Genomic DNA, 112,329 nt, shown 5'->3' on the forward strand with positions numbered 1-112,329 from the left:
CCGGTGATATCAAGGTCGATATCATCGAGCGCCTTGACCGTCCCGAGCGTGGCATTGCGCCCCGCGCCCACGGTCACGTCCTCGCTGTTCGATGTCAACGTGGTCGCCTGCGTTACATCACGACCCGCACGCACGACCACGCTGCCGCCGGTTGCATTGGCGCTGACGAGGCTCACATCGCGCGATGCATTGACCAGCACGTCGCCGGCAAGGGCGCTGACACCGGTTCCTGAGGTGATATCGCCGGCAGCCGAACGCAGCCGGATCGTCGATTCGCCAAGCTGGGCATCTTCGCCGGAAACCACATCCAGCGCACCACTCGCACCCGCTGTACCGGTAAGGGTTACCCGCGTATCGACTGCGCCGGTTCCCTTCGCGGTGCTGCTGTCCAGCTTGAGAGTACCGCTCAGCGCCGTAAGATCGATGTCGTCCCCGGCGATGGCTCTGGTGATATCGACGCCTGCTCCCGCGCGGGCTGCAATATCGACGCCGGCATTGAGCTTGCCGCCCGTGATCGCGCCTCCAGCCAGCAGGCCGATCGAGCCGGTCGGGGTTCCCGGTCCGGCCAGGACCGTCGTCACGTCGCCGATCGAGATGTCGTTCTCGGCAGAAAGCAGCACGTTGCCGCCGTTGGTCGCGATCGTGTCGGAGGCGGAAATGTCGCTGTCGGCGCCGGCTGCTGAGAGCAGGACGGCCGCATTTGCATTACCCACGGTCAGCTTGCCGGTGGAAATCGAACCGCCGGTGGACGTGATGGTCAGCGCCTGATCGACGGTGACATCGCCCGTGGTGATCGCATCGGCCGCTTCAAGCGCGGTGCCGGCGCCCGAAACCAGCCCGGATGCAATCACATCGCCCAGCGTGATCGCCGGGCCGCTGGTGACGCGCACCATGCTGCGCTTGAGCGGATCCGCTCCGGTGAGGCCCGCCTGCAGCAGCGTATTCGCGCCGAAATCGACTTCACCCGCGTCAGCCTTAAGGACCAGATCGGCGGCGCCCGTGCCGCCCGTGTCAGACTTGAGCGAGAGAGTACCCAGACCTGTGATGTCGTCGGTCGTCGCGTTGATCGTGACGTTCCGGCCCGCGCTCTGGCTTACCGTCGTGGCGGCTGCGCCGAGCGTGACGGTCGTGCCCGTCGCCTTGAAATCGCGCCCTGCGGTGACGGCATTGGCCAGCGTTACGCCGGCCGCCGAATTGACGATGACGTCTGCGCTCGAGCCGGTCGCGGCGAGGCTGCCGTTCACCAGGATCGAGGGCGCCGCATTGGTGCCATTGGTGATGGTGGCCGTATTTGTCCCCACCGTCGTCGTGGCAGTGGCAAGCGTGACCGTCCCGCCGGCTACCGAGGCGGTAAGCTTGGCATTGGCGTCAACGTTCAGCAGTGCTGCGGTCAGGTTCGTCTTGAGGCCACCGGCAATCAGCACGGATTGCCCGGTCACGTTCTTGTTGATGTTGACAGCAGCCTGGCCGAGATCCGTACCGGCGTTGACCGTGAAGCTCAGGGGGTTGCCGAAACCGGCGGTGAACGTCACATCGCTGCCCGCGATCATCACGACCGACCCGCCAGTCGATGTGACGGAAGCGTTGTTGGTGATGTCCTGCCCAACAACCACGATCGATCCGGAGACGCTTAGACCTGCGCCGCCGATCGTGATCGGATTCGTGCTGGAACCCGAAAACGAGATGGCGGCTGTGTTGGCTGTTGTCTCGAACGCAGTACGGAAAGCGGGATTGACGGTGCTCGTGAAACCAAGCGTCGACAGCATCAGGCTGCCGCTGGTGAGCGTGGCAGTGCCGTTGAAAGTGATACCGTCCTGATTGATCAGCCAGACCGAGATATTCGGGTCCGCCGTGATCTTGCCGGTGCTGGTTATGGTGGAAGCGCCCGAGCCGACCACGCGATTGGCCGCAACCAGGTTCGCGCCGCCGCCGGTTGAGATGTAGTTCACCGTGGCGTTGTCGATATTGTAGCTGGTAAAATCGATGATCCTGCTCTTGGCGAGCAGGTCCACGGTCCGCAGGTCGGCTGCGGGGGTGGTGATCTTGGCACCGCCATTGTTCCATTCGCCGCTGCCGGCGACCACCTCGAGCCCTGTCGGGATCGGCAGTGTTTGTGCCAGCGCGGGGGTGGCCAGGTTAAGGCTGACCCCGACAAGCGCGGTGGACGTGAGAAGGGCGAAGCGGCGGGCGCGGCCCGAGGCCGAAAGGCGCGGATTATGGACGAGGGTCATGATGCCGCTCCCCTTCAAAAGAACTTGGACGTGAGCGAGACAAGCACCCGGTTCGATGGCCTCGCCTTGTCCGACGGCAGAAGCTTGTCGAGCGGATGGGCGAAGGTCACGTCGATCACCAGGCGCTGTGGCAGCACGAAGCGCAGTCCGCCGCCGACGGAGCGCAGGGTCTGGTTGGGGATTGCCGTGCCGGGATCGATGTTCTGGACGTGGACCCAGTCGTAGAAAGCCGAAGCTTCAACCCGCACCTTGGGAATCGGCAGGACAACGCGTGGTTCCGCCGTAAACCCATAGGCACGGTCGCCGCCGCTCGAGCCCGGATCGTAGCCGCGGCCGCGGGTGTAGTTGCCGAGCGAGAATTCCTCGAGGTTCAGAAGCGGGTCGTTGGACCACTGGCCGAAACCGTTGAGGCCGAGATGGAAGGCGCCGACCGGATGAATATCGAGGTTCGCTTCGCCCTTGATCACGAAAGCCTGCGGATTGCCGAATAGACGCGATGGGGCTCCCTTTGTGGTGACCGCACCAATCTTCGTCGCACCAAAAATGCCGATGCCCTTGCGCAGTTCGAGCGAACCTGTGGCATGCATCCATTCTGTGTCGCCGTTGGTGAAGCGGAAGTCTCCGTCCACGCGCCCGAACAGCACCCGGATCTTGTCGAGCGAGAAGGGGATGCGGCTACCCGCTGCAAAGATCTGTGCGCGCTGATCGAGCATTTCGAAGCCGCCCGTCGCAACGATCGTCTGCTTGAGATTGCGGACAAGCGACTGGCTGATATCGAGGCCGCCGATGATCGACCGGGAGCGCAAGTCCAGATTCTTGATATCCGGGCGAGACCAGGCCAGGCTCGTACGCAGGCCTAGCCGCAAGCCGGAATCATTGAGCGCGAAATCGTGCCCTGCCTGCAGGACCCGGATCTCCTTGAGATCCTTCGAGTTCGAGAACGCCACGTAGGTCCGGTCCGAGCGACCGGTCAGCCCATAGACTTCGCCGCGGATCGAACCGATCCAGCGTCCAAGCTGGTGCGAACCGTAGTTCTGGAAATTGACCAGAAGCGAATGGCGCTGTGTCGCGACATTCAGGGTCCCGATCATTTCGCCCGGTGCAGCATTCGCCGAACTGAGCGTCAGGTTCACGTCGAGGCCGGGAATGTCGCCGACAAGCAGGAGTTCGCGCACGGCATCGCGCCGATTCAGCGGGTCGATGGCGCGAATCCGCTCCACCGCCTTTTCCAGCTGCGTGCGGAAAGGACCAGGTTCGCCAACAACGCGTACTTCGATTATGTGCGCGGTAACGACCTGAATCTTCAGCACACCGTCGGTGATCTTCTGCGCCGGAATCTGTGCGAGCGCGATGTAACCAGCGGTGGCGAGACGTTCGTTGATCCGGTCCCGGATCTTGCAAACCACGCTCAGCTTGGCTTCGCCGTGCAAGTCCGCATCGACGCCTGCGAGCAGCGTGACCAGTTCGGCAGGCAGGGCCGAACCATCGGGCTTTTCCAGCGCTAGCGAGGAAATCGTCACGGGAATGTCGGAGTCGGAAAGGGCGCAGGGCAATTCCGTGATCGCGCCTCGCGTCTCTACCCTGATCTGCGTTTTCTTCGGAACGTCCTTGGGCGGCACGCTCTGCTCGATCTGAGCGCGGCCGATCTGGTGGACTTGCGAAGATTGCTCGGTGTCGGCAGCTGTCGGAATTTGTGATTGCGCCATAGCCGAAGTCGAGGCGCACAGGCCTACAAAAGCTATGGTCGAACGAGTCAACACGCCAGTCATCGAACCCCCAATTCGGTAAGCAAGCATTCATGCTTATTGAATTTCTGAGCGGCCCGGTTTTTTGAGTTAATGGCCCCCGAATCGCGGTGCAGTCAACCTGCAAATGCGAAGCAGCAAATTAGTGTCTCGTGAGGACACAAGTGCGGCTGATAGGTAGGCCTTCGACCTGTCTTTCAGATCTGAAAATCATCGATGCCGCTCTGTGGACGACCGCGCAAGCCTTGATTGAGAACGGCCGCCAGCCTCGCGCGGCAGGTGCAGCGGCTAGAACGGGTTATCGCGGAAATTTTACGATGCAGGCCGGGATGCCGCCGTCTAAGTGAGCCGAGCTTTCCGCCGCTTCGAGTATGACTTGCAATGAAAAATCTCTGGGAATCCTGCGGCGACTTTTTCACGCTGCTGGTGATCAACCTCTGTGTCTATGTCCGACACCCGATCTGGATTGCACGGACTGCCTATCGACAGAGGGCACTTCCCAACATAGCCGTGCCAAAGCGGTTTCGGGAAAAACGCACCTGGCGGCTCATCTTCGACCAGAACCCGCTGTTTCATCTCTTTGGTCGTAAGATGGCTGCCAAGGAATGGATGATGAAACGCGCACCGGGGCTCGCTGCGGCCCGCACATTATGGTCGGTGAATTCGGTATCCGAATTGCCGCTGGATGCCCTGCGCGCTGGAATCGTCATCAAGGCGGACAGCGGATGGAACCAGAACCTCTTCCTCAACGCCGATCCGGAAGATGTCGCATCAATCAAGACCCTGATAGGCGAGTGGCTCCGCGCACCTCAGACCGATAAATACGGCGGACGTTACTGGCCGAAAGCTGAGCAGAAGGTCTTTGCCGAAGAGATGATCATCAATCTCGATGGCCCTCTCGTCGATCTGAACTTCTTTTGTTGCGATGGAAAGGTGGATTTCGGGGTTCTCACAGTCGGGGAAAAGACGGCCGACGAACGGATCGCCTATTTCACTGAAGACGGTCGGCGCATCATATCGATCATGCACGAACGTGGTTATCAACGTGCCTGGCTTCCCCTCGATTTTGCAGTTCCCGCCGGCTATGCCGAGGCCGCAAAGGCCGCAGCAGAACTATCCGCCGGAATTGATTTCATCCGGGTCGACATCATGGTCGCCAATGGCCGTCCCTACGCTTGCGAGATGTCGCCATTTCCCGGAGAAGCGGGCTATGACAGCACGGCTCTTTACAAGAACTGGGTCAAAAACTGGGATATCCGCCGCACCTGGTTCGTCAGCCAGCCCAAGCACGGCTTCCTGGAACGCTACCGACAAGCGCTCGGCAGGCGTCTTGGTGCAAGTCAGGCGGAAAATGCGCCATTGGCGAGCTGTGATTGACCGGATTGTCGCGGCGGGACGCTGCACGGGGAAAACCATGATTCCGATGAGCCGGCCGTCCTGACACTTCCCTGCAAATGTGGGGCAAAGTGTTGGAATGCACCGCACTGCGCCAACTCAAGGCGCTGCACCTAAATCCGAATTTTCGAGAAGGTGGCTCCCTGAGTAGGATTCGAACCTACGACCACTCGATTAACAGTCGAGAGCTCTACCGCTGAGCTATCAGGGACCAGACCCGGATGCCCGGGGCAGGTGCGCGCTAATAGCAGGCGTTTCGGGTTTGGCAAGCGCCAGATTGTCCAAAAATCGCCGTGGAAATTCAGACCAGAAACTGTTCGGCGAAAATCCGCTCGTCCAGGCTCCTGCCCTTGTCGAACAAGAGCGTGAGCCGGTGTTCTCGCGCGGCGCTCACGCGCACTTCGCTGATGTCGCGCACTTCCTTCTGGTCTGCCACAACGGAGACCGGCCGCTTTGCCGCCTCGAGCGAGCGGAACAGGATCTGGCAGCTTTCCGGCAGGATCGCTCCGCGCCAGCGGCGGGGGCGGAACGGGCTGATCGGGGTGAGCGCCAGCATCGCGCTGCCGAGCGGCAGGATTGGTCCATTGGCCGAAAGGTTGTAAGCCGTGGAGCCCGCCGGCGTCGCCACCAGCACGCCGTCGCACGAAAGTTCGGGCATCCGCACTTTGCCGTTGACCGAAACTTCGAGCTTCGCCGTCTGACGCGTTTCGCGCAGGAGCGAGACTTCATTGATCGCCCAGGAAGAATAAGTTTCCCCCGTCTGCGTGACCGCCTCCATCCACAGCGGCGCAACCGCGACTCCGCGCGCCTTGGCGACGCGTTCGGCGATGGGGCGGGAAGCCTTGTGGCGGTTCATCAGGAAGCCGACAGTGCCGAGATTGAGCCCATAGGCGGGGATCACGCGGCCCGTATCCAGCATGTGATGCAAGGTCTGCAGCATAAAGCCGTCACCGCCGAGCACGACGGCAATATCGGCCTCTTCAAGCGGCACCCAGTCATGCGACGCGACCAGGGCCGCCTCGGCCTCCTGCGCGCGGTCGGTGGGGGAGGCGAGAAGAGCCAGCCGGGGGCTATCGGGCATTGATCAAGGCGCTCCTCAGGTACGACGCATCATTCTTCATCCGCCCCGCACAGCGCGGCAATCTCAATCGACCGCGCAACAGATATGGAGCGACCCAAATCGGTGCAATGCCAAATGGCACAGCAAGGATGATTTCGCCGTACCAATCGCCTAAGACGGCGACGATGAACGGAACCATGCTTCTCCCCGGCGATGATCGCGATGTCCTGACCGGCCTTCCCGGCCTCGAAACTGCGGCACTTTGGCTCGATGGCGCGGGGGACACCGGCTTCGTTCAGGCGATGATGGTAAGCTTGCAGCGCATGCCTGCGGTTAACCTCGCCTATGGTATGGCTGGCGGCGACCGCGTGCTGGTCGAGGTCGCGCGGCGGCTGAGGGATTTCGTGGCGGACGAGCTCGGCTCTCAGGCCATGGTGGCGCGCGCCGCAGGCGGAGCGTTCCTCGTCGCTTCCCGAGCGGCGCTGAGCCGGGAGCGCTGGCAGTGGCTGGCCGAAGCGTTGGGGCGCGCCATTGCGCGGCCGCTGGTGGTCGATGGCGAGCGGCTGAGCCTTGCCCCCCGCATGGCGCTGCTGCGCGGCCGGCCGGGTGAGGCGGGCGCCGCGCTGCTGGACCGGCTCGATCAGGTCTCGGGCGATCTCCAGCGCCGCAGCGGGCGGCGCGTGCTGTGGGCGGACGGCAGCCATCCGGCGCGCGGGCGCAGCGCGGCGTGCCTCGAGGGCGATCTCCTTGGCGCGCTCCACCGCGACGAGATTGCGGTGCTGTTCCAGCCGCAGTTCAGCGTGGCCACCGGCGCGCTGGCGGGGGCGGAAGCACTGGCGCGGTGGGAGCATCCCGGCTTTGGCCGCATCTGCGCCGAAACGCTGTTCGCCGTGGCGGATCGGGGCGACCACGTGGCGCAGCTTTCGCGCCATATCGGCAAGCGCGCATTGGCCATGGCGGCGGCCTGGCCAGAAACCGGGCCAACCCCGCTCCGGCTCTCGCTCAACGTCACGGCGGAAGACTTTGCCGTGGGCGACTTTGCGGCGAGCCTCAAGGCGGCGCTGGAGGCCAGCGCGTTTCCGGCCGAACGCCTGACGATCGAGATCACCGAGCAGACGCTGATCACCGACTTCGAAGCCTGCGCCGCTGCGCTGCGCGAGCTCGCCGCGCTGGGCGTGAGCGTGGCGCTGGACGATTTCGGGACGGGTTTCTCCAATTTCCGCGCGCTGAAGGCGCTCCCGCTCGATGCCCTCAAGCTCGACCGCTCGCTGGTGGTGGATATCGAGCAAGACCCGCGCGACCGGGCAATCCTTGCGGCCATGGTGGCGATGTCGCGCGCGCTGGGCCTCAAGGTGATTGCCGAAGGGGTGGAGACGGCGGGGCAGCTCGCGATCCTGCAGGACGAGGGCTGCGACCTGTTTCAGGGCTTCCTGCGGTCGGGTCCGATCTCTGCCGAGGAATTTGCCGCAATGATGGCGTTGAATTAAAACCATTGGCGTGATCATTGACTTCCGCCTCGCGACTTATGGCACGCTCGCGCCCGGGCGGGTGAACCACCATCAATTGGTGGAGCTGGAAGGCCAATGGACTACCGGCACGATCCGGGGCCGCCTGATCGAGACGGGCTGGGGCGCGGCGCTCGGTTATCCGGCGCTGGTGCTCGATCCGGCGGGCGAGGCTATCGCGGTCCACTTGTTCACCTCGGCTGATCTCCCGGCGCACTGGACGCGGCTCGATGCGTTCGAGGGGGCGGAGTATCGGCGCGGTGAGGTGATCGTGGAAACGGATGCGGGCCGCGTGCCAGCGTGGATCTATCTGGCCGCCTGACCCGACCCGCTACTCGTCCTGATCGGGCGGGCGCTTGGCCCAGAACGTGCCCGTTTCGCCCAGCTTGCGGCCATAGGCGAAGAGGGTGCGCATGACTTGCGTATCGAACAGGCCCTTTTCGGAGCGGGGGTAGTCCTTGTCGATGAAGCTGAGGTTGAAATCGACGCCGTGCCCCTTGGCGTAGAGGTAGCTGAGGTTCACCGTGCTCGCCATCGAGCGGCGCATGTTGAGCGTGATAGCCTGGCTGGCAATTGGCACGGTGCGCGGCTTCACGAGGTGGAATTCGCCGTTCAGCTTGTTGTTCACGATCATGTAGATGTGCAGGCGATTGAGTGCCGTGGGCAGTTTCCCCGCGACGATCGCCTGATCAGGCAAGGTGAGGATCTGCGCGGTGGTGCCGCCATCGACATGCATTTCGCTGATTTCGCGCCCGTTCACCTCCGCCTTGATCATCACCGGCGCGAAGAAGGCGGGGATCGCCGAGGAGGCGAGCAGCACCTGCCGGAACAGGCCGTAGCGCCCCGGCGCCTTGCTCGCGGCAATCGCGCCCATGTTCCAGATCACCATGCGCTGCGCATCGAGATTGGCGGTGCCGACGAATAGCCGCCGCCCGCGCGCGTGCTCGGCCGCGATGCGGTCGATCAGGGCATCGGTCATCACTTCGCCGATCATCCGCGCGAGCGGCTTGGTGCTGGCGATGCTGGGAGAGAACGGGATCGCCAAGGGGAAGTGGTTCTTGTAGATGTTTTTCGCCGAGATGGTGGTGAATAGCTTCTCCAGCGTGGCATCCTGATCAGGGCCGAGGAAGGCGAACGGCGCGATCAGCGCGCCGGTGCTGACACCGGTGACGACGGCAAATTCGGGCCGCGTGCCGGATTGGGTCCACCCGCCGAGCAGCCCCGCGCCGTACGCCCCGTTGTCCGATCCGCCCGACAGCGCCAGCATCGAGCGTTCGCCGTTTGCGTCGCTATAGGCAGGCGCCATCAACCGCGCGGTGCCGGGTTCATCGCCCCAGAAGCGGGCACCTGGCATGCCGGGGATTGTTGCCTCTGCCTGCTGGCGTTCATTGAACGGTTCGCGCTGGATCGTGGCGCAGCCAGTAAGCGCAAGGCTGGTGGCGAAGAGCGCCGTTCGTGTCGAGGCGGTGATCATTTGGCGCAAGCCTGCTGCCTCCTTTGAAAATGCGTGCGGCGCTTAGCATAGGTCGCGATATTCGGCGCACGTATTCGAATGGCAGGAGGATGGGCGCTGCGTGTTTTCCTCCCGCTATCGTCTTCGCGGCGGTCCCCTCTCTTCGGCGGGAAGCATGGACTGGGCATGGCGCGTGGGAAATTTCGCGGGAATGCCCAGCGAAAATTGGGTGATATTCCGCAAAGTGCCCTGAATTTGCAGATTTTCCTTATTTATAACGCCAAATTGGAAACTGTTCCTTTTCCTAAATCCAATTTTAACTTCGAAAACATTTTGACGATTATCAAATTTGAACTGAAACTGACGCGTCTCGGTGATGTCATCTGAGGCGAAGATAGCCTTTTTATCATTTCCAATTTGGAGGTTTTGTGGGCACGATTACGATTCTAAATGGAACTAATGTTCCGATTAACTCATGCATTAGCGCCGGGGTGAATTACAGCTGGGTAAATGCGCTATATCCGAACGAATACTACGTCCATAACGGTGCAGTTGGTGTGTACACGCTCAACTCGAGGTACTGGCTGGGCGAGGCGAGCGAGTATGCCAACAGTGGTGCCGAGATTGGCATCTGGATCGCCGGGTTGGTGGTTGGAATTGTCGGTCTGGTACTCGCAATCCCCACGGGCGGCGTGAGCTTGGAGTTGTCAGCAGCGGTGATGACTGCGGCCACAGCCGTTGGCGTCGGGGGAGCCGGGCTTGCTATCTGCGGCATTGCGATCGCGGCGAAGGAGTTCAGCAATGAGCCATCGCGATTGATGAACATCCAGGCAGTCCAGAACAGGGTCTTCATCGCAACCGGCAATATCGAGATGGAATACGATCCCGGAGCGAAGATCACGACTTGGACGGAAATCCCAGGGATCGAGTTTGAAGAGATTTCGCAAGAAGATTTTGCGAACTACAAGGCCAAAGGCTATTCCGAACATGGAACCGATGTTTCTCATCAGATCCCTGTTGACAGCAAGCCGATGTCGTCTTCGGAACTCACCGCTGATAAAGTCAACAACGTGCCGGTCAGAATCGCGCCGATGTATGTGGAGAATGAATACTGGGAGATCGAGGACGATAGCCGGAAGGCGGGCACGCCGCTGCAGCTATGGAATCGGCCAAAGGCGGAGGAAAAGGTTCACTGGCTGATCGAACCAGTCGACAACGCAAACCCCGCAAACGAACTGTTCTGCATCCGGAATCAGGAATTGGATCGCTACGCCAGGGTCGACGCAGATGGCAGAGTGGTTGCCAGCCACCGCTCGTCTGCGACCGAGTTCAAGGTCATCAAGTCGCGCGGCCAATACGCGTTGCTCGATGACCAGAACCGTCTGGTCTACCCGGAGAAGGGCAATCTCGGAGACAGCACGAAACTGATTGCACTCAAGGTTGGCGCGAGGGGCAATCCGACCCACGCACATTGGGTATTTGAGCTGGTGGACGCGAAAGCCGACGCCGAAGCGGCATAACAAGGATAGGGGTTGCGGCCGACACGATGCGCCCGCAACCCCAATCTCGCGCGTATGCTCGCAGCAGGCGACAGCGTACGCAGCCAGATCGTGGGAGCGACAATCAACCTGTTCGTTGCGACCGACGTTCGAGCGCTTTGCGATTGAGGAACCGGCGGGCGGGCCGTTCAATCGCCAGATACGAGATCACGCCCATCCCGACCGCCGCGAGGAGAAGCACAATCGAGGGAATGCGCCACCCGTAGCGCATGATCGGCTGCTGCCAGAGGTAAAGCGAGTAGGACAGGATCCCGAAGCTTTGCAAGACCGGGTGGGCGAGGCACTTTTTGAAGCCGGCGGGTGCCGTGTCCACACCGTTTACCGCAAGCGCCAGAAGCACGGGACCAAGGTTGTAGCGCAGGATGTTGGGGCTCGCAAAGAACAGCGCAAGGCTGCAGCCCAGAACCCATGGAGACGCCGCGCCAAGAAGACGAGCGATGCGCGGATCATCGGGGCTTTTCTCCTGTATCCAGAGGCGAAGCGCGGCGGAAAGCATGAGCGGGGCCGCGCTGACTTCGGTTCGCCAGTATATCACATGAACACCGTCCGGATTGTTCAACCAAAGCGGAACGGCCCAGGCCAGCGAAGCGCAGGCAAGCGCCGTGAGCAGCCATTTGGCGGCGGCGCGGTTGCGTGAGCCGAAAAAGGCGATCATCGCCAGAATGATGTAGCAATGTTCCTCCACGCACAGCGACCAGAGGTGCGCGAGATAGCGGGACTCCAGTCCGTCCCCGAGGGCCTGCGCATAATTGATCGTGAAAGTCAGCGCAGCCAGATACTCCCACGGACGCATCACGACAAAACCGCGCCAGGTGAACCAGATCACCGAATAGACGGCCATCACGTTCACGAAAACAATCAGTGTGGGGAGGATTCTGGCAGCTCTGCGCTGCAGGAACAGCGGCAGAGGCTGGCGCTGGACAAACAGGATATCCGCCATGAGCCGGCCGCTCAGCACGAAGAACAGGGTTACCCCGTATCCGCCGAGGACGAACAACGGCGGCAGGTAAACCGCAAGGAAGTGGCCGACCAGAACGGAGATAATCGCGAGGCCCCGCCATCCGTCGAGATAAAGGAGGCGCGGCGCTGCCTGGGAAGCGTCCCTGTGATCCTGATCCGCAAGGTACTGCGCCGGCCCCTGCATCCCGCTAAACCCTCTTTTCCGCGCGCCGCGCCATCACGCCAAGCCACTCCGGCCCCATGTGGGCTCTGGCCGGGTATCACCGTAACTCCCGATCTAGCTGACCGATATAGCCAAGTTCCCGGCCATCGTGGAAGCACGGCGGCGCTATTTTGCGCTGCGCTGGCTGGGGGAGGCATGGGCTCAGGGTTTTGGCTTGAGGGGTTTGGGGATTTGGTAAACTGTGACCGCCATCCCCGTTGGGGCAGGTTCTGGGGCTGTTGGATTTGGCGGCGCGGGGCTGCGGCTGCCGGGCAGAGGGGGTGATCGCGCGACCGGTGCGGCGCCTGCACTGGCGCTGCGGGGAGGGCGTCGTGTTCTGCTGTGGGCGAGTGGCCGGACGGGCAGAGGCCATCCGGCACAGCCTTGTGGCGATCATGGCCCGGGACCGGGGTAGCGGCTCGCTGGCGTACCGGTCTTTGCTCGCGCCCGGCTGATCGCGGGGCGGGAGCCATGATCCTGTGCTGGCGCGGTAGTTTGCCTGATCGAGGTCTTGGGGAGACCGCCCCACCTTGAACCCGCAGCCCGCACCGGTCGCGTGGGCCTTGCCTTGGGGGCAAGACCCGAAAGAGCGAAGGCAAGGCCGGCCAAGCCTGCTCCCGATCTGCGGGGGGCATTTAGCCTATTTGGTTCGTTTTGTCAAGGTGGGAGGGTGCAGTTGGGGTTGGTGACCCTTGGGTGATTGGGATGCGCCTCAAATTTCGATGGTTCCGTCGATGCTGCTAAATTCCGAACCTGTCTCCAACGTCATTTCCACGCCCTCGATCCGCTTCGCAAAAGGCAGCGTAAATTGCTGAAATTTATGGGTTGTTGCACCTGTCACCGTATCCCGATGGGCCGCGAGGGGGTTATGACAGGTTAGGGTGATGTAGGAAAATGGCGCGGCTGGAGGTCAGGGTCCTTGTTTTTCATAGCACTGGGTGCTACATAACTGCATGACTAGCATCGCTCCTGCCCGGGCTTTCAAGGCAGCCGGATTTGCCAAGGTGGCTCGCAAGGCGCGGATTTCGGACGAGGCGCTGTGCAAGGCCATTGCGCAGGTCATCTCGGGTCAAGCTGATGATCTGGGCGGCGGCGTATACAAGAAGCGGCTGCATGCGAAAGCCTATCGCTCCATCGTGCTCACGAAAGCCGGTGACCTTTGGGTGTATGAGTATTTGTTCGCCAAGAAGGACCGGGCCAATATCGACGAGGCGGAGCTAAAGGGCTTTCGCATGCTGGGCAAGGCCTATGCCGGGCTTACAGCGGCGCAATTGGAGGCCCTGCTAGCAGACGGGGACTGGATCGAGATTTGCCGCGAGACGGCAGAGCAGGAGACCGAAGGATGAGCACCGCGAAGTACAAGAGCGACGCCTTTGCTGCGATTCATGCCTCGGCCAAGGCGCTGGGCAAGGTGGGCGCGATCGACAAGGCAACGATGCGTGATTTCGACGAGAAGTGCCTTGCGGTGCCGCCGCAATTCACGCCCGAAGCGGTGCGCCAGCTGCGCGAGGCCAACAATGTGAGCCAGCCGGTGTTCGCGCGCTATCTCAACACCAGCGAGTCCACGGTGGAGAAGTGGGAAACAGGGGCGAAGCGGCCGAGCGGTATGGCCTGCAAGCTGCTGGCCGTTGTGCAGAAGCATGGGTTGCAGGTTTTGGTTTGAGGGGTTTGGGGATTCAGTAAACGGTTACCGTAATCGGTAAACTGTCACCGTAATCGTGGTCTTGGCTTGGATTTATCTTGCAGGTAGGGATAGAGAATAGAGTCTCCGCCATTTAGGCTTGCCAATTGAAATAGACCGTCGCTTAGCGCCGGAAATAAACAGGGCATTTTGTGCAATGCAGCATATTCTGGACGCGATGTCGGACACCAGTAAGCGTTTGAATGACGCACTGTCGTCGCTGGTTCAGTCCATGGCTGAATTCCCAAAGGAGTTTGAGGATTGGCAGCCGTCTAGCGTGTTTTCCGTGGCTGACACTTTGGCACGTATTGGCACGGTCGGTGGACTTATGGACTCGATTACAGCACTTGCTCCCGAAAAATTTGCGCTTGTACCGCAAGCGCGAATTACCGGAATTGCGAATGCATACAGCAGCCTTGTACAGTCTATCGAACGGGCAAAAGCTCAGTTTGATCAAATTCCCGCTTGGGGTGGATTTGATCGCTTCGATGTTTCGGCCGGTCAGATAATCGCTCAAAATGGCAACGCTATGAGCGCAAAGTCAGTATTCGATGACATGTCCGCTTACATCGACAATGTATTGGAAGCACATATACCTATCGTTGCAACAACGCAGCCAAGAAGCGTAGGTACGTTTGTCGCTGGTGCGCGAGTATTGCGAAAGCAGGCGACAGAAGCCACGCGTTTGGTTGGTGAGTTAACAAATCAACAAGCGCTACTTACTGAGACAATTGCTAACGCCGTAGCTGAAGAGAGCCGGGCTGTTTCTGCCGCGACCGAGGCAGGGCGGCTAGTAAATGATATTGCTCAAACGCGAAAATCTGTGGATGATCACAGTATAAAAGTCGCAGCATCACTCGTTTCTGTGGAGGCGATAGCAAATAAGGCGGAGACACTGGAGGCGGAGGTCGATGCCTATGAATCATTGTTTAAAGGGTTTCAAAGTGCCCTCGATTCACGCGAATTAACTCTGGAAAAAGGAGAGGCTGATCTCAATAATTTGATCACTGAACTTAAAGAAAATCAACAAAAAATAGAAAAACAAATGGCCGCTGCCGATCAAATGCTTGGGGGAGCGACGGTTGCTGGTTTGTCGAGCACATACCAAAAACAAAGCAATGCCGTTAACGATCAAATGTGGTATGCGTGGGCCATATATTTTTGCGCCATAGCTTTTATGGCATTGTCTATTGCATTTACTCTAAATATTTTTGGAACTCATCTTCCACCTGTTATCCCTCCCGAAGTTCAAGATTCCGGGCCTCTTGCTATCAGGGTTCTTGCTGCGCTTGGGTCTCGCGCACTTGTATTGCTTCCTTCAATATTACTTCTAACATTCTCTAGTCGACAACATTCCGCCTTGTTCCAATTGCGTGAACAGTACAGTCATAAATACAATATTGCGGCATCTGTTAATGGATTCAAGGCACAGGCCCCCGAATATGAGCAACCAATTGCTGCTGCAGTGTTTATTGAGCTCCTGAAAAATCCTACCGAAGCGGTGCAATCTGAGAACGTCTCGACGCCGAATGAGTTTGTGGCAGAGATTATTGCACCAGTAGTTCGAAAAGCGATGGAGCAACTTCACCTAAAGCCTACTCAGAAAATCGAGTGAGGTATTCGCAAATGCCGACCAACTTTTTCTAATGCGAGCAATTTGGACCGCTGAAACTAGAAATGCTATTTGGGCTAAACCTCGTCAACCCACCCGCTTTACCCTCTGCGCCACAGCGCTTAACCCCTTCGTCAGCTGCACCAGCCCATTGAGCCGCGCCTCGGGCGTCCCCCAAGCCCGGTTGATCACCAGCTTGTTGTCGGGGCGCAGTTTGGCGGTGCCCTTGAGGCGGTCGATATAGGCGAAGAGGCCGGCGGGTTCGGGGAAGCTGTCGTTGTGGAACGAGACGAGGGTGCCCTTTGCGCCGACGTCTATCTTGGCGATGTGGGCGGCGATGGCCTGGCGTTTGATTTCGATGAGCTTGAGCAGGTTCTGCGTCGGGCCGGGGAGGGGGCCGAAGCGGTCGATCATTTCGGCGGCGAGGGCTTCGACGGCGTCGGCGCCTTCGGCGTCGTTCATGCGGCGGTAGAGCGCCATGCGGACGGCGAGATCGGGGACGTAGTTTTCCGGGATCATGATCGGGGCGTCGACGGTGATCTGCGGGCTCAGCGCGCTGCGTTCGCGGGCGAGGCCGATTTCGCCGGCCTTGGCGGCGACGATCGCGTCTTCGAGCATGGATTGATAAAGCTCGAAGCCGACTTCGCGGACGTGGCCTGACTGTTCATCGCCCAGGAGGTTGCCTGCGCCGCGCAGATCGAGATCGTGGCTGGCGAGCTGGAAGCCGGCGCCGAGGGAATCGAGATCGCTCAGCACCTTGAGGCGCTTTTCTGCGACTTCGCTTAAAGCCTGGTTCTCGGGGTAGGTGAGGTAGGCATAGGCGCGCAGCTTGCCGCGCCCGACGCGGCCGCGCAGCTGGTAGAGCTGGGCGAGGCCGAAGCGGTCTGCGCGGTGGAGCACGATGGTGTTGGCGCTGGGGATATCGAGGCCGCTCTCGACGATGGTGGTGCTGAGGAGGACTTCGTAGCGCTTCTCGTAGAACGCGCCCATGCGGTCCTCGACCTCGGTGGGGCTCATCTGCCCGTGCGCGGAGACGTAGCGGATCTCGGGCACGTTGAGGCGGAGCCATTCCTCGAGATCGGGCATGTCGGCGATGCGGGGGACGACGATGAAGCTCTGCCCGCCGCGCTGGTGTTCGCGCATCAGCGCCTCGCGCATCGTCACGTCGTCCCACGGCATGACATAGGTGCGCACGGCGAGGCGGTCGACCGGCGGGGTCTGGATCGTGGAGAGTTCGCGCAGGCCCGACATCGCCATCTGCAGGGTGCGCGGGATGGGCGTGGCGGTGAGCGTTAGGACGTGGACGTCCGCCTTGAGTTCCTTGAGGCGCTCCTTGTGGACGACACCGAAGCGCTGCTCCTCATCGACGATGACAAGGCCGAGGCGCTTGAATTCGAGGCTCTTGGAGAGGAGCGCGTGGGTGCCGATGACGACATCGACGGTGCCGGCGGCGAGGCCTTCCTTGGTGGCGGCGGCTTCCTTGGCGGGCACGAGGCGGCTGAGGCGGCCGACTTCGAGGGGGAAGCCGGAGAAGCGCTCGACAAAGGCGGTGTAGTGCTGGCGGGCGAGAAGCGTGGTGGGGGCGATGATCGCGACCTGCTTGCCGGCCATGGCGGCGACGAAGGCGGCGCGCAGGGCGACCTCCGTCTTGCCGAAGCCAACATCGCCGCAGACGAGACGGTCCATTGGCTTGCCTGAGGCGAGATCGCCAAGGACGTCCTCGATGGCGCGTTCCTGATCGTCGGTCTCGGCCCAGGGGAACCGGTCTACGAAGGGGCCGTAGCTGGCGGGATCGGGGGCCAGCGTATCGGCTTCGCGCAGGGCGCGGAGCGCGGCGGTCTGCATGAGTTGGCCGGCGATCTCGAGGATGCGCTCGCGCATCTTCGCCTTGCGGCGCTGCCATGCCTCGCCGCCGAGCTTGTCGAGCTGGATGCCTTCGCTGTCATGGCCGTAGCGGGAGAGGACATCGAGGTTTTCGACCGGGATGTAGAGCTTGTCGCCGCCGTGGTATTCGAGCTGGACGCAGTCGTGCGGGCTATCGCCGACGTCGACCGGCACGAGGCCGATGTAGCGGCCGATGCCGTGCTCCATGTGGACGACGAGATCGCCGGTGCCGAGCGCGGCGAGTTCGGCGAGGAAGGCGTCGGCATCCTTGCGCTTGCGCTTGGGGCGCACGAGGCGGTCGCCGAGGATGTCCTGCTCGGTGAGGACTTCGACATCGCCGCTGGAGAAGCCCTGCTCAAGGGGGAGGACGACGGCGGCGGGCTTGCCGGTGGCGGCGGCGCCGAGGGCTTCCTGCCAGGTTTCGGCGAGGATCGGAGGCGCCTTCCCGGCATCGCCGAGGAGGGAAGCGAGGCGGGAGCGGGAGCCGGTGGAATAGGCCGCGACGACGGCTTTGCGCCCGCGCGTGGCGAGCGCGGCGAGGTGCTTGGCGGCGGCTTCGTAGATATTGGCGCCGGATGCGCGCTCGGGGGCGAAATCGCGCGGGGGGCCGAAGCCGAAATCAAGGACGCGGGCGCTCTCCGGCTCCTCGAACTGGGTCATGCGGTGGACGGGCCAGGCCATCAGGGCGCGGTCGAACTCGTCGCGGGCAAGGTAGAGCGCGGTTTCCGCGAGGGGGCGATAGGTGGTGCTGCCGCCGCGCGCGCTGCTTTCGGCGCGGGCCTGGCGGTAGTCGGCGATATCGGCGAGCCGTTCCTCGGCGGCCTTGGCGGCGGCGGCATCGAGGAGGATGAGATCGCCATCGGCGAGGTGATCGAAGAGCGTGACGAGACGGTCTTCGAGGAGCGGGAGCCAATGCTCCATGCCGGCGAGGCGGCGGCCGTCGCTCACCGCCTGATAGAGCGGATCGCCGGTGGCGTTGGCGCCGAACAGCTCGCGGTAGCGGGTGCGGAAGCGGCGGATCGAGTCCTCGTCGAGCAGGGCCTCGCTCGCGGGGAGCAGGAGGTGCGAGCTGACGGGCTGGACCGAGCGCTGGGTGGCGGGATCGAACAGGCGCATCGTCTCGATCTCGTCGCCGAAGAAATCGAGGCGCAGGCCGTGGCTGAGGCCGCTGGGGTAGAGATCGAAGACCGAACCGCGCACGGCGTATTCGCCGGAATCGACCACGGTATCGACGCGGGAGTAGCCCTGGCGCTGGACGAGGGCGATCAGCGCCTCGCGGGCGATTTCCTGGCCCACCCGCAGCGCGCGGACCGATTCGCGCACGCGGAACGGGGTGAGCGTGCGCTGGAGCAGCGCGTTGATCGTCGTGACGAAGAGCTGCGGGCCTTCGAGCGGTTGCTGCAATGCGTGGAGCGCGGCGAGGCGGCGGGCGCTGACCGACATCGCGGGGGACGCGCGATCAAACGGCAGGCAGTCCCACGCGGGATATTCGGCCACGTCGAGCTCGGGCGCGAAGAAGGCGGCGCTCTGGGTGACGGCGCGCATGGCGGCATCGTCGGCCGCGATGAAGATCGTGCGCTTGGGCGTTTTGCCCGTGGCGGCAGCGCGGGCGAGATCGGCGAGGACGAGCGGCTGCGCCCCCCGGGCAATCGAAGCGAGGGTGAGCGGCGTCGTGGCCGACAGGATGCGGGACGGATCGGGCATGCGAAAAGGGGCCGCTTGGCTCAGCGCGGGATATCGACGTAGTCTAGGCGGCGCATGGCGTCCATCTCTGGCCCCGCGAAGGCTTCGGGAACGGGCTGGGTGCCGAGCGCCCAGGCCATGATATCGACGTCGTCTTCCTCAAGCAGGCGTTCGAACCAGTCGAGCGCGGCTTCGTCCCACCCGGCGTGGCGCGTGTCGAAGAAGCAGCCGATCATGTAGTCCGCCTCACGCGTGCCGCGATGCCAGGCGCGGAACTTCATCCGCGCGAGGCGGTGCTGGGGCGAAGAGTCGGGTTCGGTCATTCGCGCGCCGATACGCCGTGAAGGGCTTGCGGGGCAAGCTCCAAGCCGGACGCCTGAAGGGCAAAGAGGTTTCTCGCAGAGACGCAGAGGAAGCAGAGGGCGCAAAGACTGCATGGCGGGGACGCAGCGCGCAGTCTGACCACGACTTCCCGCCGTCCTTGAAGCCAGCGCGGCTTCGCCGCAAGACCAACATCTCTGCGAACTCAGCTTCCTCTGCGTCTCTGCGAGAAACCCTGTCTTCGACCCACTGCGAAGGGATGAACCCTTCAGGTCCGGAGAGCGGCCAGCACTTCGGTGCCGGTTCGGCCCACCATGTCCTTGGCCAGTTCGCGCCGCAGGACTGTTTTCAGCTGGCCATGATAGTGCGGGCGCAATTCACCCAAAGCGCGCGGCGAGGCGATGATCACGAGGTCCTGTATGCGGTGCGCCAGCACTTCGGCATTGAGCCATTGGACGACTGCCGCGCCGTGCTGTGCTTCGATCACCTGGCTGGCCGGATCGTGGCCGCTCATGTGCCCGTGCTGGCCGCCTGAGGCATGGCCGTGGAGATCGAGTGCGGGTAGAGCTTGGGCTTCGAGGACGGGTTCGTTTTCGGTGCCGCTGTTGCGCAGCAAGGCAAAATGCGCACCATCGACGATGGCGACAATGGTTCCGTGAGGGATAAGCATTTTTGTGGGTTCCTGCGCTGTGAAGGTTCAGTGTGAACGCTTGAGAGGCCGTGATGGGCCCGAAGAAAACCCGCATCCATGCGTTTGATCAAATTGGCCGGGGTGTGGCGCTTCGCGGCAGGCGTGACTATGGATGGGTGCGATGCGTCCCGATCTGCTCAATCCGCTGTTTGCCGAGACCGAGGGCCTCAAGGGCGTGGGGCCGGGGCTGGCGCGGCCCTTGGGCAAGCTCGGGCTGACGCGGGTGCGCGACCTTGCCTATCACCTGCCGGACCGGTTCGTGGCGAGGCGAGCGGTGGGCAATCTCGATGAGGCAGCGATCGGCGAGCAGATCGTCATCGCGCTGACGGCGCGCGAGCACCGACCCAGCACGGGGCGCGGGCCTTACCGGATCATGGCCGAGGATGCGCTGGGCAACTATGTCGCGCTCGTGTGGTTCGGGCGGGCGAGCTACAGCGCGAAGAAGTTGCTGCCGGTGGGCGAGAAGCGCTGGGTTGCCGGGCGGCTCGACCAGTATGGGCAGTCCTGGCAGATCGTCCATCCCGAGCATATTGCCGAGGACAGCGCCGCGCTGGCGGGGACGCTCAACGAGGCGGTCTATCCATTGGCCGAGGGGCTGACGCAGGGGCGGATCGGCGCGCTCGTGGGTCAGGCGATGGGACTAGTGCCGGAGCTGCCCGAATGGATCGAGCCCGGGCTTTTGGCGCAATCAGGGTGGCCTTCGTGGAAGGACGCGCTGGTGCGGGCGCACAAGGGCACGGATGCAGCGGCCCGCGACAGGCTGGCCTATGACGAACTGCTGGCGAACTCGCTGGCCCTGATGCTGGTCAAGGCCAGCAACCGCACGCGGCGGACGGTGCCGCTGCGGGGGGATGGACGGCTGCGCGAGAAGCTGCGGCTGCCGTTTGCGCTGACGGGGGCGCAGGCGCGCTCGGTAGCGGAGATCGAAAGCGACATCGCGCGGGACGCGCCGATGCTGCGGCTGCTGCAGGGCGATGTGGGTTCGGGCAAGACGGCGGTTGCGCTGCATGCCATGCTGATTGCGGTGGAGGCGGGGGCGCAGGCCGCGCTGCTCGCGCCGACCGAGATTCTGGCGCGACAACATGCCGAGACCTTGCAGCGCATGGCGGCGGGGACGGGGGTGGAGATCGCGCTGCTGACCGGTAAGAGTTCGCAGCGTGGCGGAAGCAAGGCGCGCGAGGCGATCCTGATGGGGCTGCTCGATGGCAGCATCGATATCTGTGTGGGGACGCACGCGATCTTTCAGGAGAGCGTGACCTATCGCAATCTGGCGCTGGTGGTGATCGACGAGCAGCACCGCTTCGGCGTCGGCCAGCGGCTGATGCTGACGCAGAAGGGCAAGGCGACGCCGCATTGCCTGGCCATGACCGCGACGCCGATTCCGCGCACGCTGACTTTGGCGCAATATGGCGAGATGGAGGTTTCCAAGCTCGACGAAATGCCGCCCGGACGGCAGCCGATCGATACGCGCGTGGTGGCGGTTGAGCGCATGCCGGATGTGGTGGAAGGCCTCGCGCGGCACCTGGCGACCGGCGCGCAGGCCTATTGGGTGTGCCCGATGGTGCGTGAGAACGAAAACGCCGATCTGGCAGCGGCAGAGGCGCGCTTTGCTGAATTGCAGCTGCGGTTTGGGCAGGATGTCGTGCTCGTCCACGGGCAATTGCGGCCCGAGGCCAAGGACGCCGCGATGGAGCGCTTCGTGCGCGGCGAGGCCAAGCTGCTGGTGGCGACGACGGTGATCGAGGTCGGTGTCGATGTGCCCGCAGCGAGCCTGATGGTGATCGAACAGGCCGAACGGTTTGGGCTGGCGCAATTGCACCAGCTGCGCGGGCGGGTGGGGCGCGGCTCTGCGAAATCGACCTGCCTCCTGCTGCGCGGCGATGCGCTATCGGAAGTGGGGCGCGAGCGGCTTGCGCTGATGCGCGAGACGCAGGACGGGTTTCGGCTTGCGGAGGAAGACCTGCGGCTGCGCGGCGGAGGCGAACTGCTGGGCACGCGGCAATCGGGCGATACGCCCTTTCGGGTAGCCGACTTCGAACAGATTGCCCGGCTGCTGCCCATGGCGCATGACGACGCGCGGCTGCTGATGGAGCGCGATGGCGGGCTGGCTTCCCAGCGGGGACAGGCGGCCCGCGCGCTGCTCTACTTGTTCGAGCGGGACTGGGGCGTGCAGCTGCTGCGCGGCGGATAGCCTCGCGAATGCAGGCACAAGTCCGTTCGTGTCGAGCGAAGTCGAGACGCTGGCGCAAGGTGTCTCGACTTCGCTCGACACGAACGGAAAGTTTTGGAGATTCTGGTTGTGAAGCGTGTTTCGGAAGCCGCCCGGGCTTTGGGGTATGCGGGCCTTTTGCCGCAATTTGCGGCGCTCTTGGCGGTGTTCAAGGGTGGGCCATGGGCATGGACGGGCCTTGCGCTGGCCTATGCCTATGCGGCGCTGATCTTCAGCTTTCTGGGCGGCGTGTGGTGGGGCATCGGGATTGCCCGGCCGGAAAGCCCGCGCTGGATTTTCCTTGCCGGCGTCATGCCTTCGCTGATCGCTCTGGCAGGGTGGTTTCCGTGGATGCTGGGCTGGACCTGGCCGGGGCCGGAGCTGATCGCGCTGGGGGTGTGCATCGCGCTTTCGCCGCTGGTCGACCTGGCCGTGGGGCTGAAGCCGAATGGCTGGCTGGCCCTGCGGCGCAACCTTTCGATCGGGCTGGGCGGACTTTCCGTGCTGATCGGGCTGATGGCGGAGCGGGCTTCAGGGATCTGAGCGAGATTGCAGACGCTGCGCTCGCACGATCTGGATTGCTTCGCTTCGTTCGCAATAACGAAGGAAAGGGCCTGCTGCGGCCCATGGTGCTTGCAATTGGAACGAATTGGTCGGGGAAAGAGGATTCGAACCTCCGGCCCCTGCCTCCCGAAGACAGTGCTCTACCAGGCTGAGCTATTCCCCGACCGATCGTTCACCTCCGAAAGCCCGATGAGGGGCGCCCGGAAGCAAGGCAGGGGCGCGCTATAGGCGGGTGATTTGAGGGTGACAAGCACCCTTTTGCAGGATTTTGATTGGTTGGGGCAGAGGGCTCAGGCGGCACGGCTGAACGCCGGTGGTACAGTTGGTACCGGGGCCTGCCTGTCGCCGGAAAGGCGGAAGCGGGCGACGAGATCCTGCAGCGTTTCAGCCTCGCGCAGCAGGCTGTGCGCGGCGGCGTTGCTTTCCTCCACCATCGCGGCGTTCTGCTGGGTGACCTGATCGATGCGGCTGAAACTCGCGCCGACGGAGCCGAGCGCCTCGACCTGCCCGGCGGATTCGCTGGCAATGCTGCTGATTGCGCCGCTGATTTCGCTGACCCGTTCGACAATGGTGCGCAGCACGGTGCCGGTTTCTCCGACGAGTTCGACACCGGTGCCGACTTGCGCCGAGGATGCGCCGATGAGGTCCTTGATCTCCTGCGCGGCATCGGCGCTGCGCTGGGCGAGCGCGCGCACTTCGGTGGCGACCACGGCAAAGCCCTTGCCCGCCTCGCCCGCGCGGGCAGCCTCGACCCCGGCGTTGAGCGCGAGGAGATTGGTCTGGAAGGCGATGCCATCGATGATCGAGACGATCTGGGCGATTTCGCTGGAGGACTGCTCGATCGCGGTCATCGCGGCAATGGCGCGTTCGACCACGGCGCCGCCGGTGGCTGCATTGGCCTGGGCTTCGGCGGTGGTGCGGCTCACCGCTTCGGCGCGGGCGGCGGTGGTGCGGATGCCGGTGGCGAGCGTGGTGGTTGCCTCGCTGTTGGCGGCGATGGCGCTGGCCTGCGCTTCGGTGCGGCGGGCCAGATCATCGGAGGCACTGCGGATTTCGGACGAACCGGTGGCAATCTGGTGCGCGGCGGCGGTAACGCGGCCGAGAAGCTGGTCGAGATCGGCGGCGGCTTCATTGAACGAGGTGCGCAAGGCTTCGTAGGCCGGTGGAAAGGGCTCGGTGATGCGCAGGGCAAGGTCGCCCCGGGCCAGCGCCTCCAGCCGGGAAGCGATGGCGCCGATCACGGCATTCTGCTCGCTGGCGGCGCGGCTGCGATCGGCGGCGGCTTCGGCTTCGATGCGTTCGGCCTGGGCGCGGATCTTGCCCTGGTGCTGGATGTGACGGGCGACCTGTTCGCACAGCACGACGAGGGCGCCGGTCTCGGCCACCACGACGACGGCGTGGAAGAGCACGCGGAAGAAGGCGGGGCCTCCCGTCCACACGATGCCGGGCGCGAGGAAGTTGGCAAGGAGGTGGTGGACGGCCGTGAGGGCGGCGGCGAGGATCACCGGGCGCCAATCGGCCATGGCGGCGAGCATCGCGAGCGCCGCAAAGAAGGTCATGTGAATATCGACCATGAAGGGCTGGCCGGACCACTGGTAGAGCAGGATCATCGGATAGGCGGCAACGGCACTGCCCATGGCAAGGCGGGTGCCGGCATCGGCGCGGCCTTGTGCGACAAGTGCCAGCGGGATCGCGCCGACGGCGGCAGCGAGGAGCAGCGGCAGCACGCCGGTGCTGGCCATCGCGGTGCCCACGCCGATGGCGAGGATGGCGAGCACGCAGATTGCGGCCAGGAGCCTTAGGCCATTGCGGCGGACGGCAAGGAGTTCATCCATGGGGGCGGGTTTCCGGGGACTGGCAGAGGAAGGACGGGACGGCGATGGCAAGCGCACCCTCGCGCAGCGCGCGCAGACCGAAGCCGGGGGGCGGCGCGGTGAGGACGAGACCGCCGAGCGGACCGGCGCCATTGAGTGCGGCTCCATGCGCGAGCGCCCAATCGAGCGCGGCATGGCGGTTTGCCGGCATGACCGGGAGATACAGCGCGGGCAGGCCGGGGCGGGGGGCCAATTCGGCAGTGGCCACGACCAGGGCCAGCACGGCGCACTGCGCGGCAAGTGCAAGGCGGTGGCTTGGACCGGGGACGAGGGAGGGGGCCATTCCAGCTGCATAGTCCGATCCGGACTTACGGCATGGAAGGGCGGGGTTAAGGTTAACTGCGTAGAGCGGGCGCTGGTCAGTGCGGCGGGACGCGGCTAGACAGTGGACATGGCCACAGCCGCTTCCCCTTCGCGAGTCCCGGCGCTGCAAGCGCATCCCGAACAGCAATACCTCGACCTGATGCGCCGCATCTGGGAGGAGGGTGACGAGCGGGTGGACCGCACGGGCGTGGGGACGCGGTCGGTGTTCGGCGCGCAGTTGCGGTTCGATCTGGCCGATGGCGCGATGCCGCTGCTGACGACCAAGCGCGTCTACTGGAAGACCGCGACGCGCGAATTCCTGTGGTTCCTGACCGGCCGCACCAATATCCGCGAGCTCTGCGCGCAAGGCGTGGAAATCTGGACCGACTGGCCGCTGGACCGCTATCGCCGCACGACGGGCGAAGACATTTCCCGCAAGGACTTTTCGGCGCGGATCGTGGCGGACGAGGCGTTTGCGGCCGAGTGGGGCGATCTGGGGCCGGTTTACGGGAAGCAGTGGACGGACTGGCCGGTTTACGAACCAGCAGAGGGCGGGCTCTTTGCGCGGCGGGCGGAGGGCGTGAACCAGGTGGCCGAGGTGGTCGAGAGCCTGCGGAAGAACCCCGGCAGCAGGCGCCATATCGTCGAGGGGTGGAACGTGGCGGAGCTCGGCCAGATGGCGCTGCCGCCGTGCCACAAAACCTACCAGTTCCACGTCGCGGACGGGAAGCTTTCGGGGCTGCTCTATCAGCGCAGCTGCGACGTGGCGCTGGGGCTGCCGTTCAACCTCTGGGGCGGCGCGCTGTTCATCCGCCTGCTGGCGCAGCAATGCGACCTTGAGCCGGGCGAACTGGTGTGGATGGGGGGCGATACGCACCTCTATCTCAACCATGCAGATCTTGTGGAAGAACAGTTGGCACGCCTGCCCGATGGTAGCCCGAAACTCGCTATCCATCGCCGGCCAGATAGTATCTTTGGATACCGGATTGAGGATTTCGAGGTGACCGGCTATGCCCCGCAGGCGCACATTGCGGCCCCGGTGGCGGTTTGATTGACTCGGAAAGCTGCGTGTAATATTATTATGCGGTGAGCTAATAATGCGTCTCACTGGAGAGGCGCGCCGGGAGTGACCGATGCTGGCAGTTTGCGCATGACCGAAGCTTCCCGCAGCAATCTCCCGCCGCTTGAACTGCATGTTCCCGAACCGCGCTTTCGCCCCGGCGATGCGGTGGACTACAGCCATCTGGCGATCACGCAGGCGGGTGCGCAGGCGCGGCCAGATGAAGGCTGTGCCGCGAGCGAGACGCATCCGCTGTGCCTCGATCTGGTGCGCGTGCTGGGCGAGGATCACCGCGCGGTGGGGCCGTGGGACCCGAAGCTCGATCCCGAAACCTTGCGGCGGATGCTGCGGCTGATGGCGCTGACGCGGGCGTTCGACGACCGGATGTATCGCGGGCAGCGGCAGGGCAAGACCAGCTTCTACATGAAGTGCACCGGCGAGGAGGCGACTTCGATTGCCCCGGCCATGGCGCTGGCGGGCGACGACATGGTGTTTCCCAGCTACCGCCAGCAGGGTATCCTGATTGCGCGCGGCTATCCGATGGTCGACATGATCAACCAGATCTATTCGAACAAGGCGGACAAGCTGAAGGGCCGCCAGCTGCCGATCATGTATTCGGCGCGGGAGGCTTCGTTCTTCTCGATATCGGGCAACCTTGCCACGCAGTATCCGCAGGCCGTGGGCTGGGCGATGGCGAGCGCGATCAAGGGCGATACGCGGATTGCGGCTTCGTGGCTGGGTGAGGGATCGACTGCGGAAGGAGACTTCCATTCGGCGATGACCTTCGCGGCAGTCTACAACGCGCCGGTGGTGTTCAATGTCGTCAACAACCAGTGGGCGATTTCGAGCTTTTCGGGCTTTGCCGGAGCGGAGCGGACGACCTTTGCGGCGCGGGCGATCGGCTATGGGATCGCTGGGCTGCGGGTGGACGGCAACGATCCGCTGGCGGTCTATGCGGCAACGCGCTGGGCGGCCAACCGGGCGCGGGCCAATGGCGGGCCGACGCTGATCGAGCATTTCACCTACCGCGCGGAAGGGCATTCGACTTCGGACGATCCGGGGCAGTACCGATCAGTGCAGGAGCGCAGCGAGTGGCCGCTGGGCGATCCCATCGCGCGGCTTGCAGCGCATCTGGAAGCGCTCGGCGAATGGACGCAGGAAGCGCATGCCGCGATGGATCTTGAGCTTGCCGAACAAGTGAAGGCGGCAGCCAAGGCGGCGGAGGCCAACGGTGTGCTGGGGCACGGCTTGCACCACCCGTTCCGCACATTGTTCGAGGACGTGTTCGAGGAACTGCCGTGGCACCTCAAGGAACAGAGCGAGCAGGCGATCCGCGAGCGCCGGATCAAATGGCCCGAATGGAAGGAGGAGGACTCGTGAGCGAGCAGCCTTCCATGAAGAAGCTCAACATGATCGAGGCGATCAACGACGCGCTTGGCGTGATGATGGAGCGTGACGGCAATATCGTCGTGATGGGCGAGGACGTCGGCTATTTCGGCGGCGTGTTCCGCGCGACGGCGGGGCTGCAGAAGAAATATGGCCGTACCCGCGTGTTCGATACGCCGATCAGCGAATGCGGGATCATCGGCGTGGCGGTGGGGATGGGGGCCTATGGCCTGCGTCCGGTGCCGGAAATCCAGTTTGCCGACTATATCTATCCGGGACTGGACCAGCTCGTCTCCGAAGCGGCGCGGCTGCGCTATCGTTCGGCGGGTGAGTTTACCGCGCCGATCACGGTGCGCTCGCCGTTTGGCGGCGGCATCTTCGGCGGGCAGACTCATAGCCAGAGCCCGGAGGCGCTGTTTACCCATGTTTCGGGCATCAAGACGGTGATCCCGAGCACGCCGCATGATGCCAAGGGGCTGTTGATCGCGGCGATCGAAGACAACGATCCGGTGATCTTCTTCGAGCCCAAGCGCATCTACAACGGGCCGTTCAATGGCTATTACGACAAGCCGGTCGAGCCGTGGTCGCGCCATCCCGATGGGGCGGTGCCGGAAGGGTATTACCGCATCCCGCTGGGCAAGGCGCGGGTGGTGCGCGAAGGCGAGGCGATGACGGTGCTCGCCTATGGCACGATGGTCCATGTGGCGCAGGCGGTTCTGGCGGAAAAGGGTGTGGACGCCGAGATCATCGATCTGCGCACGCTGGTGCCGCTCGATATCGAGACGATCAAGGCTTCGGTCGAAAAGACGGGGCGGTGTCTGATCGTCCATGAGGCGACTCGCACAAGCGGCTTTGGCGCGGAGCTTTCCGCGCTGGTGCAGGAGCGCTGCTTCTACCACCTTGAAGCCCCGATCGAGCGCGTGACGGGCTTCGACACGCCTTATCCGCATAGCCTTGAATGGGCGTATTTTCCGGGTCCGGTCCGCATCGGCGAGGCTGTTGACCGTCTTTTGAAAGCCTGACGCCATGGGTACTTTCACGTTCCGCCTGCCCGATATCGGCGAGGGTATTGCCGAGGCCGAAATTGTCGCCTGGCATGTCAAGGTAGGCGATCTGGTCGCCGAGGACGGGCGCGTGGCCGATCTGATGACCGACAAGGCCACGGTCGAAATGGAGAGCCCTGTGAGCGGGCGGATCATCTCGATTGCCGGGGATGTCGGCGATGTGATCGCGATCGGGTCGCCGCTGGTGGTGATCGAGACCGAGGGGGATGAGGCTGGGGAGCCTGCTGCCAAGGTTGTGCATGGTCCTTCGACAAGCTCAGGACGAGCGGATGTTGTTGTTGATGTGCCGGTTGTTGCAGAGCCGGTTGCTGAAGTTCCCCTCTCCCCGGCCCTCTCCCCTGAAGGGGAGAGGGAGAAGGAAGGTCCTGCCGTTTCCAAGGTTCTGGCGAGCCCTGCCGTGCGGGCGCGGGCTGAGGCGCTGGGGATCGATCTGGCTGAGGTGAAGCCTTCGGAAGAGGGCCGCGTGCGGCATGCGGATCTAGACCAGTTCCTGGCCTATAATGCGGGCGGCGGGTTCAGGGCGGCGGGAGCGAAACGCGCGGACGAGACCGTAAAGGTCATCGGCCTGCGCCGTCGGATTGCCGAGAATATGGCGGCCTCCAAGCGCGCGATCCCGCATTTCACCTATGTCGAGGAATGCGACGTTACGGCGCTCGAAGAGATGCGCGCGCAGCTCAACGAGTCGCGGGGCGGCCCAAATGCAGTCAGGCCGAAGCTGACCATGCTGCCGCTGCTGATCACCGCGATCTGCAAGACGCTGCCGGACTTCCCGATGCTCAATGCGCGCTATGATGACGAGGCGGGCGTGGTGACGCGGCATGGCGCGGTGCATCTGGGCATGGCGACGCAGACGCCGGGCGGCCTCATGGTGCCGGTGATTCGCGACGCGCAGGATCGCAACCTGTGGCAGCTGGCGAACGAGATCGGCCGCCTTGCGGAGGCGGCGCGCGGCGGAACGGCGACGTCGGCCGAGCTTTCGGGCTCGACAATCACCGTGACCTCACTTGGCGCGCTGGGCGGGGTGGCGACGACGCCGGTGATCAACCGGCCGGAAGTGGCGATCATCGGCCCCAACCGGATTGTCGAGCGGCCGATGTTCGTGCCCGACGGGATGGGCGGCGAGCGGGTGGCCAAGCGCAAGCTGATGAACGTTTCGATCAGCTGCGATCACCGCGTGGTGGATGGCTGGGATGCGGCGAGCTTTGTGCAGGCGCTCAAGCGGCTGATCGAGACGCCGGTGCTGCTGCTGGCGGATTAGCGCACGACGCCGCGCCAGGTCATCTGGCCTGTGCCAGCGAGCGCGAGCTGGACCGGGATGCGCCAGCGCAAGTGGGTGACGTCTTCTGCGTGCGCCGGGCGTGCCCGGCCATCGGCGGTGCGTATGGTGAGCGCTTCGAGCGGGCCCCAGGTGCGGCCGCCATCGACCGAGACTTCCTGCGTTTCATCCGTTGCGCCGGCAAAGGCGATTGTGCGCGGGAGCGGGTTGGTGACGGTGAAGCCGCCATCCTTGCGTCCGGACCAATTGACCACGAAGATCACGCGGTCGCCGGGGCGGAGCTGATCGGCGCGTTCGAGAATGCGCGCGGTGCGGCCGCCGGGGGCAGGTTGGAAGCGCTCAACGAAGACATCGCTGGCAAACTGCACGCCACCAGCAGGCTGGGCAGCGGCATGGGCTGCGACCGGCATGAGCGCCGCGCTTGTCGCGCCTGCGACCAGCATCGCCGGAAGGACCGCCTTGTACATCGCCTGATCTGCCCCTTGGGCGCTCCCTGCGCCGCCGGGGCCATGGTTGGCACAAGGGCCGATAAAGTTTGGTTAATGCGGGCCTGCGGGCTTTGCACGCTGCTCAGTCAAGAGGGAACAAGCGGCCGAGTGCTGCGGGCAAAGAAAAAGGCACCCGAAGGTGCCTTTTTCGTCTTCCCAATGGCGCGAGTGACGGGACTTGAACCCGCGACCCTCGGCGTGACAGGCCGATACTCTAACCAACTGAGCTACACCCGCTCGCCTTGGGAGCGCCGCATTTATGGGAGGAGCCTCTGGCTGTCAACGCCCTAGATCGGCAAAATTGCGGCTATTTTTGCGTGAGCGAAAAATCGTTTTGAATCAGCCCCAGCGACCGGTTTCCATCCAGATCAGGAAGCGGCGTAGCGGCAGGAGCCACACGGTTCCGAGAATCACGTAGACCAGCGTCTGCACGAGCACCGGCATCTTGCCGATGGGGCCAGCAAGGCCCGCCACGATCAGTGCATAGCCGAACAGCCCCAGAACCAGCGCGAGGATGCCGAAGGGCTTGCGCCAGGTGGGCTTGTAGCTTTCGGGTTCGTTCATCGTGCGTCCGTTCAGAAGGGGCCGTATAGCCGGGTCGGCGTTACCACTGCGGAGAGCGGCCTGTCATGCGCCTCTAATGGCAGGTTTTCGGCAAGCTGGCTGTCCCATGCCATGCCGATGGCGGGCGCATCGGGGTACTGTTCAAGCCAACGGTCATAGTAGCCGCCGCCTTGCCCGAGACGATGGCCGGTGGCGGTAAAGCCGATGAGGGGGACGAACAGAACATCGGGTGCCAGCGGCTCTGCATCGGCAAGCGGTTGCTGGGCGCCGTAGGGATCGGGCTCCAGAAGCTCGTCGTGATAGGGTGAAGCCCAGTGGCGGAATTCCATCGGCGCGCCGCGGCGGGCGAAGAAGGGCATGGCAAGCTTGTGCCCCGCATCGTGGAAATGTCGGGCATAGGCCGCTGTGGGCGCTTCATCGCCAATCGCATGATACAGGCCGATAGTGGCACCGGCCGGGATCAGATCGCCAAGCGCTGCAGGCGGCCGCATGAACAGCAGCGCCTTGATGCGCGGTTCGAGCGCAGCCACGTGGTCGCGCCGGGCGGCGCGCAGCGATTTGCGCAGGGCAGCCTTGGCGCGGACGATATCAGAAGGTTCCAAGGTCATCTGTTGCAGTTTCTGGCCTTGGCAGAAGGGCACCGTGCCGGGGTGACGGGACCACCATGGGTCGTTTCCAGGAGAATCCTCTGACGCGTTCACGTCAGGTGGGGACCATATACCAGGGCCAGGGCCCGAGCAGGGACAGCCCCCAAGGATTTTGCTTATAGCCTCAGGGATTTCATGTGGCACGTGCCGGGCAGTACCCGTCGCTCCCTATCTAGGGAATGCGCAGCACTTTCTCAAGTGCCGGTCTTAACCTTCAGTTTCTTCCAGATGGGCCGCGAGTTTCTCGACGCGCGCGGCGAGCGTTTCGATCCGGGCGAGGACTTCGGCAGACGGCGGTGCCGCCTCGGGCACGCTTGCCTTTGTTTCTTCCTGCGGGGGCGGCATCTGGCGATGCAGTTCGTGCAGTTCGTCCGCCAGCATGAGTGCGGCAAAGAGCAGCATGCGTGTCTCGCTCTGCCCGGCGCCGCCGCCGCCGTTCGCGACCCGCTCGGCCACCATGCGGCCGAGCATCTCGATATGCGGTTCTTCGCCGTCCGGCGCGGAGACGGTGTAGGGGCGGCCGCCGATCGTGAGGGTGACGTTGGTCATGATATAGCGGTCATTGCGGGAGATTGGCCAGCAGGAGATCAAGCTGCTGGATTTCCTGGCTCACCCGTTCCTTGAGCTTGCGGTGGCGGCTGCGCAGCTCGGCCACTTCAGCAGGGGCGGGGGCTGCGGCAACGGCAGCCTCGAGCCGGGCAATCGCCTGCTCGATCTTGTCAAGCGCCGCATCGAGCGGGGAATCCTGCGCCTCGGTCGTCATGGCCTGCTTCGCTAGCACAATTGCCTAGGCCCGCAAGCCGGGAACTGCCCGCCTTTCCCCAACCTTGACGCCAGGGCCCCAGCCTTGACGCTACAGAGTGTCGCTCCCAAAGAGAGCCCGCTGCCGAATCGGCCGCGCGCGTGAGCGGCCCGTGCCGCAGGATCGAAGGCTAGGACAGACGATGACGTTGGCTGGGGAACGGGATCAGGCCGTACTGGCGCCGATGGCGAATGCCATCCGGGCGCTGGCAATGGACGCGGTCGAGGCCGCCAATTCGGGGCACCCCGGCATGCCGATGGGCATGGCCGATGTGGCGACCGTGCTGTTCAGCCAGTTCCTGAAGTACGATCCCGCTGCACCCAAATGGGCCGATCGCGACCGCTTCGTGCTTTCGGCCGGTCACGGCTCGATGCTGATTTACGCGCTGCTGCATCTGACCGGTTATGCCGCGCCGACGATTGGCGACATCCGCAATTTCCGCCAGCTGGGCAGCCCTTGCGCAGGCCACCCTGAAAACGACATGCTGGAAGGCGTCGAGTGCACCACCGGTCCGCTGGGGCAAGGTGTTGCCATGGCGGTGGGCATGGCGATTGCCGAGCGGCACCTCAATGCGACGTTTGGCAGCGAACTGGTCAACCACAAGACCTGGGTGATCGCGGGCGACGGCTGCCTGATGGAAGGCGTGAACCACGAGGCCGTCGGCCTTGCGGGGACGCTCGGCCTGGGCCACCTCAACGTGCTGTGGGACGACAACAAGATCACCATCGACGGCGATACCTCGCTTTCGACCACGGAAGACATTCTGGCGCGCTATGCCGCGAGCGGTTGGCATACCACGAGCTGCGACGGGCATGACTTTGCCGATATCGCCCGCGCGCTGGCCGAAGCTGCTGCAGATCCGCGGCCTTCGCTGGTTTCGTGCCGCACGGTGATCGGCAAGGGCGCGCCCAACAAGCAGGGCGGCCACAACGTCCACGGCTCGCCGCTCGGCAAGAGCGAGATCGAGGCGGCGCGCGAGTACCTGGGCTGGACTTCGGCGCCGTTCGAAATCCCGGCAGATATTCTGGCCAACTGGCGCGCTGCTGGCGCAAAGGGTTCGGCAGCGCGGGCTGCGTGGGAAGCGCGGGCGGCTGCGCATCCGCAGGGCGCCGAACTGGCACGGCGCATGGCGGGCGAGCTTCCTGCGGATGTCGGCGCGCAGAATGCCTACATCCAGAGCCTGATCGCCAATCCGCCGACGGTGGCGACGCGCAAGTCGAGCGAAATGGCGCTGGAGGCGATGACTGCTGTTATCCCCGAAATGGTTGGCGGTTCGGCGGACCTCACGGGTTCGAACAATACCAAGACCAAGTCGACCGGGCCGCTGACCAAGGACATTTACGGCGGTCGCTATGTCTATTATGGCATCCGCGAGTTCGGCATGGCCGCCGCGATGAACGGCATGGCGCTGCACGGTGGCGTGATCCCCTATGGCGGCACCTTCCTCGTGTTTTCGGACTATTGCCGCAATGCTGTGCGCATGTCCGCGTTGCAGCACGTGCGCGCGGTCTATGTGTTCACGCATGATTCGATCGGCCTTGGCGAAGATGGGCCGACCCATCAGCCGGTCGAGCATGTCATGTCGCTGCGCATGATCCCCAATCTCCTTGTGTTCCGCCCGGCGGATGCGATCGAGACGGCAGAGGCCTGGAGCCTTGCGCTGGCCAATGCCCACCGCCCGACCGTGTTGGCGCTGACCCGCCAGAACCTCCCGCCGGTACGCTTTGATGCCGAGATGAAGAGTGCGAAGGGCGCCTACCGCCTCGTGGGCGCAACGGCGCCGCGCAAGGTCGTGCTTCTGGCGACGGGCTCGGAAGTGGCGATTGCCATGGACTTGGCAAAAGCGCTCGAAGCCGAGGGCGTGGGTGCGGATGTTGTCTCGTTCCCGTGCTGGGAGCTGTTCGACGAGCAGGAAGCGGCCTACCGCGCCGACCTGCTGCCGGCAGACGCGCTCAAGGTGTCGATCGAGGCAGGCGTCACGCTGGGCTGGCAGAAGTATGTTGGCGACGGGCTCACCATCGGCATCGACAGCTTTGGCGCATCGGCCCCCGCACCGGTGCTTTATGACCACTTCGGCCTGACCGCCGAAAAGATCCTGCCGCGCATCCGCGCGCGGCTTTCCTGAGCGAGACGTAGGAGAACAGTACCATGGCGACCAAGGTTGCGATCAACGGTTTCGGGCGCATCGGGCGCAATGTGGCGCGCGCCATCCTCGAGCGGCCGGACTGCGGGCTGGAGCTGGTTTCGATCAACGACCTCGCCAGCGCCAAGGCCAACGCCCTGCTGTTCAAGCGTGACAGCGTGCATGGCGCGTTTTCGGGCACGGTCGAGGTGGACGGCAACGATCTCGTCATCAACGGCAAGCGCATCGCCGTGACCGCCGAGCGTGACCCTGCCAACCTGCCGCACGGCGCGCAGGGGATCGACATCGTCCTCGAATGCACCGGCTTCTTCACCGACCGCGCCTCGTGCGAAAAGCACATTGCGGCGGGCGCAAAGAAGGTGCTGATCTCGGCGCCGGGCAAGAATGTCGATCTCACCGTCGTTTACGGCGTGAACCACGACAAGCTGACCGCCGAGCACACCATCGTCTCGAACGCTTCGTGCACCACCAACTGCCTCGCGCCGTTTGCCAAGGTGCTGAACGACGAGATCGGGATCGTGCGCGGGCTGATGACCACGGTCCACGCCTATACCAACGATCAGAAGATCCTCGACCAGATCCACGACGATCCGCGCCGCGCCCGCGCTGCCGCGATGAGCATGATCCCGACCACGACGGGCGCCGCCCGCGCGGTGGGTGAAGTGCTGCCTGAACTGAAGGGCAAGCTTGACGGTTCGGCGATCCGCGTGCCGACCCCGAACGTCTCGGTGGTGGACCTGACGTTCCAGCCGGCGCGCGACACGACCAAGGAAGAAGTCAACGCGCTGCTCAAGGCTGCATCGGAAGGCGCGCTCAAGGGCGTGCTGGGCTTCAGCGATGAGCCGCTGGTTTCGATCGACTATAACCACGATTCGCACAGCTCGACCATCGACAGCCTGGAAACGGCAGTGATCGACGGCAAGCTGGTGCGCGTGCTTTCGTGGTACGATAACGAGTGGGGCTTCTCCAACCGCATGGTCGACACGGCCGGCGTGATGGGCGGGCTGCTCTAAGCCATGGCTGCTGCGGGACGTCTTGACGGGATTGCCCGGCACAAGGTGTCCCGCGGGCCCATGGAGACTTTGGACCGGGCACTCGTGACCCCGGACATGGGGCTTGAGGGCGATTGCCGGGGGCCGGTGCCGGAAGGCAAGAAGGGCAACCGGCAGATCACCGTGATCGAGGCCGAGAGCTGGGCAGCGGCGCTTGACGACCTTGGCGGCGCAAATGGCCTCGTGTGGTCTGATCGCCGCGCCAATCTGCTGGTTTCGGGCGTGCGCCTGCCGCGCGAGGCGGGCAAGGTGATCGCCATCGGCAAGAGCCTGCGCATCGAGGTGCGCTGCGAATGTGATCCATGCAGCCGCATGGATGCCTTGCGCGACGGACTGCGCGCGGCACTCACGCCGGACTGGCGCGGCGGCATTTGCGGGCGAGTAATCAGCGAAGGCGAAATCGCCTTGGGCGATGAAGTGAGGATCGAGACATGAGCTTCCGTACGCTGGACGATATCGGTGATGTGCGAGGCAAGGTCGTGCTGGTGCGCGTCGACCTCAACCTCCCCATGCAGGACGGCGCGGTGACCGACGACACCCGCGTGCAGGCGGCCAAGCCCACGATCCTCGAACTCGCCGACAAGGGCGCCAAGGTGCTGTTGCTGGCGCACTTCGGGCGGCCAAAGGGCGAGCGCGTCTCGACCCAGTCGCTGAGCATGGTGATCGGTGCGGTGGAGCAAGTCCTTGGCCGCGAGGTCATGTTTGTTTCGGAGATTGCCGGTCCGGTGGTGAGCCAAGTGGTCGGCATCCTGCCCGAAGGCGGGATCGCCTGCCTTGAGAACACGCGGTTCTGGAAGGGCGAGGAAAAGAACGATCCGGAGCTTGTGAAAGCGATTGCCGAGCACGCCGACATCTATGTGAACGATGCCTTTTCCGCCGCACACCGCGCGCATGCGACGACCGAGGGTCTGGCGCATGTGCTGCCGGCCTATGCGGGCCGTTCGATGCAGGCGGAGCTTGAGGCGCTGGGCAAGGCGCTGGATCATCCCGAGCATCCGGTGGCAGCCGTCGTCGGCGGGGCCAAGGTTTCCTCCAAGCTCGATGTGCTGAAGCATCTGGTCGGCAAGGTCGATCACCTGATCATCGGCGGCGGCATGGCCAACACGTTCCTCGCCGCGCGCGGAGTCGATGTGGGCAAGTCGCTGTGCGAGCACGATCTGGCCGCTACGGCCGAGGCGATCCTTGATGCGGCGGACGCTTCCGGCTGCACGGTGCATCTGCCGTATGATGTGGTGGTCTCGAAGGAATTCGCGGCTAATCCGCCCTCCTTGCGCACCTGCAACGTGCATGAAGTGGCAGCGGACGAGATGATTCTCGACGTGGGGCCGGCGGCGACCGAGGCGCTCGCCGATGTGCTCAAGGTCTGCAAGACGCTGGTGTGGAACGGGCCGCTGGGCGCGTTCGAGACGCCGCCGTTCGACACCGCGACCGTTGCGCTCGCGCGTACGGCGGCAGCGCTCACCCGCGAGGGCTCGCTCGTTTCGGTGGCAGGCGGCGGCGATACCGTCGCGGCGCTGAGCCATGCGGGTGTGGCGGGCGACTTCACCTATGTCTCGGCGGCGGGCGGCGCTTTCCTGGAATGGATGGAAGGCCGCGTGCTGCCGGGCGTGGCAGCGCTCGAAGCCTAACCCAACCGAATAAAACGCAATGGTGCCGCGCTGCGATATTGCAGTGCGGGAGGAACCGCATTATGGGCCGCGCATACGAATGCGCACACCAGAGGGGCACACCATGAACTTTGCCGATATGAAGTCCAAGATCGCTGCGGGACAGGGCTTTATCGCGGCATTGGACCAGAGCGGTGGTTCCACGCCCAAGGCGTTGGCGGGCTATGGCATCGAAGCCGGTGCGTGGAACACGGATGAGGAAATGTTCGGCCTGATCCATGCGATGCGCGCGCGGATCATCCGGTCTGCCGCGTTCACGGGCGAGAAGGTGATCGGCGCGATCCTGTTCGAACGCACGATGGACGGCGACGTTGACGGGACGCCGGTTCCCGAGGCGCTGATCGCCAAGGGCGTGGTGCCGTTCATCAAGATCGACAAAGGTCTCGAAGACGAGGCGAACGGCGTGCAACTGATGAAGCCGATGCCGACACTGGACGCCCTGCTGGAGCGTTCAAAGGCGCTTGGCGTGTTCGGCACCAAGGAACGCTCGGTGATCAATTCGGCGAACCGCGAAGGCATCGCCGCCGTGGTCGCGCAGCAGTTCGAGATTGGCCGGCAGGTGATCAGCCACGGCATGATGCCGATCATCGAACCCGAAGTGAACATCAAGAGCGAGACGCGTGCCGAGTGTGACACGATCCTCCTTGAAGAGACGCTGAAGGCGCTGGACGGCCTTGCCGAGGGCGAGGAAGTGATGCTCAAGCTCTCGCTTCCTGTGGTGCCGGGCACGTTCGATCCGCTGGTGGCGCATCCGCGCGTGCTGCGCGTCGTGGCGCTTTCGGGCGGCTTCAAGCGGCCGGAAGCCTGCGTCGAGCTCGCCAAGAACAATGGCATCATTGCCAGCTTCAGCCGTGCGCTGCTCGAAGACCTGCGCGCACAGATGAGCGACGCCGAGTTCGATGCCTCGCTCGGCGCGGCGATCGACGAGATTCATCGCGGATCGACGGTGAAGACGGCCTGAGCGAGCGGCGGTTTGCTCTGATGCGTGTGGGCCGCTAGGAGCAGGCAATGTCTGATCCTGCCTGCCAACTATACTTGATCTCGCCGCTCGATGTGGGCGGCACGTTTCCGGACCGGCTTGCCCGCGCGCTCGATGCGGGGCCAGTCGCGGCGTTCCAGTTTCGCGTGAAGGATGTGGCCGAGCATGACGCCGCGCGTCTGGCCGAGCCACTCCAGCGCATCTGTGCTGAGCGCGAGGTGGCCTTCATCGTTAACGATTCGATTTCGCTGGCTAAGCGGCTCGGCGCGGACGGGGTGCATCTCGGGCAGGACGATGGATCGGTCGCCGATGCGCGGGCGCGGCTTGGCAAGGCGGCGCAGATTGGCGTGACTTGCCATGCGAGCCGCCACCTGGCGATGGAAGCAGGCGAAGCGGGGGCGGACTATGTCGCCTTCGGGGCGTTTTTCCCGAGCGCGACCAAAGACACCAAGCATGTTGCCGAGCCCGAATTGCTCCAATGGTGGTCGCGGCTGTTCGAGCTGCCCTGCGTGGCGATCGGCGGGATCACGGCAGCCAATTGCGGGCCGCTGGTTGCGGCGGGGGCGGACTTCCTTGCGGTGAGCAACGCCGTTTGGGGCGGGGACGAGGCGGCGGGTGTGCGCGCCTTGAACGAAGCGATTGCGAAGGCGGCGGGCTGAAAGGTCTACTCGGTCGGCGCGCCTTCGCCCGCGCTGTATTCATCGCGCACTGCACCGGCGCGGACGCAGCGCAGCCCCTCGCGCTTGCCATCGGCGCCGAGCTTGAGGAGCGAAAGGCCGATCTTGTCGAACCGGCGACCCGCGAATGGGCCGGACGTCATCGTGAACTTGGTGCCGAGCAGCAGGTAAGTGCCGCGCACCCCGCCGACCACGTAGCTGGAATCGGGCACGATGCTGAAGTTGTTTTCCGGCTGGGGGACGGGCGGCGTGGTGGCGTCCCCCGGCAGCTCGCAGGTCCAGCGGCCTTGCGCCACTGTCCACATTGTGCCGCCCGGCGCGGCCATGGCTGGGGCGGCGAGGAAGCTCAAAGCGGAAAGAGCGGCGATTGTGGCAACGCGGATCATGGCGGCGTGGCTAGCATGCGACGGCGACTTGAAGCAATCGCCGCTTGGCGCTAAGGGCCGCGCTCCCGCACCCTTTCGGCGTGCATCCCAATTCCTCCATTCACTGGGGCTCTTTCCATCATGAAGATCAGCGGCGTGGACATCCGTCCGGGCAATATTCTGGAATACGAAAAGGGCATCTGGAAAGTTGCCAAGACCCAGCATACCCAGCCGGGCAAGGGCGGCGCGTTCATGCAGGTCGAGATGAAGAACCTGATCGATGGCCGCAAGACCAACGTCCGCTTCCGCAGCGCCGACACGGTCGAGCGCGTGCGCCTTGATACGAAGGACTTCCAGTTCCTCTACAAGGAAGGCGACGACCTGATCTTCATGGACGTGGAAACCTACGACCAGATCACGCTGCCGGCCGACCTTCTTGGCGATGCCGTGGCCTTTCTGCAGGACGGCATGACCGTGCTGCTTGAAATGTGGGAAGAGCGCCCGATTTCGGTGCAGCTGCCCGAGCAGGTCGAGGCGACGATCGTCGAGGCCGACGCCGTGGTGAAGGGGCAGACCGCCTCGTCCAGCTTCAAGCCCGCGATCCTCGACAACGGTGTGCGCGTGATGGTGCCGCCGCATATTGCGAGCGGGACGCGCATTGTCGTCGACGTCTACGAGCGTTCGTACGTCAGCAAGGTGGGCTGAGCGATCATGTCAGCAGTTTCCGGCTTGATGCGGGTGATGGAGAAGGCGGCCCGCAAGGCCGGCCAAAGGCTGCGCCGTGATTTCGGCGAGGTCGAGCATCTCCAGGTGAGCCGCAAGGGGCCGGCGGACTTCGTTTCGAAGGCCGATCAGGCTGCCGAGCGCACGCTGTGGGACGAGCTGCGTGCGGCGCGGCCCGGTTGGGGCTTCGTGCTCGAGGAAGGCGGCACGATCGAGGGGGAGCCGGGCAAGCCGCGCTTCATCATCGATCCGCTCGACGGCACCAGCAACTTCCTCCACGGCATTCCGCACTTCGCGATCTCGATCGCGGTGCAGGAGCCGACGCTGGATGGCAAGGGCTGGGGCGAAGTGACCGCTGGGATCGTCTATCAGCCGATCACCGACGAGAGCTTCTGGGCCGAGAAAGCCCGCGGTGCATGGCTGCAGGACCGCCGCCTGCGCGTTTCGGCGCGGCGCTATCTTGACGAAGCCCTCATCGCGACTGGCATTCCGTTCGCCGGGCGCGGCGATATGGGCGAGTGGACGCGGATCTATCACGAGCTGGGGCCGCGCGTGGCGGGAATCCGGCGCCATGGTTCGGCAGCGCTTGACCTTGCGTGGGTCGCTGCGGGCCGGTTCGACGGGTTCTGGGAGAGTTCGCTGCAGCCTTGGGATACAGCGGCGGGATGCCTGCTGGTGCGCGAAGCGGGCGGGTTCGTTTCGGACTACCGCGGGCGTTCGCAGCCGATTTGCGACGAGACCGTGCTGGCCGGCAACGATGCGCTGCATTCCAAGCTGCACAAGCTGGTGGTGGGGGCGATCAAGACGGCTTGATGCCACAGGCGGGGGCGGTTAAACCCTCGCGCAGTGCCCCTGTGGTGGAATGGTAGACGCGACCGACTCAAAATCGGTTATCGAGAGATGTGCCAGTTCGAGTCTGGCCAGGGGCACCATTTTCGAGTGAACTGAGAGCAAGGCAGGTCTTGCGTTCTTGCTATGTTCGCATTAGGCCTTTGCCATGGCCAAGCCCAAACGCCGATATGTCTGCCAGGCTTGCGGCGGGGTTTCGCCCCGCTGGCAAGGGCAGTGCCCCGATTGCGGGGAATGGAGCACCTTGCAGGAAGATGCGCCGGAGACGGTGTTCTCCTCCAAGCATGATTTGTCGAGCGGCGGACGGCCGGTCGCATTCGTGGCGCTAGATCAGCCGGTAAAGCTGCCAGAGCGGCGCAAGACGGGGCTGGCCGAGTTTGATCGGGCGCTGGGCGGGGGCCTTGTGCCGGGCTCGGCGATCCTGATGGGCGGCGATCCGGGGATCGGCAAATCGACGCTACTGCTGCAAGCGGCGGCGCGGGTCGCGGCGGCAGGCGGCGATGCGGTTTATATCAGCGGCGAGGAAGCGGCCGACCAGGTGCGGCTGCGGGCTGACCGACTGGGCCTTGGCGGCGCGCCAATCCGGCTCGCGGCGGCGACTTCGGTGCGCGATATCCTGACGACGCTCAACACGATGGAGCCGCCGGCGCTGGTCGTGATCGATTCGATCCAGACGATGTATTCCGACCAGATCGAAGGCGCGCCGGGGACGGTGAGCCAGGTGCGCGGCTGCGCGTTCGAACTGATCCGCTACGCCAAGGCGAGCGGGGCAGCGCTGGTGCTGGTGGGGCATGTGACCAAGGACGGCACGATCGCGGGGCCACGCGTGCTGGAGCACATGGTCGACGTGGTGATGAGCTTCGAGGGCGAGCGCAGCCACCAGTACCGCATCCTGCGCGCACTCAAGAATCGCTTCGGCGCGGTAGACGAGATCGGCGTGTTTGCGATGCAGGGGGCGGGGCTCGAGGAAGTGGGCAACCCGTCGCTGCTGTTCCTTTCGGGGCGCGAGAGCCCGGTGCCGGGGAGCGCGGTGTTTCCGGCGCTGGAAGGAACGCGGCCCGTGTTGGTCGAGATTCAGGCGCTGACAGTGCGGCTGCAAAGCGGCGCAACCCCGCGCCGTGCGGTGGTGGGCTGGGACAGCGGGCGGCTTGCGATGCTGCTGGCGGTGCTGGAAGCGCGCTGCGGGCTCAATTTTTCGAGCGCGGAAGTATACCTCAACGTTGCTGGAGGGTACCGGCTGACCGATCCGGCGGCGGATCTGGCGGTGGCGGCGGCGCTGATTTCGGCGCTTTCGGACAGGCCGCTTTCCGGCGCGTCGGCGTGGTTCGGGGAGATTTCCCTCGCCGGTGAAGTGCGGCCAGTGGCGCATTCCTCGATCCGGCTGCGCGAGGCGGCGAAGCTGGGGTTCGACAAGGCGCATGGCCCCGCCGGTACGCAGGAGAAGGTGCCGGGGATCGCCTATGCCCCGATAACACTTCTGCCGAACCTGGTTGACCGCGTGATGGGCGGCTCGTAGATTTCGCTTACGATGACCGGCTTCGATTATGTTGTATTCCTGATCGTTGCGGTCTGCGCGATCGGCGGGTTCTTTCGCGGCTTTGTCGAGGAAGTGCTTTCGCTGCTGGCGTGGTGCGTGGGGCTCTTCGCCATACGCTATGGCCACGAACCGTTGACGCACCTGCTTGCGCCGCACCTCAAGAACGAGACTGGCGCGGGCGTGCTCGCTTTTGCAATCCTGACGATCGTGCCCTTCTTTGCCGCGAAGATGATCGCCTCCTCGGTGGGCAGTGCGAGCCGCAGTTCGGTGCTGGGGCCGATTGACCGGGTGCTCGGCTTCGGGTTCGGGGCGATCAAGGGCTTTGTGATCATGGTGCTGGGCTTTTCGCTGCTCATCTTCGGCTATGACATCGTGTGGGGGCCGGACGGGCGGCCGACATGGATTACTGCCGCGCGGACCTATCCGTTCCTCAATGCCGCGAGCGAGGAACTGATGACGATCATCGATGATCGCCGCACGGAAGCCGTAGAGGCCGCGAAGAAGGCGGAAGCCGACAAGGACAGCGAGCTTGAGAAGGCGACGCGGGACGCGGCAAAGAAAGCGGCGCGGCGGGAATTGCAGCGGCGCATCAGCAAGGCGGCAAACGGCGAATGAACGCGCCCGGAAAGGCGCCGGCGCGCACACTTTACACGCCGGAAATCCTTGGTGCGGCGACTGCGCTCGCCGAGTTCGCGTGGGATGAGAGCCTGCCGCTGAGGGGCGAGGCGCGCTCCCGGCGCTGCGGGAGCACGCTGGCGCTCGGGCTGGCGGTGGATGTCGAAGGGCGGATCAGCGCGCTGGGTCTGCGCCCGCACGCCTGTGCCATAGGTCAGGCAGCGGCCTTTGCCTTTGCGAGCGCCGCAAAGGGCCGCAGCCGGGAGCAGATTGCCGAAACGCGCCGCGCGCTGGCGGATTGGCTGGCCGGGACTGGTGATAGGCCGGACTGGCCGGGCATCGCTTTGGTCGAGCCTGCGCTGGGCTACCCCGCGCGGCACGGGGCGATCATGCTCGCCTGGGATGCGGCGTTGGCGGCGCTGGAGTGATGTGGGTCGCCGTCCCGCAGCGCTTGCCGCTCTGGATTGCCTCGTCGATGCGCTCTTCGCAATGACGAGACGGAACGGCAAGATTTCTTTGTATTGGCGCACTTTCCCAGCGGCCCTGGCTTCGCTACAGCCCGCGTTTCAGGGTGAAGTGCCGGGCGGTCTCAAGGTTGCCGGCAAGGGGATGGGAAAAACTTGGGCATGCATGAGGTGAATGGCGCACCCGAACCGACTGCCGCGGAAATCCGCCTGGTGGTTGCGGCCTCGTCGGTCGGCACCGTGTTCGAGTGGTACGACTTCTTCATCTACGGCACGCTGGGTGCAATCCTCTCCAAGGCCTTCTTCCCCACCGGCAACGCCACGCTGGAAATGCTGCTGTTCTGGCTCGTTTTCGCGGTGGGCTTCGGGTTCCGTCCGCTGGGCGCGGTGCTCTTCGGTTATCTCGGCGACAAGCTGGGCCGCAAGTATACGTTCCTCGTCACCGTCACCTTGATGGGCATTGCCACGGCGGGGGTCGGGCTGATCCCGCCCGCGTCCTCGATCGGCTACGCAGCGCCCGCGCTCGTGATCCTGCTGCGCGTGCTGCAGGGCTTGGCGCTGGGCGGCGAATATGGCGGCGCGGCGGTCTATGTGGCCGAGCATGCCGGGCCGGAGCGGCGCGGGTTCTTCACCAGCTTCATCCAATCGAGCGTGGTCGGCGGCTTCGTGCTCAGCCTTGCCGTGGTGCTGGTGTGCAAGGGCGTGATGAGCAAGGAGATCTGGGAGGCATGGGGCTGGCGCGTGCCGTTCCTGCTGAGCCTTGCGCTGCTGGCGGTTTCGCTGTGGATGCGGCTGAAGCTTTCGGAAAGCCCGGTGTTCAAGGCGATGAAGGACAGCGGCGAGATCGCCGGCAATCCGTTCATCGAAAGCATGACCTATCCCGGCAACGCCAAGCGCCTGTTTGTGGCGCTGTTCGGCGTGGCGGCGGGGTTGACGGTGATTTTCTACACCGCGATGTTCACGGGCCTGTCGTTCCTCAAGGGGCCGATGCGGGTCGATGATATGACCGCCGAGCTGATCGTGGGCCTAGCCTGCGTGATCGGCATGCCGTTCAGCGTATTGTTCGGCTACATTTCGGACAAGGTGGGGCGCAAGCTGCCGATCGTGCTGGGTTACCTCGCGATGCTGGCACTGGTGTTTCCGGTGTTCTGGATGATCGGCGCGGCGGCCAATCCGGGCCTTGCCGACATGGCGCGGCGCGAGCCGGTGGCGGTGAGCGGCCCCGATTGCGGCTACAATCCCTTCGCGGCCGAGCAGGCGACCAATTGCGGCAAGCTGTTGGCAGACTTGTCCGCCTCGGGCGTGCGCTACACGCTGGGCGAGGCGGGCGCGCTGGCCATGACCATCGGCGCGAAGCCGGCCGCGCTCGATGCCTATCCGTGGGCCGAGAAGAGCGCTGCGCGCGGCAAGGTGCTGCAGGCCATGCTGGGCGAAGCGGGCTATGACTTTGCCAAGGTGAAGCCGGACTTTGGCCGCAGCGCGATCATCGTGCTGGGCCTTGTCGTGTTGATGGCGCTGACGGGAGCGACCTATGGCCCGGCGGCTTCGGTGCTGGCGGAGATGTTCCCTGCGCGCATCCGCTACAGCTCGATGTCGATCCCCTATCACATCGGCACGGGCTATCTCGGCGGGTTCCTGCCGCTGATCTCGGCGCTGATCGTGGCCAAGACCGGCGATCCCTACGCCGGGCTGTGGTACACCTGGGTCGTGGTGCTGGTGGCGTTCGTGGTCGGGATCTGGGGCCTGAAGGGCGGTCCTCCGAAGGACTTCGCCCACGATGATGCCTGAAGACGTGCCGCCGCCCCCTGCTGCGCTGCGGCTGCGGCTCGACAGTGCGGCGCTGGCGGCTAACTGGACGGCGCTCGATGCAATGTCCGGCGCGGCTCGGGCCGGGGCGGCGATCAAGGCGGATTGCTATGGGCTGGGCGTGGCGGCCGCTGTGCCTGTGCTGGCGGCGGCAGGTTGCCGCGACTGGTTTGTTGCGCATTGGCAGGAAGCAGCGGCAGCGGCCCGGCTTGTCCCGGCAGGGCAGATCTCGGTGCTGCATGGACCGATGAATGACGCAGAAGCAGCCTATGCGCGGGCGCTCGGCGCAAGGCCGGTGCTCAATTCACTGGCGCAAGTGCGGCGCTGGCTGGCAACGGGGGGCGGCCCGTGCGACCTGATGGTCGATACCGGCATGAACCGGCTCGGCCTGGCGCTCGGCGAGATCGGCGATGCGGCGGTGAGTGCGTTGGAGATCGAGACCTGCATGAGCCATCTGGCGAGTGCGGACGAGGATTGTGCGCAGAATGCGGCGCAACTCGCGCGTTTTCGCGAGGTCACGAGTGCGGTGCGGGCTGAGCGCTACAGCTTGTGCAATAGCGCCGGGATTGCGCTGGGCGGTGACTATCAGTTCGACCTGACCCGTCCCGGCCTTGCGCTCTATGGCGGGGTGCCGCGCGGCGACTTTGCCGGGCAGATCGCGCAAGTGGCCTGGCCCGAGGCGGCGGTGATCCAGGTGCGCACACTCGCAGCTGGCGACTCGGTTGGGTACAACGCGACCTTCATTGCACCAGCACCGATGCGTGTGGGTGTAATTTCTGTGGGTTACGCGGATGGCTATCTGCGGTGCTGGTCTGGCCAGGGGCATGTGCTCTGGGAAGGCAGGCGGCTGCCGGTGCTCGGGCGCGTCTCGATGGACATGACGATCGTGGACCTCTCCACCGCAGAAAACTGCGGGGAAGGCGACTGGCTGGGGCTGGAATACGCGCTGCCGCAGGCTGCGGCGGCGAGCGGACTTTCACAATATGAACTGCTGACGTTGATGGGGCGAAGATTTGCCCGCAACGAATGATTTGTCGTTATCTCGCCAAGATTTATTGCGCTGCACATACCGCATCTGCTAAAAGCAAATGCATAATCCCAACAGGGCGCAGATAAAAATGGCAAACGCAGGCAAGGACGGCGATACCGTCATCATCAAGAAGTACGCCAACCGGCGGCTCTACAACACGCGCACCTCGAGCTACATCACGCTTGACCACCTTGCCCAGATGGTCAAAGAAAACATCGAATTCAAAGTCTTGGATGCCAAGACCGGTGCCGATCTGACGCACACGATCCTTACCCAGATCATCATGGAAGAAGAAGCGAGCGGCGAGCAGATGCTGCCGACGAGCTTCCTGCGCCAGCTGATTGCCATGTATGGAAACTCCATGCAGGCGCTGCTTCCGGGCTATCTCGAAGCCTCGATGGAGCATTTCCGCGAGAACCAGGTCAAGCTGCGGAAGGCGATCGAGGAGAGCATCGGTGCCAATCCGCTCGCGCAAATCGCGCAGCGCAACATGGAACTGTTCAAGGCCGCAACCGCCGCATTCGTGCCCGGCGCGGTCCAGGCGGCCGAAGCGGAGAAAGCCGCGGCCGCACCGGCTGACGATGAACTGGCTGCGCTGCGCAAGCAGATGGCCGACATGCAGAAGAAGCTGGACCAGCTCGCGGGCTGAAGAGGGCCGGGCATCCTCGTGATACGAGGATTGCCCGAATCCCGTTTGCGCCCTAACCGGCCAGCATGAGCCAGAACGCAACGATCAAGCACGCCCTGCCCGTCCTGCGGCAGGATGATTTCGCCCAGTGGTATCAGGCGGTCATCGCCGAAGCCGAACTCGCCGAGGAATCCGGCGTGCGCGGCTGCATGGTGATCAAGCCTTGGGGCTACGGCATCTGGGAACGCATCCAGAAGTTGATGGACGAACGCATCAAGGAAGCTGGCGTCGAGAACTGCTACTTCCCCCTGTTCATCCCGCTTTCGTATTTCGCGCGTGAGGCCGAGCATGTCGAAGGCTTTGCCAAGGAAATGGCGGTCGTCACGCATCACCGGCTGATCGGTGATGGCAAGGGCGGACTGGTACCCGATCCCGAGGCGAAGCTGGAAGAGCCGCTGATCGTGCGGCCGACTTCCGAAACAGTGATCGGCGCAGCCATGGCGCGCTGGATTCAGTCTTGGCGCGATCTGCCGATGCTGACCAACCAGTGGGCCAACGTTGTGCGCTGGGAAATGCGCACGCGCATGTTCCTGCGCACGAGCGAGTTCCTTTGGCAGGAAGGCCACACCGCGCACGCCGACGAAGCGGATGCGATGGCCGAAACGCTGCGCGCGCTCGAAATGTACCGCAGCTTTGCCGAGGACGTGCTGGCGATGCCGGTGGTCGCGGGCCCCAAGCCCGAGAACGAGCGCTTCCCCGGCGCGGTCGAGACGTTCTCGATCGAGGCGATGATGCAGGACGGGAAGGCGCTGCAGGCGGGCACTTCGCATTACCTCGGCACCACTTTCTCCGAAGCCGCCGGCATCCGCTATCAGGACAAGGAAGGCCAGCAGACGCTGTGCCACACCACGAGCTGGGGCGTTTCGACGCGCATGATCGGCGGCGTGATCATGACACACGGCGACGATGACGGGCTGCGCACGCCGCCACGCATCGCGCCGCAGCAGATCGTGATTCTGCCAATGCTGCGCGACAACGACGGCGATGCTGCGCTGCTGGAATACTGCGCCGGTCTGCGCGCCAAGCTGGCAGCGCTGACGGCGTTTGACGAGAAGGTGCGCGTGCTGCTCGACAAGCGGCCGGGCAAGGCGACCGCCAAGCGCTGGGGCTGGGTCAAGAAGGGAGTGCCCTTGATCCTCGAGATCGGCGGGCGCGATGCGGAAGGCGGGCAGGTTTCCATGCTGCGCCGCGACCGGCTGTGGCGCGAGGATGGCAAGGCCAATTTCGTCGGCATGGGGCAGGATGATTTCGTCAGCGCAGCCGTGGGTGAACTGGAAGCGATCCAGAGCGCGCTGTTCCTTGAGGCGCGGGATCGGCGCGACGCGCAGATCGAGCGCGGGATCAGCGATCTTGAGGGGCTCGCGGCATACTTTTCCGAGGACAAGGACTTTCCGGGCTGGGTGGAGCTGTGCTGGTCGCGGCCCACCGGCGCGGCGCTCGACAAGGTGGTGGAGCAGCTCAAGGCCCTGAAGCTCACGATCCGCAACACGCCGATGGACGCGGCGCCGGTTGAAGGCCTGTGTCCGTTTACCGGCCAGCCTGCGGTGGAGCGCATTCTGGTGGCGCGCGCGTACTGAACTTTGGGGCGGGGGCGGGGCTTGATGTCTCGACTTCGCTCGACACGAACGGAGGTTGGGGTATGGGTTGGAGCATGAAAAAGCTCCTCCCGTTCCTTCTCGCCACCCTGCCCACCGCTGCTTTCGCGGCACCGGACGACGGCGTCACGCAGGCCCGGCTTGAAGCCGATATCGCGCGGCTTGTCGCATTCGGCACGCGCCATACACTTTCCTCGCAGGACGATCCGAAGCGCGGGATCGGCGCGGCGCGCAAGTGGGCGGAAGCGGAGTTTCGCAAGACCGGCGCTGCTTGCGGCGGATGCCTCGAGATCGTGTTGTCCGAAACCGTGGTGCAGGGCGACCGCGTGCCCTCGCCGACTCGCCTTGTCGATGTCGTGGCGATCCAGCGCGGGACAGAGCGGCCCAATGAGGTCGTGATCGTGCAGGGGCATATCGACAGCCGCAACTCCGATCCGCTCGATGCCACGGGCATTGCGCCGGGCGCGAACGACGATGGTTCGGGCACCGCGCTGGTGCTGGAAGCGGCGCGGGTGCTTTCGAAGCAGAAATATGCCGGAACGATCGTTTATGCCGTGCTCTCGGGCGAGGAGCAGGGGCTCTATGGCGGCAAGTTGCTGGCGGACTACGCGAAGCAGCAGGGCTGGACCGTCAAGGCCGTGCTCAACAACGATATCGTCGGCAATTCGCGCGGGTCTGACGGGCTGGTGGACGACGCCCATGTGCGCGTGTTTTCCGAAGGGCCGCGCGATGATGCGAGCGAGAAGGCGCGCGATGCGCAGCGTTCCATCGGCGGTGAGAACGACAGCCCTTCGCGCAATCTCTCGCGCTGGCTGGCGGGGCTCGGCGATAGCGGGCTAGCGGTGCGGCAGGTCTGGCGTGCGGACCGGATGGGGCGCGGCGGGGATCACCTGCCGTTTCAGGCCCTCGGCTATCCGGCGGTGCGGTTTACCGTGGCGGTCGAGAATTACGAGCGTCAGCACCAGAACGTGCGGACCGAGGCGGGGCGGCCGTTCGGCGATCTGCCCGAGGCGATGGACTTTCCCTATCTCGCCAAGGTGACGAAGCTTAACGTGCGCGCGCTGGCGGCGCTGGCGGGAGCGCCGATGCCGCCGGTGGCCAAGGTCATGGCGGCCGTGCAGACCTTTACCGAGGTGGCCTGGACGTCGGTGCCGGGTGCAGCGCGCTACCGCGTATGGCAGCGCAGGACAGATGCGCCGGGCTGGGACGCGAAGCCTTTGGCCGAGACGGCAGCGACGCATCTCAGGCTTGAAGGCGTGCGCGGGGATGACTGGTTTTTCGGCGTGAGCGCGGTGAGCGCGGACGGGGCGGAAAGCCCGGTGGCCTCTGCGGTGCCGGGCGGGGCCTATCTGCCGGAAGCCGCTGCCAAGCCCTGACCTTGCTATTGAGCCGCGCAGCGCTCACAGGTTTGTGATGGCAATTCGCAAGCAGACACCCACCGGGCCCGACGGCCTGCCCTCGCGCCAGCAAGTGCTGGACTTCATCGCCGCGAGCGAGGAACCGGCAGGCAAGCGCGAAATCGCGAAGGGGTTCGGGCTGAAGGGCACCGAAAAGATCGCGCTCAAGGCGCTGCTCAAGGACATGGCTGAGGAAGGCCTGATCGACGGCAACCGCAGCGCGTTCCACCGCATGGGCGGGGTGCCCAAGGTTACGGTGCTGCGCGTGCTGGAAATTGAAGACGGGCAGCCGCTGGCGATCCCGGACACATGGCAGCCCGATGACGGCGCGCCGCCGCCGCGCGTGCGGATCATCGAGCCGCGCGGCAAGGGAAAGAGCGCGCAGGCCGCGCTCAAAGTGGGCGACCGGGTGCTGGCGCGGACCGAAGAAGCGGGCCGGGGCCTCATTGCGCATGTGATGAAGAAGCTGCCGACCCGGACCGAGCAGGTGCTGGGTGTTGTCGAGTTCGACGGGGCCGGCAAGCCGTGGCTCGCGCCTGTGGACAAGCGTGTGCGCAACGCTGTGGCTATCGCGGACTTGGGCGGTGCGGCGGAAGGCCAGCTGGTGTTGGGCGAGCCCGTCAGCAAAAGCCCGCGCGCTGGGCTGAAGGTGACCGAAGTGCTGGGCGATCCGCTGGCACCGCGCGCGTTCAGCCTGATCGCGATCCACAAGCACGGCATACCATTCGTATTCCCGCAGGAGGCGCAGGACGAAGCGGCGCTGGCGGCGGGCATGGCGCTCTCCGAAGATCAGCGCGAGGACCTGCGCGCGCTGCCGATTGTGGCCATCGACCCGATCGACGCGCGCGACCATGACGATGCGATCTGGGCTGAGCCCGATGGCGAGGGCGGCTTCCGCGCGGTCGTGGCGATTGCGGACGTGAGCTTTTATGTGCGGCCGGGCGGGGCTGTGGACCGCGAGGCAAGGAAGCGCGGCAATTCGGTCTATTTCCCCGACCGCGTGGTGCCGATGCTGCCGCATGTGCTGAGCTCGGATGTCTGTTCACTCAAGGTCGGCGCGGACCGGGCGGCGATGGCTTGCCATCTCACTATCGATGCTGAGGGCCGGGTGACGGGCTGGCGCTTCACCCGGGCGCTGGTTCGGATTGCCGAAGTGATCGCCTATGAAGAGGCGCAGCGGCGGATCGATGCGCGGGAGGCTGCGCCGCATCTGCAGAACCTGTGGGCGGCGTGGCGGCTGCTGGAAAAGGCCCGCACCAACCGCGATCCGCTGGAACTCGAACTGCCCGAACGGCGCGTTATGCTCGACGAGAAGGGCAAGATTGCCGAGATTGCCTTGCGCGAGCGGCTCGATGCACACCGCGTGGTCGAGGACTTCATGATCGCAGCGAACGTGGCGGCGGCCAAGGCGCTGGAGGCCAAGGTTGCCCCGGTCGTCTACCGCATCCACGAGCCGCCGAGCCGCGAGAAGCTGGTGGCGCTGAAGGACTATCTCGCAACCTTCGGGCGAAAGCTGGCGCTGGGGCAAGTGATCACGCCGGGTCTGTTCAACCGGATGCTGAAGGACGTGACCGACGAGGCGGAAAAGGCGCTCGTGATGGAAGCTGTGCTGCGCAGCCAGACTCAGGCCTATTACGGGCCGCGCAACGCTGGGCACTTTGGGTTGGCGCTTGGCAGCTATGCGCACTTTACCTCGCCGATCCGGCGCTATTCGGACCTTCTGGTCCACCGCGCGCTGGTGGACAGCTGGCATCTGGAGCAGCCGCGGCCCGAAGCGCGCGAGATTCCGGCCACCTCCGGGCTATCGGACCAGGACCGCAGCGATCTGGCGCGGATCAGCGATGTCATCAGCAAGGCCGAGCGGCGCGCGATGGAAGCGGAGCGCGAGACGATCGACCGCTATGTCGCGGCGTGGCTTTCGGGCCGGGTGGGCGAGGTGTTCGATACGCGGATCACCGGCGTGCAGAAATTCGGCCTGTTTGCGACGGTCATCGGGCTCGGCGGGGATGGGCTGGTGCCGGTCTCGACGCTGGGCTCCGAGCGGTTCGCCCATGACGAGAAGCGGCAGGTGTTGGTGGGCGAGGAGACCGGTGAGACCTTTGCCATGGGAATGATCCTCAAGCTGCGGCTTGCCGAGGCCAATCCGCTGACAGGCGCGCTGAAGTTCGAGCCGGTGGAACTGCCCGATGGCGCCGGGCGGATCGAGCCGCGCGGGGGGCGGCCGCATGACCGTGGACCGAAAAAGACCGGCGGTTTCATGCTGGGGCCGCGCGGGCGGCCGCGCAATATCCGCCATCAGGGGCGGCGCAAGTAGCTTTCTCCAGATCCGCTCACCCTGAGCTTGTCGAAGGGTGCTGGAGCGACCGTGGTGCAAGGTGCTTCGACAAGCTCAGCACGAGCGGTCTGGGGGAGGGGACCTCTAACGGCGCCCGTCAGCTGAACGAATCGATGCCGCGTTCGTCGATGCCGCCGGGCACGATCATCAGCACGCAAGGGAGCTGCCCGAGGTGCGAGGTGAAATGGGTGACGAGGGGGCCGGGATTGCCATCGGCCGCTGCGCCCAGCACCAGCGCGGAGACTTCGGGATGCTCGCCGAGGTATTCGCGCACAACCTGCGGGCCGGCGCCGGTGCGCACGGCAACGGCGGGCTGGAGGCCTGATTCGCTGGCGAGACTGCCGGCGGCGGCACGGGCTAGATCTTCGGCACGCTCGCGCGCTTCGGCCTCGATCGTCGCCTGGATGCTGCCGAACACGACGAACTCCTGCCGGGGCACGAGCGCAAGAATGTGGACGGTGCCGCCCGTGCGCACGGCGCGGCGGGCAGCAAAACGCAATGCGCGGGCGGCTTCCTCGGTATCGTCCATGATGACGAGATAGACGCGACTGGCCGCGCGCACTGCAGCGCCCGGCGTGCCCTCAGCCTCGCTTGCCATGCCAACCATGCCTGCCCCCTTGCGAAATGGTCATTGTCCACGCCGATCGCATGTCGCCTATACCGCAGGGTAATGCGTATTGGCCTAATTCGTATGCGGGGCAAGCGCCAAGAGACTTGACCGGCCTTGCCCGGGTGGCGAAATGGCACGCCATGTGCCAAGAGGCGCGCGCAAGGCGGGGGAGGCCAGATGGCTCCTCCCGGCGCAAGGCCTCGCAAACCAGGCCCGGTAACCATAAGGGAAAAGAGCTGCCCATGCCGATCCAGATCAAGATGCCCGCGCTGTCACCCACGATGGAGGAAGGCACGCTGGCCAAGTGGCTGGTGAAGGTTGGCGACAAGGTTTCCTCGGGCGATATCATGGCCGAGATCGAGACCGACAAGGCAACCATGGAGTTCGAGGCAGTCGACGAGGGCACCGTGGTGGCGATCGACGTGGCCGAAGGGACCGAGGGCGTGAAGGTCGGCACCGTGATCGCGACGATCGCGGGCGAGGATGAGGGTGATGCGGCTCCGGCAGCAACCCCGGCAACGGCTGCACCGGCACCTGTCGCAGCGGCCCCGGCTCCGGCACCTGCCGCAGTTGCTGCCCCGGCGCCTGTTGCGACGGCTCCGGTTGCGGCACCTGCTCCGGTGGCACCTGCGGGTGATCGCATCGTGGCGAGCCCGCTGGCCAAGCGCATCGCCGGCGAGAAGGGCATTGACCTTAACACGGTGACCGGTAGCGGCCCGCACGGACGGATCATCAAGGCCGATCTGGATGTGGCTCCGGCAGTGGCAACGCCTGCAGCCGTGGCTGCGCCGGTTGTGGCAGCTCCGGCACCTGCTGCCGCGCCTGCGCCGTTCAGCACCGATATCCCGCACGAGGCGGTCAAGCTTTCCTCGATGCGCAAGACCATTGCGCGCCGCCTCACCGAAGCCAAGGCGACCGTCCCGCATTACTACCTGACGGTCGATATCAGCCTCGACAAGCTGCTCAAGCTGCGTGCGGAGCTGAACTCGGCGCTGGCGGGCCAGGGCGTCAAGCTCTCGGTCAACGACCTCCTGATCAAGGCGCTGGGCAAGGCGCTGATTCTAGCGCCCGATGCGAACGTGAGCTTCGCGGGCGACAATCTGATCCGATATTCGCGCGCCGATATTGCCGTCGCGGTCTCGATCCCCGGCGGGCTGATCACGCCGATCGTGACGGGGGCTGACGTCAAGTCGATCTCGGCGATCCAGAAGGATATGGCCGACCTTGCCGCGCGCGCGAAAGCGGGCAAGCTGGCGCCGCACGAGTATCAGGGCGGCACGGCCAGCCTTTCGAACCTGGGCATGTTCGGCATCAAGCAGTTCGAGGCGGTGATCAATCCGCCGCAGGGCATGATCATGGCGATCGGCGCGGGCGAGAAGCGGCCTTATGTGATCGACGATGCGCTGGGGATCGCCACGGTGATGTCCGCCACCGGCAGCTTCGACCACCGCGCCATCGACGGGGCGGAAGGCGCGCAGCTGATGCAGGCGTTCAAGACGCTGGTGGAAGCGCCGCTGGCGCTCGTCGCCTGAACAACCGGGCCTGATCATATTGAGAGCGGCGCGCCTGCACGAGCAGGCTAAACCAGACGCCGACATCAAGGAGCATTTGCGTGGCTGACCAATACGATCTTCTCGTGCTCGGCTCGGGCCCCGGCGGTTATGTCGCGGCGATCCGGGCTGCGCAGCTGGGCCTCAAGGTCGGCATCGTGGAGCGCGAACTGCTGGGCGGCATCTGCCTCAACTGGGGCTGCATTCCCACCAAGGCGCTGCTGCGTTCGGCTGAAGTGTTCAACCAGATGAAGCATGCCGCTTCGTATGGTCTGGCGGCGGACAACATCCGCGCGGATATCGATGCGGTGGTGAAGCGTTCGCGCGGGGTGGCCAAGCAGCTCAACCAGGGCGTCACGCACCTGATGCGCAAGAACAAGATCACCGTGCATATGGGCACCGGCGTGCTCAAGGGTGCGGGCCAGGTCGAAGTGACGGGTGAGAAGGGCACGGAAGTGCTCTCCGCCAAGCACGTGATCGTGGCGACCGGTGCGCGCGCGCGCGATCTTCCGTTTGCCAAGGCGGACGGGGACCGCATCTGGACCTACCGCCACGCCATGGTGCCGCCCGCGATGCCAACCAAGCTGCTGGTGATCGGCTCGGGCGCGATCGGGATCGAATTTGCGAGCTTCTATAACGACATGGGCGCGGATGTTACGGTCGTCGAGATGATGGACCGGATCGTGCCGGTGGAGGACGCGGACGTTTCTGCGTTCCTCGAAAAATCGCTGACCAAGCAGGGGATCAAGATCCTGACCGGCGCAGGCGTGGAAAGCATTGCCACCAGCGCGGCAGGCGTGAAGGCGAAGATCAAGGGCCCAAAGACTCCAAATGGGGATGGCGCTTCGGCGGAGCACGATTTCAGCCATGTGATTGTGGCGGTGGGCATCGTGCCCAACACCGAGAACATCGGCCTCGAAGCGCTGGGCGTTGCCGCCGAGCGCGGGATCATCGCCATCGACGGTTATGGCCGCACCAATGTGCCGGGTGTCTGGGCTATCGGCGACGTGACGCCGGGGCCGTGGCTGGCGCACAAGGCGAGCCATGAGGGCGTGATCGCGGCGGAAGCCATCGCGCAGGCGCTCGGCAACACCGAAGTCCACCCGCACCCGATGGACCGGCTCAACATCCCCGGCTGCACTTACTGCCACCCGCAGGTGGCGAGTGTGGGCCTGACCGAGGCCAAGGCCAAGGAAGCGGGCTACGAGCTCAAGGTCGGCACGTTCCCGTTCATCGGCAACGGCAAGGCGATTGCGCTGGGCGAGGCCGAGGGCTTCATCAAGACGGTCTTCGACGCGGCGACCGGCGAACTGCTCGGCGCGCACATGATCGGCGCGGAAGTGACCGAGCTGATCCAGGGCTATGTCGTGGGCAAGACGCTCGAGACCACCGAGGCCGAACTGATGCACACCGTCTTCGCGCACCCGACGCTTTCGGAAATGATGCACGAGAGCGTGCTCGCGGCGTACGGGCGCGCGATCCATATCTGATCCGGTGGCCGCCGTGCCCACGCATGACGTGATCGTGCTGGGCGCGGGTGCCGCCGGGCTGTTCTGTGCGGGCCTTGCAGGGCAACGCGGGAGGCGTGTGGCGCTGCTCGATCATGCCGATGCGCCGGGCAAGAAGATCCTGATTTCGGGGGGAGGGCGGTGCAACTTCACCAACCTCCATACCGCGCCGGACCGCTATCTGTCCGAGAACCCGCATTTCGCGCGCTCGGCGCTGAGCCGCTATACGCCGGCGGACTTCATCGCGCTGATCGAGCGGTATGGCATTGCGTGGCATGAGAAGACGCTGGGGCAGCTGTTCTGCGATGGCTCGGCCAAGCAGATCGTGGCGATGCTGGTGGAGGAATGCCGCGCAGGCGGGGTGGACTTGCGCTGCGGCGAGTCGGTGGGCGCGGTCGACCATGCGGACGGACTGTTTCGGGTTCAGTTCGGCGCGCAAACGCTGGTCGCTCCCGCACTGGTGATCGCGACCGGCGGGCCCTCGATCCCCAAGATGGGCGCGACCGGATTCGCCTATGATCTGGCGCGCAAATTCGGGCTCAAGGTCGTGCAGCCGCGCCCGGCGCTGGTCCCGCTGACGCTTTCCGGCGAGGATGTGCTGTTTCGCGAGCTTTCCGGCGTTTCAGCCGAAGTGGTTGCGCGCGCAGGCAAGGCGGCATTTCGCGAGGCGGCCCTGTTCACGCATCGGGGGCTTTCGGGGCCTGCGATCTTGCAGGTTTCGTCTTACTGGCGGCCGGGGGAAAGCGTGGCGATTGATTTCCTGCCCGATCAGGCGCCGGACTGGCTGCTGGCGGCCAAGCGCGAGCGGCCGCGTGCGGCGATGGCGCGGGTACTGGGCGCTGCGCTGCCCGAGCGGTTGGCGGGGCGGCTCGCCGAAAGCGTGGGCGTGGCGGGCGAGCTTGGCCAGACGCAGGACAAGGTGCTGCGCGCGGCAGAAGCGCGGCTGCGGCAATGGATTTTCACGCCAAGCGGCAGCGAAGGCTTTGCCAAGGCAGAAGTGACGGCGGGCGGGATCAGCACGGCGGGGCTTTCCTCGCGAACGATGGGCGCGAATGCCGTGCCGGGGCTCTATGCCATCGGCGAAGCGGTGGACGTGACTGGCTGGCTCGGCGGTTATAACTTCCAGTGGGCCTGGGCGAGCGCGCACGCCGCTGCGGCAGCGCTGGCGGAGGTTTCATGAAAGTTACCCGGCACTTGCGGGATTAAGCTTACGGTGGAACTATTCGGCAAGGTCCGGTGCGCGATGATGCATGCCCGGCCATTCAGGACTTCCAGCCGAGGGAGAGCGTCATGACGCAGTACACATCCAACGGCAGCGTAAGCTCTTTTGCCCTCTCCGACGACGCATTCATCGATTCGCTCTTTTCACCTGACGCTGCGTTTCGCACGAAGTGGGCCGGGCAGGCGGGCGGCTCGACGCAGATCAGCTACAGCTTCACGTTCCTGAACGGATTCGCCTCGAAATTCGTGACCGGTTATGGCCCGGAACCGACCGCGACCCAGCACTTCGGCGTGACTGGCGCGCAGATTCCGGGGATCGACCTTGCCTTCCAGCGCTGGGCCGATGTCGCCAATGTCAAGTTCACGAAGATCACGGAAGACGCTGCGGGCAATGTCGGCGACATCCGCGTGGGCTACTCCTCTGCCGTAAGCCCGGACTATTGGGGCTATTGCCAGTGGATCTCCAACGGGGCCGGGCCGGCGCACGGCGACATCTGGATCGAGCCGGGGGTCACGACGGGCACGTTCCAGCCCCTCACCTACGATTTCCTCGCGATGATGCACGAAATCGGCCACGCGCTGGGGCTCGACCACCCGTTCGAGGGCAATGTGATCCCGGCGGGCTATGACGACGCGCGCTACACGATCATGTCGTACACCCAGCCTGCAGGTAACTTCTACTTCAAGCCCGGATCGACCCAGGCGCAGTATCTCGTCATCTCACCGATGGTCTACGACATCGCGGCGGTGCAGAAGATCTACGGTGCGAACATGTCGTACCACACGGGCAACGACCTCTACGCGTTCACGCCGAGCCAGCCGGTCTACCAGACGATCTGGGATGCGGGCGGAACCGATACGCTGGATGTGAGTGCGTTCAGCCTGGGCTGCACGGTCACGCTGGTGCCGGGGACTTATTCGCAGCTGACGTATTCCGACACCCTGCTCGATGCCAATATCGGCATTGCCTTTGGCTGCACGATAGAGAACGCGCGCGGCGGGGCGGGCGCAGACACCATCACCGGCAACGATGCGGCCAACGTGCTTTCCGGCAATGGCGGGGCAGACACGCTGACCGGCGGGGCGGGCAATGATACGCTGGACGGCGGGTCCGGCGACGATACCGAGGCGGGCGGCGACGGCAATGACACCTTCAACGCCGGGACCGATGGCGGCAAGGACAGCTTTGACGGCGGTAGCGGGCAGGACACGGTCAACTATGGCAAGGCGTTGGCGGCCGTCACCGTCGATCTGACGGCAGGAACTGCCTCGGGTACGGTTGCCGGAGACGTGGCGAAGGTTGGATCGGACACGCTCGTTTCAGTCGAGGCCGTGATCGGCAGCGCGTTCAACGACACCCTGCTCGGGAGCGGCGGGAATGACGTGTTCGTGGGCGGTGCCGGGAACGACGTGATCGATGGCCGCGGCGGGATCGACACAGTGCTCTATACCTCGGCAACCGGGCCGGTCACGGTGAACCTTGCGCTGACGGGGGCGCAGAACACCGGAGCCGCCGGATGGGATACGCTGACGGCTGTGGAGAATCTCTCCGGATCGGCCTTCAACGATACCCTGACCGGCAACAGCGGCAACAACGTGCTGAACAGCTATGCCGGTGCCGACACCATGGCGGGCGGCCTTGGCAACGATATCTACGCTGTCGACAATGCCGGAGACGTCGTGAGCGAGGCCAATGATGCCGGGCGCGACCTGATTGTTTCGTGGATCAGCCTGACGCTTGGCGCGAATGTCGAAAACCTGACGCTTTCCGGCTCGGCGGCGATCAACGGCACGGGCAACGAGCTGGCGAATCTGATCAACGGCAATTCCGCGAGCAACGTGCTTTCGGGCCTCGACGGAAACGATCAACTGCAGGGCGGGGGAGGCGCGGATATCCTGATTGGCGGGGCGGCGCGCGACGTGATGATCGGCGGTGCCGGTGCGGACACCTTCCGATTTGCCGGTGGCGACTTCGGGGGTCTCGCCATCTGGACTTGCGACCTCATCAGCGATTTCAGCCGCACGGATGGCGACCGGATCGATCTCTCTGCCGTCGATGCCAACAGCGCCAACGGCTCCAGCAACGATGCCTTTGCCTTTATCGGCGGCAGCGCCTTCGGCAAGGTGGCCGGCCAGCTGCGCGTGGAGGTGATATCCGGCCTCAGCATCGTGCAAGGCGATACCAACGGCGACGGGCTTGCCGACTTCTGGATCCGCTGCAACGGCGCACCGGCGCTGGCGGCAGGCGACTTCGTTCTCTGATCCGGGACGAGGCGGCTATCTGCCGCTTTCCGCAGGGGCGGCGTAGACCTGCTCACCGGCGATCCAGGTCGCCAGCACGCGGGTATCGTGGATCTGGCCGACCGGCACCGTAAGCGGGTTGCGATCGAGCACGATGAGATCGGCGAGCTTGCCGGGCTCCAGCGTGCCCCCCTTATCGAGCCTGCCCATTTCCGCCGCGCCATTGCGCGTAAACACGGCCAGGGCCTGCTCGCGCGTGATGCGCTGGCCTTCGTTGATCGGATCGCCGGTCGCGCCGGGGACCTGCCGCGTCACCAGCGTCTCGAAGGCGAGCCACGGATTGACCGAGGGGACCACCGGCCAATCCGAACCGGTCACGACATTGGCACCGCTCTCCAGCACGTCACGCATCGGCCAGAGCCGCTTCATCCGTTCGGCGCCGACTGCCTTGGCGATATCGACCGAGGTGATCGGGGTGGGCCACCAGATGTAGGGCGAGAGCTCCCAGGTGAAATGCAGTTCGTGGCCACGCGGGACATCGGCGGTATCGATGAAGGTGTTGTGGCCGATCTCATGGTGCGGACCCGCATCGCCATTGGCCATCCGCGCGGCGGCAATGGCCTCGACCGCCTCGCGCACTGCGCCGTCGCCGGCCGCGTGGAATTTGACCTGAATGCCCTGCCGGTCAAACGCGGCGACGGCGGGGAAGAGCGTGTTCTCGGGGATCAACTTGAGGCCGCGCCCCTCGCCGGGACCCTGATCATCGTGCGGCCCGCCGCGGTGCGCATAGGGCGAAAGCATGACGGCGGTGCGGCCTTCGAGCGGGACGCCATCGAGGAACATCTTGACGCAATCGAGCTTGAGCCGGCCTGCGCTCCAAGCCTGGCGCTGAGGGATCAGGCCCTCGCTGTCGCCCGAATTGGGGCCCCAGACGATGCAGCCGCGCGCGTACTGCTTGAGCCCGCCCGACCTCGCATAGGCGGAAAGCCCCTCGATCATCTCCCGCCGCACGGCGGCATCGGTGAAGCCGACGATGCCGTAGGACAGCATCTCGTCGGTGGCGACCTTGATCGCCTGCACCTGCTGCTCGGTGGAGGCCTTGGGCATGAAGCGTTCGATATCGCGCGCGGTGACTTCGCGCAGGACGCCAGTGGGTTCGCCCTTGGCATCGCGGTCGATCACCCCGCCGGGCGTGTCCTTGGTGGTGCGGGAGATGCCCGCAATGCGCAGGACCTGGGAATTGACCCACACGCTGTGCAGGCTCTCATCGTTGAGCATGACCGGATTGTTTGGTGCGGCGGCATCGAGCAGGCGCTTGTTCTGCTCGCCCGGTTTGAACGCGGCGCCGACCCAGCTGCCGCCGGTGATCCATTCGCCGGGCTTTGCCTTGGCGGCGCAAGCCTTGATCGCAAGGGCTATGGCCTTGGCATCGGCACCTTGCGCGAAACGGCAGGAAAGCTTGTCGCGCCCGGCGAAGTAGGTGTGGACGTGCATGTCGTAAAGGCCGGGCATCACGGTGCGGCCGGCCAGATCGATGGTGCGTGCGGAAGGCGCGGCCATCGCGGCGATTTCGGCATCGGTGCCGGTCGCGACGATGGTGCCGCCTGAAACGGCTAGGGCCTGCGCCGCGCCGGAGGGGGTGATCACGGTGCCGTGCAGGAAGACCAGATCGACCGGCGCGGGCTGCGCCAAGGCGGGGCCGCAGCCAAGGAGCGCTCCGGCCAGGAGGGCAACACGGAGCGTCGGAGCTTCAAATCGGATCATGCTTCACGAACTTTCACCATGGGGAGACGGGAGCGAATAGGCCTGCACGGGGCGCGGTGCGGCTTGGCCGATGCGGCCAAACTGGCGCGGCCCCCTTGCCCGTACCCCGCACCATGCGGGATGGTCCGATCCGGAGGCAAACGCGGGGTCTTTGCGCATGGGACACGGGCGGGCATGCTGAAGCCAACGATCTCGGTCCTCGTGCTGCGCCACGTGGTCAATTGCCTCGACCTTGTCGGCTGCGATCCCGAACCGATGCTGGCGCGCATCGCCCTGCGGCGTGACGACCTCGACAACGCACGCGCCGTCATGCCGCTCGAGGCATTCCTCGGCTTTCTGGAATGCGCGGCGCGTGAGGCGGGCAATCCCTATCTCGGGCTGCAGGCGGGGCGATTGGGTGCGCTCAACAGTCTGGGCGCGCTCGGCTTTCTGTTCCTCAGCGCGCCATCGCTGCGTGCAGCCTTCACCGGCTTTGCGGCCTATCTCGCGACGATTCAGGACGCGGTGCGCAACCGCTTCAGCGCGGATGAGGGCCTTGCCACGTTCGAGTACCTCATCACCGACCAGACGCTGCAATCGCGGCGGCAGGATGCGGAATTCTCGATCGCGCTGATGCACAACATGTGCCGCAACTATGTCGGCGGCGAGTTCGAAGTGGTCGAGGTGCGCTTCGAGCATTCCTGCGTGGGCGACGAGCGGGTCTACCGGGAATTCTTCCGCTGTCCGGTGTTCTTCGATCAGGAAACCAATGCCTTTTGCTTCGAGGCGCGTTTTCTCGAGTGCACGAGCCCGGTGATCGATCCGGAGCTCTTCCCGATCGTGGAGGAGCATCTGCGTCGCCGCGCGGCGGAAAGTGCCCGGCGCGGAACATCTCTTGGCGCGCTGGTCCGGGCGCTGGAGGCCAGTCCGCTCGACCACGCGCCGCAGCTGGAGGAAGTGGCCGAGACCATGGGCGTTTCGGCGGCGACGCTGAGCCGGCGGCTGCGCGCGCAAGGGCTGCGCTGGCGCGATCTCGTAAACGAACGGCGCATGCAGGCGGCGGCGCGGCTGCTGCGTCAGAGCCGCCGGGATGTCGCCGAGATCGCGCTGTCGGTCGGCTTTGCCGAAAGCGCGAGCTTCATCCGCCGCTTCGGCCGCCATTTCGGGATGACCCCGCAGGCTTATCGCCGCGCAGCCGGTGAGGACTTCAGCGCAAGGCAAACGCCACCATCGCATCACTGAGCCGGGTGCCGAAGCCGCCGTGCCCTCCGGCGGAGACGACGACATACTGGCGGCCATCGGTGTGGCGAAAGGTCATCGGGGTGGCGGTGGCGGGCGCGGGAACGAAGGCTTGCCAGAGCTCGCGCCCGGTCTGGATATCGTAGGCGCGCAGGCGGCTATCGAGGCTGGCACCGATGAAGACAAGGCCGCCGCGCGTGACGATGGGGCCGCCCTGATTGGGCGCGCCCCACGCTGCGGGGGACGTGATCCCGTTGGAGAGTGTGAGGCGGCCGAAGGGGACTTGCCAGCGAGTCTGACCGGTCTTCATGTCGATGGCAGTGAGGCGGCCCCACGGCGGCGGATTGCACGGCACGCCAAGCGGCGACATCAGCACTTCGCGCAGCATGACATAGGGCGAGCCCTGCATCTCGTAGTAGGAGACACCGGGCTTCAGATCACGTTTGGCATCGAACTTGGCGCGCGGGACGAGGCGAACCGAGGCCGCGAGATTCGAGGAGTTGACCACGGCAAGCCCACTTCCGGGATCATAGGCAAGGCCGCCCCAGTTGGTGCCGCCGAGAAAGCTGGGGTGCAGCAGCGAGCCGCGTACGCTGGGCGGGGTGAACAAGCCTTCATTCCGCAAACTGGCGATGCGGGTGCGGCAAGCCGCCGTGTCATAGCCGAGCAGGCCCCAGGCGTCTTCCGGGCGAAGGCGCTGCGAGGTGACGGCATGGGGAAGGAGCGGCATGGGCTGGGTGGGCGAGGCGCGCTCTCCCGGCATGTCGCTGGCAGGCACGCGGCGTTCGACGACTGGAAACAGCGGCTTGCCGGTCTCCCGGTCGAGCACGAAGATATTGCCGGTCTTGCTCGCCTGAATCACCGCTTCGGCGGCGCGCCCACCGTGGTCGATGGTGGCGAGAGTGGGCGCGGCGGGCAGATCGTAGTCCCACAGATCGTGGTGGACGGTCTGGTACGACCACACCTTGCGGCCGGTGCGCATATCGAGCGCGACGACGGCGTTGGCATCGGGGATGCGGCCCAGGCGGTTGATGCCGAGCGTATCCCAGCTGGCGCTGCCGGTGGGGAGGAACAGCCAGCCGCGCTTGGCATCGACGGAGATCGGTGCCCAGGCATTGGCCGCGCCGGTGACAGCGGAGATATCGTCCGGGATCGGGTTCCACGTCCACAGCGGCTTGCCGGTCACCACGTCGAAAGCTCGAACGATGCCATCCAGCGAATTGCGGTACATGTTGTCCTGCACCGCCGTGCCCAAGGCCACGATATTGCCCCATACGGCGGGAGGCGAAGTGTTGGCGGGTTTGCCTTCGCCCTTGTAGTCCATCGCGCCGAGGTCGACGCGGCCGTTCTGGCCGAAGCCGGTGCAGACGCGGCCGGTATCGGCATCGAGTGCGTGCAGCACGGCGTTCTGCGCGCCGTAGAGGATGCGCTTGCCGCAAGGCTGTGCGCGGGCTGCCGGCGTATCGGCCTGCCAGTAGGCGACGCCGCGGCAGTAGTTCTCGTGGTACATGTTGCCGGTGCGCGGCTTCTTCGGATCGAACGACCATAGCTCGCGGCCCGAGGCAGGATCGATCGCGACAGCGCGGCCAAAGGGCGTGCAGCCATAGAGCCGGGCATTGACGTAGATCGGCGTCATTTCCCCGACCGTGGCGTCAACCTGTTCGGTGCCGACCGAGACATCGCCCGAATGCCAGGTCCAGACTCGGCGAAGGCTGGCGACATTGGTGCGGTTGATCTGCTCAAGCGAGGAGAACTTGGTGGAGGAGGGCTGGCCGCCGTAGCCCGGCCAACCAGCGGCATCGGCCTCCACGGCCGCGACATCTGCCCGGGCGGCGGCGGCGGGCAAGTCGGGACTGCGATGGCAGGCAGTGGTGGCGGCGAGCAGAACGACGCTGACGAGATGCCGCCACATGGCGTTCAGCCCTTGGCCCGCGCGAAGATCTTCTGCCCGCCGACCCAGGTCTCAAGCACCGTGGTCTTGTGGATCTCGGTCACCGGAATGGCGAGGGGATCGCGGTCGAGCACGAGGAAATCAGCGAACTTGCCGACTTCGAGCGAGCCCGCCTTGTCGGCGATCCCCATGCGCTGCGCGGCGTTGATGGTGAACATGGTGATCGCTTGCGGCAAAGTGATCGCCTCGGCGAGGCCATAGCTGCGCGTGCCGCCGCCGGGGTTGCGGCGGGTGACGGCGGTTTCGATGCCGATCCACGGATTGGGCGAGGGGACAACCGCCCAGTCCGACCCGGCAACCACCAGCGCGCCCGAGGCGAAGCCTTCGCGGATCGGCCAGACCCGATCGATGCGCGGGGAACCGACGGCGGTGGTGATATCATCGTTGATCGGCTGCGGATCCCAGAGATAGGGCGAGAATTCGACCGCGGCGTGCAGGGCCTTGAAGCGCGGCAGATCGGCGGGATCGACGAAGGTGGAGTGTCCAACCTGATGCAGCGGACCGCCCATGCCGTTGGCCTTGCGCGCTGCCCCGATGGCATCGAGCGAGGCACGCACCGCGCGGTCTCCGGCGGCGTGGAACAGCACGGTGACGCCGAGCTTGTCCCATGCCGCGAGGTTCTTCGCCATGGCCTGCGGATCGAACAGCAGCAGGCCGCGCGCGGGGGCATTGGGCTGGCCGGCCTGGTAATCCGCCAGCATCGCGCCGGTGTGGCTTTCAGTCGGCACGCCATCCGCGAAGACCTTGACGCAATTGGCGTTGAAGGTGGGGCGGGCGAACTTTGCCCGGTCCGCCAGCGTCTGCTCGAAGGCGGGATTGGAGCGGCCGGATTCGGAATAGGCGATACAGGCCTGCACGCGCTGCTTGAGGACGCCCTTGTCTGCCAGCGCCGCGTAGACTTCGAGGTCGTCGCGGTAGGCCATCGCCTCGACGTAGCCGACGACGCCGAAACCGGCGAGCATCGCGAGGTGCGCGGAAAGCTGGCGCTCGGTCTCTGCCTGCGGTTGCGGCGGGACTTTGACGGTGAGCAGGCGGCCGGCCGTCTCGCGCAGAATGCCCGTTGGGTTGCCCGCGCCGTCACGCTCGATGATGCCGCCTTCGGGATTGGGCGTGCCGGGGCCGATCCCGGCGAGCGCCAGCGCGCGCGAATTGGCCCAGACGCTGTGGCCGCTGACATCGAAGAGCATGACCGGATTGTCTGGCGAGACGGCATCGAGCGTGGCGGCGGTGATCGGCGTGCCGGTCATCAGCGAGGACTGCCACTGGCCGCCGCTGACCCATTCGCCGGGCTTGGCCGCCTTGACGCAGGCGGCGACGAGTTCGATCAGGCGCTGCGGGCCGGCATCCTGGGGCACGCGGCAGCGGCCTTCATCGCCCTTGGCCTGGAGCACGGGGTGGACGTGCATGTCGTAAAGGCCGGGGAGGACCGTGCGTCCCTTGAGGTCGATGACTTTCACGCCGGTGCCCGGCCAGCCCCTTGCCTGCGCCTGCGAGCCGATGCGCAGGATGCGGTTGCCGCGCACGTCCATCGCGCTGCGCCAGCCCTGCGGGGTGTAGATATGGCCATTGACGAAGCGCAGCACCGGCTTTGGCGCTGCTTGTGCGGGATGGGGCAGGGCGCAGGCGGCGGCGATAAGCCCGGCAAGCGCAAAGACGTGGCGTGAGATCTTCATACCGGCATTCTCCCCCATTCGGCTTTCGCCTTTTGGCTGCGCCGCCAGCCAGCCCGGCAAGGCGGCGCGCCCGGTTTTCCTCAGTAGCGGTAGGACGCCGTCACGCCGAAGGTGCGCGGCCGCAGCGTTTCCCGGCGGAAGAATTCGAACGGGTTGGAGGCCCGCTCGCGCCGGGTCCAGGTGGACTTGTCGAGGATGTTGTTGACGAAAAGCGAGATATCGAAGTTGCCCGGCTTCACGCCGAGCCGCGCCGACCAGAAGGCGACCGCGGGCGGCAGCGTGAGCGCAGGATCGATCGCGCCGTTGCCGGGGTTGAGGTAGGGCGGCAGCTTGCTCTGCTTCGAGCGGTAGTCGAAATCGGACCGGATATAGCCGCCCTTCGCGCGGAACGCGTCGAAATCGTATTGCGCGTGGAACGAGGCTGTCCACGGTGCGCCGAGCACGGCATCCCCCTTGCTCACGAAGGGCGCCGCCGCAGTAGGGCCGCCGAACACGGTATCGCGGAACTTGGCATCGACGTAGCCGATTTCGGCCTGCAGCGTCAGGCGATTGGTCGGGCGCACTTCGAGCTGGAGATCGAAGCCGCGGCTGCGCGCCTTGCCGAGGTTGTTGGTGAACTGGAAGCCGCAGCTGTTGAGCGCGACGGCCTGCTGGATGTCGTTCCAGTCGATCTGGTAGACGCTCGCCTGCACGCTGCCGAGCCCGCCGAACCGGCTCTTCACGCCGACCTCGTAGCTCCACACCGAGTCCGACTTGAAGTTGGTCGGGCGGCCGCCCGGATAGCCGATGCTGGCAAGTTCCGGCCCGCAGAACGTGCCCACCTGCGGGTTGTAGCCACCAACGCGGAAACCGCGCGAGGCCGAGGCATAGAGCAGCGTATCGGGCGTCGCCTGGAAGTTGATGCCGAACTTGGGCGTGATCGGGTTCTCGCTCTGGCGGCCGCGGTCATCGACCAGCGGGCCAACCACGAAGCCCTGCGCGATCGAGCGGATCGTGAACACGGTGTGGCTGTAGCGCAGGCCCGCAAGCACCGAGAGCTTGTCGGTAAGCTTGTAGGTGACCTGCCCGAACAGCGCCGCCTGCTCGTCGGTCGAAACCGCGTTCTGGTCATAGACCGAGAAGCCCGCGACCGGCGAAGGGCCGCCGAACAGGTAGACGGGCAGATAGGGATCGGTCACGACCTGGATGGAGGTCTGTTTCGCGTGCGAGTAGAACCCGCCGAGCACCCAGGTCAGCGGGCTGGCCGCATTGCTCGATTGCAGGCGAAGCTCGCCGGTCCAGTTCTTCTGCGCGACGACGAAGTCTGACGGGGCGTTCTGTTCGGGGAAGAACGGGAGCGCATTGACCCCGGTGAACAGCGTCTGGTCGAAGTTGGTGTAGTCCTGCACGAAGGACTGGCGGCGATCGAAGTAGGAGCCGACCGCGATGAGGTCCACCGCCCCGAGGCCGACGCTGACGTTGAGCGAGGTGAGCGTGAAGCGGTCCTTGCTGGTTTCGGGGAGCTGGTTGGCATTCCGGAACACGTGCTTGTCGTAGTTCGAATACTTCTCCCAGCTCTCGCCGCTGTCGGCCGCCTCGACGTTCTGGTAGAACACGGCAGGCGTGATCTTGACGTTGTCGACCGGCTGCCAGGTTAGGGCCACGCGCGCGACATAGCTGTCGGTCGAGTTGGCGTTCTTCTGCACGACCTTGTTGGTGAACGAGCTGATCCGGTCCACGTAGCCGCCATCACGGCGGTAGTAGCCGCTCGCCGCGATGCCGAGCTTGCCCGCGACAAGCGGCGCGCTCACCGAGACGCCGCCTTCGCCGTTCGCCGCGCCGTGCTGGGTCGCGCTCGCTTCGGCGCGGCCATAGACCTTGATCGTATCGAGGCTGGGCTGCTGCGTGATGAAGCGCACGGTGCCGCCTTCAGATCCGGCGCCAAACAGCGTGCCCTGGGGTCCGCGCAGCACTTCCACGCGGTCCAGATCGAAGACCACCGGGTAGGCATTGCCGCCGCCGTAGCCGAGCTGACGGATCTGGATCGGCACATCGTCGATATAGATGCCGGTGGTGGCGGCGCCGACTGACGAGTTCACGCCGCGGATCGCGATGTTGGTCGTGGTGTTCGACTTCTCGAAGCTGACGCCCGGAGTCTGGCGGATCACGTCGCTGAAGTTGCGGATGCCCCGGCTGTCGAGCGCTTCGCGTGAAAGCGCGCTGACGCTAAGGGGAACCTTGTTGATGCTTTCGCTCTTGCGGGTTGCGGTGACGATGATCTCGCCGCTGCTCTCCGCAGCGGCTTCGCCTTCGGCCCCCGCTGCCTGCGCCAGTGCGGCATCAGCCATTACCAGCGCGGCAAGGGCCGTGCTTGCTGCGAAAAACTTGGCGCTGCGCCTCGTGCTCATGTCGAAACTCCCCTGTCATGGCCCGCGCCTGCCTTGAGCGACGCGCATTCCCATCTGCACAACAGGCTATGGGCTGGAGAGGGATTGGCATTGACCGGAACCGGCAATGCACGGCGCATCTGCACGCTTCGGTATATTGCTGGGCGGTTCGCCCATGGTTGGCCACATTTGCCAAGGTGCCTGCCGGGATCGTTCAGCCGAGATCACTTTGCGGGATTTCAGGGAAATTGGCGGACAGGGTGGGATTCGAACCCACGGTGAGCTTCCACCCACGGCGGTTTTCAAGACCGCTGCCTTAAACCACTCGGCCACCTGTCCGCAGCGTAATGCGCTTCGGCATGCCGATAGCGGGCCGGCGGGGCCTCGCAAAGCAATTTTGCATTTCGTGGCCTGAGCGCGGTGCCTTGCGGCGCTTCCCACGCAATTCATCGATTGAGGGATTCCCAGCGCCGCCGCGCTGTGCGACTGTCATGGCACGATGCCAATGCCACTCCTTTTTCATGTTCCACGCACGCCTGGCCTCATCCGCGCTGCGCTTGCCGCGCTGGTGCTGTCGCTTCTGGCTGGCCCCGCCGGGGCGCAGGGCGATGAGGCGGCGGCAGGTTTTCAGGGTTATCTCCAGTACCTTGCGGCCAAGGCGCGGGCGGATGGCGTGCGGGAGGAGACCATCGCCTCGGTGATGGCCGGGCTCACCGAAAACCCCCGTGTCATCGCGCTGGACCGTGCGCAGCCGGGGACGTCCTCGTCGATCCCGGCCTTTGCCGGATATCGCCGCACGCATGTCGATGCTGCGCGGATTTCCGGTGGGCGGCGGCAGTATCTCGCCTCGGCCGAGACGCTTGCCGGCATCGAGCAGCGCTACGGCGTGCCGCCCAAGATCGTATTGGCGATCTGGGGGCATGAAACGAACTACGGCTCCTATACCGGCGATTTCGATCTCGCGCGCTCGCTTGCCACACTGGCTTACGAGGGGCGGCGGCGGGCGCTGTTTGCGGAGGAGTTCATTGCGCTCCTCAAGATGGTCGATCGCGGCGTGCCGCGCGCCGAGCTGGTGGGCAGCTGGGCCGGTGCGTTCGGCAATCCGCAGTTCCTGCCCTCGGTCTATCTGCGGGTGGCGCAGGACGGCGATGGCGATGGGTTTGCCGATATCTGGGCAAGCAAGCCGGACACGCTTGCCTCGATTGCCAACTACTTCCGCGATGCCGGATGGCGGGCAGGAGAGCCCTGGGGCGTGGCAGCGGACGTGACGCTCCCGCTCGACCGTCCGGCGCTGGGCACGGCGCTGGCCAGCCCGCGCTGCCCGCAAGTCTTTGCGCGGCATTCGCGGTGGAAGACGGTGCGGGAATGGAAGGCGCTCGGAGTGGTGCCGCGCTCACCCACCCTGGCGGATGATACGCTCGCCAGCCTGCTCGAACCCGATGGTCCCGGGCAGACGGCCTACCTGCTAACCGGAAATTATCGAGTCATCCTCGATTACAACTGCTCGAATCTCTACGCCCTCTCGGTGGGACTTCTGGCTGATGAAATTGCCCGTTAACAGGAACAATGCGGTTCTGGCGCTGGCCTTGGTGCTGGCGCTGGGAGCCGGTTTCGCTAACGACGCGTCGGCGCGCGAGCGCAAAGCGGCGGCGCCCGATGTCATGGGCCCGGCGGGCGACTATCCGGTCACGCTGGGCGATGCCTTCGTGGTCGACGGCGTCACCTACACGCCGGCCGACACGCTGAACTACGATGCCGTGGGCAAGGCCGTCCCGATGGGCGCGGACGAAGGTGCTGCGCCGCGTATCAACGGCGCCCACCGCACATTGCCGGTCCCGAGCTATGTCGAAGTGACATCGCTTGCGAGCGGGCGGACGATCCTTGTGCGGATCGACCGACGCGGGCCAATGAGCGGCGACGGGCTTGTCTCGCTCTCTCCGCTTGCCTGGGCGCAGCTCGGCCTGCCGGGCGGTGCCTCCGCCCCGGTGCGGGTGCGGCGGGTCAATCCGCCCGAGCCCGAACGGGCGCTGCTGCGCGCAGGCCAGGCGGTGCCGCCGCGCATGGATACACCGGCGGGCCTGCTGGCCGCGCTGCGCCGCAAGCTGGGGCTGGAGCCGCCTGTCGCGGACCTGCCGGTGACGATCCGCCCGGCGCAAGTCGATGGGGCAGCCACGCCCAAGCCAGCGCCGCCGGCCAAGCCTGCCCCGAAGGCGCCCCCAGTCTCCGAGAAGCCGGCTCCGAAACCCCTTCCCAAACCGGCTCCGAAGCCGGAGGCAGTCGCTCCTGCTCCGAAGCCTGCAATACCGGCCGCACCGCCGAAGCGTCCGGCTGCGGCAGCAGGGCGTTACTACGTGCAAATTGGTGCGTTTTCGCAGCGCTCAAATGCCGAGGCAGCGGCGCGCAAGGCGGGCGGATCGCTGGTGCAGGCAGGATCACTCTGGCGTGTCCGAAGCGGGCCGTTTTCTGCCGGGGATGAGGCGGAGCGCGGACTGGCGAAGGCGCGCGCTGCGGGCTATGCAGGTGCCCGGATCGTGCGCGACTAGTCTCGTCCGGCGCGGTCTCGCACTAAACGAGGACGGCGCTTGAAATCGAGGATCTTGACCGCTGTGCTGATCGCTGCGCTGGCTGCTCTGCCCGTGCGCGCGGCGGCTCCTGTGCCGGAGGCCGCACCGCAAGCCGCGACAGGCATGCCGCAGATTTCCGCGCCCATCGCCCTGCTGATTGATGTCAACGGCGGGCGGGTGCTGTTCGAGCGCCAGTCGCACCGGCGCTTCGTGCCGGCCTCGCTCACCAAGATCATGACGAGCTATGTCGCCTTCGAACTGATCAAGGCGGGCAAGCTGAAGCTCGACCAGCGCTTCACGATGAGCCACGAGGCCTTCCGCAAGTGGCACCGGGTGGGCAGCACGATGTTCCTTGCCGATGGCAGCGACACATCTGTTGCCGAATTGCTGGAGGGCATCGTCACGGTTTCGGCCAACGATGGCTGCGTCGTGCTGGCGGAGGGCGTCGCGGGAAATGTCGGCGCGTTTACCGAGATGATGAATGCCGAAGCAAAGAAGCTCGGCATGAAGGACACTCACTACAACACCGCCAATGGCTGGATGGATGAGGGCGAGACCTATGTCTCTGCCGCCGATCTTGCCATTCTGAGCACCGCCCTGATCACGCGGCATCCTGATCTCTATGCACGCTTCTACGGGCACGAGAGGCTCTCCTTTCGCGGGATCGAACAGCCAAACCACAACCCGCTCTATGGCCATGTCGATGGCGCGGACGGGGTGAAGACGGGGTTCACCAACGAAGCGGGCTATGGCCTTGTCGGCTCGGCAATCCGGGACGGGCGGCGGCTGATGATGGTGGTCGGGGGCTATGACCGTCCGGTCGATCGCACCAGAGAATCCCGCGCATTTCTCGAATGGGGCTTTGCGGCGTTCGAGGCGCATCCGCTGTTCGCGCAAGGGGCCAGGATCGGCACGGCCAAAGTGCAGGGCGGCGAGGTGCGCAGTGTCGGCCTCGCCGCGCCGCACCCGCTGGCGCTGACGCTGCCGAGGGGCGCAGGCGCGCGCTATGCGCTGAGCGTGCGCTACAAGGGGCCGCTGCGCGCACCGATTGCCAAGGGCGATGAAGTCGCCACCCTCGTCGTGCGGGTGCCGGGCGAGGGCGAGACGCGCCTGCCGCTGGTGGCGGCGGAAGCCGTGCCCGAAGCAGGAACGCTGGCGCGGCTGCGCAACGGCCTGCTGGCGATGCTGGGGCAATGACCGGCCAATGACAGGCAGGTTCATCGTCTTTGAGGGCGGGGAAGGGGTCGGTAAATCAACCCAGAGCCGATTGCTGGCCGAGGCGCTGCGCGCGCGGGGGCTGGACATCGTCACCACGCGCGAGCCGGGCGGGACGCCGGGCGCGGAGGCGATCCGGGCGCTGCTGCTCGACAAGAACGGGCCTGGCTGGGGCACCAGGGCCGAGGCGCTGCTATTTGCAGCGGCGCGCGCGGACCATGTCGAGACGCTCATCCGCCCCGCACTGGCACGCGGAGCCTGGGTGGTGTGCGACCGTTATCTGGATAGCAGCCGCGCCTATCAGGGCGGCGGCAGCGGGCTGGATGACTCCGATATCTTGACGCTGCACAGGATCGGCAGCACGGGGCTGCTGCCCGATTGCACGGTGCTGCTGACGCTCGATCCCGCCGAGGCCGCGAGGCGGGTGGAGCAGCGCGATGCCGGCAAGCTCGACCGGATCGGCGGGCGCGCGGCCGACTATCACGCGCGGGTCGCCGATGCCTTCCGCCGCTACGCCGAGGCCGAACCCGAGCGCTTCGCCGTGATTGCGGCCGAAGGCGCGCCCGAGACGGTCCATGCGCGCGTGCTGGCGGCGGTGGACAGCCTGTGTCCCTGATCGGTCACGACGAGGCTTGGAGCGTCTGGCGCGCAGCGCGGGCCGGGCAGCGCATGCATCACGGCTGGATTCTGGCGGGGCGCGAGGGTCTGGGCAAGGCCAGCTTCGCCCGCGCGGCGGCGGCGGAACTCGTCGCCGAACCGGGCGTGCCGCAGCCCGCACCGGAAATGCACCCGGACATCCACGTGCTGGAACCGCTGCCGAGCAATGACGACGAAGTGAAAAAGCGCGACGACGGGAAGGCCTATACCCGCAAGCGCAACATCAGCGTCGACCAGATCCGCGGCGTGCAGCGGCGGTTGGTGACGCGCCCAACGCTGGGGGCGCGGCGTGCGGTCATCATCGATGCGGCGGATGATCTGGAAAAGGGCGCCGTCAACGCACTGCTCAAGAGCCTCGAGGAGCCGCCAGCCGGCACGTTCTTCCTGCTGGTGACGCATCAGATCGGCCGTCTGCTGCCTACAGTGCGCTCGCGCTGCTCGGTGCTGCGGTTTCATCCGCTCGAGCCGGACGACATGGCGCGGGCGCTCACCCGGGCCGCGCCGGAATTGAGCGGAGCGGCGCTGGATGCTGCCATTTCCGCCGGAAGCGGCGCGCCCGGTGCCGCGCTTGCCTTTGCCGAGATGGGGCTTGGTACGGCTTGGCAGATCATGGTCCGGCTTGTCGCGGAAGGCGATCCCGATCTCTCGCTGCGGGGGGAGCTTTCAACCGCACTTGGCCAACGGCCTGATCGCGAGCGCCTGCTGGCAGCGATCGAGGCGGCACGGCGCGTGCTGGTGGCGGCGATTGCCGGCAGCGATGACGCAACGCGGCTGCGGATCGTCGAGGCGCATGCGTCGCTCGCGACACTCGCGGCGCAGGCGCCGACCTATAACTTCGAGCCCGCGCTGCTGCTTCTGGAAATCGGCGGCTTGCTGGCATCGGTAGTGCGCACTAGGGAGAGCGCGGCCTGAGGGAATCCGACCCCGCAGGCCTTCCCGCAGCCAAGGACAGTCGCAGCCCATGGGCGAGCCCTATTACATCACGACCGCCATCAGCTATCCCAACGGGAAGCCGCATATCGGCCACGCCTATGAAGCGATCGCCGCCGACGTGATCGCGCGCTTCCAGAGGGCAATGGGGCGCGACGTGCGCTTCCAGACCGGGACCGACGAGCACGGCCTGAAGATGGCGCAGAAGGCGCGCGACATGGGCGTGACGCCGGCCGAGCTCGCTGATGAAATGACCAGTCATTTCATTGCGATGGCCGATGCTCTCAACGTCGATTACGACGTTTTCATCCGAACCACCGAGCCCCGCCACCATGCCGCGACGCAGGAACTTTGGCGGCGCATGGAAGCAAGCGGCGACCTCTACCTTGATCGGTACGAGGGCTGGTACTCGGTGCGCGACGAGGCCTACTACGACGCGAGCGAGCTGATCGACGGGGAAGGGGGGGAGAAGCTTTCGCCCCAGAGCACGCCGGTCGAGTGGACGGTCGAGGAAAGCTGGTTCTTCCGCCTGTCGAAGTATCAGGAACCGCTGCTCGCGCTGATGCGCGACAATGCCGATTTCATCCGCCCGGAAAGCCGGCGCAACGAGATGATCGCGTTCGTCAGCCAGGGGCTGCGCGATCTCTCGGTTTCGCGCACCAGCTTTGATTGGGGCGTCAAGGTGCCGGGCAGCGACAACCATGTGATGTACGTGTGGGTCGATGCGCTGACGAACTACATCACCGGCCTCGGTTTCCCCGACGAATCAGGGGATTACGCGAAGTACTGGCCGGCCGATCTCCACCTCATCGGCAAGGATATCGTCCGCTTCCACACGATCTACTGGCCGGCCTTCCTGATGAGCGCCGGGCTGCCGGTGCCCAAGCAGGTATTCGGCCATGGCTTTCTGCTCAACCGTGGGCAGAAGGAATCGAAGTCGCTCGGCAACGTGACCGATCCGCTGGCGTTGGCCGAGCGGTTTGGCGTCGATACCCTGCGCTACTTCCTGATGCGCGACGTGGTGTTCGGGCAGGACGGCTCCTATTCGCCCGAGGCGATCGTGACGCGCTGCAACGCCGAATTGGCGAACAGCTACGGCAATCTGGTGCAGCGCACGCTCTCCATGATTTTCAAGAACATGGACGGCGAAATTGCCAAGTTTGCGAGCGCCGAGGCGGACGACCAGCTGCTCGCCACCGTGTTCGCGGCCTGTCATGATGACTTGCCGCGCGAGTTTGCCGCATTGAACTTCTCTGCCGGGATCGAGGCGTGGATGCGCGGCGTGTTCGCCTGCAACCAGTATGTCGACGAACAGGCGCCCTGGGCGCTGCGCAAGAGCGATCCGGAAAGGATGCGCGCCGTCCTCACGACGCTGTTCATGGCCATCCGCGATCTTACCATCGCGATCCGACCGGTGGTGCCAACAGCGGCCGACAAAGTGTTGGATCAGCTTGGTATTCCGGCTGACGAGCGCGGCATCACCGCACTGACGCAGGCGGACTGGTTCCTCGCGCGCGTTGCCACCGGCGAGCGGCTTGCGGCACCGAGTCCGGCATTCCCGCGGCTCGAACTGGTCGAGGAAGACGCGGGCTGATGCTGATCGATTCGCACTGCCACCTCAACTACAAGGGCCTGATCGAAACGCAGGCCGAGGTGCTGGCGCGCGCCCGTGCGCGCGGGGTGCAGGGCTTCCTCAATATCTCGACACGGCAGAGCGAATGGGATGCGGTGGTGGCGACGGCGCACCGCGAGGCGGACGTCTGGGCCAGCATCGGTATCCACCCGCACGAGGCCGATGCACACGCCGATCTTGGCGCGGATGCGCTGCGGGCGGCATCCTCCGATCCCAAGGTGATCGCGATCGGCGAGACCGGGCTCGACTACTTCTACGATCATTCGGACCGGCAGGTGCAGCAGGACCTGTTCCGCGTACATATCGGCGTGGCGCGAGAAACCGGCCTGCCGATCGTGATCCACACGCGCGATGCCGAGGATGATACGCTGCGGATCCTCAGCGAGGAAATGGCCAAGGGTGCGTTCCCGGCGCTGATCCATTGCTTCACCGCGAGCGCGGAATTCGGCCGCGCTGTGCTCGCGCTTGGGCTCACGATCTCGATCTCGGGCATCGTGACGTTCAAGAATGCCAAGGACTTGCAGGCCTTTGCTGCGGAAGTGCCCGATGATCGGCTGCTGGTTGAAACCGATTCCCCGTTCCTTGCGCCAGTGCCGCATCGGGGGAAGGTCTGCGAGCCGGCATTTGTTTCCGATACTTGCGCCTTTGTCGCCCAATTACGAGGGACGACGGCGGAAGCGGTTGCCGAGCAGACGGGCGCGAATTTCTTCCGCCTGTTTGGCAAGGCGCGGGCATGAAACTGACTGTCCTTGGGTCCGGGACATCCACCGGCGTGCCGCGCATCGGCAATGACTGGGGCGATTGCGATCCCGAGGAACCGCGCAACCGGCGCACGCGGGTCGCGATCATGGTCGAAGGCGCGGATGGCGGACGGATCCTCGTGGATACGCCCACCGACTTGCGCCACCAGTTGCTTGCGACCGGAATCGGACGGATCGATGGTGTGGTGTGGACGCATGACCATGCCGATCACACGCATGGCATCGATGACCTCAGGCCGCTGCGCATGGGCCGCGGTGCGCCGATTCCCGGCTATGCCGCTGATGAGACGGTACGGCGACTGCGGCTGCGCTTCGGTTATGTCTTTGCGGGTCAGCATGGCTATCCGACGATCTGCAATCTCGACAATCTTGACCGCGTGCGGATGGTTGCCGGCATTGGCGTAACGCATTGCCAGATGCCGCATGGCCCCGCGCAGACGACCGCTTTTCGCTTTGATCAGGACGGAAAGTCAATCGGTTACGCGACGGACTTCAGTGCGATTACTGGCGAGATGGTGGCGCTGTTCGACCGGGTCGATGTGCTGGTGGTCGATGCCTTGCGCCGGCAGCCGCATCCGACGCACGCGCATTTGGCGATGTCACTTGAACTGGTCGAAGCCTGCCGCGCGGGCCGCGCCGTGCTGACGCATCTCGACAAGAGCATGGACTACCGGACATTGTGCGATGAAACACCGGGGCACGTCGAGCCCGGCTATGACGGGATGGAAATCGAGCTGTGACACCGGACAAGTTCGTCGCACTGATCGGGATCGTGATGGCGCTGGTACTTGTTTTGGCAAACGGCAGGTTGCGCGGGCTAAAGTTGTCGTCGGGCATGATGATGGCTGGTGCGTGGGTGGTGATCATCCTCGCGGCAGCGCTGGCGTTAGCGGGGTATCGGCGATGAGCTGGCGCTCTTCCATTTAACATAATAAATATTATCGAACTCAAGGATCGGTCCTTATGAGCGTCTCTCCCGAGGTCTCCCCCGCTATGGATGCAGCCGCCGCTTCGGGAATTGCGCGGCTTCTCGCGATCATGGCCCGGCTCCGCGATCCCGCGACGGGCTGCGAATGGGACGTTGCCCAGAACTTCCAGACCATTGCGCCCTATACGATCGAGGAAGCCTACGAAGTGGCCGATGCGATCGAGCGCGATGATCTGGCCGCGCTGCGCGAGGAACTCGGCGATCTCCTGCTCCAGGTCGTGTTCCATGCGCGCATGGCCGAGGAATTGGGCGCGTTCGATTTCGATGCCGTGGCACATGGGATCTCGAACAAGATGGCCGAGCGGCATCCCCACATTTTCGGCAATGCGGCCGATCACGGCCAATCGCGTGAAGTGCGCTGGGAAGCGCAGAAAGCAGCCGAACGCGAGGCCAAGGGCGCAACGAGCGCGCTCGACGGCGTGGCGCTTGCGCTCCCCGCGCTGATGCGCGCGGAAAAACTTCAGAAACGCGCTGCACGGGTGGGCTTCGACTGGCCGGACACCGAAGGCCCGCGCGCCAAGGTGATCGAGGAGATCGAAGAACTGGCTGCCGCCACGAACACGGCCGAACGGCTCGATGAAGCCGGCGACCTGCTCTTTGCCGCGGTCAATCTGGTGCGCAGGTATGGGATCGCGCCAGAGGATGCGCTCCGCCATGGCAATGCCAAGTTCGAACGGCGATTTCGCGCGATGGAAGCGCTGGCGGGATCCGATTTCCCGTCGCTTTCGCTCGAAGCGCAGGAGGCGCTATGGCAGCAGGTCAAGGCTGCCGAGCGCTGACGCTTAAAGTTGGACGAAGCGCCCCAGCTCTCGCGGCGTGAGGCGTACGGTCAGGCGCTGAACCGGTGCACCATCTTCGTCCTCGATCTGAACCTCGGACATCACTTCGCCGTGTGCGTGAAGCCACGCTAGCTTCTGGCCGTCCGCCATCGGCACCGAGAGTTCGAGTATCCGCGCCCCGCCGGTGAGCAATTCGCTCAGCAGCGCAACAAGCTTCTCGACCCCCTCGCCCGTCTGCGCCGAGATCGGCACGACCTGCCGATCAGGCACCCCTGCGGCAATCAGATCGCGGCGCATGGCGCTGTCTTCATCAGAGAGCAGGTCCCACTTGTTCCACGCCTCGATGATCGGAACCGAGGCCCCCTCCTCCCCGATCACGCCCAGATCGGCGAGGATTTCCTCGACCTCAAGCTTCTGCGCGGACGTGGCGGGATTGGCGATATCGCGCACGTGGACGATGACGTCAGCCGCAGTGACTTCCTCCAGCGTCGCGCGGAAAGCGGCAACCAGCTGCGTCGGCAGTTCTGAAATGAACCCCACCGTGTCGGAGAGGATCGCCTTTTCGAGGCCTGGCAGGCGGATTGCCCGCATCGTGGGATCAAGCGTGGCGAAGAGCAGGTCCTCGGCCATGACATCCGCACCGGTCATGCGGTTGAAAAGCGTCGATTTTCCTGCGTTGGTGTAGCCGACGAGCGCAATCACCGGCCACGGCGCGCGCTGGCGGCGCTCGCGGTGGAGCGTGCGCGTGCGGCGGACTTGTTCGAGCTCGCGCCGGATGCGGGCCATGCGGCCACGGATCAGGCGACGGTCAGCCTCGATCTGGGTTTCACCCGGGCCGCCAAGGAAGCCGAAGCCGCCGCGCTGGCGTTCAAGGTGGGTCCAGCTGCGCACGAGGCGGCCGGCCTGGTAATCCAGGTGGGCGAGCTCAACCTGCAGCCGTCCCTCGGCTGTGGCGGCTCGCTCGCCGAAGATTTCGAGGATCAGCCCGGTGCGGTCGATGACCTTGCGTTCGAGTCTGTCTTCGAGATTGCGCTGCTGGATTGCCGAGAGTGCGCCATCGACGATGACGAGTTCGGCATCGGACTGCGCAATCGCGACCGCGATCTTCTGGACCTGACCTTCACCGAACAGGGTGGCGGGGCGGACTGCGCGGATCGGCAGCGCGAAGGCATCGACGACATCGATGCCGATCGCGCGGGCGAGCCCCTGCCCTTCCTCCAGACGGGATTCGGCGTCCAAGCCTGGTCCGGTCTTGGCGCGCTGGCGCAAATCGGGGAGGACAACGACGGCGCGGGCGCCGCGTGTCACTTCCCCGACAAGCTCGGTTTCCCGGCCGAATTCAAATCCGCTCATGCGGTTCGGCCTGTTTCAATGGTCAGGATGGTTCGCCGTCCCACTCACCGGAAAGGTCGACGTGGCCAGCGGGCTGGATCGTCGAAACAGCATGCTTGTAGGCGAGTTGCACATAGCCCTCGCGTTCGAGCAGCATGCAGAACAGATCGTAGGCAGCAACGCGGCCCTGAAGCATGACGCCGTTCACCAGGAACATCGTCACCTGCACGCCGGCATCGCGCACGCTGGAGAGGAACACGTCCTGCAGCAGGCGCTTCTTCCCGCCTTCGTCGTTGCTCGGCGCGAAATGCGCGGCGGCAAGCTGCTGGCCCGGCATGATCGTCGAGATCGCATGCTTGTAGACCAGTTGCGACTGGCCATCGCGGCGCAGGAGAATGGAGAAGTTATCGAACCAGGTGACAATGCCCTGCAACTTGACACCCTTCACGAGAAACATCGTGACGGGAATCTTGTTCTTTCTCAAGAAGTTGAGAAATACATCCTGAAGGTTCTGTCCCTTTCCGGCAACGAGCGAAACCGGCGGCGGTGCGGCGGCTTCGGGTGCGGGGGCGGTTTCAACCTTGGTGCGCGGGCGCGCAGAGAGGGTTCTGCCGGTCATTTTGGTATGTCCTTTCGTCTTTTTTTTGGTGCCGTAACGCTCTCTGGCGTTCAGACACGATCTGGCAGGGCCCGCACTCCCCCCTTTTCTTCATCGGCCAAAGCCGAATCTGATCAAGGGTTTGCGCGGCGCCACAGCCGGTCAGCAACCATCATCCTATGTCGGGTTCATGTCTTAGTACAGGGGCAAAATAGACCAACATGCGCCCCGACCGCTCTGGGACAGCTCTGGGACAGCTCAATCCAGCTCTTCATCCTCGCGCCGCTCGGCCATGCCGAGGAGCTTCAGCTTGCGGTGCAAGGCCGAGCGTTCCATGCCAATGAAGCTCGCGGTCTTCGAGATGTTCCCGGAAAACCGACGGATCTGGACCTTGAGATACTCGCGCTCGAAATTCTCGCGCGCCTCGCGCAGGGGCACCCCCATCAGCGCCGAAGTGCTTGAATCACCGCCAAGCCGGGTGGTGACGATTTCGGCCGGCAACATATCGGCATCGATGCGAGTGAGCCGCTCGCGCGGGGCAAGAATGATCGTGCGCTCGACCACGTTGCGCAACTGGCGGACGTTGCCGGGCCAGTCGTAGCTCTGCATCGCGGCGATTGCCTCGGGCGAGATCGCGGGTGGCTGCACGCCCTGCTCGTTGGCGTAGCGCGAGAAGAAATGGTCGGCGAGCGCGGGGATATCCTCGCGTCGCTCGATCAGCGATGGGATCGAGACGGGGACCACATTGAGCCGGTAGAAAAGGTCTTCGCGGAAGCGGCGTTCGGCGATTTCCTTTTCGAGCGGGCGCGACGTGGAGGAAACCACGCGCACATCGACGCGGATCTGGCGGTGGCCGCCCACGCGCACGAACGATTGCTCGGTGAGCACGCGCAGGATGCGGGCCTGGCTGGAGGCAGGCATTTCAGCGACTTCGTCGAGAAACAGCGTGCCGCCGTCGGCCATTTCGAGCAGCCCTGCCCTCACCAGCTTCCCGTCGATTTCCTCGCCGAACAGTTCCTGCTCGAAGCGCTCCGGGGTGATGCGCGCGGAATTGACGGTTACGAAGGCGTGATCGGCGCGCGGGCTCCACGAATGGAGCAGGCGCGCGGCGACTTCCTTGCCCGAGCCTGCCGGGCCGGTGATAAGGAGGCGGCTGCCGGTGTTGGCCACGCGCTTGAGCGTCGCGCGCACGGCATTGATCGCATTGGAATTGCCGGTAAAGCCATCGGACATCGAAAGGCCCTGCCGCAGCCGCGCGTTCTCGCGGCGCAGGCGTTCGGTCGCGGTCGCGCGCTCTACAAGGAGCAGCAGACGCTCGGCCTCGAACGGCTTTTCGAGGAAATCCATCGCCCCGCGCCCGATGGCGGAGACTGCGGTATCGATGTTGCCGTGGCCGGAGAAGATGATGACGGGCAGTTCGGGTTCGCGCTTCTTGATTTCGTCGAGCACTTCAAGCCCGTCCATCGGGCTGCCGTGGAGCCAGACGTCAAGGAGGACGAGGCTGGGTCGGCGCTCGTCAACCGCGGCGAGCGCAGCGGTGCTGTCGGCCGCGGTGCGGCAGCCGTAGCCTTCGTCGCTGAGCACGCCGGCGACAAGCTCGCGGATATCGCGTTCGTCGTCCACGATGAGGATATCGAGTGCCATTGGTCGGTTGGTCCTGAAGGTCTGGTCTAGCGGTTGACGGGAACGGACGTGGCAGGGGCTGCCGGCGTATCGGTGACGGCCTCTGCCGCGATGGGATTGCGCGCAAATCGCATGATGACCGAAGTGCCGCCCGCTTCATTGGGAGCGAACGCCATGGCGCCGCCATGCTCCTCGACGATCTTGTTGACGATCGCGAGGCCAAGCCCGGTGCCCTTCTCGCGCGTCGTCATGTAGGGTTCGAGAATGCGGTCGCGTTCGGCCGGCAGGCCCACACCATTGTCGGCGATGGTGACGGTGACGGCATGACGGTCTGCGGCGAGGCTCACCGCGATGCGGCCGCGATAGGCGATATCTTCTGCCCTTGCACGTTGCTCGATCGCTTCGATGGCGTTCTTGAGCACATTGGTCATCGCCTGGCCGATCTGGTGGCGGTCGGCCTCGACAGGCACCTGGGCCTCGCCCTCGAAGGTAAAGGTGATGTCGCTGTGTGCCACTTCCTGCAGGAACAGCGCCTGCCGGACGAGGTCGCTGGCATCCTCGGGGCGGAACACGGGCTTGGGCAGGCGCGCAAACGAAGAAAACTCGTCCACCATTTGCCTCAGATCGCCGACCTGGCGGATGATCGTGGCGGTCAGTTCCTCGAACAGTTCGGGGTCGGTCTCGATCTGGCGGCGGTAGCGGCGTTTGAGGCGTTCGGTCGCCAGCTGGATCGGGGTCAGCGGATTCTTGATCTCGTGCGCAATGCGGCGGGCGACGTCGGACCATGCCGCGCGGCGCTGGTCGAGCAGCTGGCGGGTGATGTCCTCGAAGGTGATCACGTGGCCGTTGCGGTCTGCCGTGACCTTGACGGCCAGTGTCAGCAGGTCCCCGCCCTTGGCATAGTGAACAACGCCGCTGCGCTCGCCACCGGCGACGAACTGGGCCAGCTGCGGCGCGAAATCGGCCAGCGGTGCGCCGATGGGATTGGGGACGTTTTCATCCGCCCGCGCTGGCTGCAGCAAGGTCTGGGCCGAGCTGTTCATCAGGCGGATCGCGCCTTCGCGGTCGATCGAGACGATGCCCGCCGTGATCGATTCCAGCACCGCTTCGATGAACGCGCGGCGCACTTCGAGCTGGGCATTGGCGCTAACGAGGGCCTGGGTCTGCGCCTCCAGCTGCGCAGTCATGCGGTTGAACGCGCGGGCGAGCAGGCCGACCTCGTCGGTACCGTTGCCGGGCTGGACGCGCATCTCGAAATTGCCGCTGCCGACATTGCGCGCGGCCGAGACGAGTTCGATCAGCGGAGCCACCTGCCGATCGGCAAAGCGCAGCGCGACCCATACGGCGAGCGCAACGAGCGCAAGGCTGATCACCAGCAGCGCGATGTTGAACCGCAACTGCAGCGCGCGGGCGCGGCGGGAGAGGAAATCGTAGGCCTTGAGCACGCTTTGCGCACGCTGCCACTGGTTGAGCGCCAGCTGATCGGAATTGCGGGCAACATAGAGGTAGATGCCGCGCGTCCGGTCGACCGGGGTCACCGCCTCGATCCGGGCGGCCGAAGCGGTGACGACGACGGGCTCGCCCCCATCGATCCGCGCGAGCTCAGCCGGCGTGATCCGCTCGCGCTGCTCGCTGCGCGCCGGATCGACGATGGCAGCGGTACGCAGGGTGCCGTCAGGGCCCTTTTCGATGATCGCGGATTCGTTGAGCCTGCGGTTGATGACCTGCCACGAATAGCCCTCGGCGAACTCCTGACTGGTGATCGCTGCCTGCCCAAGATAATCGCGCAGGTCCCCCGCCATCGCGACGCTTTCGTTGCCGACATCGCGCAGCTTGTCCGCATAGTAGCCCCGCGCGAGGCTGTTGGCATTCTCCAGCATGCCCCGCGAGTTGTCGGAGAACCAGAACTCGACCCCTGACTGGAACAGCAGCGAGGCAAAGACCACCACGAGCAGTGTGGGGATCGCGGCGATGAGCGAGAAGAGCCAGACGAGCCGCACGTGCAGCCGCCCGCTGCTTCCCAGCACGCTGCGCGCTGCGCGGCGCAGCGCGAGCCGGCGGCCGATGAGCACGATCAGTGCCATCGCGGGCACAAGAGTACCGATCAGCAGGCTGGCGGTGAGCCGCGAGGGCAGCAGTTGGTTGGCGTTGCCGTTGGAGGAAAGCGCCATCCAGGTGACGGTGACCATCAGCGCCAGCGCCATGGTCGCGGTCATTTCCAGCAGCAGGAAAACGTTGGCGCGGCGCATCATCACCAGAAGGCGGCGATACCACCTCGGTGAGCGCCGCATGCCGCCTTTGCCGTTCTGAACCATCGTTGCGGATGTACAACACTGCTGTTGCACCATTGCAAGCCGATTCGACGAAACTACCTGTAATCGCGGCAAACGACATGTGGCCCGCGGGTGACGGGGCTCCAGACCGCGTCAGCCGCGCGCGACCGCTTCCTCGGGATCGATCGACAGTTCGGACAGGCGCTTGCGCAACGTGTTGCGGTTTATCCCGAGCAGGCGCGCGGCGCGCAGCTGGTTGCCGCCAGTGGCCGCGAGCGCATGCAGGAACAGCGGGCGCTCGAACGCAGCAAGGGCGGCGCTGTAGAGTTCGCCCTCGCCCGGCTTTTTCTGCGCGAGCCAGTTGGCAAGCGCTTCGGCGAAATCGGCGGCGACGGAAGATGCGGCAGGTCCGGGTTGCGGCAGCGCGCGGTCCTGCGCCAGCAGCGGCTCGATGGTCGCCGCATCGATCACTTCGTCGCGGGCGAGCAGCGCGAGGCGATAGACGAAGTTGCGCAGTTCGCGCACGTTGCCGCGCCAGGGCTGGCGTGCCAGCAGCGCGGCTCCGGCTGCGGTCAACTGGCGGCGGGGCAGCCCCTCCCCCGCCGCGCGGACGAGGAAGTGGCGGGCCAGCGCTTCGATGTCATCGGCCCGCTCCCGCAAGGGCGGCAGCGAAATCGGCACGACAGCGAGCCGGTAGTAGAGATCCTCGCGGAACATGCCGGCGGCGATCATCGGCTCGAGATCGCGGTTGGTTGCCGCGACGATGCGGCAATCGAGCGTGATCTCCTCGGTCCCGCCGACACGGCGGATGCGGCCCGATTGCAGCGCGCGCAGCAGCCGGGTCTGCGCCTCCAGCGGCATGTCGCCGATCTCGTCGAGGAAGAGCGTGCCGCCGCGCGCCTGCTCGAACTTGCCGATGCGGCGGGTGACGGCACCCGTGAAGGCGCCCTTCTCGTGGCCGAACAGCTCGCTTTCGATGAGGTCACTGGGGATGGCGGCGGTGTTGACGGCCACGAAGGGCCCCGCGCTACGCTTGCCGAGCTGGTGGATTGCCTCGGCCACCAGTTCCTTGCCGGTGCCGGATTCGCCCAGGATCAGCACGGTCAGATCATTGCGCAGCACGCGCGTGATCATCCGGTAGACCGTCTGCATCGCAAGGCTGCGGCCGACGAGCGGCAGGCCGGGAGCAACGTCTTCCGCCACGTCATCGAGGCTGGCACTCTCGCTGGCGCCAATCGCCTGCCGCACGGTGCGGACCAGTTCATCGAGATCGAAAGGCTTGGGAAAGTACTCGAAAGCGCCGGTATCGCTTGCGCGGACGGCGGTATCGAGCGTGTTCTGCGCCGACAGGATGATCACTGGCATGTGCGGGGCAGCCTCGCGCACGCGGCCCAGCGTTTCCATGCCGTCGCCGTCGGTCAGCACCACGTCGGTGAGCATCAGGCCGTACTGTCGCTCTGCCAGCAGCCCGTCACGATCAGCAATCGAAGCGCAGCGCCAGACATCGTATCCCTCGGCCTCGAGAGCGGCGGTGATGACGAGCGCGATGGAGGCGTCATCTTCGACGAGAAGGATGCGGCTCTTCATGGCTTGGCGCTTCCAGCAACGGGCAGATGCAAGCGAAAGTGCGTCCATCCGCGCAGATCGTCGCGGTCGTGCGTCACGCGTCCGTTCATCTCGCGCACCAGCTTCTGGACGAGCGCGAGACCCAGGCCCTGCCCGTTCTTCTTGCCCGTCACGAAGGGATCGAAGATGTGATCGCGCAGCGCCGGATCGATGCCGGGGCCATTGTCGCTGACGCGCAGCTCGATCGGCAGGCGCAGCGGCTTGCCGCCCGGGCCGGCATGGAGCTGGATGCCGCTGGCAAAGCGCGTGCGCACGGCAATGCGCGGCTCGCGTGCGGCTTCGCAAGCTTCCCGCGCATTGGTGAAGAGGTTGAGGAGGACCTGCACCAGCGCATCGGGATTGGCCATGACCGGCGGGAGCGAGGGATCGAACTCCTCCTCGACCACAAATCCGCCATGCCCGGCGGCCACCACGGCCTGCGCGCGGCGCACTGCTTCGTGGAGATTGCAGGCCGTTCCCGGCTCGCGGCCCCGGCGGGAGAGCGACTGCATCTGGTCGACAAGCTTGGCGATGCGGTCGACTTCGCCGGTAATCAGCTCGGTCAGCGCGCGGTCGGTTTCGCCCAGCTTGCGGCCAAGCAGCTGCGCGGCGCCGCGGATACCGGCGAGCGGGTTCTTGATTTCGTGGGCGAGCACCTCGGGCGCGCGCAGCGGCGTGCCCTCACCCGCCCCGGCACCGCCGCCGTCACCGGAAAGCGCCTCCACACCGACACCTTCGCTGAGTGCGAGAAGCTGCCAGCCCGGGCAATAGGCTACCGGCGATGTCATGACGTCGATCCGGCGCGCGGGCGCACCGAGGATGCGGACGAGCGAATCGCGTGCAAGAAGCTGGGCCTCACCTTCGGCGAGGCGGCGCAGGATGAGCGGCTCCTCGAAGGCGAAGACATCCTCAACAGCCTTGCCGAAGAGCCTGCGGGCACCCTGCCCTGCCAGCTGTTCGGCGGCGGGGTTGGCGGCGGCGATGGTCAGATCGGGCGCAAGCGTGAACACCGCCAGCGGTAGGCTGGCAACGATGCGCTTGGCGTCGGGCCGCGAGCTGTCGCCGACCTTGCGCCAGTCGGCCGGACCGCTCATGCCGCCGCGCGGTTTGCGGGGGCAGCCATGGCGCGGCCATAGAACTCGGCAAGCGAAGCGAGCACTGCCTTGGGATCGTCGATGAAGTTCACGCGGTTGCGAAACTCGGCCGAACCCGGGAGGCCCTTGGTGTACCAGCCGAGGTGCTTGCGCGCCATGTTCACGCCTGTCACCGTGCCATAGTGCTCGAGCATGGTGTGATAATGCTCTGTGATCAGGGCATATTGTTCGGCGATGGTCGGATCAGCGCGATATTCGCCGGTATCTAGCCAGTGCATGACCTGGCCGAGCAGCCACGGGCGGCCATAGGCGCCGCGCCCGATCATCAGGCCGTCTGCGCCGCTCTGCTCGATGGCCTGCGCGGCATCCTCGATCCCGCAGATATCGCCGTTGACGATCACGGGGATCGAGACGGCGTCTTTCACGCGGCGCACGAAGCGCCAGTCGGCCGAACCCTTGTACATCTGGTTGCGGGTGCGGCCGTGGACAGTGATCATCTGCGCGCCAAGATCCTGCGCAATGCGCGCAAGCTCGGGGGCATTGAGGCTGTCATGGCACCAGCCCATGCGCATCTTGACCGTGACCGGAACCTTGACCGCCTTGACCGTCGCTTCGATCAGCGCGGTGGCGAGCGGGATGTCGCGCATCAGCGCCGATCCGCAATCGCCGCTGACGATCTTGCGCACCGGGCAGCCCATGTTGATATCGATGATCGCCGCGCCCTTGGCTTCGGAAATCCGGGCCGCTTCGGCCATTTGCGCAGGCTCGTTACCCATGAGCTGCATCGAGACAGGCTCTTCGGTCGGGTGCCAAGCAGCCTTCTGGATCGACTGGCGCGTCTCGCGGATCGCGGCAGGGCTGGCGATCATTTCGGTCACGTTGAGGCCCGAGCCGAAGCGGCGGACCATGGTGCGGAACGGCAGATCCGAAACGCCCGTCATCGGCGCGAGCACCACGGGCTGCGCGATGCGCACGGGGCCGACCATGATCGGCTTGAGCTCGGGCGGGGCGGGAAGTTCACTCATCGGGGTCTGCCTAAAAAAGAGGCATGCGCTTAGTCGATTGCGCGGTTTGCGGCAAGGACTGTAAGGGGCGGTGCATGAACGCGCCGTCCCCCGCATCCGTCGCCGCTGTTGTCGTCGCTGCCGGCCAAGGCCTGCGCGCGGGCGGAACGGTGCCGAAGCAGTTTGCGCTGTGGCGCGGAAAGCCGTTGGCGCGGCATTCGGTCGAAGCGCTCGCCAAGGCGGGGGTTTCGCCCATCGTGGCGGTGATCCCCGCGAACTGGGAAGACACCGCAGTGGAAGCGCTCGCCGGGGTGCCGGGCGTTCGTTTCGTCCACGGTGCGGCGAGCCGGCAGGGATCGGTGCGCGCGGGGCTGGAGGCGCTGGCAAGCGATGCGCCCGGCCATGTGCTGATCCACGATGCGGCGCGGCCTGATCTCTCGGAGGCGGTGATTGCGGCGCTTGTGGCGGCACTCGAAGGCCAGCCCGGCGCCATTCCGGTGCTGCCGGTGGTGGACAGCGTGGTGCGCGGGGCGGACGGTCTGCGCGGGGCCTTGGTCGAGCGCGATGGTCTGTACCGCGTGCAGACCCCGCAGGCTTTCCGCTTCGATGCGATCCTTGCCGCGCACCGGGCGTGGGACGGGGCTGCGGATGCAGGTGATGATGCCGCCGTTGCCGAAGCGGCGGGGCTGGCGGTCGCACTCGTTCCGGGTGACGAGCGGCTCAAGAAAGTGACCTTTGCGGAAGATCTGAAGGATGACGGCATGACTCACCCCGCCGTGCGCACCGGCATGGGCTACGACGTTCACCGCCTTGCCGAAGGCGAGGAACTCTGGCTTTGCGGCGTGAAAATCGAGCATTCCAAGGGCCTTGCGGGGCACTCTGATGCTGACGTTGCGATCCACGCGTTGGTCGATGCACTGCTCGGCGCGGTGGCGGCGGGCGATATCGGTGATCACTTCCCGCCTTCGGATCCGCAGTGGCGGGGGGCCTCGTCCGACCGGTTCCTTGCCCATGCGGGAACACTGGTGGCCGGGGCGGGTTATGCCATCGGCAACGTTGATGTCACGATCATCTGCGAGGCTCCGCGCATCGGTCCGCACAAGGCGGCCATGCGGGCACGGCTCGCTTCGATTCTGGCGATTGACATAGCTGCGGTGAGCGTCAAGGCGACGACCACCGAGCGGCTCGGCTTCACCGGTCGCGGCGAAGGGATTGCGGCGCAGGCGGTGGCCACCGTCATCGCGCGCGGCTGAAGGAGTTGCGGTTGATGTCGCTGATACGGAACCTGGTCTGGGGCGCGGCGCTCGTCTCGCTTGGCGCGGCCGAAGTGGCGGCTGCGCAGGAACCGGCCTGCCTCAGTGAGCGCGAGGTGACGAGCCTTGTGACCTATGCGCTGCCGGTGGTGATGAATTCCACGATGAAGGCCTGCCGGCCGCAACTCTCGCCGCAAGGCTATTTCGCGACACAGGGCACCTCGCTGGTGCAGCGCTATGCGGTGCGCAAGAGCGCGGCCTGGCCGGAAGCGCGCGCGGCGCTGGTCAAGCTCGGCGGCAATGACGACAAGCTCAAGGATATCGTCTCGAACCTTTCAGACGAGGCGCTGCAGCCTTTCGCGGAAGGCATGGTCTCGGCCGTGGTGACCAAGGGAATCAAGCCGGGCCAATGCAAGGCGATCGAGCGCGCGACGCGGCTGCTATCGCCCCTGCCCCCCGAAAACACGGCGGAACTGGTGACGTTCATCCTCGTGCTCTCGGACAAGCCGCAAGTGCGCGGCGCGGTGGGCGCGGCGAAGAAGTCCGACCTGCCGATCTGCCCGGCGGCCTGACCATGGACACGCTTCTCCCCCTTGAACTGACCACGCTCGCCGCGCGGGTGATTGCCGAAAACAAGGCTGCCGGCCGGATGGTGGCCGTGGCCGAAAGCTGCACTGGCGGGCTTGTCGCGGCGGCGCTTACCGAGATTGCCGGCTCGTCCGCAGTGGTCGACCGGGGTTTCGTGACCTATTCGAACGAGGCCAAGCACGAGATGCTCGGCGTCTCGACCGACCTCATCGACACATTCGGTGCGGTTTCGGTAGCGGTCGCCTGGTCGATGGCGCAGGGCGCGCTCAAGCATTCGCGCGCATCTGTGGCCGTGGCGATCACCGGGATCGCCGGGCCAGACGGCGGAACCGAGCAGAAGCCGGTCGGCACGGTGGTCTTCGCCAAGGCCGAGCGCGGCGAGGACCCTGAGGCGGTTGTGGCTGAACAGAAAGTGTTCGAAACCGCCAAGACCCGTGCCGATGTGCGCCTTCAGGCGGCGCTGGTCGCGCTCGAGCTTCTGCTGCCGTAGACCTTTTCCGCACGCGTTTCGAACGCGGCGACCATCTTGCGGAACGCGCGGTCGAGATACTGGCCGGCGAGTGCTTCGAGGATCGCACTGCGGAAGGTGAAATCGACGTTGAAATCGATCACGCAGCCGCCCCCTTCGTCCGCGCGGAACTCCCAGGTGTTCGAGAGACGCTTCAAGGGCCCATCGAGATACTCGACCGCGATACGGTTCGGGCGCTCCTTGATGACGCGCGAGGTGAACTTTTCGCGCAGCGCGCTGAAGCCGACCATCATGTCGGCCACCATCTCGGTCTCGCTATCGGACTTGATGCGCGTGGCAACGACCCAGGGCAGGAACTCCGGGTAGCGCTTCACATCGGCGACGAGATCGAACATCTCCTCGGACGACCAGGCAAGCCGCCTCTGCTGGTTGATCACCGGCATGGGATCAGCCCCTCGCGGCGGCCTTGGCGAGCTGTGCTTCGCGGGCGGCGCGCATTTCGGCGAAATCCTCGCCCGCGTGGTAGCTGGAACGGGTCAGCGGGCTTGCCGCGACTTGCAGGAAGCCCTTGGCACGGGCAATCGCGCCATAGGCGGCAAAGGCTTGCGGCGTCACGAAATCGATAACCGGCGCGTGCTTGGGCGTGGGCTGGAGGTACTGGCCCATGGTCAGGAAATCGATCCCGGCAGAGCGCATGTCGTCCATCACCTGATGCACCTCAAGCCGCTGTTCGCCAAGTCCGAGCATGACGCCCGACTTGGTGAACACGCGCGGATCGTGGTGCTTGACCTCTTCGAGCAGGCGCAGCGAGGCGTAGTAGCGCGCGCCGGGGCGGATCGTGGGATAGAGCCGCGGCACGGTTTCGAGGTTGTGGTTATAGACGTCGGGCCCTGCGGCCATGATCGCCTCGACCGCCGCGCGCATCTTGCCGCGAAAATCGGGGGTGAGAATTTCGATCGTCGTGTTGGGCGTCGCAGCGCGCAGGGCCTGAATGACCTTCACGAACTGGCCCGCGCCGCCATCGGGCAGATCGTCGCGGTCAACCGAGGTCACCACGATATGCTCAAGGCCGAGCTTGGCGGCGGCTTCGGCGACATGGCCCGGCTCGCTCGCATCGACCTTGCGCGGCATGCCGGTCTTGACGTTACAGAACGCGCAGGCGCGCGTGCAGACATCGCCGAGGATCATCACCGTCGCGTGCTTCTTGGTCCAGCACTCGCCGATGTTCGGGCAGGCTGCCTCTTCGCACACGGTGTTGAGCCCGAGACTGCGCATGAGGCCGCGCGTTTCCTCGTAACCCTTGCTGGTCGGTGCCTTGACCCGGATCCAATCGGGCTTGCGGGGGCGCGCAGGTCGATCGAGTTCTGGGCGATCTGGCGCGGCAATCGAGGACTGATCGTTCATGGCGGTTCAGATAGGCGCATGAAGCATGACTTGAAAGATGCATTCGTAGGCGGCAACAGGTCCCTTATGGCCAAACCCTTCTCTCCCGAGCTTGATCATCTGATCGAAGGCTATCGCCGCTTCCGCACGACTGGCTGGACCCCCCGCCTTGAGCGCTGGCACCAGCTGCGCGAAGGGCAGGAACCGCCGGTGATGGTTATTGCCTGTTCGGACAGCCGGGTGGACCCGGCGCAGATCTTCGATACCGACCCCGGCGAGATGTTCGTGGTGCGCAATGTCGCCGCACTGGTGCCGCCGTTCGAGACGTCACCCGGCTACCACGGCGTATCCGCCGCGCTCGAATTTGCGGTGCAGGTGCTGAAGGTGCGCAAGATCGTCGTGCTCGGCCACGGCATGTGCGGCGGCTGCCGCGCAGCGCTGACGCAAGAGCTGGAAGGCACCGAGCCGGGCGAAGGCGGTTTCATCAACGACTGGATCGGCCTGCTGAGGCCCGCACGCGATGCTGTAATCCACGCCCATGGCACCAGCGGCCGCCCGGCGGAGCGCGCGATGGAGCAGGCGGGCGTCAAGGTCAGCCTTGCCAATCTGCGGACGTTCCCCTGCGTGCGCCGCAAGGAGGCCGCCGGGGAATTGCGCCTGCGTGGGGCTTTCTTCGCGATCTCCGACGGAGTGCTTCACGTACTCGACGAGGATTCGGGCGAGTTCCTCGAAGCGAAGTGAGCGGCGCCCTCGCCACAAAAAAGGGCGGCCTTTGCGGGGCCGCCCTTTTCCGTTGGATTTGACCGCCTCAGCCGATCAGGGCTTCGACTTCTGGTCTGCGAGAACCGAGAATAGCCGTGCGAGCGGGGCGCGTACGCCGCCGACCTTGGCAAAGCTGGCCTTCGCCGCATCGAACTTGTCCTGATCGAGCTGTGCGATGCCGAGGCGAGTCTCTGCGCGGTCCATGTCGAAGGCACCGCCCTTGGTGAGCGCGAGCTGATAGAGCTCTTCGGCCTTCGCAGGGTTGTCATATGACAGGTAGGCATCGGCCGTGGCGACCGCGAGCTTGCCATCGGCGGCAGCGCGGGCGTCCTTTTCGAGACCGACGAGCGAGGCCTTGTCCGCCGCGATGCGGCCCTTGGCCTGCGAGAGCGAGTCGCTGACGAACACGTCGCTGACATCGAGCGCCTTCTTCGAAAGGCCGAGTTCGATGACTTTCACCGTTTCACCGGGCAGACGGCGCGGGTCGGCCGCCTGGACGTATTCGATGAATTCACGCGCGACGAACTGCTTGTCGTTATCGAGCGCGCCGCTGCGGAGGAACAGGCGGCCCAGATCGAGCGATTCTTCCTTGCCGAAGCCGCCGAATTCCCGCGCCAGCTGGCCAGCGCCGAGCCAGTTGAGCGACGTGGGCTGCGCGGCGACTTCAAGCGTCGACCACTCGATCGCCTGCGGCCCGAGCTTCGCCTTGTAGGCGATGATCTTGGCGCGCGTGTACCAGTTGTCCGGCACGGTGCCGTTCGCCGCCTTGCGCGCATCGTACGCCATCTTGAGCGCTGCGATGCCTTCGGCAGGCTTGCCCAGCTGCGTGTAGGAATCGGCGAGCATCTCAGCTGCCGCGTCTTCCGAAACGTTGCCCTGGATTGCCTTGGTCAGCGGATCGATCGCGCCCTGATAGTCCTTCGATGCATAGGCGAAGTTGCCCAGATAGAAGTTGAAGGTCGGGATCTTGTCAGCTTCCAGCAGGCCGCTGTCGATCATGTTCTTGACGCCGCGCGAACGCATCGCCGTATCCTCGAGGAAACCGCCGAGCTGCACCGCGAACTGGCCGGCGGCAAGCTTGTCCTGGCCCGTCTTGGCGGCTGCTTCGGCCTTGGCGACCGCTTCCGCGGCACCGCCGAGCGTCGCCTTGATCTGCGCATCGGGCGTGCCCTTGGCCTTGGCGGCCTGCGCATCCTGCACCAGCTTCTGCACCGGGCCGGCTACAGCGATGAATTCCTTGGAATAAGTGCCACCCTTGGGGGCTTCCTTTTCCTTCGCGATGGCAGGCGCAGCGCCGAGCAGGACGCCGCCTGCAGCCATAACCGCCATGGGGCCGGTCGATAGCGCTACTGCCAGCGCAGCGCGAGCCGCCACGAATTTCATTGCATTACCCCGCATCACTTCATCTCCTCCTGGCCCACGACGGCAGACCGGACCGGTCCCCTGATCGTTCGTGCCCCGGGCCGTATCCCAAAACATCGGCAGAATGGGCATGTCTCTCACTCCGTCCGCGCGAACCTCTGGCGCGAAATCGCCGCCTTGGCAACGCCTTGCTGCAATGGAACCCACCGGGTGAACCCGGATTGAATACCAATTCGTCTCATTGTTCAGGAATAGCGCGGACAGGTGCTCGCATATGTGGATAAGGCGGCCGGGACCGGGCCGTTTTCTGGTGTTTGGCGGGGCTTTGGCCTAGTGCCAAGGACATCCCTGAACAGAAGCGAAAAAGCCCAACGTGAGCGATGACACTGGCCTGATCGACCCACCCGCCCCGCTGCCGGACCACGAGTTCCAGCGGATCGACATCGTCGATGAAATGAAGACGAGCTACCTCGATTACGCGATGAGCGTGATCGTGAGCCGCGCGCTGCCCGATGTGCGCGACGGCCTGAAGCCCGTCCACCGCCGCATCCTGTGGACGAGCCACGAGAACGGGTTCACCTCGACCAAGGCCTATCGCAAGTCCGCGCGCATCGTCGGCGATTGCATGGGCAAGTACCACCCGCATGGCGACAGCGCGATCTACGACGCGCTCGCGCGCATGACGCAGGACTGGTCGATGCGCCTGCCGCTGATCGATGGTCAGGGCAACTTCGGCTCGATGGATCCCGATCCGCCGGCCTCAATGCGCTACACCGAGGCGCGGCTCGCCAAGGTTGCCGATGCGCTGATGGCGGATATCGACAAGGATACCGTCGATTTCCAGCCCAACTACGATGGTTCAGAGAACGAGCCGCAGGTGCTGCCGGCGCGTTTTCCCAATCTCCTCGTCAACGGCGCGGGCGGCATCGCGGTCGGCATGGCGACCAATATTCCGCCGCACAACCTTGGCGAAGTGATCAATGGCTGCCTTGCCTATATGGCGAACCCGGCGATCACGACGGATGAACTGATCCAGATCATTCCGGCGCCTGATTTCCCTACTGCGCCGCTGATCCTGGGCACGAGCGGTGCGCGCAAGGCCTATCACGAAGGTCGCGGCTCGATCGTGATGCGCGCGCGGCACGAGATCGAAGACACCAAGGGCGGACGGGGTGACGGACGCAAGTCGATCGTGCTCACCTCGATCCCTTATCAGGTGGGCAAGAACGGCCTGGTCGAGAAGATCGCCGAAGCCGCCAAGGACAAGCGGATCGAGGGTATCTCCGATATCCGCGACGAATCGAACCGCGAAGGCGTGCGCGTGGTCATCGACCTCAAGCGCGATGCAACGCCCGAAGTCGTGCTCAACCAGCTTTGGCGCAACACGCCCGCGCAATCGAACTTCCCGGCAAACATGCTGGCGATTCGCGGTGGACGGCCTGAAATCCTCACGCTGCGCGACATTATCGAGGCCTTCGTCCAGTTCCGCGAGGAGGTGATCCAGCGCCGCACCAAGTTCGAGCTGAACAAGGCGCGCGACCGGGCCCATATCCTGCTCGGCCTCGTCGTCGCGGTCTCGAACCTCGATGAAGTGGTGCGGATCATCCGCGCCTCGCCCAATCCCGCGCTGGCGCGCGAGACGCTGATGGCGCGCGAATGGCCAATTGGCGAAATCGCGCCTTATATCCGCCTGGTCGAGGCGATCGAGGACGAGGCGCTGGAAGGCGATGGCGGCAGCTACCGCCTGAGCGAGACACAGGTTCGCGCGATTCTCGATCTGCGGCTCCACCGCCTCACCGCGCTGGGCCGCGACGAGATTGGCGCTGAGCTCGAAGTGCTGTCGAAGGCAATTGCCGAGTACCTCGCGATCCTTGCCGACCGCGAGAAGCTCTATGCCGTGATGCGCGAGGAACTCGTCGCAGTGCGCGATGCCTATGCCACGCCGCGCCGCTGCGAGATCACAGCGCCCGCCGACGGGATCGAGGACGAGGACCTGATCGAGCGCGAGGACATGGTCGTCACGATCACCCTCGATGGCTACATCAAGCGCACTCCGCTCTCCACCTTCCGCGCGCAGAACCGGGGCGGCAAGGGCCGCAGCGGCATGGCGACCAAGGAAGAGGATGCGGTGGCGACGATGTTCGTCACCTCGACCCACACGCCGGTGCTGTTCTTCTCGACCGCGGGCAAGGTCTATCGCCTCAAGGTCTGGCGCTTGCCCGAAGGCGGGCCGACGACGCGCGGGCGGCCGATGGTCAATCTGCTCCCCGCGCTGGACGCAGGCGAGACGATTGCGACCGTTCTGCCGCTGCCCGAGGACGAGGCGGAATGGGGCAAACTCTCGGTCGTGTTCGCGACCGCCAAGGGCAATGTGCGGCGCAACGCGATGGACGCCTTCGCCAACATCCCCTCGAACGGCAAGTTCGCGATGCGCTTCGAGGAAGGCGACGACGACCGGCTGATTGGCGTCGCGCTGCTCGAAGCAAGCGACGACGTGCTGCTGGCGACGCGCAGCGGCAAGGCCATCCGCTTTGCGGGCGATGAAGTGCGCGAGTTCACGAGCCGCACGTCTACTGGCGTGCGCGGCATGACGCTCAAGGGCGATGACGAGGTGATCTCGCTTTCGATCCTGCACCGCGTGGGCACGAGCGCCGAGGAGCGCGAGGAATACGTCCGCTTTGCCCCGTGGAAGGGTGAGAAGGAGGGCGAGCCTTCGCTTACGGCCGAGCGCATGGCCGAATTGCAGGCGCGCGAGCAGTTCATCCTGACGGTTTGCGCCAATGGCTACGGCAAGCTCTCCTCGGCCTACGAGTACCGGCGCACCGGCCGCGGCGGCCAGGGCATCACCAATATCGACAACATCGCGCGCAATGGGCCGGTGGTGGCGAGCTTCCCGGCGAGCCAAGCGGACCAGCTCATGCTGGTGACCGATCAGGCGAAGCTGATCCGGCTACCGCTGGATACGCTCCGAGTGATCGGGCGCGGCTCGGCGGGTGTGCGGCTGTTCAATGTTTCGGGCGGCGAAAGCGTGGTCAGCGCAGTGCGGTTGGCCGAGGAAGAGGGCGAAGCCGAGGCTGAGCCTGAGGCCGAAGCATGAGCGAGCTGCCGCAAGTTGCCTTCAAGGTTCTGACTGCAGCGCAGATGGACCTGCTGGAACATGACGGCGTGTTTGCAGGCGCTCCGATCGATCTGGCGGATGGCTACATCCATCTTTCAACCGCTGATCAGGTGACCGAGACAGTGGACAAGCACTTTGCAGGACAGACGGACCTGCATATCGCGGCGGTCGATCTGGCGGTTCTGGGCGATGCGGTGAAGTGGGAGCCCTCGCGCGGGGGGCAGCTGTTCCCGCACATCTACGCGGCGCTCCCGCTCAATGCCGTGTTGGCCTACGGGCCGCTGGAGCGTGATGCGGACGGGGCGGTGCGGCTGCCGGTGGCGGGCTAAGGCGCGGTGAATTCGCCTTTGGTGCGCAGCGCGCCGATTACGCCGACGGTGATCAGGAACTGGCCGAAGTAGTAAAGCGGCCAGACCAGCAGGTGCGGCACGGCGCTTTCCGCCAGTGGGCCCATGCGCGCAAAGATCAGCAAATCCGATAGCGCGAACATTGCAGCGCCTAGCGCGACGCGCTGGCGCGCAAAGTCGCTAGCGAAGGCGGCGGCGGTCATACCGCCAAGGCCGAGGGCGTAGAACGCCACTTCCGGGCGGCCCGTCAGTGCAAGGCTGGCAACGGGAATGGCGAGGAGCACGGCGGCGGCCACAGCCTTGTCGCCCTGCCCCATGTTGCGGCGATGCTTGAGGTAAAGCGTGATCGCGGCCATGTGGCCCAGCAGGAACGCCAGAGCGCCACCGGTGAAGCTCACTTCCAGCACCATGTCTCCCAACGCGCCGAGGGCCATGACCAGCGCGATGCGGTGCGCGTCCGGAACCGGGTGATGGCGCCACGCGTATACGGCGAGCAGGCTGACGCCCGCACCCTTCCACAGGATCAGGTAGAGGCCGGGAATCCAGCTTCCTGCCACGAACCAGTAGCTGATGCCCGCGATCAGGCTGGCGAGCAGCCAGGGCCGTTGTTCGATCAAGGCGCGCTGCGGCATGGTCCCCCTTCCCTTCCGGGCTCCTCCCTAGGGCTTGCCGCGCGGGGGACGCAATGCCAATGCGCGTGTCATGACGCATCAGGTTCACATCATCGGCGGCGGCATGGCCGGTAGCGAGGCGGCGTGGCAGCTCGCGCGGCGGGGCATTCGCGTGCAGCTCTCGGAGATGCGCGGCGGCGGCGATACGACGGCGGCGCACAATTCCGATGGGCTGGCCGAGCTGGTCTGCTCCAATTCGTTCCGTTCGGACGATGACGAGAAAAACGCGGTCGGCCTGCTGCACTACGAGATGCGGCAATGCGACAGCCTGCTGATGGCGGCAGCGGCCAAGGCGCGGGTGCCGGCAGGCTCAGCGCTGGCGGTGGACCGCGAAGTGTTCTCGGCGGAAGTCGAGGCCATGCTGCGCGCGCAGCCGACATTGGAGATCGTGCGCGAGCGGGTCGATGTGCTGCCTTCGGATGGCCTCACCATCGTGGCGACGGGGCCGCTGACGGCCCCTGCCCTCGCCTCCAGCATTGGCGCGGCGACGGGTGCGGAGAGCCTTGCCTTCTTCGATGCGATTGCACCGATTGTCTACCGCGAGTCGATCAATATGGACGTCGCGTGGATGGCCTCGCGCTGGGACAAGGGCGCGGAAGCCAGCCTTGCGATGGGCGGCGATGGGCGGGACTACATCAATTGCCCGATGACCCGCCCTCAATACGAGGCGTTTCGCGAGGAATTGCTCGCTGGCGAGAAGACCGAGTTCAAGGAATGGGAGGCCAATACCCCCTATTTCGACGGCTGCATGCCCATTGAGGTCATGGCCGCGCGCGGGGTGGAAACATTGCGCTTCGGGCCGATGAAGCCGGTGGGGCTCGATAATCCGCACTGGGCGACGGCAGAGCATCCCAGCGGGCGCTGGCCTTATGCCGTGGTGCAGTTGCGGCAGGACAACAAGCTCGGCACCCTGTGGAACATGGTGGGCTTCCAGACCAAGCTCAAGCATGCCGAACAAGTGCGCGTGTTCCGCACGATCCCGGGGCTGGAGCAGGCCGAGTTTGCGCGGCTCGGCGGGCTGCACCGCAATACCTTCCTCAATTCGCCGACTTTGCTCGACCGCCAGTTGCGGCTGAAATCGGCAGCCCATATCCGCTTTGCCGGGCAGATCACCGGGTGCGAGGGCTATGTCGAGAGCGGCGCCGTGGGTCTGCTGGCGGGGCTGATGACGGCGGCCGAGATTGCCGGACGAGAGTGGACTGCCCCGCCGCGCACCTCGGCGCTGGGCGCGCTGCTTTCCCATATCACCGGCGATGCCGAGGCCGAGACGTATCAGCCGATGAACGTAAACTTCGGGCTGTTTCCACCGCCGGATCCCTCAACCAAGAAGAAGCAGCGCAAGGAAGCCTATACCGCGCGGGCCAAGGCTGATCTGGCGGGATGGTTGCCCGCCTTGGGCTGACCTACTTGCACTTGCAGGCGGGCTTCTTCGCTTTCTTGGGCTTGGTCGTGGCAAATTCCTCGCGGCTGAGGCTGCCATCCCCGTTCTTGTCCGCACCCTTGAAGCGGTTGTCGGTGGCGACGGACCATTCGTCGAAGGTTAGCAGATTGTTGCCATCGACATCGAGCTTGCGGAAATCCTTGATGCGCGGACTGACCATTTCGCTGCGGGTGATCTTGCCGTCGCGGTTCTTGTCGAGCCGGTCGAAGCGCTTTGCCTCGCGGCTTTGCTCGCTGGCTTCGGGGAGGCCGGGACCGACCGCATCGCCAGCATCGGAATCGGGAAGTTCCTCATCCGCCGCAGCGGCGGAGGCGAGCGCGAGGTGGCTGGGGGCGGCGGGCGGCGTAACCGCCGCGCGGCCCTGCCACCAGAAAAGGCCCGAGGCCACGAGCAACAGCGCGCCAAGCGCGCCTACGAGCATTCGGTTCATGCCGGGCCCTCCCAAGGAACAGAGCCCAGGATAGGCGGCATGACGCGCCAGCGGCAGAGGCAAGCCCTACCATTTTGGTTAGAGTTTCAGCGCCCGAACAGGCCGAGACGGAGGATCGCGAGGAAATCGCGCAAGGGACCGCCGGGGCGCCCTGCTGCCTCGCGCAAAGCCATGCCGCGCAGGATCACCAGCGGGCGCAGTGGCCCAGGCAGGATCGGCGCGGACGTGCTTTCCGGTTCAAGACCCAGCCATTCGGCAGCGGCGCGGCGGACCGCATCGTCCGGACGCACGCCGCTGAGCCGCGCGAGTGCGCAAACCGCCTCGATCCGCGCCTTGCCGAGCTCCGCGCCGCCATCTTCGCCGACGATCCGGGCTTCCCAGCCATCGACGAGCGCGCGGAGCGCCGGGCGTTCGCCGTCCCACGCGTGGAGGAGTGCCAGCAGCGGTTCGCCCAGCGGCCACGCATTGGCCGGCTGCTCGAACCGGTCGCGCCACCAGGCCAGACGCAGCTGGATCATCAGAGGATCGCGGCCTTCCCGCGCGGCATCGGCAAGCCGCCGGTCGAGCAGGAGAAAGCCCTCCCACAGCGCTTGAAGGCGGCGCGGCGCGTAGAGCACCGCGAGCCGTTCAGGGGGGCTGAGCTCGATATCGGCCCCACCGCTTGGACTGCGCGCAGGCTCCATCAGATCAGCGGTAGCAGACCTTCTTGACCGCCGCGATCACCCGCGCGGTATCGACCAGCGCGAGCTTTTCGAGATTGGCGGCGTAAGGCAGCGGCACGTCTTCGTTGCAGACGCGCAGGACCGGGGCGTCGAGGTGGTCAAAGCCCTCTTCCATCACGATGCTGATGATTTCCGAAGCAATCGAGCAAACCGGGAAGCCTTCCTCGACCACGACCATGCGGTTGGTGCGCGCCAGGCTTTCGAGCACGGCCGCCTTGTCGAGCGGGCGCAGCGTCCGCAAATCGAGCACTTCGGCCTCGATGCCTTCGGCGGCGAGCTTCTCGGCAGCGTCGAGCGCAAGGGCAACGCCGATCGAGTAGGTCACGATGGTGACATCGCGGCCCGCGCGCATGGTGCGCGCCTTGCCGATGGGGACGGTGTAGTCATCCAGCTGCGGCACATCGAACGCGCGGCCATAGACCAGCTCGTTTTCGAGGAAGACGACCGGATCGGGGCTGCGGATGGCGGACTTGAGCAGGCCCTTGGCGTCAGCCGCGTCATAGGGCGCGATGACGATCAGGCCGGGGACCGAGGCGTACCACGGCGCATAGTTCTGGCTGTGCTGCGCGCCGACGCGTGCGGCGGCGCCGTTGGGGCCGCGAAACACGATGGGGCAGCGCATCTGGCCGCCGGACATATAGTTGGTCTTGGCTGCCGAATTGATGATGTGATCGATCGCCTGCATGGCGAAGTTGAACGTCATGAATTCGATGATCGGCCGCAGACCGCCCATGGCGGCACCCGTGCCGATACCGGCAAAGCCATATTCGGTGATCGGCGTATCGATCACGCGGCGGGGGCCGAATTCCTCGAGCAGGCCCTGCGTGACCTTGTAGGCGCCCTGGTATTCGGCGACTTCCTCACCCATCACGAACACGCGGTCGTCGGCGCGCATTTCCTCGGCCATCGCATCGCGCAAGGCTTCGCGGACAGTGGTTGAGGTCATGGCGGTTCCGGTGGGGACTGCGGCGACGGGAGCCGGAGCAGCGACAGGCGCTGGCGGCGGCGGTGCGGCCACGACCGGCGCAGTGGCCGGAGCCGGGGCTGGCGCCGAAGCGGGTGCGGGCGCAGCCGGTTCGTCATCGCCGGTAATCGTCGCGATCACGGTGCCGACCTTCACGCCTTCGGTGCCTTCGGCGACCATGAGCGCGCCGATCACGCCTTCGTCGACCGCTTCGAATTCCATCGTCGCCTTGTCGGTCTCGATCTCGGCGAGAATGTCGCCGGACTTCACCGTGTCACCGGGCTTTACCAGCCATTTGGCGAGGGTGCCTTCCTCCATCGTCGGGGAAAGCGCGGGCATCTTGAGATCAATCGCCATGTCAGTAGGTCCCCACCAGCACGTCGGTATAGAGTTCGGCGGGCGCCGGTTCGGGCGAGCTCTCGGCAAAATCGGCGGCTTCGGCGACGATCTGGCGGATCTTCTTGTCGATGGCCTTGATCGCGTCCTCGGTCACGCCGCGGCGCAGCAAGTCCTGCTTAGCGCCCTCGATCGGATCGTGGTGGTCGCGCATTTCCTGCACTTCCTCGCGGCTGCGGTACTTCGCCGGGTCCGACATCGAGTGACCGCGATAGCGATAGGTGTTGAGCTCCATGAGCACCGGCCCATTGCCACCACGGACATATTCGAGCGCAACTTCGGCAGCGGCGCGTACTTCGAGCACGTCCATGCCGTTGACGTCCATGCCGGGGATGCGGAAACCGGTGCCGCGGCGGTGGAAGTGCGTTTCAGCCGAGCCGCGCTTGACCGCGGTGCCCATGGCATAGCCGTTGTTTTCAACGACGAAGACGATGGGAAGCTGCCACAGGGCGGCCATGTTGAAGGTTTCGTAGACCTGGCCCTGGTTGGCCGCGCCATCGCCGAAATAGGCCATGCAGACGCCGCCATCACCCCGGTACTTGTGCGCGAAGGCAAGGCCCGCGCCCAGTGGCACCTGCGCGCCGACAATGCCATGTCCGCCGTAGAACTTGTGGTCGGTCGAGAACATGTGCATCGAGCCGCCCTTGCCCCGGCTGATGCCCGCGCCGCGCCCGGTTAGTTCGGCCATGATCACCTTGGGATCGATGCCGTAGGCCAACATGTGGCCATGATCGCGGTAGCCGGTGATAACGCTGTCGTGGCCTTCCTTGAGCGCCGACTGCAGGCCGACGGCCACCGCTTCCTGCCCGATATAGAGGTGGCAGAAGCCGCCAATGAGGCCGAGGCCATAGAGCTGGCCGGCCTTTTCCTCGAAGCGGCGAATCAGCACCATCTGTTCGTAGAAGTGGAGCAGTTCCTCATCGCTCGCATCGAAGCGCTTGTTATTGGCGTGGGCCTGCTGGAGGCTGCGCAGCGCGAAGGTGGCTTCATCTTCGGGCGCAATGGCCGGAGGGACTGGGCTTGCCGCAGCGGGAGCGGCTTTGGGCGCAGCCGGCGACTTTGTCGCTTTGGTTACGCGCGGCTTGGCGGACTGGGCCAATGCGGTGGTTCCTTGTCTGGCAGCCTGGGGAGGGCACATGTCATGGCAGCAGCCCGTCCAAGGGGAGCGCCACAAGCGCCGCTATAGGACCAAGTGCCTGAAATCCGCAACGGGCAAGGCTTGGCGCCGCCGCTTTCGTATACCTATTCGAGCGGTATTCCGACACAGCCCCGCGCGCGGCATGGTTGCCGCAAAGCAGCGCGAAATCCAGCGATTTAGGGAAATGGTGCACCCGGAGCGATTCGAACGCCCGACCCTCAGATTCGTAGTCTGATGCTCTATCCAGCTGAGCTACGGGTGCGTGGAAGCGCGCCTCTATAGCCGCCTCCCGGGCTTGGCAACCCCTAATGACGGTTTTTTAGGTGGCGCTGCAATGCGGCGGCCAGCGGCACGTCGAGCGGCGGCATGGAAAGTGCTGATAGCGCCTCGGCATTCAGCCATTGCAGCTCGGCACCCGCCTCGGGCACAGGCATGCCTTCCCAGCATCGGCAGGTGTAGAGCAGAAGCACCAGCGGCCGGGTGCTTTCCTGTTCGGAATTCGCGGCGAACGTCAGCGGCTCCAGATCGGCAGCGTCGATGGTGATCGACAATTCCTCCGCGATCTCCCGGACAAGGGCGGAGGCAGGCCCCTCACCCGGCTCCACCTTGCCGCCGGGAAACTCCCACAGGCCTCCATGGGCGCGGCCTTCGGGCCGGCGCTGCATCAGCACCCGGTCCGTGTCATCGAGCAGGGCCAGAGCAACGACGATCAGCAATGTCGGGTTCGCTGCCAAGGCCGGGGATTCCATTTATGCTTTGTTAGCCTTGCCTCCCCTAGAATATACCTAGACGCGGACAGGGGTAACCGATTGATGTTGGACTTTGTCCGTAAGCCACTGGTGGACAACACGGGTGCCACTGCCGTCGAGTATGGCCTGCTCATCGGTGTGATCGCAATGACGATGTTTTTCGGCATGAGCGCCTTCGTGAATTCGCTTTTCACGATGTACAACACGATCGACGCCAATCTCACCAAAGCCAAGAAATAGCCCCGCCTGCGCCGCACATCGCTGCGCATCTGGCACCACCTTTCCGGACAAGCAGCGGATCGCAGCGGGATTGTTCCCAACAATAAACAAGGCGTCTTTACGTTTTGTCAGGGAATGCCGGATAATTTGACACTTGCAATTTCGTGCGGCCGGGGGGTCGTAGGAGCGAAAGAGCACGTCGGTGGCGCAAGCTGCCAGGTGGAGGACCATTCGCATGACACTTTTCAAGACGCTTCTTCGGGATGAAGAAGGTGCCACAGCCATCGAGTATGGCCTGATTGCTGCGCTGATCGCGGTTGCCGCGATCACGGCCATGGGCGCTCTGGGCAACTCGCTCTCGAACACCTTCACGCAGGTTTCGACCAAGCTTAACAACGCGCAGGACGGCAAGGGTCCGTTCTAACCGCGCGTGGTTTTCGGATCTGGCAATGAAGTCGGGGGCGCGGTTATCCACGCCCCCTTCTTCGCGTGTCGGAGCGGGTTATCTTCTGTGTTGGGAATGCCGGATTACTTTACAGTGTATGCAGCGCATGGCGGGCCGCAAGCGGGAGACGGCGGTCTTCCGCCGCAAACTGATCAAGCAAAAGGTTTTCGGCCCCTTAAGCATTTGTCAGCACCTGTCGGGTAGTTTTACGCAGTCTGGTCATTCAGCCGGTGGTCGGTGAAGCGGGTTCAGACGAACAGATTGTCGTACTGCCTGCTGGAGCACTTCTCGCCATGACCCTTTTCCGCAATCTCATGTCCGACCAGAGCGGCGCTACCGCCATCGAATATGGCCTGATTGCCGCGCTTGTCGCCACGGGGGCCGTGGTCGCGATGGGCGCTCTCGGCAATTCGCTTTCGAACACTTTCACACAGGTCTCGACCAAGTTGAGCAATGCGCAGGACGGCAAGGGCCCGTTCTAAGCGCAGGCTTCCGCCTTCAAGATTGCAAAAGGGCGGGCGTGGCTGACCACGGCCGCCCTTTTGCGCGCGGGATCAATAGACGATCAGCTTGACCCGTGCTCCGGGGACAAGCGGGCTTGCCGCATCGAGCGCGTTGAGCACCAGAAACCGGTCCAGCGGCCGATCATCGTAGGCCATCCGGCGGGCAAGCGATTGCACCGTATCGCCCTTCTTCACGGTTACTACCATGAGCCGCCGCGCGCGCACTGCGCCCGCCTCGCCAATGGTGATCCGCCGCATCGAGGAAAACATCGGGTCGAACGCGCCGGCCTGCCCGGCCGCGCTGATCGTGGTGAAGTGGAACGCCTGGCCCGGCCCCCATGCATAAGCGAATACAACGACATCGCGCGCGCCCTCGCCGGTATTGACGCGGGTCATGCCATAGGCCGCCGGGATGCCGTTGACTGTGGTCGTGCGAACCTCGTCCGGCGCGATGCGCTGCTGGTCTGAAAGGCCCGCAAAGACCGTACGGACATAGGCATCGAGGTTGCCCGAGTAGGGCGCCGTGGACATCTCGCCCTTCCCTGATTGGCCGCTGATCGCAACCGAACGGGTGCCGTTGACGAGGTAGAAGCCCTGCGGCGCCTGGAAGCTCATGCGGAAACCGGGATGGAGGAACTTGCGCCCATCGACCACGCCCTGCTTGGGATCATCGCCATAGGTGATGCCCTCGACGCGGGTGAGGAAGAGATCGCGATTGGTCGTGCCCCGCGCATTAGTCCCGGCCAGCGCCAGCGCTGCCGTGACGCGCGAGGCGGGATCGGGGTGGGTGCTCGCCCATTCCGGCACCTTGTCGGTGGTGCCGGTGAGTTGGGCATCGAGCGCCGTCTGCTGGGCGAGGCTGCGCAGCACCGAACTCATCGCGCGCGGATCATACCCGGCGCGTTTGAGGTAGGTGACGCCAAGTGCATCTGCCTCGCTTTCCTGCCCGCGCGAATAGCGCAGGGTGAGGAGCTGGCTGCCGGTGGAGAAAATCTTCTGTCCGAGCTGGCCGAGAGCCGAATTGCCCAGCACCGCGCCAGCAAGGACCGAGCCGAGCACCCCGAGGATGCTGTTGCGCGTCGCGGCACTTTCGCGCTTCTGCGAATGTCGGGCAGCGACATGGCCGACTTCGTGGCCGAGCACGCCGGCAAGCTCCGCCTCGTTGTTCATCAGTGCGACGAGTTGGCGCGTGACGTAGACGTAGCCGCCGGGGATGGCGAATGCATTATTGACGGGCGAATTGAGCAGCGTGACGGTAAAATCGCTGCGCGCATTGCCGAGGCCGGACTGGAACGCGATCGTCTTGCCAACGCCTTCGACATAGGTCGCCTGCGGCCCCGTCAAGGCACCGCCGAATTCGGCGAGCAGCTGCGGATGGGCCTTGGCACCTTGCGCCTTGTCCGCCGCGCTGATCGTGGCGACGGTGCCTTGTGCGTCTGCACGCGAAATCGGCACGGCAGGCCCTGCGAGCACGAGGCCGCCAGCCCCGGCAGCCAGCAGGAACGCGCGAAACGGGCGAATGGTCATAGTCTCTCCCCTGTGCCTGCGGTGCGCGCGACCCAAGGCCCGGCACCATCAGTAGCATGACGCCAGTCTAGCCATGCCAATGGCGGCAAGACCAGAGGCATTTGCTTTGGGAAGGTTCGGCTGCCCTCAGGCGCCGATGCGCAGGAACCGCTCGGCGCGCAGGGCGCGCAGCGTATCGGCAGGTTTGCCCGCGAGCGCGGCAAGTTCATCGGCAATCGCCTTGCCGAGCGCGAGCGCGGCGGCGGTGCCATCGCGGTGCGCGCCGCCAACTGGCTCTGGCACGATCCGGTCGATCACGCCAAGTGCGAGGAGATCTTGCGCGGTTATCCGCATGGCCTCTGCGGCCTCGGGTGCCTTTTCGGCGGTGCGCCAGAGGATCGACGCGCAGCCTTCGGGCGAGATCACAGAATAGACCGCGTGTTCGAACATGAGCACGCGTTCTGCGCTGGCGAGCGCGACCGCGCCGCCCGAGCCGCCCTCACCCACGATCGCGGCAACCATCGGCACGCCCAGCGCAAGGCAGGCCTCGGTGCTGCGGGCGATGGCTTCGGCCTGACCGCGCTCTTCCGCCTCGACGCCCGGGAATGCGCCTGAGGTATCGACCAGCGTGACGACCGGAAGACCGTAGCGGCTCGCCATTTCCATCAGGCGCACCGCCTTGCGGTAGCCTTCGGGCTTGCCCATGCCGAAGTTGTGGCGGATGCGGCTCTGCGTATCGTGGCCCTTTTCGTGGCCGATCAGCATGACCGCGCGGCCTTCGAGCGTGGCGAAACCGCCGACGATGGCGTGATCCTCGCCAAACTTGCGATCACCGCCCAAGGGCATGAAATCGGAGAAGGCCTTGCTCACGTAGTCACGGAAATGGGGCCGCGAGGGGTGGCGGGCTACCTGCGTCTTCTGCCACGGCGTCAGCGAGCGGTAGGTGCTGGCGAGCAGCTCGCCAGACTTGGCTTCGAGCCGGCGGATTTCGGACGCGATATCGAGCGCGCCGGTCTGCGCCGTTTCGCGCAGCTCGGCAATGCGCGCTTCGAGCGCGGCGATCGGCTTTTCGAATTCGAGATAGGAAATCATCCGCGCCGCGCTAAGGCTGGCTGGCCGCCGGGTCAACCTTTTGCGCCGGGTTTTGCGCCGCCGCACCCATTCCTGGGCCAAGCGGATGGCGGCTGTTGACCAGCGCGACGAGCCTTGCGGCATCGACATGGGTGTAGATCTGCGTCGTCGCGATATCGGCATGGCCGAGCAGGGTCTGCAGCACGCGCAGGTCCGCACCGCCTTCAAGGAGATGCGTGGCGAAGGCGTGACGCAAGACATGCGGGCTAACCTTTTCCGGATCGAGCCCGGCCCTTAGCGCCAGATCGCGCAGGAGCTGGAACAGGCGCACCCGCGAGAGGTGGCCCCCACCTTGAACCTTGGCGCGCGGGCTGGGAAAGACCCAGCGCCCACCCTTGGGGCGCAGCGCCAGCCAGCGAGTGAGCGCGGCACCCGCTCGCGCGCTGACCGGGACCATGCGCTGCTGGCCGCCCTTGCCGGTAATCATCAGGAACGGTGCGTCGCGCGGGACTGCGGCCAAAGGCAGCGAGACAAGTTCGGTGGCGCGCAGGCCCGAGCCATAGAGCAGTTCGAGGAGGGCAAGCATGCGGGCACCCTCCCCTGCCTGCGCTTCGCTCTCCGCCAGGGTGAACAGCGCGGCGATCTCGCCGTGCCCGAGCAGGCGCGGCAGCGGGCGGCGGATGCGCGGGCGCGGGAGCGCGGCGGAGGGATCATCACTGCGCAGGCCCTCGTCCGCAAGGAAGCCGTAGAACTGGCGCAGCGCCGAAGCTTTGCGTGCTAGGCTGGAGGGCGCGAGATCGCGCCAGGCTTCGGCAAGGCCGGCGATGGCCTCGCTGTCAGCGATCACGAGATCGCCGATCTCCTCGCGCGCCGCCCTGAGGTCCCGCCCATAGGCGGCGAGCGTGTTGGCGGCGGCGCCGCGCTCGGCGGCGAGCATCGCAAGGAAGGCCTCGATCGGATCGCGCGAGGGTTCCGCTGCCATCGCGCGTCAGACCCGCGCCACGGCCTCCGCCGCGATCATCCGCGCCTCACCCTCCAGCCCGGCGCGGCGCAGCGCGGCGACGATGTGGTAGAGATGCAGCGGGGTCATCTTGTCCCACCCGCTGCCCTGCATGCCGAATCCGGCGAGCAGGGCCACCAGCACGGGGTTTTCCGAGGCGGCGGCGGCATCGATTGCGCGGGTCCAGCGCGTCTCGCGCGCAAGGTCGAGCTTCAGATCGTCGGCCACGCGGCGCGCGGTGGCGGGATCGACCCGGCCGAGGCCCATCAACCCGGCAAGCAGGAAGCGCGAGCGCAAGCCGCCGGTGCTGGTATCGCCCGATTGGAATGTACCCAGCGTATCGGCACCGATCGCGGCGGACTTGGCGGGCGCGGCCAGCGCGATGAGGCCCCAGGCCTCGCTGCCGACGGGGACCATGCTGGCCCAGCGCGCCGCGTTACGATCGAGCCCGGCGGTAAGCATCGAGGCGATGAGCCCCTTGGCATCACCGGAAAGATTGGCATCGGGCGTGATACGCGCGGCGGCATAGGCGGTGAGGACGAGGCGCGAATAGGCGCGGTCCGGATCGCTGGCATCGCCCCAGAGATTGCGGATGGCCGAGAGCCGGTCTGCCACGTCGGCGGCGAGATAGGCGCTGCGCAGCGTATCGGCGAGCGGCCCCCAGGTGCGGTCAGGCTCGTCCAGCGCGTGGATCTCGCTGTAGAGATCGACCATGGCGGCGGACGACAGGATGCCGCGTTCCGCCGCGATATCGGCAGCTTCGGCGCGGGCAGTAAGCGGGAGCATCGGCGCGCGTACCGCAAGGACGGCATAGGCCGCGCCCGCCTGCTTGCGCAGCGCTTCGGGCGGTTCGAGGCCGGTGGCGAGCGCGAGGCCAGTGCGCCAGGGTGTGAGACTGTCCACCCCGGCCCATTCGATCTTCACCGCGCGGTGGCCCTGGCTGGCCGCGCCGGCAAACTTCTGGGCGAGCAGGATGTCGATCTTGGGCGCGGTGCCCTTGCGCATGGCGTTGTCGAGCACGGCAAGTGCAGGCGCGCCCTCTCCGCCGGTGAAGGCGGTGCAGATCGCGCGGGTCAGCGTCCAGTCCCAGCCCGGCCGGCCGGCGGCGGTGAGCGCGGTGATCGGGCAAAGGCCGACCGGATCGGCGGTAGCAAGGAAGCTCCCCATCGCCGCATCCTCGAGCGTGCGGGTGTAGAACCCGCTATCGACTTCCTGCACCATGGCGCGCGCAGCATCGGCTTCGCCCATGCGCAGCAGCACTTGCGCGCGCAGCGCCGCCCAGTCTGCACCGTTCAGGCCGACGGGCGTATCGAGCCGGCTCGCGAGGGCGCGGCGAAGCATGATGTGGCCCCAGCGCGAGACGAGATCGCCGCGCATGCTTGTCAGCAGTCCGGCGACGAAGGGGCCGTTCAGATAGTGGCTCGAGACGGCGGGGAAGCCGCCATCCGCCTGATCGAAGAAGCCCACGCGCGAAAGGCTGCGCTGGGCGTGCGGTGGAATGTCCGCACGCGGCTTGGCGCTGGCGATCAGTTGGTCGATCAAGGCCGGATCGATGTCGCCTGTTCCATTGGCGGCAGCAACCGGAGCGGCGGCTGCCGGTGCGGGGTTGCCGGGGAGCGGTTGAACCGTCGGCACGGAAACGGCCTGCGCGGTGGGCGAGGATGCCGGGCGTTGCACGTTGACGACAGCCGGTGCGCCCGTGCGTGCCGGTGCGGGTGCGCTCGCAGCCGGGCGCGGCGGGGTCTGCGGTTTGCGCACTGGTGCGGCGGGCTTGTCGTCAAAACCCGGCGGAAGCAGCGATTCCTGCGCGGTGACGGCTATTGCCGAAAGCGCGCCGATGGCCGCGCAAGTCAGGGCAACAAGGCGAACGCGGCGACGGCTCACGGAGCGGCCTGTGCGCTCGGCGCCGCAACGGGCGTCTCGATCCAGCGCGTCGGCTGCGTATCCCCCATGAACCATGCCAATGCCAATATCGCCACCACCATCAAGAGGCCGCACAATGCCAGAATTCGAGCCTTCACCAAACACGCTCCTGCGGCCGCTGACCTTGCCCGCCTTCGGGGCGTTGCCGCAGCTCTTGCACAACACCTGCTCAACCCTTGCACTCGCCCCTAGCGCAACTATAGGCGGCGCGGCAATGGAGCACGAAGACCCCGCCTTCTCAACCGCCGCGGTCCAGCGGCTGGCTGCCCGTATCGATCGGCCGATCGTGCTGGTCGGCATGATGGGCGTTGGCAAGACAACGGTGGGTCGCAGGCTCGCCGCGATGCTGGGCGTGCCCTTCTGCGATGCCGACGAGGAGATCGAGAAGGCGGCGCATATGTCGATCCCCGAGATCTTCGCGCAGTTCGGCGAACCCTATTTCCGCAGCGGAGAGCGCCGGGTGATCGCAAGGTTGGTGGGCGAGGACGGCGTGCCGGTGCGCCGCGTGCTGGCGACGGGCGGCGGCGCCTTTGTTGATCCCGAAACGCGCGCGCTGATCCTGCGGCGCGCGATTGCGGTCTGGCTCGACAGCGATCTCGATACGCTGGTCATGCGGGTGGGGCGCAAGGGCAACCGCCCGCTGCTGAAGAACGGCAATCCGCGCGAGATCCTGGCAAAGCTCAAGGCCGAGCGCGGGCCCACCTATGCCGAAGCGCCGATCCATGTGAAGAGCGGCAACCAGCCCCATCAGGCGACCGCGCTCACCATCCTGAAGGCAATCGACGCATGGCTGTGATCCCCGTCAATATCGCTGGCGCCCCATATGAGGTGCGGATCGAGGCTGGACTACTGGCCGCAGCGGGCGAGCACTGCCGACCGTTCATTCGCGGCGGCAAGGTGGTGGTGGTCACCGACGAGCGCGTGGCCGCTGCCTGGCGCGAGACAGTGGCCGGTTCGCTCATGGCATCCGGCATCGCCAGCGAGTGGCTCGTGTTGCCTGCAGGCGAGAGCACCAAGAGCTGGGAATACCTCGCCCGCACTGCCGACTGGCTGCTCGAGCAGGGCGTGGAGCGCAAGGACAGCGTGATCGCGCTGGGCGGCGGGGTGATCGGCGATCTCACAGGCTTTGCGGCCTCGATGGTCAAGCGCGGCTGTGGTTTCATCCAGATGCCGACGACCTTGCTCGCACAGGTCGATTCGAGTGTTGGCGGGAAGACCGCGATCAATACGTCTGCGGGCAAGAACCTTGTCGGCGCGTTCCATCAGCCGGTGCTGGTGCTGGCAGACCCGCTGGCGCTCGACACGCTGCCGCCGCGCGAGACGCGCGCAGGCTACGCCGAGGTCGTGAAGTACGGCCTGATCGACGATGCCGACTTCTTCCACTGGTGCGAGGCCAATGGCCATGCCTTGCTGGCGGGCGATGCCAAGGCGCGCGAGCACGCCATTGCGAAGAGCGTTGCCGCCAAGGCGCGGATCGTGGCGGCGGACGAGAAGGAAACGCTGGGCGTGCGGGCGCTGCTCAACCTCGGACACACGTTCGGCCACGCGCTGGAGGCCGAGACGGGCTTTTCGGACCGCCTGCTTCACGGCGAAGGCGTGGCGCTCGGCATGGTGCTGGCAGCGCGCTACTCGGCGCGGATCGGCCTGATGAGCGGTCAGGATGCCGAGCGGGTTGCCGCGCATATCGGTGCGGCGGGGCTGCCAGCCTCGCTCGCCGCGCTCGGCCTCACCTGCGACGGCGCGCGGCTGAAGGCGCATATGCTGCATGACAAGAAAATGGACGCAGGCACCCTGCCCTTCCTGCTGATGCGCGGGATCGGCGAGACGTTTCTGGCAAAGGACGTCGATCTGGTCGACGTCGCCGCATTCCTAGATTTGGAGCTGGCGCGCGGTTAGGCCGGATCGTCCGGCAGCAGATCGATGGCCGTGAATCCGGGCAGGACTGCTTCGCGCAGCAAGGTCCGGTGGCATTCTGCCGCGGCGCGTTCGTAGCATAGCAGCGCGACCTTGCGGTTCGCCGCGAGATCAGCCAGCGCAGCGCCTGCTGCGATGGCTTCAGGCAATTCCAGTTGTGACGCGTAGATGGCAGCAAGACTCGCGTGATCACCGCGCCGGGCGGCTGCCCGGCCATCGGCCGGTGTGCCAAGCGCTTTGAAATGGCGGTACTCGATCCCGGCCTCCTGCGCGGCGCCGGCGAGCGCTGTCTTGGAAAAGCCCGGCCGCCGTGAAAGTGGAAGGGCCCGCACATCGGCCAGCACCTCGACGCCAGCCCGCGAAAGCGCCGTCATCAGCCCGGCGACGGTCGCTTGCTCGTAGCCGATGGTCCAGATGGTCGGGACCGTCATGCAGATCAGAACAGGCGGGCGCCGTTGGGCACCTTGCCGTCCGGTGCGAAGAGCACAACACGGCCCTCTTCGTCCGGAAAACCGACTGTCAGCACTTCGGACATCATCTTGCCGATCTGGCGCGGGGGGAAATTGACGACAGCCGCAACCTGCCGCCCGATCAGCTCTTCCGGCGAATAGAGCACGGCGATCTGCGCGCTCGAACGCTTGACGCCGATGCCCTCC

The 112,329-nt window shown here is 65.3% G+C and carries 102 protein-coding genes and 6 tRNA genes (1 of these 108 only partly in view); 59 read left to right on the forward strand and 49 right to left on the reverse strand.

The genetic code is table 11. The features are described from left to right. Both ACODS2_RS14640 and ACODS2_RS14645 read right to left on the reverse strand, forming a co-directional pair. A partial coding sequence (locus ACODS2_RS14640; protein WP_488999509.1) for a beta strand repeat-containing protein occupies nt 1–2,231 on the reverse strand: 2,231 nt, incomplete at its 3' end. 14 nt (nt 2,232–2,245) lie between these two features. Continuing rightward, on the reverse strand, nt 2,246–3,937 hold the full coding sequence (locus ACODS2_RS14645; protein WP_488999510.1) for a ShlB/FhaC/HecB family hemolysin secretion/activation protein: 1,692 nt from the start codon (nt 3,935–3,937) through the stop codon (nt 2,246–2,248). A 420-nt stretch (nt 3,938–4,357) separates the two neighbouring features. Here ACODS2_RS14645 and ACODS2_RS14650 point away from each other — a divergent pair, with 420 nt between their 5' ends. Next, nucleotides 4,358–5,353 (forward strand): ATP-grasp fold amidoligase family protein, encoded by a 996-nt coding sequence (locus tag ACODS2_RS14650; RefSeq protein WP_488999511.1) that lies wholly within the window; start codon nt 4,358–4,360, stop codon nt 5,351–5,353. A gap of 154 nt (nt 5,354–5,507) precedes the next feature. Here ACODS2_RS14650 and ACODS2_RS14655 read toward each other — a convergent pair. Continuing rightward, nucleotides 5,508–5,582 (reverse strand) — tRNA-Asn (locus ACODS2_RS14655). Nucleotides 5,583–5,672: 90 nt separating this feature from the next. Further along, a complete protein-coding gene (locus ACODS2_RS14660) occupies nt 5,673–6,452 on the reverse strand; it encodes an NAD kinase (RefSeq protein WP_488999512.1) in 780 nt (259 codons plus the stop codon). 164 nt (nt 6,453–6,616) lie between these two features. Here ACODS2_RS14660 and ACODS2_RS14665 point away from each other — a divergent pair, with 164 nt between their 5' ends. Together ACODS2_RS14665 and ACODS2_RS14670 are read left to right on the forward strand one after the other, a co-directional pair. Further along, on the forward strand, nt 6,617–7,918 hold the full coding sequence (locus tag ACODS2_RS14665; RefSeq protein ID WP_488999513.1) for an EAL domain-containing protein: 1,302 nt from the start codon (nt 6,617–6,619) through the stop codon (nt 7,916–7,918). Between the two features lie 10 nt (nt 7,919–7,928). Beyond that, the gene (locus ACODS2_RS14670) at nt 7,929–8,258 is read left to right on the forward strand and encodes a gamma-glutamylcyclotransferase family protein (protein WP_488999514.1); all 330 of its coding nucleotides are present in this window, start codon (nt 7,929–7,931) and stop codon (nt 8,256–8,258) included. Between the two features lie 9 nt (nt 8,259–8,267). On the opposite strand, the gene ACODS2_RS14675 is transcribed toward ACODS2_RS14670, so the two are convergent. Further along, a complete protein-coding gene (locus ACODS2_RS14675) occupies nt 8,268–9,410 on the reverse strand; it encodes a patatin-like phospholipase family protein (RefSeq protein WP_488999849.1) in 1,143 nt (380 codons plus the stop codon). A 78-nt stretch (nt 9,411–9,488) separates the two neighbouring features. Here ACODS2_RS14675 and ACODS2_RS14680 point away from each other — a divergent pair, with 78 nt between their 5' ends. Together ACODS2_RS14680 and ACODS2_RS14685 are read left to right on the forward strand one after the other, a co-directional pair. After that, nucleotides 9,489–9,776 carry a hypothetical protein gene (locus ACODS2_RS14680; protein WP_488999515.1) on the forward strand — a complete coding sequence of 96 codons (288 nt, stop codon included), beginning with the start codon at nt 9,489–9,491 and terminating at the stop codon, nt 9,774–9,776. A gap of 104 nt (nt 9,777–9,880) precedes the next feature. Then, entirely contained in the window at nt 9,881–10,909 is a 1,029-nt protein-coding gene (locus ACODS2_RS14685) for a hypothetical protein (protein ID WP_488999516.1), read from the forward strand. A 103-nt stretch (nt 10,910–11,012) separates the two neighbouring features. Here the strand turns inward: ACODS2_RS14685 and ACODS2_RS14690 are convergent, their stop codons facing one another. Then, nucleotides 11,013–12,092: an acyltransferase family protein gene (locus ACODS2_RS14690; protein ID WP_488999517.1), complete on the reverse strand. Its 1,080-nt coding sequence runs from the start codon at nt 12,090–12,092 to the stop codon at nt 11,013–11,015. 971 nt (nt 12,093–13,063) lie between these two features. Between ACODS2_RS14690 and ACODS2_RS14695 the strand changes: the two genes are divergently transcribed. The 3 genes from ACODS2_RS14695 (at nt 13,064) to ACODS2_RS14705 (ending at nt 15,406) form a co-directional block, all read left to right on the forward strand. Next, on the forward strand, nt 13,064–13,456 hold the full coding sequence (locus ACODS2_RS14695) for a type II toxin-antitoxin system RelE/ParE family toxin (protein WP_488999518.1): 393 nt from the start codon (nt 13,064–13,066) through the stop codon (nt 13,454–13,456). After that, nucleotides 13,453–13,773, forward strand: coding sequence for a helix-turn-helix domain-containing protein (locus ACODS2_RS14700; protein ID WP_488999519.1), 321 nt, complete (start codon nt 13,453–13,455; stop codon nt 13,771–13,773). The genes ACODS2_RS14695 and ACODS2_RS14700 overlap by 4 nt, the downstream gene beginning before the upstream one ends. A 175-nt stretch (nt 13,774–13,948) precedes the next feature. Then, entirely contained in the window at nt 13,949–15,406 is a 1,458-nt protein-coding gene (locus tag ACODS2_RS14705) for a hypothetical protein (RefSeq protein ID WP_488999520.1), read from the forward strand. Nucleotides 15,407–15,490: 84 nt separating this feature from the next. On the opposite strand, the gene mfd is transcribed toward ACODS2_RS14705, so the two are convergent. From mfd to ACODS2_RS14720, 3 genes are all read right to left on the reverse strand, one after another. Continuing rightward, on the reverse strand, nt 15,491–18,991 hold the full coding sequence (gene mfd / locus ACODS2_RS14710; protein WP_488999521.1) for a transcription-repair coupling factor: 3,501 nt from the start codon (nt 18,989–18,991) through the stop codon (nt 15,491–15,493). Between the two features lie 20 nt (nt 18,992–19,011). Then, nucleotides 19,012–19,293, reverse strand: coding sequence for an FAD assembly factor SdhE (locus ACODS2_RS14715; RefSeq protein WP_488999522.1), 282 nt, complete (start codon nt 19,291–19,293; stop codon nt 19,012–19,014). A 266-nt stretch (nt 19,294–19,559) separates the two neighbouring features. Further along, nucleotides 19,560–19,961, reverse strand: a complete 402-nt coding sequence (locus ACODS2_RS14720) for a host attachment protein (RefSeq protein ID WP_488999523.1) — start codon at nt 19,959–19,961, stop codon at nt 19,560–19,562. 142 nt (nt 19,962–20,103) lie between these two features. Between ACODS2_RS14720 and recG the strand changes: the two genes are divergently transcribed. Together recG and ACODS2_RS14730 are read left to right on the forward strand one after the other, a co-directional pair. After that, the gene (recG, locus tag ACODS2_RS14725) at nt 20,104–22,173 is read left to right on the forward strand and encodes an ATP-dependent DNA helicase RecG (RefSeq protein WP_488999850.1); all 2,070 of its coding nucleotides are present in this window, start codon (nt 20,104–20,106) and stop codon (nt 22,171–22,173) included. Nucleotides 22,174–22,281: 108 nt separating this feature from the next. Beyond that, nucleotides 22,282–22,734 carry a DUF3429 family protein gene (locus ACODS2_RS14730; protein WP_421838214.1) on the forward strand — a complete coding sequence of 151 codons (453 nt, stop codon included), beginning with the start codon at nt 22,282–22,284 and terminating at the stop codon, nt 22,732–22,734. A gap of 107 nt (nt 22,735–22,841) precedes the next feature. Here ACODS2_RS14730 and ACODS2_RS14735 read toward each other — a convergent pair. The 3 genes from ACODS2_RS14735 to ACODS2_RS14745 all read right to left on the reverse strand — a co-directional run bounded on the left by ACODS2_RS14735 (nt 22,842) and on the right by ACODS2_RS14745 (nt 24,912). After that, nucleotides 22,842–22,918 (reverse strand) — tRNA-Pro (locus tag ACODS2_RS14735). Nucleotides 22,919–23,045: 127 nt separating this feature from the next. Beyond that, nucleotides 23,046–24,590: a methyl-accepting chemotaxis protein gene (locus ACODS2_RS14740; protein ID WP_488999524.1), complete on the reverse strand. Its 1,545-nt coding sequence runs from the start codon at nt 24,588–24,590 to the stop codon at nt 23,046–23,048. Further along, a complete protein-coding gene (locus ACODS2_RS14745; protein WP_298166996.1) occupies nt 24,583–24,912 on the reverse strand; it encodes a hypothetical protein in 330 nt (109 codons plus the stop codon). Before ACODS2_RS14745 ends, ACODS2_RS14740 begins: the two co-directional genes overlap by 8 nt. Nucleotides 24,913–25,020: 108 nt before the next feature. On the opposite strand from ACODS2_RS14745, the gene thyA reads away from it, so the two are divergent. The 4 genes from thyA (at nt 25,021) to ACODS2_RS14765 (ending at nt 29,700) form a co-directional block, all read left to right on the forward strand. Next, complete coding sequence (gene thyA, locus ACODS2_RS14750; protein WP_488999525.1) at nt 25,021–25,983, forward strand: thymidylate synthase; 963 nt, start codon at nt 25,021–25,023, stop codon at nt 25,981–25,983. Nucleotides 25,984–26,082: 99 nt separating this feature from the next. Next, nucleotides 26,083–27,372, forward strand: a complete 1,290-nt coding sequence (locus ACODS2_RS14755; protein WP_488999526.1) for a 3-methyl-2-oxobutanoate dehydrogenase (2-methylpropanoyl-transferring) subunit alpha — start codon at nt 26,083–26,085, stop codon at nt 27,370–27,372. Nucleotides 27,373–27,386: 14 nt separating this feature from the next. Then, nucleotides 27,387–28,400, forward strand: a complete 1,014-nt coding sequence (locus ACODS2_RS14760) for an alpha-ketoacid dehydrogenase subunit beta (protein ID WP_488999851.1) — start codon at nt 27,387–27,389, stop codon at nt 28,398–28,400. Nucleotides 28,401–28,404: 4 nt separating this feature from the next. Then, nucleotides 28,405–29,700: a dihydrolipoamide acetyltransferase family protein gene (locus ACODS2_RS14765; RefSeq protein WP_488999527.1), complete on the forward strand. Its 1,296-nt coding sequence runs from the start codon at nt 28,405–28,407 to the stop codon at nt 29,698–29,700. On the opposite strand, the gene ACODS2_RS14770 is transcribed toward ACODS2_RS14765, so the two are convergent. The 6 genes from ACODS2_RS14770 to ACODS2_RS14795 all read right to left on the reverse strand — a co-directional run bounded on the left by ACODS2_RS14770 (nt 29,697) and on the right by ACODS2_RS14795 (nt 32,180). Next, nucleotides 29,697–30,185, reverse strand: coding sequence for a hypothetical protein (locus ACODS2_RS14770; RefSeq protein ID WP_488999528.1), 489 nt, complete (start codon nt 30,183–30,185; stop codon nt 29,697–29,699). The genes ACODS2_RS14765 and ACODS2_RS14770 overlap by 4 nt on opposite strands. Nucleotides 30,186–30,366: 181 nt before the next feature. Then, a tRNA-Asp gene (locus ACODS2_RS14775) sits at nt 30,367–30,443 on the reverse strand. Nucleotides 30,444–30,545: 102 nt separating this feature from the next. Continuing rightward, on the reverse strand, nt 30,546–30,770 hold the full coding sequence (locus ACODS2_RS14780; protein WP_298174803.1) for a DUF2842 domain-containing protein: 225 nt from the start codon (nt 30,768–30,770) through the stop codon (nt 30,546–30,548). Between the two features lie 11 nt (nt 30,771–30,781). Beyond that, nucleotides 30,782–31,378, reverse strand: a complete 597-nt coding sequence (locus ACODS2_RS14785; protein WP_488999529.1) for a 5-formyltetrahydrofolate cyclo-ligase — start codon at nt 31,376–31,378, stop codon at nt 30,782–30,784. Between the two features lie 246 nt (nt 31,379–31,624). Then, the gene (locus ACODS2_RS14790; RefSeq protein ID WP_488999530.1) at nt 31,625–31,966 is read right to left on the reverse strand and encodes a cell division protein ZapA; all 342 of its coding nucleotides are present in this window, start codon (nt 31,964–31,966) and stop codon (nt 31,625–31,627) included. A 10-nt stretch (nt 31,967–31,976) separates the two neighbouring features. Continuing rightward, nucleotides 31,977–32,180 carry a hypothetical protein gene (locus tag ACODS2_RS14795; RefSeq protein ID WP_488999531.1) on the reverse strand — a complete coding sequence of 68 codons (204 nt, stop codon included), beginning with the start codon at nt 32,178–32,180 and terminating at the stop codon, nt 31,977–31,979. A gap of 181 nt (nt 32,181–32,361) precedes the next feature. On the opposite strand from ACODS2_RS14795, the gene tkt reads away from it, so the two are divergent. The 6 genes from tkt to thiE all read left to right on the forward strand — a co-directional run bounded on the left by tkt (nt 32,362) and on the right by thiE (nt 38,719). Next, on the forward strand, nt 32,362–34,344 hold the full coding sequence (gene tkt, locus ACODS2_RS14800) for a transketolase (RefSeq protein ID WP_488999532.1): 1,983 nt from the start codon (nt 32,362–32,364) through the stop codon (nt 34,342–34,344). Between the two features lie 23 nt (nt 34,345–34,367). Continuing rightward, nucleotides 34,368–35,375, forward strand: coding sequence for a type I glyceraldehyde-3-phosphate dehydrogenase (gene gap / locus ACODS2_RS14805; protein WP_488999533.1), 1,008 nt, complete (start codon nt 34,368–34,370; stop codon nt 35,373–35,375). Between the two features lie 60 nt (nt 35,376–35,435). Further along, on the forward strand, nt 35,436–35,849 hold the full coding sequence (locus tag ACODS2_RS14810; protein ID WP_488999534.1) for an MOSC domain-containing protein: 414 nt from the start codon (nt 35,436–35,438) through the stop codon (nt 35,847–35,849). Continuing rightward, nucleotides 35,846–37,042, forward strand: a complete 1,197-nt coding sequence (locus ACODS2_RS14815) for a phosphoglycerate kinase (protein WP_488999535.1) — start codon at nt 35,846–35,848, stop codon at nt 37,040–37,042. The genes ACODS2_RS14810 and ACODS2_RS14815 overlap by 4 nt, the downstream gene beginning before the upstream one ends. 103 nt (nt 37,043–37,145) lie before the next feature. Then, nucleotides 37,146–38,042, forward strand: a complete 897-nt coding sequence (locus ACODS2_RS14820) for a fructose bisphosphate aldolase (RefSeq protein ID WP_488999536.1) — start codon at nt 37,146–37,148, stop codon at nt 38,040–38,042. 47 nt (nt 38,043–38,089) lie between these two features. Then, on the forward strand, nt 38,090–38,719 hold the full coding sequence (gene thiE / locus ACODS2_RS14825; RefSeq protein WP_488999537.1) for a thiamine phosphate synthase: 630 nt from the start codon (nt 38,090–38,092) through the stop codon (nt 38,717–38,719). Between the two features lie 5 nt (nt 38,720–38,724). Here the strand turns inward: thiE and ACODS2_RS14830 are convergent, their stop codons facing one another. Next, nucleotides 38,725–39,123: a hypothetical protein gene (locus ACODS2_RS14830; protein WP_488999538.1), complete on the reverse strand. Its 399-nt coding sequence runs from the start codon at nt 39,121–39,123 to the stop codon at nt 38,725–38,727. 120 nt (nt 39,124–39,243) lie between these two features. Between ACODS2_RS14830 and efp the strand changes: the two genes are divergently transcribed. The 12 genes from efp to ACODS2_RS14890 all read left to right on the forward strand — a co-directional run bounded on the left by efp (nt 39,244) and on the right by ACODS2_RS14890 (nt 52,120). Further along, the gene (gene efp, locus ACODS2_RS14835; protein WP_488999539.1) at nt 39,244–39,807 is read left to right on the forward strand and encodes an elongation factor P; all 564 of its coding nucleotides are present in this window, start codon (nt 39,244–39,246) and stop codon (nt 39,805–39,807) included. Between the two features lie 6 nt (nt 39,808–39,813). Further along, nucleotides 39,814–40,638, forward strand: coding sequence for an inositol monophosphatase family protein (locus tag ACODS2_RS14840; RefSeq protein ID WP_298174792.1), 825 nt, complete (start codon nt 39,814–39,816; stop codon nt 40,636–40,638). A 35-nt stretch (nt 40,639–40,673) separates the two neighbouring features. Further along, a tRNA-Leu gene (locus tag ACODS2_RS14845) sits at nt 40,674–40,757 on the forward strand. Nucleotides 40,758–40,822: 65 nt separating this feature from the next. After that, a complete protein-coding gene (radA, locus tag ACODS2_RS14850) occupies nt 40,823–42,190 on the forward strand; it encodes a DNA repair protein RadA (protein ID WP_488999540.1) in 1,368 nt (455 codons plus the stop codon). Between the two features lie 12 nt (nt 42,191–42,202). After that, complete coding sequence (locus tag ACODS2_RS14855) at nt 42,203–42,826, forward strand: CvpA family protein (RefSeq protein WP_488999541.1); 624 nt, start codon at nt 42,203–42,205, stop codon at nt 42,824–42,826. Next, nucleotides 42,823–43,254, forward strand: a complete 432-nt coding sequence (locus tag ACODS2_RS14860) for an iron-sulfur cluster assembly scaffold protein (RefSeq protein WP_488999542.1) — start codon at nt 42,823–42,825, stop codon at nt 43,252–43,254. Before ACODS2_RS14855 ends, ACODS2_RS14860 begins: the two co-directional genes overlap by 4 nt. Before the next feature lie 198 nt (nt 43,255–43,452). Continuing rightward, entirely contained in the window at nt 43,453–45,078 is a 1,626-nt protein-coding gene (locus ACODS2_RS14865; protein WP_488999543.1) for an MFS transporter, read from the forward strand. After that, nucleotides 45,068–46,126 carry an alanine racemase gene (alr, locus tag ACODS2_RS14870; RefSeq protein ID WP_488999544.1) on the forward strand — a complete coding sequence of 353 codons (1,059 nt, stop codon included), beginning with the start codon at nt 45,068–45,070 and terminating at the stop codon, nt 46,124–46,126. The genes ACODS2_RS14865 and alr overlap by 11 nt, the downstream gene beginning before the upstream one ends. An 88-nt stretch (nt 46,127–46,214) precedes the next feature. Further along, nucleotides 46,215–46,775 carry a polyhydroxyalkanoate synthesis repressor PhaR gene (gene phaR / locus ACODS2_RS14875; RefSeq protein WP_298174787.1) on the forward strand — a complete coding sequence of 187 codons (561 nt, stop codon included), beginning with the start codon at nt 46,215–46,217 and terminating at the stop codon, nt 46,773–46,775. 65 nt (nt 46,776–46,840) lie between these two features. Next, complete coding sequence (locus tag ACODS2_RS14880; protein ID WP_488999545.1) at nt 46,841–48,391, forward strand: aminoacyl--tRNA ligase-related protein; 1,551 nt, start codon at nt 46,841–46,843, stop codon at nt 48,389–48,391. 74 nt (nt 48,392–48,465) lie between these two features. Next, the gene (locus ACODS2_RS14885; protein ID WP_488999546.1) at nt 48,466–49,785 is read left to right on the forward strand and encodes a M20/M25/M40 family metallo-hydrolase; all 1,320 of its coding nucleotides are present in this window, start codon (nt 48,466–48,468) and stop codon (nt 49,783–49,785) included. 37 nt (nt 49,786–49,822) lie between these two features. Then, nucleotides 49,823–52,120, forward strand: a complete 2,298-nt coding sequence (locus tag ACODS2_RS14890; RefSeq protein ID WP_488999547.1) for a ribonuclease R family protein — start codon at nt 49,823–49,825, stop codon at nt 52,118–52,120. 118 nt (nt 52,121–52,238) lie between these two features. On the opposite strand, the gene ACODS2_RS14895 is transcribed toward ACODS2_RS14890, so the two are convergent. Further along, on the reverse strand, nt 52,239–52,739 hold the full coding sequence (locus ACODS2_RS14895; RefSeq protein ID WP_488999852.1) for a universal stress protein: 501 nt from the start codon (nt 52,737–52,739) through the stop codon (nt 52,239–52,241). Between the two features lie 254 nt (nt 52,740–52,993). Here ACODS2_RS14895 and ACODS2_RS14900 point away from each other — a divergent pair, with 254 nt between their 5' ends. The 4 genes from ACODS2_RS14900 (at nt 52,994) to ACODS2_RS14915 (ending at nt 59,292) form a co-directional block, all read left to right on the forward strand. Next, the gene (locus ACODS2_RS14900; protein ID WP_488999548.1) at nt 52,994–54,283 is read left to right on the forward strand and encodes a pyruvate dehydrogenase complex dihydrolipoamide acetyltransferase; all 1,290 of its coding nucleotides are present in this window, start codon (nt 52,994–52,996) and stop codon (nt 54,281–54,283) included. 80 nt (nt 54,284–54,363) lie between these two features. Then, the gene (gene lpdA, locus ACODS2_RS14905) at nt 54,364–55,791 is read left to right on the forward strand and encodes a dihydrolipoyl dehydrogenase (protein ID WP_488999549.1); all 1,428 of its coding nucleotides are present in this window, start codon (nt 54,364–54,366) and stop codon (nt 55,789–55,791) included. Nucleotides 55,792–55,795: 4 nt separating this feature from the next. Then, entirely contained in the window at nt 55,796–56,989 is a 1,194-nt protein-coding gene (locus ACODS2_RS14910) for a BaiN/RdsA family NAD(P)/FAD-dependent oxidoreductase (RefSeq protein ID WP_488999550.1), read from the forward strand. Nucleotides 56,990–57,099: 110 nt separating this feature from the next. Beyond that, entirely contained in the window at nt 57,100–59,292 is a 2,193-nt protein-coding gene (locus ACODS2_RS14915) for a M10 family metallopeptidase C-terminal domain-containing protein (protein WP_488999551.1), read from the forward strand. A gap of 15 nt (nt 59,293–59,307) precedes the next feature. Here the strand turns inward: ACODS2_RS14915 and ACODS2_RS14920 are convergent, their stop codons facing one another. Further along, the gene (locus tag ACODS2_RS14920; protein WP_488999552.1) at nt 59,308–61,035 is read right to left on the reverse strand and encodes an amidohydrolase; all 1,728 of its coding nucleotides are present in this window, start codon (nt 61,033–61,035) and stop codon (nt 59,308–59,310) included. 174 nt (nt 61,036–61,209) lie between these two features. Between ACODS2_RS14920 and ACODS2_RS14925 the strand changes: the two genes are divergently transcribed. Further along, complete coding sequence (locus tag ACODS2_RS14925; protein ID WP_488999553.1) at nt 61,210–62,256, forward strand: AraC family transcriptional regulator; 1,047 nt, start codon at nt 61,210–61,212, stop codon at nt 62,254–62,256. On the opposite strand, the gene ACODS2_RS14930 is transcribed toward ACODS2_RS14925, so the two are convergent. The 4 genes from ACODS2_RS14930 to ACODS2_RS14945 all read right to left on the reverse strand — a co-directional run bounded on the left by ACODS2_RS14930 (nt 62,222) and on the right by ACODS2_RS14945 (nt 68,582). Beyond that, on the reverse strand, nt 62,222–64,165 hold the full coding sequence (locus ACODS2_RS14930; RefSeq protein ID WP_488999554.1) for a pyrroloquinoline quinone-dependent dehydrogenase: 1,944 nt from the start codon (nt 64,163–64,165) through the stop codon (nt 62,222–62,224). The genes ACODS2_RS14925 and ACODS2_RS14930 overlap by 35 nt on opposite strands. Nucleotides 64,166–64,170: 5 nt before the next feature. Continuing rightward, entirely contained in the window at nt 64,171–65,877 is a 1,707-nt protein-coding gene (locus ACODS2_RS14935) for an amidohydrolase (RefSeq protein ID WP_488999555.1), read from the reverse strand. 80 nt (nt 65,878–65,957) lie between these two features. Continuing rightward, on the reverse strand, nt 65,958–68,264 hold the full coding sequence (locus ACODS2_RS14940; protein ID WP_488999556.1) for a TonB-dependent receptor: 2,307 nt from the start codon (nt 68,262–68,264) through the stop codon (nt 65,958–65,960). A gap of 228 nt (nt 68,265–68,492) precedes the next feature. Continuing rightward, nucleotides 68,493–68,582, reverse strand: a tRNA-Ser gene (locus ACODS2_RS14945). Nucleotides 68,583–68,748: 166 nt separating this feature from the next. Between ACODS2_RS14945 and ACODS2_RS14950 the strand changes: the two genes are divergently transcribed. The 10 genes from ACODS2_RS14950 to mazG all read left to right on the forward strand — a co-directional run bounded on the left by ACODS2_RS14950 (nt 68,749) and on the right by mazG (nt 77,770). Then, nucleotides 68,749–69,801: a lytic murein transglycosylase gene (locus ACODS2_RS14950; protein ID WP_488999557.1), complete on the forward strand. Its 1,053-nt coding sequence runs from the start codon at nt 68,749–68,751 to the stop codon at nt 69,799–69,801. Continuing rightward, complete coding sequence (locus ACODS2_RS14955; RefSeq protein ID WP_488999558.1) at nt 69,785–70,786, forward strand: SPOR domain-containing protein; 1,002 nt, start codon at nt 69,785–69,787, stop codon at nt 70,784–70,786. The genes ACODS2_RS14950 and ACODS2_RS14955 overlap by 17 nt, the downstream gene beginning before the upstream one ends. A 63-nt stretch (nt 70,787–70,849) precedes the next feature. Next, nucleotides 70,850–72,004 carry a D-alanyl-D-alanine carboxypeptidase family protein gene (locus tag ACODS2_RS14960; RefSeq protein WP_488999853.1) on the forward strand — a complete coding sequence of 385 codons (1,155 nt, stop codon included), beginning with the start codon at nt 70,850–70,852 and terminating at the stop codon, nt 72,002–72,004. A gap of 7 nt (nt 72,005–72,011) precedes the next feature. Further along, nucleotides 72,012–72,638, forward strand: a complete 627-nt coding sequence (gene tmk / locus ACODS2_RS14965) for a dTMP kinase (RefSeq protein ID WP_488999559.1) — start codon at nt 72,012–72,014, stop codon at nt 72,636–72,638. Further along, a complete protein-coding gene (locus tag ACODS2_RS14970; protein ID WP_488999854.1) occupies nt 72,635–73,591 on the forward strand; it encodes a DNA polymerase III subunit delta' in 957 nt (318 codons plus the stop codon). The genes tmk and ACODS2_RS14970 overlap by 4 nt, the downstream gene beginning before the upstream one ends. 49 nt (nt 73,592–73,640) lie before the next feature. After that, on the forward strand, nt 73,641–75,203 hold the full coding sequence (gene metG / locus ACODS2_RS14975) for a methionine--tRNA ligase (RefSeq protein WP_488999560.1): 1,563 nt from the start codon (nt 73,641–73,643) through the stop codon (nt 75,201–75,203). Then, nucleotides 75,203–75,979: a TatD family hydrolase gene (locus tag ACODS2_RS14980; protein ID WP_488999561.1), complete on the forward strand. Its 777-nt coding sequence runs from the start codon at nt 75,203–75,205 to the stop codon at nt 75,977–75,979. The genes metG and ACODS2_RS14980 overlap by 1 nt, the downstream gene beginning before the upstream one ends. Then, complete coding sequence (locus tag ACODS2_RS14985; RefSeq protein WP_488999562.1) at nt 75,976–76,743, forward strand: MBL fold metallo-hydrolase; 768 nt, start codon at nt 75,976–75,978, stop codon at nt 76,741–76,743. Before ACODS2_RS14980 ends, ACODS2_RS14985 begins: the two co-directional genes overlap by 4 nt. Continuing rightward, nucleotides 76,740–76,910, forward strand: a complete 171-nt coding sequence (locus ACODS2_RS14990) for a hypothetical protein (RefSeq protein WP_488999563.1) — start codon at nt 76,740–76,742, stop codon at nt 76,908–76,910. The genes ACODS2_RS14985 and ACODS2_RS14990 overlap by 4 nt, the downstream gene beginning before the upstream one ends. 56 nt (nt 76,911–76,966) lie before the next feature. Further along, nucleotides 76,967–77,770, forward strand: coding sequence for a nucleoside triphosphate pyrophosphohydrolase (gene mazG, locus ACODS2_RS14995; protein WP_488999564.1), 804 nt, complete (start codon nt 76,967–76,969; stop codon nt 77,768–77,770). Between the two features lie 3 nt (nt 77,771–77,773). Here mazG and hflX read toward each other — a convergent pair whose 3' ends face one another. The 7 genes from hflX to dusB form a co-directional block, all read right to left on the reverse strand. Further along, entirely contained in the window at nt 77,774–79,123 is a 1,350-nt protein-coding gene (gene hflX / locus ACODS2_RS15000; RefSeq protein ID WP_488999565.1) for a GTPase HflX, read from the reverse strand. A gap of 22 nt (nt 79,124–79,145) precedes the next feature. Continuing rightward, nucleotides 79,146–79,721, reverse strand: a complete 576-nt coding sequence (hfq, locus tag ACODS2_RS15005; protein WP_488999566.1) for an RNA chaperone Hfq — start codon at nt 79,719–79,721, stop codon at nt 79,146–79,148. Between the two features lie 237 nt (nt 79,722–79,958). Then, nucleotides 79,959–81,344: a nitrogen assimilation response regulator NtrX gene (gene ntrX / locus ACODS2_RS15010; protein ID WP_298174761.1), complete on the reverse strand. Its 1,386-nt coding sequence runs from the start codon at nt 81,342–81,344 to the stop codon at nt 79,959–79,961. A gap of 26 nt (nt 81,345–81,370) precedes the next feature. Next, entirely contained in the window at nt 81,371–83,638 is a 2,268-nt protein-coding gene (locus ACODS2_RS15015; protein ID WP_488999567.1) for a sensor histidine kinase, read from the reverse strand. A gap of 111 nt (nt 83,639–83,749) precedes the next feature. Further along, a complete protein-coding gene (locus ACODS2_RS15020) occupies nt 83,750–85,183 on the reverse strand; it encodes a sigma-54-dependent transcriptional regulator (RefSeq protein WP_488999568.1) in 1,434 nt (477 codons plus the stop codon). Beyond that, entirely contained in the window at nt 85,180–86,295 is a 1,116-nt protein-coding gene (locus ACODS2_RS15025) for a two-component system sensor histidine kinase NtrB (RefSeq protein ID WP_488999569.1), read from the reverse strand. Before ACODS2_RS15025 ends, ACODS2_RS15020 begins: the two co-directional genes overlap by 4 nt. Further along, entirely contained in the window at nt 86,292–87,320 is a 1,029-nt protein-coding gene (gene dusB, locus ACODS2_RS15030; RefSeq protein ID WP_488999570.1) for a tRNA dihydrouridine synthase DusB, read from the reverse strand. Before dusB ends, ACODS2_RS15025 begins: the two co-directional genes overlap by 4 nt. A 74-nt stretch (nt 87,321–87,394) precedes the next feature. On the opposite strand from dusB, the gene ACODS2_RS15035 reads away from it, so the two are divergent. The 3 genes from ACODS2_RS15035 to ACODS2_RS15045 are packed head-to-tail and all read left to right on the forward strand — an operon-like array spanning nt 87,395 to nt 89,630. Next, nucleotides 87,395–88,552 carry a bifunctional 2-C-methyl-D-erythritol 4-phosphate cytidylyltransferase/2-C-methyl-D-erythritol 2,4-cyclodiphosphate synthase gene (locus ACODS2_RS15035; protein WP_488999571.1) on the forward strand — a complete coding sequence of 386 codons (1,158 nt, stop codon included), beginning with the start codon at nt 87,395–87,397 and terminating at the stop codon, nt 88,550–88,552. A 14-nt stretch (nt 88,553–88,566) separates the two neighbouring features. Continuing rightward, entirely contained in the window at nt 88,567–89,124 is a 558-nt protein-coding gene (locus ACODS2_RS15040) for a hypothetical protein (protein ID WP_488999572.1), read from the forward strand. Between the two features lie 2 nt (nt 89,125–89,126). Further along, a complete protein-coding gene (locus ACODS2_RS15045) occupies nt 89,127–89,630 on the forward strand; it encodes a CinA family protein (RefSeq protein ID WP_488999573.1) in 504 nt (167 codons plus the stop codon). On the opposite strand, the gene ACODS2_RS15050 is transcribed toward ACODS2_RS15045, so the two are convergent. Both ACODS2_RS15050 and lipA read right to left on the reverse strand, forming a co-directional pair. Next, a complete protein-coding gene (locus ACODS2_RS15050; RefSeq protein WP_488999574.1) occupies nt 89,591–90,052 on the reverse strand; it encodes a type II toxin-antitoxin system RatA family toxin in 462 nt (153 codons plus the stop codon). The genes ACODS2_RS15045 and ACODS2_RS15050 overlap by 40 nt on opposite strands. 4 nt (nt 90,053–90,056) lie before the next feature. Further along, nucleotides 90,057–91,013, reverse strand: coding sequence for a lipoyl synthase (gene lipA, locus ACODS2_RS15055; protein WP_488999575.1), 957 nt, complete (start codon nt 91,011–91,013; stop codon nt 90,057–90,059). A 66-nt stretch (nt 91,014–91,079) separates the two neighbouring features. Here lipA and ACODS2_RS15060 point away from each other — a divergent pair, with 66 nt between their 5' ends. Continuing rightward, nucleotides 91,080–91,733 carry a carbonic anhydrase gene (locus ACODS2_RS15060; RefSeq protein ID WP_298174751.1) on the forward strand — a complete coding sequence of 218 codons (654 nt, stop codon included), beginning with the start codon at nt 91,080–91,082 and terminating at the stop codon, nt 91,731–91,733. 75 nt (nt 91,734–91,808) lie between these two features. On the opposite strand, the gene ACODS2_RS15065 is transcribed toward ACODS2_RS15060, so the two are convergent. Further along, nucleotides 91,809–93,152, reverse strand: a complete 1,344-nt coding sequence (locus ACODS2_RS15065; RefSeq protein WP_488999576.1) for a hypothetical protein — start codon at nt 93,150–93,152, stop codon at nt 91,809–91,811. 337 nt (nt 93,153–93,489) lie between these two features. Here ACODS2_RS15065 and gyrA point away from each other — a divergent pair, with 337 nt between their 5' ends. Both gyrA and ACODS2_RS15075 read left to right on the forward strand, forming a co-directional pair. Then, nucleotides 93,490–96,213, forward strand: a complete 2,724-nt coding sequence (gyrA, locus tag ACODS2_RS15070; RefSeq protein ID WP_488999577.1) for a DNA gyrase subunit A — start codon at nt 93,490–93,492, stop codon at nt 96,211–96,213. Further along, on the forward strand, nt 96,210–96,563 hold the full coding sequence (locus ACODS2_RS15075) for a DUF952 domain-containing protein (protein WP_488999578.1): 354 nt from the start codon (nt 96,210–96,212) through the stop codon (nt 96,561–96,563). The genes gyrA and ACODS2_RS15075 overlap by 4 nt, the downstream gene beginning before the upstream one ends. Here the strand turns inward: ACODS2_RS15075 and ACODS2_RS15080 are convergent. Next, entirely contained in the window at nt 96,560–97,213 is a 654-nt protein-coding gene (locus ACODS2_RS15080; protein ID WP_488999579.1) for a lysoplasmalogenase family protein, read from the reverse strand. The genes ACODS2_RS15075 and ACODS2_RS15080 overlap by 4 nt on opposite strands. 70 nt (nt 97,214–97,283) lie before the next feature. On the opposite strand from ACODS2_RS15080, the gene trmFO reads away from it, so the two are divergent. Then, nucleotides 97,284–98,654, forward strand: a complete 1,371-nt coding sequence (gene trmFO / locus ACODS2_RS15085) for a methylenetetrahydrofolate--tRNA-(uracil(54)-C(5))-methyltransferase (FADH(2)-oxidizing) TrmFO (RefSeq protein ID WP_488999580.1) — start codon at nt 97,284–97,286, stop codon at nt 98,652–98,654. A 1-nt stretch (nt 98,655) separates the two neighbouring features. Here trmFO and ACODS2_RS15090 read toward each other — a convergent pair whose 3' ends face one another. From ACODS2_RS15090 to ACODS2_RS15115, 6 genes are all read right to left on the reverse strand, one after another. After that, complete coding sequence (locus ACODS2_RS15090) at nt 98,656–99,123, reverse strand: EF-hand domain-containing protein (RefSeq protein WP_488999581.1); 468 nt, start codon at nt 99,121–99,123, stop codon at nt 98,656–98,658. A gap of 86 nt (nt 99,124–99,209) precedes the next feature. After that, nucleotides 99,210–99,806 (reverse strand): hypothetical protein, encoded by a 597-nt coding sequence (locus ACODS2_RS15095; protein ID WP_488999582.1) that lies wholly within the window; start codon nt 99,804–99,806, stop codon nt 99,210–99,212. 4 nt (nt 99,807–99,810) lie between these two features. Continuing rightward, nucleotides 99,811–101,166 (reverse strand): pyruvate dehydrogenase complex E1 component subunit beta, encoded by a 1,356-nt coding sequence (locus ACODS2_RS15100; RefSeq protein ID WP_488999583.1) that lies wholly within the window; start codon nt 101,164–101,166, stop codon nt 99,811–99,813. A 1-nt stretch (nt 101,167) separates the two neighbouring features. Next, the gene (gene pdhA / locus ACODS2_RS15105) at nt 101,168–102,304 is read right to left on the reverse strand and encodes a pyruvate dehydrogenase (acetyl-transferring) E1 component subunit alpha (protein ID WP_488999584.1); all 1,137 of its coding nucleotides are present in this window, start codon (nt 102,302–102,304) and stop codon (nt 101,168–101,170) included. 224 nt (nt 102,305–102,528) lie between these two features. Further along, a tRNA-Arg gene (locus ACODS2_RS15110) sits at nt 102,529–102,605 on the reverse strand. A gap of 43 nt (nt 102,606–102,648) precedes the next feature. Continuing rightward, nucleotides 102,649–103,077, reverse strand: coding sequence for a (deoxy)nucleoside triphosphate pyrophosphohydrolase (locus tag ACODS2_RS15115; RefSeq protein WP_488999585.1), 429 nt, complete (start codon nt 103,075–103,077; stop codon nt 102,649–102,651). 78 nt (nt 103,078–103,155) lie between these two features. Here ACODS2_RS15115 and ACODS2_RS15120 point away from each other — a divergent pair, with 78 nt between their 5' ends. The 3 genes from ACODS2_RS15120 (at nt 103,156) to ACODS2_RS15130 (ending at nt 104,238) form a co-directional block, all read left to right on the forward strand. Beyond that, nucleotides 103,156–103,332, forward strand: coding sequence for a Flp family type IVb pilin (locus ACODS2_RS15120; protein ID WP_298174740.1), 177 nt, complete (start codon nt 103,156–103,158; stop codon nt 103,330–103,332). A 214-nt stretch (nt 103,333–103,546) separates the two neighbouring features. Continuing rightward, nucleotides 103,547–103,735: a Flp family type IVb pilin gene (locus tag ACODS2_RS15125; protein ID WP_488999586.1), complete on the forward strand. Its 189-nt coding sequence runs from the start codon at nt 103,547–103,549 to the stop codon at nt 103,733–103,735. Nucleotides 103,736–104,049: 314 nt separating this feature from the next. After that, nucleotides 104,050–104,238, forward strand: a complete 189-nt coding sequence (locus ACODS2_RS15130; protein ID WP_488999587.1) for a Flp family type IVb pilin — start codon at nt 104,050–104,052, stop codon at nt 104,236–104,238. A 72-nt stretch (nt 104,239–104,310) separates the two neighbouring features. Here the strand turns inward: ACODS2_RS15130 and ACODS2_RS15135 are convergent, their stop codons facing one another. From ACODS2_RS15135 to ACODS2_RS15155, 5 genes are all read right to left on the reverse strand, one after another. Then, entirely contained in the window at nt 104,311–105,786 is a 1,476-nt protein-coding gene (locus ACODS2_RS15135; RefSeq protein ID WP_488999588.1) for a M48 family metalloprotease, read from the reverse strand. A gap of 126 nt (nt 105,787–105,912) precedes the next feature. Then, nucleotides 105,913–106,857, reverse strand: coding sequence for an acetyl-CoA carboxylase carboxyltransferase subunit alpha (locus ACODS2_RS15140; protein WP_488999589.1), 945 nt, complete (start codon nt 106,855–106,857; stop codon nt 105,913–105,915). A 10-nt stretch (nt 106,858–106,867) separates the two neighbouring features. Next, entirely contained in the window at nt 106,868–107,818 is a 951-nt protein-coding gene (locus tag ACODS2_RS15145) for a tyrosine recombinase (RefSeq protein WP_488999590.1), read from the reverse strand. Between the two features lie 6 nt (nt 107,819–107,824). Beyond that, nucleotides 107,825–109,720, reverse strand: coding sequence for a hypothetical protein (locus ACODS2_RS15150; protein ID WP_488999591.1), 1,896 nt, complete (start codon nt 109,718–109,720; stop codon nt 107,825–107,827). Then, the gene (locus tag ACODS2_RS15155) at nt 109,717–109,857 is read right to left on the reverse strand and encodes a hypothetical protein (RefSeq protein WP_298174732.1); all 141 of its coding nucleotides are present in this window, start codon (nt 109,855–109,857) and stop codon (nt 109,717–109,719) included. The genes ACODS2_RS15150 and ACODS2_RS15155 overlap by 4 nt, the downstream gene beginning before the upstream one ends. A gap of 116 nt (nt 109,858–109,973) precedes the next feature. Between ACODS2_RS15155 and ACODS2_RS15160 the strand changes: the two genes are divergently transcribed. Then, the gene (locus ACODS2_RS15160; protein WP_298174730.1) at nt 109,974–110,555 is read left to right on the forward strand and encodes a shikimate kinase; all 582 of its coding nucleotides are present in this window, start codon (nt 109,974–109,976) and stop codon (nt 110,553–110,555) included. Beyond that, nucleotides 110,546–111,655 carry a 3-dehydroquinate synthase gene (gene aroB / locus ACODS2_RS15165; RefSeq protein WP_488999592.1) on the forward strand — a complete coding sequence of 370 codons (1,110 nt, stop codon included), beginning with the start codon at nt 110,546–110,548 and terminating at the stop codon, nt 111,653–111,655. Before ACODS2_RS15160 ends, aroB begins: the two co-directional genes overlap by 10 nt. Here the strand turns inward: aroB and ACODS2_RS15170 are convergent. After that, nucleotides 111,652–112,104 carry a DUF488 domain-containing protein gene (locus tag ACODS2_RS15170; protein ID WP_488999593.1) on the reverse strand — a complete coding sequence of 151 codons (453 nt, stop codon included), beginning with the start codon at nt 112,102–112,104 and terminating at the stop codon, nt 111,652–111,654. The genes aroB and ACODS2_RS15170 overlap by 4 nt on opposite strands. 5 nt (nt 112,105–112,109) lie before the next feature. Further along, on the reverse strand, nt 112,110–112,329 hold the 3' portion of the coding sequence (locus ACODS2_RS15175) for a tRNA-binding protein (protein ID WP_488999594.1). The gene runs 152 nt beyond the window's last position; 220 of the gene's 372 nt are visible here — the last part of the coding sequence; its start codon lies off the right edge, out of view; the stop codon is at nt 112,110–112,112.

It is taken from the genome of Novosphingobium sp. FG137 (genome assembly GCF_057809735.1).

Bases quoted from the DNA above. Each gene is read 5' to 3' on its own strand.
- ACODS2_RS14980 (WP_488999561.1), top strand. From the start codon at position 75,203: ATGCTGATCGATTCGCACTGCCACCTCAACTACAAGGGCCTGATCGAA.
- tmk (WP_488999559.1), top strand. From the start codon at position 72,012: ATGACAGGCAGGTTCATCGTCTTTGAGGGCGGGGAAGGGGTCGGTAAA.
- ACODS2_RS14985 (WP_488999562.1), top strand. From the start codon at position 75,976: ATGAAACTGACTGTCCTTGGGTCCGGGACATCCACCGGCGTGCCGCGC.
- ACODS2_RS14940 (WP_488999556.1), bottom strand. From the start codon at position 68,264: ATGAGCACGAGGCGCAGCGCCAAGTTTTTCGCAGCAAGCACGGCCCTT.
- ACODS2_RS14715 (WP_488999522.1), bottom strand. From the start codon at position 19,293: ATGACCGAACCCGACTCTTCGCCCCAGCACCGCCTCGCGCGGATGAAG.
- ACODS2_RS14645 (WP_488999510.1), bottom strand. From the start codon at position 3,937: ATGGCGCAATCACAAATTCCGACAGCTGCCGACACCGAGCAATCTTCG.
- ACODS2_RS15170 (WP_488999593.1), bottom strand. From the start codon at position 112,104: ATGACGGTCCCGACCATCTGGACCATCGGCTACGAGCAAGCGACCGTC.
- ACODS2_RS15145 (WP_488999590.1), bottom strand. From the start codon at position 107,818: ATGGCAGCGGAACCCTCGCGCGATCCGATCGAGGCCTTCCTTGCGATG.
- ACODS2_RS14720 (WP_488999523.1), bottom strand. From the start codon at position 19,961: ATGCTTATCCCTCACGGAACCATTGTCGCCATCGTCGATGGTGCGCAT.
- ACODS2_RS14705 (WP_488999520.1), top strand. From the start codon at position 13,949: ATGCAGCATATTCTGGACGCGATGTCGGACACCAGTAAGCGTTTGAAT.
- lipA (WP_488999575.1), bottom strand. From the start codon at position 91,013: ATGAACGATCAGTCCTCGATTGCCGCGCCAGATCGCCCAGAACTCGAT.
- hfq (WP_488999566.1), bottom strand. From the start codon at position 79,721: ATGACCGGCAGAACCCTCTCTGCGCGCCCGCGCACCAAGGTTGAAACC.
- ACODS2_RS14890 (WP_488999547.1), top strand. From the start codon at position 49,823: ATGGCAATTCGCAAGCAGACACCCACCGGGCCCGACGGCCTGCCCTCG.
- ACODS2_RS14780 (WP_298174803.1), bottom strand. From the start codon at position 30,770: ATGAACGAACCCGAAAGCTACAAGCCCACCTGGCGCAAGCCCTTCGGC.
- ACODS2_RS15050 (WP_488999574.1), bottom strand. From the start codon at position 90,052: ATGCCGGTGATCAACCAGCAGAGGCGGCTTGCCTGGTCGTCCGAGGAG.
- mfd (WP_488999521.1), bottom strand. From the start codon at position 18,991: ATGCCCGATCCGTCCCGCATCCTGTCGGCCACGACGCCGCTCACCCTC.
- ACODS2_RS14700 (WP_488999519.1), top strand. From the start codon at position 13,453: ATGAGCACCGCGAAGTACAAGAGCGACGCCTTTGCTGCGATTCATGCC.
- ACODS2_RS14740 (WP_488999524.1), bottom strand. From the start codon at position 24,590: ATGGATGAACTCCTTGCCGTCCGCCGCAATGGCCTAAGGCTCCTGGCC.
- thyA (WP_488999525.1), top strand. From the start codon at position 25,021: ATGGCCACAGCCGCTTCCCCTTCGCGAGTCCCGGCGCTGCAAGCGCAT.
- ACODS2_RS14770 (WP_488999528.1), bottom strand. From the start codon at position 30,185: ATGTACAAGGCGGTCCTTCCGGCGATGCTGGTCGCAGGCGCGACAAGC.
- ACODS2_RS15135 (WP_488999588.1), bottom strand. From the start codon at position 105,786: ATGACCATTCGCCCGTTTCGCGCGTTCCTGCTGGCTGCCGGGGCTGGC.
- ACODS2_RS15035 (WP_488999571.1), top strand. From the start codon at position 87,395: ATGAACGCGCCGTCCCCCGCATCCGTCGCCGCTGTTGTCGTCGCTGCC.
- ACODS2_RS14885 (WP_488999546.1), top strand. From the start codon at position 48,466: ATGAAAAAGCTCCTCCCGTTCCTTCTCGCCACCCTGCCCACCGCTGCT.
- ACODS2_RS14675 (WP_488999849.1), bottom strand. From the start codon at position 9,410: ATGATCACCGCCTCGACACGAACGGCGCTCTTCGCCACCAGCCTTGCG.
- ACODS2_RS15140 (WP_488999589.1), bottom strand. From the start codon at position 106,857: ATGATTTCCTATCTCGAATTCGAAAAGCCGATCGCCGCGCTCGAAGCG.
- radA (WP_488999540.1), top strand. From the start codon at position 40,823: ATGGCCAAGCCCAAACGCCGATATGTCTGCCAGGCTTGCGGCGGGGTT.
- ACODS2_RS14925 (WP_488999553.1), top strand. From the start codon at position 61,210: ATGCTGAAGCCAACGATCTCGGTCCTCGTGCTGCGCCACGTGGTCAAT.
- ACODS2_RS14950 (WP_488999557.1), top strand. From the start codon at position 68,749: ATGCCACTCCTTTTTCATGTTCCACGCACGCCTGGCCTCATCCGCGCT.
- ACODS2_RS15130 (WP_488999587.1), top strand. From the start codon at position 104,050: ATGACCCTTTTCCGCAATCTCATGTCCGACCAGAGCGGCGCTACCGCC.
- thiE (WP_488999537.1), top strand. From the start codon at position 38,090: ATGTCTGATCCTGCCTGCCAACTATACTTGATCTCGCCGCTCGATGTG.
- metG (WP_488999560.1), top strand. From the start codon at position 73,641: ATGGGCGAGCCCTATTACATCACGACCGCCATCAGCTATCCCAACGGG.
- ACODS2_RS14830 (WP_488999538.1), bottom strand. From the start codon at position 39,123: ATGATCCGCGTTGCCACAATCGCCGCTCTTTCCGCTTTGAGCTTCCTC.
- ACODS2_RS15020 (WP_488999568.1), bottom strand. From the start codon at position 85,183: ATGAAGAGCCGCATCCTTCTCGTCGAAGATGACGCCTCCATCGCGCTC.
- ACODS2_RS14755 (WP_488999526.1), top strand. From the start codon at position 26,083: ATGACCGAAGCTTCCCGCAGCAATCTCCCGCCGCTTGAACTGCATGTT.
- ACODS2_RS14785 (WP_488999529.1), bottom strand. From the start codon at position 31,378: ATGACCTTGGAACCTTCTGATATCGTCCGCGCCAAGGCTGCCCTGCGC.
- ACODS2_RS15100 (WP_488999583.1), bottom strand. From the start codon at position 101,166: ATGGCGATTGATCTCAAGATGCCCGCGCTTTCCCCGACGATGGAGGAA.
- ACODS2_RS14690 (WP_488999517.1), bottom strand. From the start codon at position 12,092: ATGCAGGGGCCGGCGCAGTACCTTGCGGATCAGGATCACAGGGACGCT.
- ACODS2_RS14680 (WP_488999515.1), top strand. From the start codon at position 9,489: ATGGCAGGAGGATGGGCGCTGCGTGTTTTCCTCCCGCTATCGTCTTCG.
- mazG (WP_488999564.1), top strand. From the start codon at position 76,967: ATGAGCGTCTCTCCCGAGGTCTCCCCCGCTATGGATGCAGCCGCCGCT.
- trmFO (WP_488999580.1), top strand. From the start codon at position 97,284: ATGACGCATCAGGTTCACATCATCGGCGGCGGCATGGCCGGTAGCGAG.
- ACODS2_RS14895 (WP_488999852.1), bottom strand. From the start codon at position 52,739: ATGGCAAGCGAGGCTGAGGGCACGCCGGGCGCTGCAGTGCGCGCGGCC.
- ntrX (WP_298174761.1), bottom strand. From the start codon at position 81,344: ATGGCACTCGATATCCTCATCGTGGACGACGAACGCGATATCCGCGAG.
- ACODS2_RS14955 (WP_488999558.1), top strand. From the start codon at position 69,785: ATGAAATTGCCCGTTAACAGGAACAATGCGGTTCTGGCGCTGGCCTTG.
- ACODS2_RS14790 (WP_488999530.1), bottom strand. From the start codon at position 31,966: ATGACCAACGTCACCCTCACGATCGGCGGCCGCCCCTACACCGTCTCC.
- ACODS2_RS14930 (WP_488999554.1), bottom strand. From the start codon at position 64,165: ATGTGGCGGCATCTCGTCAGCGTCGTTCTGCTCGCCGCCACCACTGCC.
- ACODS2_RS14665 (WP_488999513.1), top strand. From the start codon at position 6,617: ATGAACGGAACCATGCTTCTCCCCGGCGATGATCGCGATGTCCTGACC.
- ACODS2_RS14650 (WP_488999511.1), top strand. From the start codon at position 4,358: ATGAAAAATCTCTGGGAATCCTGCGGCGACTTTTTCACGCTGCTGGTG.
- ACODS2_RS14810 (WP_488999534.1), top strand. From the start codon at position 35,436: ATGGAGACTTTGGACCGGGCACTCGTGACCCCGGACATGGGGCTTGAG.
- recG (WP_488999850.1), top strand. From the start codon at position 20,104: ATGCGTCCCGATCTGCTCAATCCGCTGTTTGCCGAGACCGAGGGCCTC.
- ACODS2_RS14860 (WP_488999542.1), top strand. From the start codon at position 42,823: ATGAACGCGCCCGGAAAGGCGCCGGCGCGCACACTTTACACGCCGGAA.
- ACODS2_RS14920 (WP_488999552.1), bottom strand. From the start codon at position 61,035: ATGATCCGATTTGAAGCTCCGACGCTCCGTGTTGCCCTCCTGGCCGGA.
- ACODS2_RS15080 (WP_488999579.1), bottom strand. From the start codon at position 97,213: ATGCCGCAGCGCGCCTTGATCGAACAACGGCCCTGGCTGCTCGCCAGC.
- ACODS2_RS15075 (WP_488999578.1), top strand. From the start codon at position 96,210: ATGAGCGAGCTGCCGCAAGTTGCCTTCAAGGTTCTGACTGCAGCGCAG.
- ACODS2_RS14880 (WP_488999545.1), top strand. From the start codon at position 46,841: ATGAGCCAGAACGCAACGATCAAGCACGCCCTGCCCGTCCTGCGGCAG.
- ACODS2_RS15025 (WP_488999569.1), bottom strand. From the start codon at position 86,295: ATGAGCGGTCCGGCCGACTGGCGCAAGGTCGGCGACAGCTCGCGGCCC.
- ACODS2_RS14820 (WP_488999536.1), top strand. From the start codon at position 37,146: ATGAACTTTGCCGATATGAAGTCCAAGATCGCTGCGGGACAGGGCTTT.
- ACODS2_RS14765 (WP_488999527.1), top strand. From the start codon at position 28,405: ATGGGTACTTTCACGTTCCGCCTGCCCGATATCGGCGAGGGTATTGCC.
- ACODS2_RS15060 (WP_298174751.1), top strand. From the start codon at position 91,080: ATGGCCAAACCCTTCTCTCCCGAGCTTGATCATCTGATCGAAGGCTAT.
- tkt (WP_488999532.1), top strand. From the start codon at position 32,362: ATGACGTTGGCTGGGGAACGGGATCAGGCCGTACTGGCGCCGATGGCG.
- hflX (WP_488999565.1), bottom strand. From the start codon at position 79,123: ATGAGCGGATTTGAATTCGGCCGGGAAACCGAGCTTGTCGGGGAAGTG.
- ACODS2_RS14840 (WP_298174792.1), top strand. From the start codon at position 39,814: ATGTCAGCAGTTTCCGGCTTGATGCGGGTGATGGAGAAGGCGGCCCGC.
- ACODS2_RS14935 (WP_488999555.1), bottom strand. From the start codon at position 65,877: ATGAAGATCTCACGCCACGTCTTTGCGCTTGCCGGGCTTATCGCCGCC.
- dusB (WP_488999570.1), bottom strand. From the start codon at position 87,320: ATGAGTGAACTTCCCGCCCCGCCCGAGCTCAAGCCGATCATGGTCGGC.
- ACODS2_RS14900 (WP_488999548.1), top strand. From the start codon at position 52,994: ATGCCGATCCAGATCAAGATGCCCGCGCTGTCACCCACGATGGAGGAA.
- efp (WP_488999539.1), top strand. From the start codon at position 39,244: ATGAAGATCAGCGGCGTGGACATCCGTCCGGGCAATATTCTGGAATAC.
- phaR (WP_298174787.1), top strand. From the start codon at position 46,215: ATGGCAAACGCAGGCAAGGACGGCGATACCGTCATCATCAAGAAGTAC.
- ACODS2_RS15125 (WP_488999586.1), top strand. From the start codon at position 103,547: ATGACACTTTTCAAGACGCTTCTTCGGGATGAAGAAGGTGCCACAGCC.
- ACODS2_RS14660 (WP_488999512.1), bottom strand. From the start codon at position 6,452: ATGCCCGATAGCCCCCGGCTGGCTCTTCTCGCCTCCCCCACCGACCGC.
- ACODS2_RS14815 (WP_488999535.1), top strand. From the start codon at position 35,846: ATGAGCTTCCGTACGCTGGACGATATCGGTGATGTGCGAGGCAAGGTC.
- ACODS2_RS15160 (WP_298174730.1), top strand. From the start codon at position 109,974: ATGGAGCACGAAGACCCCGCCTTCTCAACCGCCGCGGTCCAGCGGCTG.
- ACODS2_RS14760 (WP_488999851.1), top strand. From the start codon at position 27,387: ATGAAGAAGCTCAACATGATCGAGGCGATCAACGACGCGCTTGGCGTG.
- ACODS2_RS14795 (WP_488999531.1), bottom strand. From the start codon at position 32,180: ATGACGACCGAGGCGCAGGATTCCCCGCTCGATGCGGCGCTTGACAAG.
- ACODS2_RS14915 (WP_488999551.1), top strand. From the start codon at position 57,100: ATGACGCAGTACACATCCAACGGCAGCGTAAGCTCTTTTGCCCTCTCC.
- ACODS2_RS15045 (WP_488999573.1), top strand. From the start codon at position 89,127: ATGGACACGCTTCTCCCCCTTGAACTGACCACGCTCGCCGCGCGGGTG.
- alr (WP_488999544.1), top strand. From the start codon at position 45,068: ATGATGCCTGAAGACGTGCCGCCGCCCCCTGCTGCGCTGCGGCTGCGG.
- ACODS2_RS14745 (WP_298166996.1), bottom strand. From the start codon at position 24,912: ATGGCCCCCTCCCTCGTCCCCGGTCCAAGCCACCGCCTTGCACTTGCC.
- ACODS2_RS14695 (WP_488999518.1), top strand. From the start codon at position 13,064: ATGACTAGCATCGCTCCTGCCCGGGCTTTCAAGGCAGCCGGATTTGCC.
- ACODS2_RS14865 (WP_488999543.1), top strand. From the start codon at position 43,453: ATGCATGAGGTGAATGGCGCACCCGAACCGACTGCCGCGGAAATCCGC.
- ACODS2_RS15015 (WP_488999567.1), bottom strand. From the start codon at position 83,638: ATGGTTCAGAACGGCAAAGGCGGCATGCGGCGCTCACCGAGGTGGTAT.
- gap (WP_488999533.1), top strand. From the start codon at position 34,368: ATGGCGACCAAGGTTGCGATCAACGGTTTCGGGCGCATCGGGCGCAAT.
- ACODS2_RS15040 (WP_488999572.1), top strand. From the start codon at position 88,567: ATGTCGCTGATACGGAACCTGGTCTGGGGCGCGGCGCTCGTCTCGCTT.
- ACODS2_RS15065 (WP_488999576.1), bottom strand. From the start codon at position 93,152: ATGCGGGGTAATGCAATGAAATTCGTGGCGGCTCGCGCTGCGCTGGCA.
- ACODS2_RS15090 (WP_488999581.1), bottom strand. From the start codon at position 99,123: ATGAACCGAATGCTCGTAGGCGCGCTTGGCGCGCTGTTGCTCGTGGCC.
- ACODS2_RS15120 (WP_298174740.1), top strand. From the start codon at position 103,156: ATGTTGGACTTTGTCCGTAAGCCACTGGTGGACAACACGGGTGCCACT.
- ACODS2_RS14855 (WP_488999541.1), top strand. From the start codon at position 42,203: ATGACCGGCTTCGATTATGTTGTATTCCTGATCGTTGCGGTCTGCGCG.
- aroB (WP_488999592.1), top strand. From the start codon at position 110,546: ATGGCTGTGATCCCCGTCAATATCGCTGGCGCCCCATATGAGGTGCGG.
- ACODS2_RS15095 (WP_488999582.1), bottom strand. From the start codon at position 99,806: ATGGAGCCTGCGCGCAGTCCAAGCGGTGGGGCCGATATCGAGCTCAGC.